Source organism: Thermosipho africanus Ob7 (assembly GCF_003351105.1).
In the GTDB taxonomy this organism is placed as follows: domain Bacteria; phylum Thermotogota; class Thermotogae; order Thermotogales; family Fervidobacteriaceae; genus Thermosipho; species Thermosipho africanus.
The window spans coordinates 1-115,343 of the sequence record NZ_NKRG01000004.1 but is presented as its reverse complement, the minus strand read 5'-3'; the positions used below and the strand labels follow the sequence as shown (position 1 = coordinate 115,343).

The following is a 115,343-nucleotide window of genomic DNA, read 5'->3' as shown; positions in this document are numbered from 1 at the left end:
GAACTTTTCCAGTTCCTCTTGCTTTTTGACCTTTGTGACCCTTACCAGATGTTTTTCCTTTTCCAGAACCAATTCCTCTACCCACTCTAATTCTTTTTCTCATGGAACCAGGAGTAGGTCTTATATCTGATAACCTCATATTATATTACCTCCTTATTCCTCTATTTCCTCTACCTTAACTAAATGCCTTACTTTTCTAATCATACCTCTAATTTGAGGAACATCATCTTTTATTACTGTTGAATTTAACTTTCTTAATCCCAATCTTTTTACTGTATCTTTTTGATCATATTTATAACCTATTGGACTTTTAACAAGTGTAATTTTTAATTTTTTCATTTATTAACCCTCCTTTTTTACACCATAGATAACTTCTTGTGGAGTAATGTCTCTCAACTGTGCAATTTTTTCCAATGATAGGAGGTTTTTCAAACCATTAACTGTTGCTTGTGCTAGCACAACAGGGTTTGTTGAACCGCTTGTTTTTGTAAGAATGTTGTGAATTCCTGCAAGCTCAACAACAGCACGGACGGTTCCATTTGAGATTATACCTGTACCAGGTGCTGCTGGTTTAAGTAAAACTTTTGCTGCATCTTGTCTTCCAACAATTTCGTGAGGAATTGTTCCGTTATAAATTGGTACTTCAAATACATTTCTTCTTGCAGCGGATAAAGCTTTCCTTATTGCATCTGGTACTTCTCTTGCTTTACCTACTCCGACTCCTACTTTTCCATTTCTATTTCCAACAACAGCTAAAACTCTAAATGATAAATTTTTTCCACCCTTAGTAACTTTTGTTGTTCTTCTTATTTCAACTATTCTTTCTTCAAAGTCTTCCCTTGTATTTCTTATCTTCTGTGCAATGTCTGCCATTCAGTGCACCTCCCTTAAAATTCCAAGCCTGCTTCTCTGGCACCTTCTGCAAGTTCTGCAACTCTTCCGTGATATCTGTAGCCACCTCTATCAAATACTACTTTCTTAATGCCTTTTTCAATTGCTCTTTTACCAATTAATTTCCCAACTTCTCTTGCTGCTTCCTTGTTCCAGGTCTTTTTCAAAGTTTCTCTTAATTCCTTATCCAATGTTGATGCTGCAACCAACGTGTGTCCCTTATCATCATCTATTATTTGAGCATAAATATGTTTTTCGCTTTTGTATACACACAATCTTGGTCTATCTGCAGTTCCATGGATTTTTTTTCTGATACTTAGGTGTCTCTTTTTCCTTCTCCAATTCCTGTTCTCTTTTTTTATCATCTCAGTGTACCCCCTTTATGCTTTCTTTCCTTCTTTCAATCTTACTACTTCTCCTACGTATCTAATACCTTTTCCTGAGTAGACATTTGGTTCTCTCCATTTTCTAATATCTGCTGCAACTTGTCCTACTCTTTGTTTATCAATTCCGCTAACAATTATTTTATTTGGACTTGGTACTTCTACTTTTACATCAGAAGGAATTTCCATTTCTACTGGATGGGCATATCCAAGATTCATAACAAGTTTCTTTCCTTGTAACTGTGCCCTGTAACCTATTCCAACAATTTCAAGTTCCTTTTTAAATCCTTTAGTAACTCCAATTACCATATTGTTAAATAATCTCCAATATGTTCCTGTAAACATCTTCATCTTTTTCAAATCTGATCTTCTTTTCATGTAATCAACATTAGGTTTTACATTCATTTCATTGCCATTAATTTCAACTTTAACGTATGGTAAAAAATCTTGTTTTAATTCACCAAGTGGTCCTTTTACTTTTAAGACATTTCCCTCAACTTTTACTTCTACTCCGTTTGGTATAACAATAGGTTTATTTGCTATACGGGACATTGAGTACACCTCCTTACCAAATATAGGCAATAACTTCTCCGCCAACACCGATTTCTCTTGCTTGCTTGTCAGTTAACACACCTTTTGATGTTGTTAAAATAGCTATACCTAATCCATTCTTAACCTTTGGAAGATTATCTTTTCCAACATATATTCTTCTTCCAGGTTTTGAAACTCTTACAATACCATGAATTACCCTTTCTCTATTTCTTCTTGTACCTTTGTATTTCATGTGAATTCTTATTATTCCCTGTTTTCCATCTTCAATATATGTGTAATCTTTTATAAATCCTTCTCTTTTTAATATTTCAGCAATTTCTTTTTTCAAGTTTGATGCTGGTACATCTACTTGTTCTTTTAATGCAACATTTGCATTCCTTATTCGAGTGAGCATGTCAGCTATTGGATCGCTCCACATTGTATTCCCCTCCTTTTACCATGTTGCCTTCCTAACTCCCGGGAGTTTTCCCTCATTGGCCATTTTTCTGAAACAAACTCTACAAATACCAAATTCTCTATACACGGAATGTGCTCTTCCACAAATCTTACATCTTGTATATTCTCTGGTTTTAAATTTCTTTGGCTTTTTCCATCTTTCAACAAGACCTTTTCTTGCCATATTTAAACCTCCTTATTATCTTTTAAACGGGAATCCAAAGAGCTCTAATAATTTTCTTGCTTCATCATCTGTTTTAGCAGTTGTAACAATTACAATATCCATTCCTTGGACTCTTCTAACTTGATCTGGAGATATTTCAGGAAAGACCAACTGTTCCGTCAATCCAAATGAATAATTTCCTCTACCATCAAAACCATTTGGATTCAATCCTCTAAAGTCTCTAACTTTTGGAAGAACCAAATTAATAAGTTTGTACAAGAAGTTGTACATGTTAACTCCTCTTAATGTTACTTTCAAACCTATTGGCATTCCTTTTCTTATTTTAAAGTTAGAGATACTCTTTTTTGCTTTTGTAACAACAGGTTTTTGACCTGCAATAAGTGCTAATTCTTTTGCATGGATATCAATAACATCTTTATTTCTTGAACCTTCACCGATACCCATATTAATAACTATTTTTTCTAGTCTTGGAACTTGATGAATATTTTTATATCCAAATTCTTTCATCATTGCAGGTTTGATTTCATTTTCATACTTTTCTTTCAATGGTATGTACTGCATGCTCTATGCCTCCTTACTTATCTATGACTTCTCCACACTTCTTACAGTACCTTACTTTTGTTCCATCTTCTAAAAATCTAAATCCAACTCTTGTTGCTTTTCCACAGCTTGGGCACACTAATGCAACCTTACAAGCATAAATTGGTGATTCTTTCTCAATAATTCCACCTTGTCTCATTTGTGCATTTGGTCTTTGATGTCTTTTTACAACATTTACTCCTCTTACAACTACTTTATCTTCTTTTGGAATTACTCTTACAACTTCACCTGTTTTTCCTTTATCTTTTCCAGAAAGTACCATTACTGTATCGCCTTTTCTTATTTTCCTTGCCACTTCACATCACCCCTTAAAATACTTCAGGCGCTAAGGAGACAATTTTCATAAATCCTTTTTCTCTTAATTCCTTTGCAACTGGGCCAAAAACACGTGTCCCCTTAGGCTCGTTATATTTATCTAGTACGACAGCGGCATTATCATCAAAACGAATATAAGTACCATCTGGTCTTCTAATTTCTTTTTTCGTTCTAACAATAACAGCCTTTACAACATCACCTTTCTTTAAATCTCCGTTTGGTACTGCATCTCTAACACTACATACAACTACGTCTCCTACTGTTCCCCATTTTCTCCTTGAACCGCCCATTACTCTAATAACTCTTAAAAGTTTTGCTCCCGAGTTGTCTGCAACATTGAGGTAGCTTTCATTAATTATCATCACTACTACCTCCTTCCAATTCTTCGTCTAAAGTCTCATCTGCAAAAACTGATCTTTCCACTATTCTAAGTACTCTCCATCTTTTTAATTTACTTAAAGGTCTTGATTCAATAATTTCAACTATATCTCCGTCTCTACATTCGTTATTTTCATCGTGTGCATAATACTTTTTTGTTCTCTTAATATATTTCCCCACTCTCGGGTGTTTTACTAATGTACTAACTGCAACTACAACTGTTTTATCCATTTTATCGCTTACAACTTCGCCAATCAATTTCTTTTTAGGCATGTCAATTACCTCCTTACACCCAATTCTCTTTCCCTGAGAATTGTTTTGATTCTTGCTATGTCTTTCCTTGTCTTTGAAATTTGACTGTAGTCCGTAAGTTGTCCCAAAACGTTCTGGAATCTCAAGTTCATGAGTGTTCTTTTCTTTTCTTCTAATAAATTCATCAATTCTTCATTTGTTAAATTTCTAAGTTCAGCAGCCTTCATACTGCTTCACCACCTATCTCATGTCTTTTTACTATTTTTGTTCTTATTGGAAGTTTTGTAGCAGCATATTCTAATGCTTCTCTAGCAAGCTTTTCATCTACTCCTCCAATTTCAAATAATATTTTACCTGGTTTTACTACTGCTACCCAACCTTCAACGTTTCCTTTACCTTTACCTAGCTTACTCTCAGCCGGGTGTTTTGTATATGATTTATCAGGAAAAACTCTAATCCAAAGTTTACCTGTTTTCTTTAAAGTTCTTGTAATTGCAATTCTACATGCTTCTATCTGTTGTGCTGTAATCCAATGTGACTCCATAGCTTTAAGCCCATATTCTCCAAAGTTTACTAATGCTCCGCCCTTTGCATTTCCTTTCATTCTACCTCTGTGTTGTTTTCTGTACTTAACTCTTTTTGGCATTAACATGTCGTACTACCTCCTTTAGACGTCAGATATCGGCGTCGCCTTTATAAATCCATACTTTAATACCAATTGTACCATATTTTGTTTCAGCTCTAGCTGTGCCATAATCGATTATTGATTTTATAGTTTGAAGTGGAAGTCTTCCTTTCAAATACCACTCTGTTCTTGCAATTTCTGCACCTGCAAGTCTTCCAGAAACCATTATTTTTATACCCTTTGCACCTTTTTTCATAGCATTAAAGATAGCTTTTTTCATTACTACTTTGTAAGATGCACGTTTTTCAATTCTGCTTGCAATATTTTCTGCTACTAATTGTGCATCAACTTCAGGATTTTTAATTTCCTCAACATTGACTATAAATCTTCTGTTAAATCTCTTCTCAAGTTCTTGTCTTAATTCTGTTATTTCTGCACCTTTTTTACCTATGATTATTCCTGGTCTTGCAGATTTTATAATTGCAATTACTCTTTCTGAGTCTGGCCTTTCAATAACAATCTCACTAATTCCTGCTTGTGCATATTTATTCTTTATAACTTTTCTAATTTCTTCGTCTTCAAGCAAGTATTCCTTGTAATTCTTTTCATTAAACCATGTTGCCTGCCAATCTGCTGTTATCCCGAGCCTGAAGCCGCGTGGATGAACTTTTTGACCCACCTTACCACCTCACCTTTCTATCACTTTTCTTCCTTTGCAGCCTTTTCGGCTTCCTTGTCTCTAACAATTACTGTAATATGGGACATCCTTTTTTGAATTATATCTGCACTTCCTCTACCTCTTGGCCAAATTCTTTTCATTCTTGGACCATCGTTTACATAGCATGTGTAAACATATAAATTTTCCTCGTTAAGCCCATGGTTATTAACAGCATTTGCCACTGCTGATTTTAACACATTTTTTATAAGTCTTGCAGCCTTTTTTGGAGAAAACTCAAGAATTGTAAAAGCTTCTGAAACATTTTTACCTTTAATTGAATTTGCAACACTTCTTGCTTTTCTTGGAGAAATTCTAACAAATTTTGCTACTGCTTTTGCTTCATACACTGGCATTGTTGCTAATTTTTCTTTTCTCTCTCTATGGAATTTGGAACGTTTCATTCCGTTTCTCTTTATGAGAACTTGCATTGTTTCCACCCTCCTCACTTTTTAACCTGACCCTTGCTAGCAGACTTATCAGCGTGTCCTCCAAATCTTCTGGTAAATGAAAATTCACCTAATCTATGACCAACCATATTTTCTGTAATGTATACTGGAATGTGTTTTAAACCATTATATACTGCTATTGTATGCCCAACCATTTCAGGTACTATCATACTTGCTCTGCTCCATGTTTTAATTATTTTCTTCTCGCCTGCTTCGTTAAGTTGTCTTATTTTTTTTAGTAACTTGGGATCTACATAAGGTCCCTTTTTCGTGGACCTGCCCATCGTTGCACCTCCTCATTAACCATTTCTTCTTCTTACAATCAATTTATCTGATGCTTTCTTTCCTCTTCTTGTTTTATAACCTTTAGCAAGTTGACCCCATGGACTTTGTGGATGGTGTCCTTTTCCTCTTCCTTCACCACCACCATGTGGGTGGTCAACTGGATTCATTGCAACACCTCTAACATGTGGTTTTCTACCTTTCCATCTTACTCTTCCTGCTTTTCCATCAACTTCGTTTTTGTGATCTTCATTTCCAACTACTCCGATTGTTGCGTAACATTTTACTGGAACTTTTCTAAGCTCACCTGATGGCATTCTCAATAATGCGTATTTCCCTTCTTTTGCCATCAATTGGCATGATGTTCCAGCGGATCTTGCTATTTGACCACCTTTTCCAGGAATAAACTCAACGTTATGAACAATTGTACCAACTGGAATATTTTCAAGTGGTAATGCATTACCTGGCTTAATCTCTGCATCAGGACCATTCAATACTGTATCACCAACATTTAAACCCTGAGGAGCTAATATATATCTTTTTTCACCATCTGCATAGACAAGCAATGCTATTCTTGCCGTTCTATTTGGATCGTATTCAATAGATACAACTCTAGCTGGTACTCCTACTTTATCTCTTTTAAAATCAATGATTCTGTATCTTCTTTTGTGCCCGCCACCTCTAAATCTTACAGTTACTCTTCCATAGCTATTTCTTCCACCTGTCTTTTTAAGTGGAGCAATTAATGATTTTTCCGGTTCTTTTTTAGTAATTTCGGAAAAATCAGGTATTATCATTTGTCTTCTTGCAGGGCTTGTTGGTTTAAATCTTCTAAGACCCATCATTATTCACCCCTTTTAATGTTCTCCTTCTAATTCCTTAATCGTGTACCCTTCTTTAAGAGTTACTATAGCCTTTTTCCAAGATTTAGTATATCCTTGTCTTGCCATTGCACCGCGTCTTAAATCTCTTTTTGGTTTTGGCTTTACGTTTATCACGTTAACCTTTTCAACTTTTACATTAAACAATTTTTCTACAGCTTCCTTTATAAGTGGTTTATTGGCATCTTTAGAAACTTCAAAAACGTACTTTCTATCTTCTCTGGCATAATATGATTTTTCACTAACAATTGGTCTAATAATAACATCTGCGTAGTTCTTCATTAGCCAAGCACCTCCTCGATCTTCTGGACGGTACCTTGGAGGAGCACAAGTTTGTCATGATTCAAAATATCATATACGTTCAATCCATCAATGTTTGTTCTGTCAACACCAGGATTGTCTGCAATGATAACTTTAACTCCTGGAATATTGCGTCCAGAAATCTTAACATTAACATATTCCTCAACTTTCTTTGGAAGAACAACCAAAACTTTTTGATTTTCAAGTCCCAAGTTCTTTAAAACTTCTCTCAAGTCTTTTGTTTTTGGTCTTTTGAATTTAATCTCATCAACAACGATAAGATTTCCTTCTTTGAGTCTTAAAGATAAAGCTGACTTTAATGCAAGTCTTTTCATTTTTTTGTTCAATCTCTTAAAATAAACTCTTGGTTTTGGACCGTGGGCTACACCACCGTGTCTCCAATGTGGTGCTCTAATTGAACCTTGTCTTGCTCTACCTGTGTGTTTTTGAATCCAAGGTTTTCTTCCGCCGCCGGACACTTCTCCGCGTGTTTTTGTAGAAGCTGTTCCTGCTCTTGCATTTGTAAGTTGCATATCAACATAGCGCCAAATAACATCAAAATTTGGCTCGATAGCAAATACTTCATCTTTTAAATCAATTGGTCCGATGTTTTCACCTTTTGAGTTAAACAAACTAACTTTTGCCATCCCTAATGCCTCCTTTTTTCATTTTCGAGGCTTGCACTTATCCTCTTTTAGCAGTTCTAATAAGGACAAGGCCGCCTCTCGCTCCTGGGACGCCACCTTTTACTGCTATTAAATTATTCTCTACGTCTATTTTAACAATTTCTGAGTTCAATATTGTTACACGTTCGTTACCATATTGTCCCGGCATCTTTTTTCCTTTGAAAATTCTTGCAGGTTCTGAGTGCTGACCAACAGAACCTAGTTCTCTATGGAATTTTGCACCATGAGATTTTGGTCCGCCTCTAAATCCCCATCTTTTCATTGCACCAGCAAAACCTCTTCCTTTGGACCAACCTGTAATATCTATTTTATCACCTTCGGCAAAAATATCAACCTTTATTTCTTGTCCAAGTTCGAATTCTTCTGGATTTTCTACTCTGAATTCTTTTAATATTTTCAATGGTTTGACACCTGCTTTTTTGAAAACACCTTCCATTGGCTTATTAACTTTTTTTGCTTCCTCAAAACCAATCTGTATTGCATTGTATCCATCTGTATCTATTGTTTTCTTCTGAACAACATAACAAGGACCAGCTTTTATAACTGTTACAGGAATGACTTTATCATCCTTAAAGATTCGGGTCATTCCAACTTTTCTTCCAATAATCATTTTCATCTCTAGCACCTCCAAGTTCAAATCACAAGTTGATTTCAACGTCAACTCCAGCTGGAAGATTAATCTTCATCAAAGCATCTATAGTTTTTGGTGATGGTTCCAAAATATCAATTAATCTCTTGTGAATTCTCTTTTCAAATTGTTCCCTTGAATCCTTATGCTTTAATGGTGATCTTAAAACAACATAAAGTGTTCTTTCAGTTGGCAATGGAATTGGACCTGAAACCTTTGCATTTGTTTGCTTTACAATTTCAACAATTTTTTTTGCTGATTCATCTAACAATTTATGATCATATGCCTTCAACCTAATTCTTATCTTCTGTCCTGGCATTTTGTTCCCTCCCTTTTTATTTCAGGAAGAAAGGGGGAAATTCCCCCTTTCTAAAATTTATTTTACTCAACAATTGCTGTTACAACACCTGCTCCGACTGTTCTTCCACCTTCGCGGATAGCAAATCTCATTCCTTCTTCAATAGCTACTGGATAGATAAGTTTAATTGTCATTTCAACATTGTCACCAGGCATTACCATTTCAACACCTGCTGGGAAGTCAATTAATTCTCCAGTAACATCAGCTGTTCTAATGAAGAATTGTGGTTTGTAACCTTTTTGGAATGGAGTGTGTCTTCCTCCTTCTTCTTTCTTCAATACGTAAACTTGTGCTTTGAATGTTGTGTGAGGAGTAATTGATCCTGGTTTTGCAAGAACTTGTCCTCTTTCAACTTCGTCCTTGTCAATACCTCTTAACAAACATCCAACGTTGTCACCAGCAAGACCTTCGTCAAGGATCTTTCTGAACATCTCAACACTTGTAACAACTGTTTTCTTTATATCGTAGCTCATACCAATAATTTCAACTTCGTCACCGGGTCTGATAACACCACGTTCGATTCTTCCTGTAACAACTGTACCCCTACCTGTGATTGAAAATACGTCTTCAACAGGCATTAAGAATGGTTTGTCTGTTTCCCTTTGTGGTTCTGGGAAGTAAGAATCCATTGTATCAAGTAATTCTTTTATAGGTGCGTATACTGGATCGTTTGGATCATCTGGACCTTCAACTGCTTTAAGTGCAGAACCTCTTACTACTGGAAGATCGTCACCTGGGAATTCGTATTTGTTGAGAAGTTCCCTAACTTCCATTTCAACTAAGTCAATTAATTCTTCATCATCAACCATATCTGTTTTGTTAATGAAGACTATCATTGCAGGAACGTTAACTTGTCTTGCAAGAAGAACGTGTTCTCTTGTTTGTGGCATTGGTCCGTCTGTTGCAGCAACAACAAGGATCGCTCCATCCATTTGAGCAGCACCAGTAATCATGTTCTTGATGTAGTCTGCGTGACCTGGACAGTCAATGTGCGCATAGTGTCTTGTTTCTGTTTCATATTCGATGTGTGAAATGTTAATTGTAATTCCTCTTTCTTTTTCTTCTGGTGCCTTATCGATTTGTTCGTATGGAGTATAATCTGCTCTACCAAAGAATGAAAGATACTTTGTTATAGCTGCTGTTAATGTTGTTTTTCCGTGGTCAATGTGTCCGATGGTACCTACGTTAAGGTGAGGTTTGCTTCTCACAAACTTTTCTTTTGCCATAATTCACCCTCCTTTATCCTTTGTGGATAACTATTTTGAAATAATTTTTTCCGCTAATTTATCTGGAACTTTTGCATAACGTTCCAAAACCATTGTGTATGTTGCACGACCTTGAGATAATGATCTCAAATCGGTTGCATACCCAAACATTTCAGACAATGGAACAAGCGCCTTTATTATTCTCAAATGTCCTCTTGACTCAAGTGTTTCAACATGTGCACGTCTTGAGTTTAAATCTGCTATTATGTTACCCATATATTCTTCAGGAGTCGTTACTTCTACTCTCATAATTGGTTCAAGTAAAATTGGTTTAGCCTTTTTAACTGCTTCTTTAAAAGCCATACTTGCTGCAATTTTAAATGCCATTTCAGATGAGTCAACTTCGTGATATGAACCATCCAAGAGTATTGCCTTTATTCCAACCATTGGATATCCTGCAAGCACACCACTTTGTGCAGCTTCCCTTACACCTTCTTCAACAGCTGGAATATATTCCTTAGGAATAACTCCACCAACGATCCTATCTTCAAATTCAAAAGTTTTACTTAAGTCAATTGGCTCAAATCTCATTATAACATGACCGTATTGTCCTCTACCACCGCTCTGTCTGATATACTTTCCTTCTGCTTCTGCCGGTTCTTGAATAGTTTCTCTATATGCAACTTGAGGTTGACCAACTCTTACTTTAGTGTTAAATTCTCTCTTTAATCTATCCACTATTATTTCAAGATGCAATTCACCCATTCCAGAAATAATAGTTTCACCTGTTTCGTGATCAACATAAGCTCTAAAAGATGGATCTTCATCGCTCAATAATGTTAATGCTTTAGAAAGCTTGTCTTGATCATTCTTTGTTTCAGGTTCAATTGCTATTGAAATAACTGGTTCCGGAAATTCCATTTTTTCTAAGATAACTGGTCTTTTTTCATCACAAAGGGTATCTCCAGTTTTTGTATCTTTTAATCCTATTGCCGCTACAATATCACCAGCTCTTACATATTCAACATCTTCTCTTTTATCTGCATGCATGAATATTAACCTTGAAATTCTTTCTTTTTTACCTTTAGTTGAGTTATATACATAACTTCCCTTTTCGAGTCTACCACTGTAAACTCTAAAGAATGTTAATTTTCCTACATATGGATCTGCCTGTATTTTAAAAGCTAAAGCTGTAAATGGTTCATCCTCTGATGGTTTAATTTGTACTTCTTCACCGTTTTGATTCCAACCTCTAACTGGTGGCATATCAAGTGGTGATGGAAGATATTCCAATATTCCATCTAAGAGAGGTTGAACACCTCTATTCATTTTTGCAGAACCACAAAATACTGGTGTTGCTTTATTTTCAATAGTTGCTTTTCTAAGTGCCTTTTTAATAAGATCATTTGATATTTCTTCTCCTTCAAGATAAAGCATCATTATCTCGTCATCTAATTCAGCAACTTTTTCTAACAAATCTTCTCTCATTTCCTCAGCTTTTGCCTTATACTTTTCTGGAATCTCTTCGTAAACCATTTCTGTACCATTTTCATCTAGCCATCTAATTGCTTTCATTTCTATTAAATCTATAACGCCTTCAAAAGAATCTTCAGCACCCATCGGCATTTGGACAGGTATAGGATTTGCTTTTAACCTGTCCACCATTGTTTGAACAGCCATTTCAAAATCTGCTCCAAGTTTATCCATTTTGTTCATGAAGGCAATCCTTGGAACGTTGTATTTATCAGCCTGTCTCCAAACTGTTTCAGATTGTGGTTCAACACCTGCTGCAGCATCAAAAACAGCAACTGCTCCATCTAAAACTCTTAAAGCACGTTCAACTTCTATTGTAAAGTCAACGTGCCCTGGAGTGTCAATAATATTAATACGATGGCCTTTCCACATACATGTGGTTGCAGCAGAAACTATGGTAATACCTCTTTCTTTTTCCTGAACCATCCAGTCCATTGTCGCTGTGCCATCATCAACGCTACCAATATTATGCTTTCTACCTGTGTAAAAAAGTATTCTTTCAGTAGTAGTAGTTTTACCAGCATCAATATGAGCCATTATTCCAATGTTCCTTAATTTTTTCAAGTCAACGTATATAGCCTGTATCTCCTTCATACTCTCCTCCTACTTACCATCTGAAGTGTGCAAATGCTCTGTTTGCTTCGGCCATTCTGTGAACATCTTCTTTCTTCTTAATCGCAGTTCCTGTATTATTAAATGCGTTAACAAGCTCTTCCCCAAGCTTTTCAGCCATTGGTCTACCTTTTTTTGATCTTGCTGCTTCAACAATCCATCTTAAAGCAAGAGAGGTCTTTCTTGGCTCTTCAACTTCAATTGGAACCTGATAAGTTGCACCACCGACTCTTCTTGGCCTTACTTCGACAAGTGGTCTTACATTATCAATTGCCTGATGTAAAGCTTCAAGCGGATCCTTTTTTGTTTTCTCTGACAAATATTCCATTGCTTTATATACAATTTTTTGTGCTATTGATTTTTTTCCATCCCACATTACTCTATTTATAAGTTTTGAAACCAATACATCGTTATATATTGGATCAGGTGGAACTTTTCTAACTTCTGCTCTCCTTCTTCTCATTTGTTATTCCCTCCCGACTTATTTCTTAGGTCTCTTAGCACCGTATTTACTTCTGGATTGTTTTCTATTTTCAACACCTGCTGCATCCAATGCTCCTCTAATAATCTTATACCTAATACCTGGTAAGTCTTTAACCCTTCCACCTCTTACCAAAACAACTGAGTGTTCCTGCAAGTTATGACCTATACCTGGAATATATGCTGTAACTTCTATTCCATTGCTTAATCTAACCCTAGCAATTTTTCTCAAAGCTGAGTTAGGTTTTTTTGGTGTCATCGTAGAAACCCTGACACAAACTCCTCTTTTTTGTGGATGTCCTTGAAGTGCTGGAGATTTTGATTTTTCCTTAATAACCTTTCTACCGTGCCTTACCAACTGATTAATTGTAGGCATCTAAACCCTCCCTTCGAAAACTCTTAAATTGTTCGATTCAGCCACGCCGCAAAACTTTACAAACTAAATTATACATATTTATATATAAAATCTCTTGAAAAATAAGTGAAGATTTTGTTTCATCCACTCTTTCGTGCGTTTTAATAAAGGTTCTTAGAAAAAAAGAGGGCTTATACAAGCCCTCTGGCTGGGGCGGTAGGACTCGAACCTACACTGCTGGAGCCAAAGTCCAGTGTCCTGCCAGTTAGACGACGCCCCAACTAAAAAAGATGGGGACTAACCCCACTGGTGGGTGCGGCAGGGATTGAACCTGCGGCCTCTTCCGCGTCAAGGAAGCGCTCTCCCACTGAGCTACGCACCCAGACCGAATTTTATTTTAACACACAAAAAAATATTGTCAAGAGTTATACAAAAATTTTTTTGAATTTTTCTTCTTTAAAGGTATAATAATAAATGAAAAAAAGCTTTGTGAGGTGAAGTCATGATAGTAACCGAAGAAAATTACTACTCAAGATTAGACAAATTTTTAAGAAAAAAACTTTTAAATTTACCTTTGAGTGCAATCTATAAATTAATCAGAACCGGAAAAATAAAAGTAAACGGAAAAAAAGTAAAAAATCCTTCATACAAGATAGAAATAGGTGATGAAATTACTATTGAAGAGGATATATCAAAATACAATAGGGAAATTAACAACAAAGTGGTTCCAATAAAAATGGACCTTGATATTGTATATGAAGATAATGATATTCTAATAATAAATAAACCAGCAGGTATTCCAATACACCCTGGCAAAGGAACACATATCGCTACATTAATCGAAGGATTAATGTACTATGGTCAAGAAAAAAATTTCACTCCACATCTTGTCCATAGATTAGATAAACATACATCCGGTATATTAATAATTGCAAAAAACACCCAAAGTGCAAGAGAATTAGGAGATATAATCGCCGGCCGTAGCATAAAAAAAGAATATATCGCTCTTTGCAAAGGCAAATTATCCAAAGAAGGAAAAATTGATATACCTCTTGAAAATAAACAAGCATTAACAACATTTATAACACAAAAAGTATATAAAACACATTTGGGAGAGTTTTCTCTTTTAAATGTAAATATTAAAACAGGAAGAAAACACCAAATAAGAAAACATTTAAGCCTAATAAATCATCCAATAATCGGAGATGACGTCTATGGTGATAAAAAGCTCAACCGTGAATTTAAAAGAGAATATGGTCTAAAAAGATATTTTTTACATTGTCACTCCATGGAATTTTACTTTAAAAATAAACATATAACAGCCACTGCTCCACTTTCAAAAGACCTAAAAAATGTATTAAAAAATCTCGAAAAGGGTGAATAATTTGAAAAGAATAGTTTCTCTCATTATTTTCTATTTTTTTAGCACATTATTTTCTATTACTATATATTTTAATACCTTCGATAATTCACTTATTATCAACCAAAAAGTATATAAATTTTCGGGTGAAGCTCTGCCTTTTAAAGGTAAAATTATAACGTACTTTAAATCTCCTTCTATAGAAATTGGAAATGTAGACATTCCGAATGACTTATTAGTTCTTGAAGATGGGCAAACAATCGGACAAAATGGCACTATAGTAGTCTCTAAAGATGTTTTTGACAAAATTGTTGAATTGTATACAAATAACGATATTGAAAAAGTTATAATAGACCGTTTTCCAGTTGAGATATATGATGATAAAATAATTGTAAAAGAATTAATTTCCAGAGATAAATTAATATCATATTTAAAGATTTTTAAAAACAATTTTGAAATCACAAATTTAGATTACTACCTCGGTACATATTATATTACTCCCGATTACCCTAAGATAGAAATAACTACCTTCTCATTTCCAAACATTGGATATTACAATGTCAAAATACATGACAAAAGTGCCGTCTATACTAAAGTGTATGTAAATGGAAAAGATTCAAAAAAAAGTGGTACTCTTACAAGCGGGACATATAAAATATTTGTCAAATGCATGGATGAACTAGGATATGAATCTTCCAAAACAACTTTTTTAGACATTCCAAAATCGAAAATTAACTTTCAAAAAATCGAGGTAGAATTTGGAAAAGAAACTGAATTTGGAAAAATAAACTACATAGGAACCAGAAATTTTTACGAAATTACTCCATTAACATCAACTATTACAACAATAACTTCCAAAGATACAACTTCTCCAACAATTAACGTATCAATCAAAAAACTTTTCAATGATTATTACTCCATAAAAGTTTTATCAAATGACCTTAATAAAACAAAAAATGTAATACTTTTAAACAACAATCCAATTAATAACGGGGTTGTAAAGCTTGAAAAAGGCAAAAATTTACTGATTGTAATGTCAAAAGACACCTTTGACAATTATAAATTAAAACATGTTAGTATTTATAATTATCAAACATTAGACTCGACACTAACCTTTCTTGATGAAAAAAGATGGATTAATATTGGAGGGGTGTTAATAAAATCTCCATATATTATATCTTGGGTTAATCCTAATATCGAAAGGAGGATTTATGAAGATAAAAGATATATTATCAACATCGAAAAGTAAAACTATTTTTCTTTCGATATTTTTAATCATTGGTTTAATCGGAGCATTATTAAGAACTAACAATGATTTAGAAAATATGAAAGTTGATATTGTTTTTGAAAATTCAAGCAAGATTGAATTTTTTGATGGGAAAAATATTAAAAATAAAGATGCAATATATATTATCCCTAAAGATGCTACCAATATTAATTTGGAAGGTATAAATTTAAACGGAAAAAAATTTGGAATCCTAGAATTTAATATTTCTGAAACTATTTCAAAAGAATTTGCCAAAAATCTTTCAAAAGATATGGTAATAACAGTTCATTATATAAAACCAGAAGAACTTTCAAAATACAATGAAAAAACTTTATTTAAAAGACTTTGGAGAGCAGTTGTTGAAAGAAGTATTGACTTAATAGTTCTTCCAAAAACACCTATGACTGAATCCGTAGTAAATGAATTCAAAAACTACTTTAAAATTTCTGACGCTTCACCTTATATACCAAACATTGAATTCAAATACTTTTTTTCAACAGTTTTAATACTATTCGTTTTATATCTTTTTCCTTACGCAATTTTTCTCTTACCAACTTTATATTTTTCTTACGAAATTTTTATTTCATTAGTCAGCATATTAGGAACAGTGGTAATATTTTTTAAAATAAAAGACAATGTTTTAAAATTCTTTTCTTATTTCACCTTAGGTATTTTAACAAATCTATCATTGTATGATTTTGAACATTTAAACAATATTAAAACATACTGGGGAGTAAAACTTTCGCTAGTGTTATTACCATCAATATTGCTAATACAGTTAATAATAAAAGAAAACAAAAAGATAAAATCACATCTTAAGTTTTTAATACCTCTATTTACCATTTTTGGAATATATTATATAATTAGAAGCGGTAATTTTGGATTTGTTACAGACTTTGAAAGAAACATACGTGAGTTTATCGAAGATTTGTTCATCATCAGGCCAAGAACAAAAGAATTGTTATTTTATCCTCTTGCATTTTTAATTCCATATTTAAAGAGTGACTTTTACAAAAAACTTTTTGAAATATTTGCAAGTATTGCATTTTTATCAACCTTTAACACCTTTTGTCATATAAGAGCTCCTCTATTTGTAAACATCTACCGCGAACTGATAACTTTATTCTTAACACTTATTATCTATTCAATTTTCAAAATCTTTTTTGAAAGGGGAGAATATTATGAGGAAAACAAGAATAGTAGCCACTATAGGACCGGCAACAGAATCTGAGGAAATGCTGGAAAAACTTGTAAATTCGGGTGTAAACGTTTTTAGATTGAACTCATCTCATGATACCATTGAAATTCACAGAGAAAGAATTAGAAGACTAAAAAAAATCAGAGAAAAATTAAACACACCATTTTCCATCCTTATTGACCTTTCTGGTCCAAAAATTAGAACAGGAAAGCTCAAAGAAGAATATATAACCCTAAAAGAAGGGTCTATATTAAAAATAACAACAGAAGATTTATTAGGTGACGAGAGTATATTATCTGTAAATTACAAAAGATTTCCACTTGAAGTAAAAAGTGGTGATAGAATTTTATTAAATGACGGCGCAATTGAACTGACTGTTGAAAAAGTTGAAGATAATTTAGTATACACTAAAGTTATAAGAGGCGGAAAAATAACACACCATAGAGGTGTTAACCTTCCAGGCGTTGATCTTTCAATTTCTGCTGTCACAGATAAAGATAAAAAATTTATTGACCTTGCCATCGAAGAAGATCTTGACTACATTGCTTTGTCATTTGTAAGAAAAGCTTCAGACGTAAAATACGCAAAGTCATTAAGCAATGGCATTCCAGTAATTGCAAAAATTGAAACTGCCCAAGCATTGGACAATCTTGAAGAAATAATTTCATTTGCTGATGGTGTTATGGTAGCAAGAGGTGATCTTGGTGTAGAAATTCCACTATCTCAAGTTCCAATCGCCCAAAAAAGAATAATAGAAACAGCTAATAGAATGTCAAAACCTGTTATAACTGCCACTCAAATGCTCGAATCAATGATCAACAATATGACTCCAACAAGGGCTGAAGTATCTGACATAGCAAATGCTATACTAGATGGAACCGATGCTATTATGCTCTCCGCAGAAACTTCGATAGGAAAATATCCACTTAGAGCAGTAGCTGTAATGGATGAGGTAGCAAAAAATACTGAAAAATTTCTTTTAGATTACGACTCAATTGAACTAGAATGGATAAGAAATTACTATATATCAGAAAATATAGAAGATGCTATTTCACATGCGGTATATAACCTCTCAAGAGATATAAATGCAAAATTAATCATCACTGCAACTAGTACAGGAAAAACTGCAATAAATATTGCTCGCTTAAGACCTTCAGTTCCTATAATGGCTGCCACTCCAAACCTTTCGACCTATTATAGATTAAGTCTTGTGTGGGGAGTAATCCCTGTTATGATCAATCAAACACTTTCAACTGATGAAATGATTATAGAAGTAATGAGAAAAGCAAAAGAAACAAATCTTGCTAGCAAAGGCGATAAAGTAATTATAACCGCAGGAATTCCTTGGGGAAGACCTGGAACAACAAATACACTTCAAGTTCATGAAATAATATAAATCAAGACCTTTTTACTAAAAATGTTGACAAATAAAACTTTTATGGTATCATATTAACGGATGTATGGCCCCATAGGATAACGGCTAGTCCATCGGATTCTCAGTCCGAAGGTCGGGGTTCGATTCCCCGTGGGGCTGCCAAAGAAAGCCCCAGTAGTTCAACGGATAGAACGGCGGATTCCTAATCCGCAAATGGAGGTTCGATTCCTCCCTGGGGCACCATGAAATCTGGGCCGTTAGCTCAACAGGTAGAGCACCTGACTCTTAATCAGGGGGCTGTGGGTTCGAGTCCCACACGGCCCACCAGGTTATAGTAAAGTGGAAGCGCCCGCTTCCCACCCCAAGCGAAAGCGAAGGGGTTATAAAGCACTAAATGAGGTTTTAGATTAACGTTAATAGGATGAGTAATGTATCGGCGGGCGTTTTGCGCGCCGATATTTTTATGTTAGGAGGGATGAATTATCGATAAGATAATTAAAAACGAGGAAATTACGGCACCAGAGGTAAGGGTGGTAAATCAAGAGGGAAAACAACTAGGGGTTATGCCAACGCAAAAAGCTTTGGATCTTGCATATTCTCAAAAATTAGATTTGATCTTGGTTGCTCCAAATGCTAAACCACCGGTTGCTAAAATAATGGACTATGGAAAGTACAAATACGAACTAGCAAAAAGGGAGAAAAAGGCAAAGAAAAATCAAAAAATTATTGAAGTAAAACAAATGAAATTCCGTATAAAAATAGACGAACATGATTACCAAACAAAGTTAAAGCATATTAAAAGATTCCTTGAAGCAGGAAATAAAGTAAGAGTTGTAATAATGTTTAGAGGTAGAGAAATGGCTTTTGCTGATAAAGGAAAAGAAATTTTAGATAGAATTATTAAAGATTTGCAAGATGTAGCTAGTGTTGAAAAAGCACCAAAACTTGAAGGAAGAGACATGTGGATGATGTTAAAACCAAAAAGTTGAGGAGGGAAAATATGGCTAAACAAAAGATGAAAACGCATAAGTCAGCCGCAAAGAGATTTAGAGTTACTAAAAATGGAAAAATTATTAGAAGAAAAGCATATGCATGGCACAAGACGGGCAAAAAGAGAAGATCAACACTTAGAAGACTTAAAGTTGAAACAGAAGTAAAAGCTTGCGACAAAGACAGAGTACTTAGAATGCTTGGTAAAAAATAAAATAAAACGACTTGAAGGGAGGATAAATCATGCGTGTAAAAAATGCAGTAAACGCTAAGAAAAAAAGAAGAAAAATACTAAAGGCAGTTAAAGGATACCATGGAGCTTTAAGTAGAAGGTATAGACTTGCAAAACAAGCATATATCAAAGCAAAAAAACATGCATATGTTGGTAGAAAATTAAAGAAAAGAGACTTTAGAAAACTTTGGATTACCAGAATAAATATTGCTGCTAGAAATGAAGGATTAAAATATAATGAATTAATTCACGGATTAAAATTAGCTGGAGTAGCGATTAATAGGAAAATGTTATCTGAACTTGCTGTAAATGACCCCGAGTCATTTAAGGAATACGTAAATATTGCAAAACAAGCAATCGGAAAATAATAACTCACCCTTCTGGATCCCTGCCTCGGTGCCCTTATTAGGGTCGGCAATGGAGTTGAAGGAAGGGGAGGGTTTAACCAAATCAGGAGGTGTATATTGTGGCAGTACTTACAATGAAACAACTTTTGGAAGCGGGTGTTCACTTTGGTCACAGAACTCAAAGATGGAACCCAAAAATGAAAGAGTACATATTTGGTGCTAGAAAAGGTATTTATATAATCGATCTTCAAAAAACTTCCAAACTTCTTGATGAAGCATACAACTTTGTAAGAGATAAAGCAGCTGAAGGAGGAACAATCCTCTTTGTTGGAACAAAGAAACAAGCTCAACAAGTTATTAAACAAGAAGCAGAAAGATGCGGTGCATTCTACGTAAATCACAGATGGCTCGGTGGACTCTTAACAAATTTCGAAACAATCCGCAAAAGAATTGACAAATTAATTGAACTTGAAGAAATGGAAGCAAATGGAGAATTTGATCATTTACCAAAAAAAGAACAGAGCAGATTAAGAAGAATTCTCGAAAAACTCAGAAAAAACCTTGGTGGTTTAAAAAATATGACAAGTCTTCCAGACGTTATTTATATTGTTGACCCAAGAAAAGAAAGAAACGCAGTTTACGAAGCAAATCTTTTAAAAATCCCAACCGTTGCTATCGTAGACACTAACTGTGATCCTGATGAAATTGATTATATAATTCCAGGAAACGATGATGCAATCAGAGCAATCCAACTTATCACTTCAAAAATCGCAGATGCATATCTTGAAGGAAGAGAAGGAGTATCCTTCGGTAGTGAAGAAGCTGTAGAAAATAATCAAAAAGAAGATAATGAAGAAATATTTGAAATTGAAGATGTAGATGAAAGTGAAGAAATGTAACCAAATAGCCCCCGAAAAGGGGGCTTTTTTGACAGGAGGGAAATTAATTGTTTATTGCTTTTGAAGGGATTGATGGTTCTGGAAAAAGCACTCAACTTAATCTTCTTTCACAATATTTAAAATCAAAAGGGAAAAAAGTGCTAAATATTAGAGAACCTGGAGGAACTATCCTAGGCGAAAAAATTAGAGAAATTCTACTTGATAATAATTTAAATATAAACAAAAGAAGTGAGTTATTACTATTCCTCGCATCAAGAGCTCAATTAGTAGAAGAAGTTATAAAACCTCATCTTGAAAGAGGTTTTTTTGTTTTGGCAGATAGATTCTCTGATTCAAGCATTGCATATCAAGGTGGAGCAAGAAACATCGGAGTTGAAACCGTATCTACATTAAATGATTTTGCAACAGACAATATTTATCCAGATATAGTTTTCTATATAGATATTCCAACAAAAATTGCAATGGAAAGACTTAAAGATAAAAATCTAGATAGGCTTGAAAAGGAAGGACAAATATTTCTTGAAAAAGTGAGAAGTACGTATTTAAAGTTATCAGAATTAAGAGATAATTTCTTTATAATAGACGGGACAAAAAGCATAGACAGTGTTTTTGCTGAAATAAAATCAATTGTAGAGAAATATTTACAATCCTAAATCATCGAAAAATATTTTGTTATAATTTCCCTTGCAAGATCAATTACCTGCTGAATCATCCATCCTCCTAAAAAAAGTAACGTTAAAAATAAAACAATAATCCTTGGAGCAAACGTAAGAGTTTGCTCATTTATTTGTGTAGCTGCTTGAAATATACTAATTAAAAGTCCAACAATCAAACTTATTAATAGAGGTGGTAAAATTACCGTTAATAAGGTTTTAATTCCAAGTCCAAATACATCTAAAAATACTTCTATAGTCATTTTTAACCGCCTCCAAAGCTTTTAATCAAACTACCAATCAACATATCCCATCCGTTAACAAGAACAAACAAGAGAATTTTAAATGGCAATGAAACCAATACTGGAGGGATCATAATCATACCAAGAGAAAGCAAAATACTAGCAACAACCATATCCATTACAATAAAGGGTATATATAATAAAATCCCCATCTTAAAACCTATTTCAAGCTCGCCAATAACAAAGGCCGGAATCAGAACAGAATTAGGTGCCTCCTCTACAGAATCTATTTCCTTGCCAACATTATCAGCTAACATAAAAACATTATCTTCGTTATGATGAATTTTCAATTCAGTTATCATAAATGTTCTCAGTCTATCCATACTTCTAGAAAATAGCTCTTGGTAACCAATTTCTGAATTTAAATAAGGAGTAATTGCATTGTTATAAATATCGTTCCAAACAGGTTGCATTATAAAAAATGTTAAAAATAACGCAAGACCTATTAAAATCTGATTCGGAGGCGTTTGTCTGGTTCCTAAAGCATTTCTCAAAAAGGAAAATACTATTATAATCCTTGTAAACGATGTAAATAATATTAGAATACTAGGCGCAAGAGATAATACGGTTAAAAGTAAAAGAATTTCTAATGTATTAACCAAATCCCTCGGTTGCTGAGGTGGACTCAGTTGTATACTAATATTTGGAAGTGGAACTTCATCTTGCGCAAATGAAACAAAAACAATTACAAGAAATACTAAAACAAACAGCCGCTTCACTTTTTGTCACCTTTTTTTACTATGTTTTTGAAAAATTCAAGTTTGAAATTTGAATTTTCAAACTCCCCGCTTTCAATTGAATCAAGCTTTTTTAATACAGTTCCACCATTTTCAGTCACCAAAATTACATAATATTCTTCAACTATTCTTACTACAACTATATAGCTATTTCTAGTAAGAAATTTTCTTTCAATAACAGAGATAAAATGTCCCCCTACATTTCGGGGGACCCTGTTCTTTATAACCAAATAAGTACCTAACATTACAGCTACGAAAATGAGCATTGATATTGCAAAACCAACTAAAGAAGAAATAACGTTCGCCCCCTAACCAGAAACCTTTTGAATTGCTTCAATAACTCTTGCAGGCTGGAATGGCTTTACTATAAAATCCTTAGCCCCTGCTTGAATTGCTTCAATAACCATTGCTTGTTGGCCCATAGCGCTACAAACAATAATAGTAGCGTTTGGATCTATCTTTTTTATCTCTTTAATAGCATCGATACCATTCATTTCAGGCATTGTAATATCCATTGTAACAATGTCAGGTTTTAATTCTTTGTATTTTTCAACAGCTTCTTTTCCGTTTGCAGCTTCTCCAACTACTTCATGACCAGCTTTTGTTACAATATCCTTTAACATCATTCTCATGAAAGCTGCGTCGTCAACAATCAAAATTCTTTTTCCCATTTTTCTATACCTCCTCTACACCAATTATTTCATTTAATATCTCTTCAATATCTAAGTATACTACAAGTCTTTCACCTTTTTTTATTAATCCTTTTGCTTTCTTTCCATAAGTATCAACATCTCTAAAGGCTCTATCAATTTCTGAATTTGATGTTCTAAGTACTCCTTTTACATTTTCTACTAGAAACCCCATTTCAATATCTCTTATCTTTGTGATTATGATCTTTTTAAAGTTATTTTCGTCCATATTTGAACAAATTCCACCAAGTATCTTTCTTAAATTGACAACAGGAATAATTCTTCCCCTTAAATTTATAACTCCCTCAATAACTTCTTTTGATTTTGGAACGGGTGTAATTTCATCCTTATCTATAACAATTTCTACGTAATCAACATCAAAACTCATTTCTTGACTACAAATATTAAAACTTAAAACTTCAAATTCGGTTTCAACATTCATGTTTTTCACCTCACTCCACTAAATTTAGCGTATCAATAATCAAGGCAATACTGCCATCACCCAAAGTAGCACCACCACTAAATTCCTTAACATCAGCAAATAATTTTCCAAGGGATTTAATCACAATATCTTCCTGCCCTATTAATGTATCAACAGCAATTCCATATTTTCTATTTGCAACTTTAACTACAACTACATTTAATTCATCAAGTTCTTCGTTGTGTTTCATTCCCAAAACATCCCAAAGTTTAATAATTGGAATTACTTCTCCTCTTTTAACTATTACTTCCTTATTTTGAACCATTTGGATTTCCTCAGGTAAAACAATTAATGTGCTGTCTATAACTGAAATTGGTATAGCATAAATATATTTATCAACTTTCACAAGCAATGCCTGAATTATAGCAAGCGTCAACGGCAATTTTATTATTACCTTCGTTCCTAAACCTTTTTTAGACTCTATGTGAACCGTTCCATTTAATGACTCTACCGTATTCTTAACAACATCCATTCCAACTCCTCTACCCGAAAGCTCACTTACTTGCTCTTTGGTAGAAAAACCAGGCATGAATAAAAATTCGTAAACTTTTTCGTCAGGTAAACCTGAAGCCTTTACTTCATCAACTAGCCCTCTTTCAATCGCTTTCTTCAATATTTTTTCCCTATCAAGCCCTCTACCATCATCTTCAACTTCTATTACCACATTATTACCTTCATGGCGTGCAGAAAGAATCAATGTACCAACAGGAGGCTTACCTTTTGCAATTCTTTCTTCTTTTGTTTCAATTCCATGATCTAGAGCATTCCTAATCAAATGAACGAGAGGATCTCCTATTTCTTCAACAAAAGTTCTATCAAGTTCTGTATCTTCACCTTTCATAACAAAGTTTATTTCCTTACCTAAATTCTTTGAAATATCGCGAACCATTCTAGGAAATCTATTAAATACGTAAGAAATTGGAACCATCCTAACCTTCATAACAATATTTTGCAAGTCAAGAGTTATTCTACTAAGCTGTGCCAAAGATTCATCAACTTCTTTTATATTATATTTCTTCAAAATATCTATTATTCTACTTCTTGCGATAACAAGCTCGCCCATTAAATTCATCAGTGTATCTAATTTTTCAATATCAACTCTGACCGTTTGTGTTATTTTAACGTTTTTCTTCTTCTCTTCATGCTTTTCTTCTTTCTTTTCTTCTTTTTCCTTCTCTTTAACTTCACTTTTATGCTTTATTTCTACTTTCTTTACTATAACTTTCTCAACTTCTGAAATTGCAGAAAGTTTTTCTTGCAATTTTAAGGGTTCTACCTTTGCAATAACATAAAGTTCTACTTCTCTATCAAATTTTTCGTTTTCAATATCTTCAACACTTGGGACACTCTTTATTATTTCTCCACCTAATTCTTCAATCCCATGAAACACCATATACATTCTTGCAGATTTTAATTGCACATTTTCAGCTAAAATAACCTTTGTATAAATAACGTCATACCCTTTTTTCTTTGCTTCATTTACAACATGTAAAAGAGCTTCATCTTCTTCATACATGTAGTCTGCTTCATTTTCCGGTTTTTCCTTAGATTCACTTTTTTCAGAATCATTATTAGTCTGAGAGGTTTCAACAGTACCTGCAGGTTTGGATTCTTTCTTTCCAACATTTTCACCTTGTGCAAGCTTTTCAAAAATCTCAACTAGTCCAGAAACGTCTTCTTCTATCTCTTCACTTCCTTCAGAAGCTATTTTTTCAAGCATTTTCTCAATTAAGTCCAACCCGTTAAACAGGTAGTCCAACTTGTCTGAATCAATAGATACCTTTCCAGATCTAACGGCATCCAGGTAATTTTCCATTCTATGGCACAATTTTGCCATATTTTCAAATCCCATTGTTCCTGCCATTCCTTTTAAGGTATGTAAAGCTCTAAATGCTACGTTTATATATTCCATATCTTCTGGATTTTTTTCTAAATCTAATAGAGCGTCGTTCAGTTGTTGAACGTACTCACGACCTTCATCAATAAAAACACTTAAGTATTCTTCATACGACATATATGTCACCTCCTACATTATATCCAAATAATAATTAACAAAAAATCCATCTTTTTCCTGCCAAAAAATCACTTTCGAATCAATATCCATACCCAAAAACTTATATATTAAATCTCCTACATCTAGAAATATTTTAACATCATAATTCTTTTTTCTATCAAGGAAATTATAAGCTGGTATATCCATTAACCTCTTAACCCTAGCTTTTCTTTCATAAATGCTCTTATCTAAATTACTTATAACAAAAAATCCACCATACTCAAAGAAGTAAATATCTACATCATCAGCAATATTCATTAACCACTCATCTTTTATTTTATCATATTTTGCACTATATTTTTCCAATATTTTTTTTATACCAGTTCTTCCATCCGACAATTTAAAAAGAAACGCTAGAGAAACATTTGTAGCATCATCAACATCTCCTACTACATAAAATGTAGACGTTGAATTATTCAATATTGTATTTGTAATTTCATATATTTTTGTGACACTAGTGCTTTCAAAGGTAAATATCCATGGTTTAATAAAGTCAATAGCTTCTTTAGAGTCATCCACACTAATTCCACCAAAATAATTTCCCAAGACTGGAATATTCTCCATTAAATCGTCTATCACATAACTTTTTTCAAAAAACTTATTAGATTTTTGATTTACAGTGATCTTTAAGACACTTTCATCAATTCTACCATAAAACAACAAATATTCGGTTTTTATATCAGTTTTAATTGTCTCAACCGGAAATGTAATTTTTATTGCATTAGATTTTGAATAACCTAAAAACCAATAGTCTGAAGGTACTTTTTCCAAAATATCAGGATATTTTTTTGTAAATTTTAATTCATCTGTCATATATGTAGATACTAGATAATCTAAAATGCTTTTACTTCCAGTAACAATTAAATAATTTTTAAATTTAGAAACAAATAAAGAGTCACCTATATTGAATATATTACCATTTAAAGTTATTTTTTCGTCTAATAATGCTCCAAGATAATATGCCAAACTTGTTGCATTTTCCGTTTCAAAAATCAAAGCAGAATCTTTTGAAAGGTTGCGTATGATGTCAATGTAATAGTTCAAATCAAAAGATACATTTTCATCTATTCTTATTTCCCCACCTTTTGATAAAAACAAAATATTCGATGAAAGTGCATCTAAAAAGATTTCTTTCTTTAGGCCACTTTCATAATCTACGTTTTCTAAATAGCTTAAGAGATAATTTTCAAAAGCTAGTCCATTATCAGAAACAATAAAATTTAAAAATGGAACATTTTTTATCTTTTCTATACTTACTATTTCATTATTAAAATGTATAAAAATATCAAAATCGTATGGGACAAAATTTAAGATGTTTGAAAATGAAAATATTGATAAATATATTAGAAGAAAAATTCCTATCTTTCTCATTTCAACTCCTCCCATGCTCTATCAATTACTTCATCTATTTTCAGAGTCACTTCTTTCTTTATATTTAACAAATGCAAAAAATACTCTATATTACCATCGGTACCTGTTATTTTTGAAAAATCAATATTTATTGGTGATAAACCAACTTCTTTTGCACTATCAATAATATCATATAAAACCTCTTTGTGTACACTTTTGTCCCTAACAATTCCACCTTTTCCAACTTTTTCTTTACCCGCTTCAAATTGAGGCTTTACAAGAACTACTGCTTCACCATCCTCTTTTAATATTTCCTTTATCGTTGGAAAAATTTTTTTCAAAGAAATAAATGAAACATCACAAACCGCCAAATCTACCTTTTCAGGTAGTTTTAAATTTCTTGCATTAGTCTTTTCCATAACGACAACTCTATCATCACTTCTTAATTTCCAATGAAGTTGATTATATCCAACATCAACGCAATACACCTTTTTAGCTCCATGTTGTAATAAAAAATCTGTAAACCCTCCCGTGGATGCACCTATGTCACAAGCTACTCTTTCTTCAATTTTAAATTTAAACGATTCCCATGCCCCTTCTATTTTATAGCCACCCCTACTAACGTACTTTTCAGTTTCTTTTATCCTTATTTTTGACTCAACATCAACAAGCTTTCCCGGTTTATCTACCAATTGTTCATTAACAAAAACATTACCACTCATTATAATTCTCTTGGCTTTTTCTCTTGATTCTATCAATCCTCTTTCAACGAGTAAAACGTCCAAACGTTCTTTCTTCATTTTTTTATCCTCCATGTCCCGTTTTCTAATATTATATAGTAATAGTTATTCCCAGCGATTACCTCTTTAAATCCATTAATTTTTAAATCTTCAAAATAATAATCTATTCCATCAAACCAAACATTTTTATACCGTGGCCTTAGAACTATTCCATCTACAAACTTTATACTGTCATTTATCAGAATAAAGTCCCTATTTTCATTATAACTTTCAAGTATGCGTCCAGTTCTTGTATCAAGTTTCACAATTTTATCCATTGTTCTTATGTACAAAGCATCTTTCAAAAATCCTACTCCAAGAACCTTTTTATATTTCCCTTCAAATAACTTTCTCCTTTTTGTTAGATCAAACAGTACAACATTTCCATTTAAAAAAGCAAAAGAAACAATCCCGTCTTTATAATACCAATCAAAAGGTACACTATCAAATTCATATCGCCAAAGCTTATGTATATCACTTATGCTTCCATCAGAATACAAAACAAAACCATTAAAAACATCTAATACTGGAATCTTATTTTGTTGTAAAATACCATTTTCGTACCAAAAGTTTCTCGAAATAACTATACCTTTATCAACATACAAGGGAATCTCTGGAAAATCTATATTAAACGATTTACCGATAACTTGTTTTCCATCATAATAATAATCTCCAAATACTCCAAAAACTCCTACAAGTAAATTATCTTTCTTTTCAATTTTTAGATCCTTTCCAACGTAAAGCTCTTGTCCTTCAACTGTATGGAACCCTTCTGAAAAAGTATAAACTTTCCCTTCAATCTCTACTTTATAACTTCCTTTTTTATGCTTTATAATAAACGGATATATTTGATTTTCAACTATATAACTCTGATTTGTAATTGGATCAAAAGCAATAGATTTATCTGGTAAAGTTTTGTCTTCAAATAAATTTTCCAAAGTTTGATACAGTAAAGTCAAATCTAAAGAAGGACTTTTAAAATTATCAATATCCACATCCTTGTAAATTACTCTCCAAGCAATTTTTTCACCCTTTGATATTAAAATATAAACTTTTTCACCATCTCCTAAAAGATATCCTTTTCTATGAAAATACTCTTCTAATTCAAGCTTGTATTCTTTTGGACCTTCATATAATAATGTTAAAACAGGTTGTTTCATCCATGATGAAATAATTTCGCTTGCCTCTTTTGTAACTTTATCTCCCATGAAAAAGATAACACCACTTGCCTCAATAGTTAACCCCATTAAAATAAGACTTTGTATAAGTACAATCCATGTGGTGGCGCGGTACCAGCCGCTTCTTGCCTTGAGCGTTTCTCTAAGACTTCCAAAATTTTTTCTGGTTTCCATTGACCTAATCCCACCCTAACAAGACTTCCGACTATATTTCTTACCATACTTCTTAAAAAAGATCTACCTTCTACTCTAATTAGTATTAAACCTTTTTTCAAAGTCAAAATCCTTATTCTGTAAATTGTTCTAACCGGATTTTTTTCATCTTTGCCTTTTTTAAATGAAGAAAAATCATGCTCGCCTTCTAAAAAACTTGCAGCCTTTCTCATTGCTTCAATATCTAAATCATATCTAAAATTCCAAACATAATTTCTCATGAAAACATCCTTTTCATTAGTGCTAATGAAATAATGATAAATTCTCTTAGTCGCCGCAAATCTTGGATTAAAACTCTTGTCTACTACCCAAGCCTTTTTTACATAAATATCATCAGGCAAATTCGCATTCAAGGCATTTTTTATATCTGTTTCGGTTAATCTTTCAATTGGACAATTAAAAGCTGCAACCTGACCATTTGCATGAACACCCGCATCTGTTCTTCCAGCAGCTTGAGTATATATTCTCTCTTTAAAAATTCTTTCCAAAGCATCTTCCAAATCGCCCTGAACTGTCCTTACATTAGGTTGCCCTTGATACCCAAAAAACTTTGTGCCATCGTATGCAAATTCAATAGCAAATCGTTTCATTTAATCATAGTCCTCCCACCACCAGATTTTTTTGCAACCAATAAAGCTTCTTTTGCTTCTCTGAGAAGTTCAAAAAAAGATTTATTTTGCCCTGGGTCTTTATACGCTACTCCTATACTGGTTGAAACATCCTCAAACTTATCCTTTAATGATTCTCCAAATTTTCCAAAGACTGTTAATGCTCTTAGTTTATTCGTACTAGGCATGAAAAACACAAAATTTTCACCATTCAATTTGTAGAAATAAACATTTTTAATATCTTTAAAATACTCAGTTATAAAATTTGATACATGTTCTGCAAATTCTGGACCTTTTTTAATATTAATCTTATCAAAATCATCGATATCTAAAAATGCAACTGATGCCTCATCATTTTCGCTTATTATACTATCACAAAGCCTTACAAATTCAGGATATGTAGTCATATTTACTTCACTTTTTGAAATTAGATATTTTGCATATGGAGTTTTTCTTAAAAATTGAACTACAAACCATGACAAAAACTTTAATAATTTTAATTCGTTAGAAACAGGCCTTCTACCAGATATTGGTTTATCAAAACTAATGTATCCAACTATCCTTGAATTTTCATCAATTAGAGGAACAAGTAATAAATCTTTTGGATTCCAAGAAATTTCATAATTAAAATCTGTGTAATAATCGTCAAAAACATATACACCTTCTTCATCTAAAGAAATTGAACCCTCCGGAATAAAATAAACCCCTTCAACTTCAAATCTTTTAGAAAACAAAGGAAGAACATTTTCAATACTTACCTGCTGATTTTTAAGATTGTTAAATACCTCTTCCTCAAGCCCATAGCCAGCTACTCTTATTACTCTATTCTTTTCATAATCCATAATACTAAGCAAAGCTGTCTCAAAACCCGATATCTCACAAATAACTTCCAAAATTTTATTTAACTGCCCATCAAAATTCAAAGATTTTTCTTTAAAAGCAAGATCTAGCAACAACAAAAAATTATCATTTTCTTTTTTTAATTTTTCCCTTTCAATCTTTTCAAGAATACTCATATTAAAACTATCTGCATACAGTATAACAAAAATTAGATATAAAGAATATGCCAAAAAAAACAATATTAAGTTAGACATTTTTATTTCAGAATATAAATAAACATTAGCTACTAATAATGCTCCAAGAGATATCATAACATAACTATTAAATATTGCAGTTAAGTATAATTTAATATCTTTGAAAAAGTAAAAAAACAAGTACATAAAATTAGTTATTATTACTCCCAAGGCAAAAAAAGGAATTCTTAAATAATCGTGCGGTACACTGTAAAATAAATAGGTCCCGAAAGAATACATTAACAATCGCATTGATAACCTTGTTAAACGATGCTCTTTTTGAAAAATCAAGTAAAAAATAGGAGTTAATAATGCAATTGTTTCTGGAGAAATAAAAAGTAGAGAAGGAATTATAACCAGCATCTCAAACATGAAACTTGCCCTATTAAGTTTCAAATCAATCAAACTAGTAAAATAAAGCAGCAGTAAAAAAGTTATATCGTAAAACCAGATTGTAGTAAAGACAAATCGCTTAGACAAAATTAAAAACACTACTGCAGCTATAATTGAGACAATTGATAAAATCTTCTTGTTCTTAATAGCAATCCCCCCCACAACCATTTACTATAATATTTTAACATTTTTTATTGAAAATTTGACGATTTTTTTTGAAACATGTTAGAATAAAAGTAACAAGATTATCTACAAAGGAGGAATTTAACATGAAGTGGGATTTAACAGTTTTTTACGAAACACCAGATATTGAAAAAATAAAAAAAGATCTAGAAGATATTTTTAAAAGAGCAACAAACTTCGTTGAAAAATATGAAAAATTAATCAATGAAAATATTTCAGCTGAACAGGTAAGAAATTATTTCAAAGAATTTGAACAATTAATGGAAGATGGTTTAAAACCTATACAATATTCAAGTCTTCTATTTTCTGAAAATACAACAGATAAAGTTGCACAACAACTATATGGAATTTCCGAACAATATGGCTCAAAAATTTCTGAAATACTTTCTCCACTACAATCTGCTTTTGCACAACTTTCGGAAGAAAAGCTAGATGCACTCTCAAAAGAAATTCCTGAGTACTCATACGCTATAGAAAAAATTAAACTTGAGAAAAAACATATTTTGTCTAAAGATGCAGAAAGAATTCTCGCTGCCACAAGCATTTCAAGAAGAGATGCCCTTTCAAATTTATATGAAAAATTGACTTCATCTTATAGATTCAAAATTGAAATTGATGGTGAAGAAAAAGAGTTATCTGGAAGTCAAGTAAGAGCTTTAAGAAGATCCCCAGATGGAAATTTAAGAAAAAAAGCTATGAAACTCTTCTTTGAAAGGTACAAAGCCGATGAAATCACCATAGGTGAAACTTACAACATAGTAGTAAAAGACTATGACACAGAAGCAAGATTAAGAAATTATCCAAAACCAATTTCTATGAGAAACTTAGAAAATGCTGTATCAGACGAAAGTGTTGAAAAACTAATTGAGATAACCACAGAAAACACAAACATAGTCCACAAATACTACAAATGGAAAGCTCAAGAAATGAATGAAGAACTAACACTTGCTGACATTTATGCACCATTCAGCAGCTCAGAAAAAAAGTATACATTCGATGAAGCAAAAGAAATTGTTTTAGACGCATATTATAGTTTTGATGAAAAGGCAGGAAAAATAGTTGAAAGTTTCTTTAAAGAAAATAGAATCCACTCTGAAATTGTTCCTGGAAAAGTTGGTGGAGCATTTTGTTCATATTATACGACTCAAATCAAACCTTTTGTTCTTTTAAACTTCAATGGTAATATTAACGATGTTATGACATTGGCTCACGAGTTAGGACATGGACTCCATGGGACTTTATCCCAAAAACAAAGTTTCATAAATTACCATACACCTCTTACTATGGCAGAACTTGCATCCGTTTTTGGTGAATTTCTAGTTTTTGATAAGATAAAAAATGAACTTGAGGGAAAAGAAAAGAAATACTTTATTGCTTCCACACTTGAAGATACATTTGCTACAATGTTCAGACAAAACATGTTTGCAAGATTTGAAATACAAGCTCATGAACTTATAGAAAAAAATGGAATGGCAAGTTTTGAGGAACTCTCAAAACTATATGAAAATGAATTAAAAATAATGTTTGCAGATAGTGTAAAAATACCCGAAGAATATACATATGAATGGTCTTCTATTCCACACATTTTCCACACGCCATTTTATGTATACGCATACAACTATGCCAATTGCCTTGTAATAGGACTTTATCAGAAATACCTTGAAATGGGTAAAAAATTTGTTCCAAAGTATATTGAACTACTTGAATCAGGTGGAAAAGACAGCCCAGAAAGGCTACTTAACAAGATTGGAATTGACATAACAAAAGAAGAATTCTGGCAAGGTGCATTTGAATTTCTAAATAACATGCTCAATGAAATAATATAATAACACACAGCCCCCTCTAAACTTGAGAGGGGGGTGTGTATTTTTCAATTAATTCCTTAAGTTTCTGCTTTGCAACTTCTAAATTAAAAGTTACATCTTCAAGTTTATATTGGCTTTTTACAAAAATTTCCGTAAAATATTCCAAATTTTTGTCATTTATGACATTCATTAATTCATATGGAGTCAAATAGAAAAATTCTTTAAAGATTTTTGCTCTTAAGTACAAATAAGCTCGCCTTATAAAGTCTCTACCATCCTCTATATCTATTAAATCCTCAAAAGTATCTTCTGACTTCCAAATATTTTCTTTCCCCTTTATGACTTCTACTTGTTTTTTGGGAGCAGTTAAAAACATAAAGAGAATGTACAGTGAAATTGCAAATACAATTACCGATATTATGTTAATAAATCTTAAAATATAAATTGGTTTAATCAACGGCTTTTCTTCAATAGTAATTTCAGTCTTAGTTGCTTGCATGTTTTTTTCAAACTCGCCAGTCTTAAGCTCTTCTACCGCAACATTTGAAGTACCAAAAGATAATAAATTACTATTGTTAGCTTTTGCTATGTACGGAACTAAAACAAAGTATATTAAAAAGGCGTATAAAAATGTTAAAAATCCAATAGCTAAAATTTTAAAAGAAAAATCCTTTTTCAACCTCAAAAATATATACAAAATTATTAGACCAGCCAAGGAAACAAAAAACAAACCAAAAATTTTGCTCTTTTCAAGGTTAGAATCCTCAGAAACTGTCACATCAGTAATAACCTGTTTTTTAACTTCCTCTTTTTTGACTGGCTCAGTTGAATTTTCCTGGACTTTAGACGATTGCGTCATATCTACTTGCAAATTTTGGGTAACCTCATATTCTACTGTTCCAACACTTTTTATAGGTGAAAAAATGCTTGGTATAAAAATGAGCGGAATTAAAAAAAGTAAAATATATGATCTTTTTCTAAAAATATAAAGAAAGACAATTAACGAAGAAATTAATGCAACTTTTATACTATAAAAAAAAGCTGCAACTGATAAAAACGCAATCAAAAAATATTCTTTTGCTTTCACTTTTTCATATAAATAAATCAAAAAGGCAGGGAAAGGATTTTTAAACCAAATAATACTCAAAATAATCACTAAAAAATACAACCATTTAAATCTATAAAAAGATAAAAAAAGTAGCGTAAATAGTATTACAAAAAGTATGTTAATCTTCCAAAATGAAAAAGAAACTAAAAAAACTGTCAATGTATCAATTAACAAGTTCTATTCCCTCCTGAAGTAACATATTTTCCAAATATACGATCACATGAATATCATTTTCCCTCAAAATCGCACAGTTTTTCTTTATTGCCTCGATATCTTGCGGAATGTCTAAATAACTCTTAAATTTTTTGGTATTATACCTTCTAAAACCATAAGGCATAACAAGTATTATTATTCTAGAAACCCTTTCTCTAATACGCATAATTTTCTCCAGATCTTTCTCACTAAGAAACATTGTAATAATAAGAAGAGTGTCATTAAAAATTATTTCCCTCTCTATTTCGTTATAAACTTCAAAACTAAAGCCTTCTAAAGAACCATATGAAGTGGATAAAACTTCATAATAGTCTATCCAATCGCTTGAAAATTCCTTTTTTATTCCTTCAGACGTATCAGCTATCAACTTAACAGGAATATTTCTAGCGGAAACTTCTTTTACAATGCTATTTGCTGCAAGTATTGCATCTTCTACATATTTGTTTAATATCGGTCTCCATGCAGTCTTAGAAAAGATCTGCGAGTGTAGGTTTAAAAATAACCCCAGAAATAATCTACCCTGAGAAGTATATTCTGTTTGTTTTACATAAATATCTCCAAGTTTTGCAGAAATCTTCCAATTTATCATCTTTATAGGATCTTTTTCATACTTTCTTACTCCTATAATACTTGTTGGATCTTCTAAAAGTCTTATTTTCGAAACAACATTTGGAACTAAATCAAGTAATTTTTCTTTTCTAAAATAAACTTCCTCATAATTAGGAAAAACCTTTACCTGTATATCTTTCTTCTCAACTTTCTTTATTATATTAAAAAAGGCAGCATCATACTTTAGGAAAAATTTCTCAATATTAAATTTTCCTCTCTTTGCAAAACTATGTTTTAAGACAACAACATCTTTTAAATACACTTTCCCCTCTCCAAGCTCTGGAACAGACAAATACAGTAGTATTTTCCCTCCACAAAGAGATATAATTAAATTAAAATCTTCGTCTATAAAAACTCTATCTTTATCCAATTTCACATCAATATCAACATCCTTAAATATATTTACAATCCTTGAATAATTAATCCATTGAATGATAACAAAAGCATCTAGGAAAATTGTAAAACCATTTATTCTAAAAAAATTTAAAAATAAAACTAAAACAGTTAAAAATACTAGCCTGACATTTTCAATCTGCATTTACTTCACCACTTTTACTTCTTCCAAAATTTCTTCAATCACCTTGTATTTATCAACTTTCTTTATTCTAGCTTCAACGCTTAAAATGATCCTGTGATTCAATACATAAGGTGCAAGGTATTTAACATCATCAGGTAAAACAAAATCTCTTCCATGTAAATATGCATATGCTCTTGAAATATTCAATAAAAATATAGAACCCCTTGGACTTGAACCTACCATAATATCCTTATGCTTTCTTGTAGCACTAACTATATCAACTATATATCTCATTATATCATCAGAAACCTTAACATTTTTTACATTAGAAAGATGATTTAAAAACTCCTCTTTTGAAACTACGGAGCCAAGTTCAACAATAGGATGTTCATAGAGCTGAGAATAAAGCATCTCTTTTTCAGCCGCCTCGTCTGGATATCCCAATGATAATTTCACCATGAATCTATCAAGTTGTGCTTCAGGAAGCGGAAAAGTCCCTTCTGATTCAATAGGGTTTTGAGTAGCTATCGTAAAAAAAACATCATAAAGCTTGTGAGTTATGCCATCCACAGTTACTTGACTTTCTGCCATTGCCTCAAGTAATGCCGATTGAGTTCTAGGAGTTGCCCTATTAATTTCATCTGCCAGCAAAACATTCGTAAATATAGGTCCTTTATTAAAAACAAACTCCCCACTTTCTTTATCAAAAATATACAAACCCGTCACATCTGATGGTAAAAGATCAGGTGTAAATTGAACCCTTTTAAAATCCAAAGAAAACGTTTTTGATAGGGCTCTTGCAAGCATTGTTTTTCCAACACCGGGAACATCCTCAAGTAATACATGTCCACCTGAAAAAAGCGCCGCAACAATAATTTTTATCTTCTCTTCTTTTCCTTTAATAACAACTGAGACATTTTTGACAATTTTTTCTAGTATATCCAAGTGTATCCCCCTCTTTGTTAATATATTCTTAAAAAAAAGCTAGTGGCTTTAAGCCACTAGCTTTCATGCTAATTGATCAATACTTTTTCCTGTGTACAATTGTGATGCGATCCTTACTAATTTTAAATTCATTTTGTTTTGTTGATAAGTCATAAAGCTTAAAAGTTGAGCCATCTGATCCTTTGTCATTACAGGTGCTTTTACATTAGCTGCTGCATTTTTGCCTGAGCTAATTTGCAAAGTATTGACTGAACTGTAAACATTGTTTATACCATTTACTCTCAAATTATCACCTCCCAAAATAATTATCGACCACGTTCAATAAAAATTTCACTAAAAATTATACCAAATCCTATCGAAAAAGATAAAATAGAACTGCCACCATAGCTTACAAAAGGAAGAGGAATCCCCGTAATTGGAAACAATCCACTAACAACACCAGTATTTACTACAACGTGAAGCATCATAAGTGTTGAAAATCCCCAAATAAAGTATCTAATAAACTCATTATCGATCTCATCTGAAATTTTTATTAAAGAAGTAACTATCGCAAGATAAGATAAAATTACAATTATTATTCCCAAATATCCGAAGCTTTCTCCAATTGTTGCAAGAATGAAATCAGACTCTGCCTGTGGAACATGTATATAATATTTACCTAACGCCGGTCCAGAGCCAATGATTCCACCATTTCCTATTGCCTCATAAGCTTTCTCAAGCTGCCAGGGAATTTCATTTGAAACATAATTTTTTATCCTTCCTATCTGATAGCTGCGTATTAGGCCTAATTGAATCCCAAATATAAACAGCAATCCAATCAATACAAATAAAAATAATACATGAGAAAAACGTGTACCTCCAAAATAAAGCATTACAACCGCTGTCAAAAATATTATAAAAGTAGTGCTTAAATCAGGTTCAACAAATATTAATAACAAAATTGGAGAAATCAAAAGTAGTGGCTTTATCAAACCATCCCAAAAAGAAGATAGTTTTTCTTTATTATCTTTTATATAATGAGCTATAAAGTAAATAACAAATATTTTAGCTAACTCTGAAGGCTGAAATGTATTACCAGAAACTTCTATCCAGCGTCTTGCACCATTCTTATAACTTGAAAATGGACCATACAAAGGCAAAACAAGCATTGCCAAAACAATTATGTAAAAAAACCAGACATATTTTTTATCTTCTATAAACCTCTCAGGTAAAAAGAAAATAATTAATAACGCCAAAATCATACTTAAACTTATGTAAACTATATATTTAAAGAAAAAATTTGAATTACTACCAGTAGAATAATATTCTCTTGCAAAATCTATACTATACAAAGCAACTGATGCAATTATAAATAACACAAATATTGCAGTAACTAAAAGCATAATACTATATCTCATAAAAGTCCTCCCAGATTTCAAGTAGATTTGTAAAGAAAATTGAGGAAAAATCCATACCCATTTCGTTTAACTTTTGACCATCAAAAAAATCATACTTTTTCTTTAATAGTTCAATTACTTTTTCAAATCCTGGGAGTATAGGTAACAGTTTTCTATCTATTCCCCATTTTGTTCTAAGCATCATAAAAATACTTTCTAATACTTCACGTTCCAAAGTGTTCTCATTTTCATAACTTCTGGGAAATTTGTCATGTTTTAACATAGAATAATAAGTTTCAAAATCCGAAACGTTATTATATCTAAGATTTCCTATATGTCCTCCGGATGATAATCCTAGTCCTATATAATCTAGATTTGCCCAGTAAACCAAATTATGTTTACTATAATTTTTATCTAAAGCAAAATTCGAAATTTCATATCTTTCATACCCTTCAGATTTCAAAAAATCAAGTAACACCTCATATCTGTTATAAGATTCTTCTGGAATTTTCTTGTAAAAATTTGAAAGAATTGTACCCTCATGAATTTCTAGTAAGTATACAGAAATATGTGGTGGATGATTTTCTCGAATAAACTTTACAATTTCTTCTATACTACTCCAGCTTTCTCCAGGAAGACCTATTATAAAATCTACATTAACATTTTCAAAATATTCCCTTGCAACATTATAAGCTTTCAACGCTTGGGCTGAATCATGGCTTCGCCCAGCTTTTTTTAAAACTTCATTATCAAATGACTGAATCCCTATACTTAATCTACTAACACCTATTTCTTTGTAAAACTGTGCTTTTTGCCTGTCAAAAGAGTCAGGATTTACCTCTATAGTAAATTCTTCAAGAATCAAATACTTTTCTAGCTTTTTTACTAACTGTTCTATATAATGTTCATTAATATAACTTGGTGTTCCACCACCTATATAAAGTGTTCTAATACCCCTTTTTAAATAATCACCATAGAGCTCAATTTCTTTTGAAAGAGCATTAATATAATTTTCTACACTTCCTTCTTCATAACTTACAAAATCACAGTAGTAACACTTTTTTTTTACAAAATGGTATGTGTATATACACTGAAAGAGTGTTGACATTACCAATTAAATCTGAAAGCAATTTTTCCATCCCAGACTAAAAATTCCCCTTTCAAAGGAACTATAAACTTTACTCCGAACAAATAATTTATATTAAATATATCATTAGTTGATGAGTAAATATATCCGTATCCAAACCCCCTAAACTCACCCGCTGAAAAATATTTCCTTGCTCCAATATTCAAATAAAAACCGCCAAAATCCGTTCCCAACCCCGCTAATATTCCTTGCTGTAGAGAATTATCTAAAGAATACAAATATCCTAAAAAGTTCTTTCCATTTAGCAAAAGAATATATCCAGAAAAATCTTTGTACTTAACAAAATATCTATCAAGCGAATATCCAAAATCTTTTCCTTTTCTTAAAAATAACTTTTCAGCACTTAAAGATATCGGACCAACAGCAACAAAGGAATTAGAATTCGATGTAAAGAAACTGTATTGATCAGAAACAAAAAACTCCAAGCCTTGGCTTGATGTTGGAAAATTCAGATTTTCATAACCTATAGATAAATAGATACCAAAACTTGTACCGGCAAAAAGGGAAAAATTCATATTCTCTACTTTGGCCGGCTTTTTTATTTTCAAAAAACCTAGTTTTTGTTCTGTGTAATATGTAGTATTTGTAGCATACGAATATCCAACACCAAAGCCATCACCCAAGACTAAAAATATTGGCGAATGATTAATAATTATAGTATTATCAAAAACCAAAAAATTCCCAGAAAAAGCAAAAATACCAAACAATATTAATAATATTACATTTAGTTTTTTCATAAATATCAGTCCCCTAGAAGTTTTTTTGCTATTTCGTTTACAACTTTTGGATCAGCTTTTCCCTTAGTTTGTTTCATCACACCACCAACAAAAAATCCAAGTAAGCCTTTTTTACCATTTCTATAAGCTTCAACTTTATCAGGATTTTCTTCTAACATTTTCTTGAGAATTTCTTCTATTAACGATGCATCGCCAACAACTTCAATATTTTTTTCTTTTACAACTTCCTTAGGAGATTTCCCCGTTTTGTATACTTCTTCAAATACCTCTTTTGCAATATTTCTTGTAATTTTCCCCGAAGAAATTAAATCAAACAATTCTTTAAAGTGTATAGGCTTTATTTTTAATTCTTCAAAATTACTTTCTGCACTTTCATACTTTAAAAGCTCTGTTAAGAACCAATTTGAAGTTTCTTTTGGATCATTTGTAACTTCAACACATTCTTCATAAAAATCTGCAAGGCCCTTAGATGAAGTTAAAATATTTGCTTCATATTCTGACAAGTTATAATCTTTCATAAAACGTTCTTTCTTTTGATCTGGAAGTTCAGGCATTTTTTCTACAATTTTCTTTATTTCATCGGATGATAACACAACAGGAGGAATATCCGGCTCAGGGAAATATCTATAATCATTTGCTTCTTCCTTGCTCCTCATTGAAATTGTCGTTTTTGTAGATAAATCCCAACCTCTTGTCTCCTTTTCTACATCCTTTCCTTCAAGCATTGCATTTTTTATTCTTTCAAATTCAAATTCAAGTGCTTTCTCAACAAATTTAAAAGAATTCATATTTTTAACTTCCACTTTGTTACTTTGCCTATTAGTTTCAGTATCTATAACAGAAATATTTGCATCACATCTTAAAGCACCTTTTTCCATATCACCGGTACTTACACCCAAATATCTCAATATTTGTCTCAACTTCTCTAAAAATTTTCTTGCCTGCTCTGGAGACTTAATATCTGGTTCTGTTACAATTTCAGCCAAAGGAACACCACATCTGTTCATATCTACAAGTGAACTTTCAGCTTCTGTAATCATTTCAGAAGAATGAACAAGCTTTCCAGCATCCTCTTCAAGATGAATTCTATTAATCCTTATCTTTTCGCCATCAAGTTCTAAATAGCCATCATTTGCAAGAGGATAAAAATATTGAGTTATCTGATACCCCTTAGGAAGATCTGGATAAAAGTAATTCTTCCTATCAAATCTTGTATATTCATTTATTCTACAATTCAATGCACTTGCAAGTAATATTCCATACTCATACATTTCCTTTGAAGGAACTGGAAGGGCCCCTGGTTGTCCTGTACATACAGGGCAAATAGCGCTGTTTGGCTCAAGTTCAAACACATCAGCTGGACAAGAACAAAAAGCCTTTGTCTTAGTATTAAGTTGAACATGTATTTCTAGCCCAATTACAGGTTTAAATCTCATATTTTCTCCTCCCCTGGTAAAACAACTGGAATATCTTTTTCTATATAATTTGCAAATCCGAGAACCTTTGCATCATCAAATCGTTTCCCCATTATCTGCATTCCTACTGGTAGTCCATTAGAAAATCCAAAAGGAATGCTAATTGCAGGAATACCTGCTAAATTTGCAGGAATTGTAAAAATATCCATCATATAGTAAACAAGTGGATCTTTCACTTCACCTATTTTGAATGCAGTAATTGGAGAAGTAGGAGTTATTATAAAATCATATTCCTTCAATAAGTCATTCAATTTATTTGAAATGATCCTTCTTACCTTTTGTGCTTTTTCAAAATATGCATCATAATATGCTGCACTCAATGTAAATGTTCCAATCATTATCCTTCTGATTACCTCTTTTCCAAGATTTTTTCTACTATTCAAATATGTTTGCAATAAGCCCTCTTGTTCATCTCTTTTACCATACCTTATTCCATCAAACCTTGAAAGGTTAGAACTTACTTCTGATGGAGCAATTATATAGTAAGTTGCAACTGAATATGAAAGTTCTTTAAAAGATACCTTATCTACTTTAATTCCTTTTTTTTGCAAAAACTTTACAAATTCTTCGAATCTTTCTTTTACCCCTTCTTCAACTCCTTCTGCAAAAACCTCTTCTGGATAAGCTACTTTAACGTTTGAAAAATCACTTTCAAGATATTCCTCAAAATTTATCTTTCTATCAACAGTTGTTGCATCTTTTTCATCTTTTCCATATATTACATTCATTAGGTATGCTGCATCTTTTGTTGTTTTTGTAATAGGTCCTATTTGATCAAGAGATGATGCAAATGCAACAAGGCCATATCTTGAGACTAGTCCATAGGTTGGTTTAAATCCAACAACTCCACAAAATGCGGCAGGCTGTCGTATAGATCCTCCTGTGTCACTTCCGAGCGCAGCAACAACCTGTCCACTGGCGACAGCTGCCGCAGATCCCCCACTGCTCCCCCCGGCCACTCTTTCATGATCCCAAGGATTTTTTGTTACAAAAAATGCAGAATATTCTGTTCCAGTCCCCATTGCAAATTCATCTAAGTTTGTTTTTCCGACTATTGCAAAGTCATTTGCAATTAATTTTTCAACCACTGTTGCATTATATGGAGGCACAAAATTCTCTAAAATTTTTGAGGCACAAGTAGTTCTAATTCCCTTTGTTACAATATTATCCTTTATCGCTATTGGTATTTTGCCATTTGCATTTTCAACTACCGTTATAAAAGCATTTATCTTTTCATCGATCTTCTTTATTCTTGAAATAGACTCTCCAACAAAAGACCTGTTTTCTTTTAAAACATCAGATATAGTCATATCTTTGAAATTTTTCAACTAAATCACCTCGTCCGTTAATTTTTTATAAGTTTCAATTATATATTATAACACAAGCCCCCTCTTTTTCTCTACGAGGGGGCTTGTTCTAAATTAATTATTTTTCACTTTAGTACAGCTTTTTCTATGAGTTTTCCATCTTTAAAATAGCCATAAAATTTTAAATAAGACTCACTATCAATTCCTATAAAATTAAATATCATAGGTCTTAAATTCACAAATAACCCCACCACATAATCAGAACTGTAATTTTCTTTTATGAAATCCTTATCACCAGCCACATATTCATCAGGTGATACTCCATAGAATGTTATCTTTTCATTTGAAAGATTAATGTATAAAATAGGTGTTCCTTCATCTGTTTCGACAATTCCATATTTCTTACCACCAATATTTTCAAATCTCTTTTCCCCTTCAATCATATCCCACGATGGATTATTGTAATAAACCACACCGTAGAATGGAACATTAGAAACTTGCATTCCAGATAAAGCATTTGTTAAAACACTTGATATATCACCGCATATATAAGCTGTTCCACTAAAACCTTCCAAAACCTCAGGTAAATCAACTGGTAGACTCTTCAAAAATGAATCAGGTAATTTTCTATTAATAAAGCCAAATAAATCTCCACCAATATTTTCATCCTTTAAAATGTCAATCCCATCTTTTGATGCAATATCATTAAAAAGTTGCTTAGTTTTATCATCTTGCGGAACAATCTCTTGATGGAATTCTACCTCGTTACCTTTTAAAGTGGCATATCCAAAGCCCTTTACTTTAAAATCTTCCTCATTCGTATTAATATATGAAACAGCAAGATAACCTTTATTCAAGAAATCTTCCAATTCCTCAGGAAGAGTTCCTCCTCCATAATTTTCGCCAACGACAAAATATCCATCAATAATCTTTACCTCTTCTGGAAGGCTTTGTCCTGAAAAGTTCTCAAAAAGCTCCTTAATTTTATTTGTATTCTTTGATGGACCTAAAACTAAAAGTGTACTCTCTTTTCCAGCTACAATAAGTAGTTCTTTAAAAATATCCAAATCATCTAAAGTATATCCTTGCATCATTAATTGTTGCTCAATTACTCCAGTAAACATTTGCTCAAGTCCTATTTGATTTGCCAAAATATCTCCTGCATTAGTTTGCTTTACTGCATCATACAATTTTGAAATATCTGGTATATACATTACAACATCATATTCTTTAGGCATAAAATCTAATGCATTGGAAAAAAGAAGTATGCCAAATAAAAACACACCAAACACAACAGTCAACTTTTTCATTTTAACACCTCCAAGATCATATTTATATTTACACCATCACTAGGTAAATAATTTCCCTTTTCTTTTCCTCCTCCACCTTTTCCACCAAATCTTTCCCTAAGATCAGATATTATATTCCTTACTATATACTTTGAAGAATTTGATGTAAAACTGTAACTTTTACCATCATATAGCACAAGAAGTCCTTCTTTATCAAAATACTTTGGAATATATCTCAAAATTTCTGGGTCTTCCTGCAGAAAATAAACATCTTCTTTTAATTTTTTTAGATCATCTTTTTTGTAACATGCTAGCTTTTCCGCCAAATTTTCAAGCCTTGAAGATTTTTCTTTCACTTCACTCAAAAGGGATCTAACTTTGTCCTCAACTTCGAAGATTGAACTTGTAAGGCTTACCGAAATATTTTTAAGTATTTTAGAATACTTTCTAAAATATTCCATCGCCTTAAATCCTGCAACAAAATAAACCCTAGTTAATTCTCCTTTTACTTTTTCTGTTTTTAAAATTTTTAAAAGTCCTATTTGACCAGTATTTTTAACATGGTATCCTCCACAAGGGGAATAATCATACTCACCAATTTTTATTATCCTTACCATTCCTTCAACTTTATCACTTAATTTCTTCCTTAAAGGGAATCTATCAACCTCTTCCTTTTCAACCAATATTTCTTGAACATCAACACATTCGGTAATTATACTATTTACTCTTTCTTCAACTTCATCCAACAATTCTTCCACAATGTAAGGAACATTTAAATCAATAGTAGTATATTCAAATCCCATTCTAAATCCAACAGTACTTATATCTGCAAGCTCTTCAAATACAGCCGACAGAATGTGCTGTCCTGTATGATGTTGCCTTACAAACAACTGATGATTTAAATCTATCTCAACATCATTTTCTCCGAGATCTACCTCCCTATCAATTTCATGATAGATTTTACCATTCTTTGACATTACTGATAAAACGCTAGCATTACCTATTTTTCCTCTATCTCCTAATTGTCCACCTTTATAGTCAACATAAAATGGACTTTCAGAGGAAATTGCAAAAATTTTTCCTTTTTCTTTCAAAACTTCTTCAATCCTTATTTTCAACAGCTAGACCTCCCTTAAAATGTTTTCCCCATTAGGAAGAAAAAGTTCCAATTATCATTGTAATATGCTTCTCCAAATCTCAAAAGGCCAAACATTGGGACATTAATTCCAAGCTCAACCCCAAATGAATAATTCAACTTATCAAAGATATAATCTTCTCCTGCATATGCAAAATCTGAAAATAGAGCAACATAGAACGGCATATTAGTATTTTCTTTTAAAACATACCTTAAATCATTATTTAATAACAATGTTTTGTTTCCTTCTAAAGTTGCACCTCTAAGACCATTTAAACCGTTTAAATAATTGTAAATTGTACTTCCTTCTTCTTGGAAAAGTTGGGAAGCATATAACCTTGAAGCAACTACTATGTTGCTAAATGGAATATGTAAAGAAAATTCTTCTTGAAGTTTTAAAGCAACTGGTGCATCACCTGTTAATTTAAAATATTTTTGTCCCACAAAATTTAAATTAATTCCTTTTGTAGGAATAATCAAATCATCAAGATTCTCATAATTGTACCCAACAAGTACATTTGCACCAAAATACTCTGTCGGAGTTGCAGAAATAGTTTTCTTGTAATTTACGCCCCCTCCAAAACTAAAACTGTTGTTGTTTATCTTTAAAGTGCTAAGAGAAACATTAAAACCAAAATTATTACTCGTTGCATCTTCCAATGAATCACTCTTATAACTATAATTTAAAGTACTGCCAAAAATTACAGGTTTTCCAAAAGGCTTCCTTATTGAATATTCTAAACCAACAACCTTATTAGTCAATCCAAGTGAAACATTTAAGCCTATTGTTTGCCCAAGGCCAAAAGGATTAGTCGTCTTTAGTTGTATTTGGGCTGCAAAACCTTCATACCAAGGTCTATCATCTCCAGGAGGTCCCCAAGCACCTCCTCCAACAAAATTAAACCTTTTTTCTTTTTCTTTGACAATCAATGTTACATCTAAAGTATCGGTCGAAGAAGGAGTTATGTCAAAATCTATGTTTTCAAAAAATTGAGCCTTATAGATCTCAACATATGTATCTCTAAGACTATTTCTATTTGCATAATCACCCGGTTTAACTTTTATTAAATCATCAAATGTATATTCCTTTGTCCTTGTTAAACCATCAATATTTAATTTTCCAAATTTATACTCCAAAACTTCCACTTTGAAAATTCCATTTTCAAGTTTTGGATTAATCTCAATAAAATATTCTTCCGAATCGTACCAACTTTTTACTTTTTGAACAATATTTAAAAGCTCGATATTTGTAAATGTTCCTGATAATGTTTCTAAATCACTAAAGTCATTTAATGTATTACCTTCAATATCAACCTTTTGTATATAAACTGGCTCCCTTGTAATGGTATTTTGAACAATTACGAAATTCAACTTTTTAGAAGGTTTCTCCGTATCCACCTCTAAAAATTGTAAATTCGTATATGGTGAAAAATATACATATTTACTTAATTGCTGGTAAACTTTTTGTATGTCTGAGAGTTTTGGATAGTAATCTTTTTCACTGTCAAACAATCTCAAAAACCAATTTTTTTCAAGATAATCTTTATATTCTTTTATTTTAGTTTCTTTCTTAATATCATACAAAACTTCTTCTATACCTTTTGTGTTTCCAGAAAATTCTATATCGTATAATGCATATTCTGTTACTTTAAAAGTTACTTCTGTTGACCCAACAGTACCGCTAACGTATACAAATGCTTGATCCTTATTTTTAGAAAATACATTAGCAACAAGATATCCATTGTCTTTATACAGCTTTGTTATATTTTCAATACTCTCTTTAAACTTTACAAAACTAAAAGGCTTACCTTCTTTCAATGTAACTGATGATTCAAGAGTCTCTTTTTCAATTAACCCAACTCCATTAATTTCTAGACTAACATTTTCTATTTTTCTATTTTCAACCACATTTATGACTAATTCCACAACATTATCTTTTTCAACTTTTTCCCATTCAACACTTGAAAAATAACCTGTTGATTTTAAATTCCTTACAATGTTATTTATAGCATAATCATTTACATCCATCCCTAAATACTCTTCATATGCAAATTTTAAATCCTCCTCGTTGAGAGAATTCAATCCGTTAAAAGATACTTTCTCAAGCACAAATGAAAATGATAAAACAAAAAAAAGGCTCAAAACAACGACCAACACTTTTTTCATAACCTAACCTCCTTGTTTTTCTAATTCTTCGATCATTTCCTTTAAAATGTTAATTTTTTCTGCACTATCTAGACTTCCTAAGTACTTTTTAACAACTTCGCTGCTAATTTCATAGCAGTCATTATACCTACATCTTTTGATTGTCAAATTAACATCTTGGTTCATTAAAAGACTTAAAAATACCATTGTTAAGTCTCCCACAGGTTGACAATCAATGTGCGATTTTTTAAAATTTGCATAGACTTTTGTCCCTATTCCAAGCTTTGTTTCAATTTTTACCTCTCCGCCTGTCATTTCTGCCGCTTGCTTTAAAAATGGCAATCCCAAACCAAACCTTCGAATCTCTTTAGATCTTGTTGTATAGAAAGGATCAAACACCTTATCAACATCCTTTATACCCGGTCCATCATCAGCGACAATAAATGTGAACTCATCATCTGTTTCATTTATCTCCAAAGTTACATTTTTTGCCCCCGCTTTAATTGAATTTTCAGTAATATCTTGAACATGGTCAGCAAGAGTTACAAGTCCCATATAGTTTTCACCTTGCCTTCAATAATACTATCTAAAATATTTTTCACGCTTTTTTCACCTTCAATTATACTATACCTTTCACCAATTTGATTTATAAAATGTGCATCAGAAGAACTTAGAGCAACAAAGCCATGTTTTCTCGCCAAAAACAAATCATCTTTACTGTTAACTTCCACAACTTTCACATCTTCATTTGGAAAAATTCCCAGTTGATATAAAACGCCAAATTTTCTTGAAATATGAGCATATACGGGAATACCATTATACTTATTTATTAAATTAACGGCTTGACTTAAGGATAAATCGGTAGGAAAAGAAAGGGGGATAAATTCCATACCAACAAACTCGTCTTTTTCATTTATATAAAGTTGATAACCAAATTTTTCAGGATCGTATTTAATCTTTGGAAGGTGAGTATAAACAATATCGGTTAAATTTTCTAGCGAATCTATATCATAGAAATATCCTAAAATATGGACATCTTCAATTGTTTGTATCTCGATGCCTGGAATTACTACCTTTCCAAATTCTTTTAACACATTTGAAAATATTCTTACATTTTTTCCACTGTTATGATCACAAAGGGCAATTACATCAAGAAATGAATTTTTAAAAACACCAGGTACCATTGAAATATCGGCACATGGTGAAAGGCAAGAATGAACATGTAAGTCACATTTCATATTATTCCAAGTGAATAGATTTTACCTGAAACAACAAAAGAACTTTCATTTGATTTTAAGAGACTAATTCCTTCTTCCTTTGCTTTTTCAATTGTATCAGGCGAATACTCTAGTCCTTCACACAAAACAATAGCCTTTATTCCAACCATTGACGCGACTGCAATAATATTTACATGATTTTGCACTGTGATCCAGATAGAATCACTTTTGGCATTTTTCATTACCATACTTAACAAATCACCGGTACAACCATGGAGAATATCGCAATCCTCTTTTAAATAAACAACTTCTGCATTTATCTTTTCTATAATTTCGGATAATTTCATTTTTACACCTCTCATATTTCATCTATGCGGTTTGATCAAACAATATTCCAAGTAAATATTTTGGAAAACTCATACCAAACTGCAACGCATTTTTTGCTATTTCAAGCATTAAAATCTGCCTCTCCAATTCTTCTCTTTTTACTGGGTCCTCTTCAATTTGTAATTTTAACTGCAGCTGCCTAATTTTTTCAGAAACATGCCTTGTATCAACCTTTAAACCTTCATTTTCAGAATTTTCCCTGTCTTGATCATTTTTTCCTGGAATATACATCCAAACTCTTGTCTTGCCTGCAACAGCAGCAAGAAAAGAGCCTCTTTTTCTAAGATCAAGATATATTCCACCATATATAATATATCCGCCTTCTTTTTGGGCTTTTCTTTCAAAGGCATAATAATTGCTCAATTCTTGAGATAAAACTCTTAAAACACTCCTACTTGCCGGCGCACCATGAGAAAGGCCCGGCTCTCCAGGATCAAGCTTATAACCAAGCATTGGATTTGAAATAGCAGATACTTTCATAGTATCACCTGCTTAAAAATCTCAACGCCTTTTTAATAATATCATCTAACTTATCGTCCTTTGCGGCAACTTTATTAACAGCCTTTTTAGCCTGATTCCTATTAAAGCCCAAAGTAACTAAAGCTTCTATAGCTTCTAGGACTTTCCTATCTTTTTCATTAATACTTACATCTAACTCTTTAATTGTATCTTTTAGTTCTAAAACTATTCTCTCTGCAGTTTTTGGCCCTATTCCAGGTAGGCTCGAGAGTGCCTTTACATCTTCATTGATTATAGCACTTACGACTGACTCAACACTGTTTGATGAAATAATCTTCAAAGCGCTTTTTGGCCCAAGCTTGTTCACACCAATTAACTTTTCAAAAAGTTTTAGTTTAATAACCTCTAAAAAGCCATACAAACTTATTCCATCATCATTTACAACCATTTTTGTATATATTTTTACATTCCTATTTATATATTCCTCAAAATCTCCCGTATCTCCTACAATTATTTCATATATTAAATCATTTACATTTACATATACCTTACCATTTTCTATACTTTCAACTTTTCCATTCAAAGCATGAATCATATATTCACCCCAAATAATTCCTTAGCATTATTTATTAACTTTTCAGAAACATCTTCACCGATCAATTTATTTATTTCTTCTACTACATATTTTACATATGAGGGCTCATTTCTCTTTCCTCTATAAGGTTGTGGAGGAAGATATGGACAATCAGTTTCAGTAACTATATTTTCCTCTCCAATTAATCTTACAATATCTCTTAATTGCTGATTTTTCTTGTATGTTAATGGCCCACCAATTCCTAGATAAAAACCCAATTTAACAAATTTTAAAGCATACTCTCTATCACCACTAAAGGAATGAATTACACCATTAAACGGACCGATCATTTCAAGTATACTGTATGCATCTTCATATGCATCTCTAACATGAACAACAACTGGTAATTTCAAATCCTTTGCAAGCATTAACTGCTCTGCAAATACCTTCTGTTGTACTTCTTTTGGGGAAAAGTTTCTATAATAATCCAATCCTATCTCCCCAATTGCCACAACTTTTTCATTCTTTGCTAGCTTTTCCAATATTCCAAGATAATCATCTGGTACATTACTGCTATCATGTGGGTGAACACCTACTGTTGTAAATATCCTTTCATACTTTTTTGAAAGATCAATACATAGATAACTATCTTCTATATTTGTAGCTACATTAACTATAAATTCAATACCATCATTTTCAAAATTTTTTATAATTTTCTCTCTATCTTCATTAAAATGCTTCATGTGCAAATGCGCGTGTGTATCTACTATTTTCACAAAAACCCTCCCTTCAATTTTTATTATACCACTAAAAAACCAAGTAATTGCAAATCATAATCATACTCAAAAAATTCTGTGTTTCATCTTTATTATTTTTTCAAAAAATTAAAAGCGGCCCATAAAAGGCCGCTTTTAAACTATTAATTTTACTACTTATTTATTTTCCATCTCTTTTAATTTTTTTACCAAGAATGATGCAACATGTACTCCTTTTGTTCCTCTTCCAAAACCTGCATCCATTCCATTTTCTTTTGCAAGATCATCTGTTATTTGAGTTCCACCTGCAACTATAATAATCTTATCTCTAATTCCTTTTTCTATAGCAAGCTCATGGAGCTTTCTCATGTTTTGAACGTGAACATCGTTGTGTGTAATAATCATAGATGCTAAAATAGCTTTTGCACCTGTTTCTATTGCTGCATCAATGAGTTTTTCAGGCGGAACACTTGTTCCAAGATAAGTATACTTAATTCCATATTTTTCAATTCCACCATGCTTTATATCCAAAACTTCTCTTAATCCAACTGAATGTTCGTCGTTACCAACAGTACCTGCTACAACATGAAATGGATTGTTTTTGACATATTCAAAAATTTCCTCTTCTGGTAATGTTTCAGGTTTCTTTGGAATCTCCAATTTATCAACTTCAATTTCAAATGGAACCTTTGCTTTTACCTCAATATATGTTCCTTCTGCAGGATGAAGAACTCCCTTGTGTATTACTGTAATTTCCTCTAACCCAAGTTTCTTACACAAAGAAATTGCAGCAGCTTCTGCTAATTCTTCAGGTAATGCAAATGTCATATCAAGTTGAATCCAACCATCTGCAAACCACTCAACTTCAGGTTTTATTACATTTCTTTTTTTCATATCTCTGATTCTTTCAAGTCTTACATTTACATTATCTGTTTCATCTAATTCGTCAATAAACTGAATTTTATCAGGGTTATGAAGCGTACAACCGCCTATAAGATCACAAGGTTTTTCAATATCTTCAGGAAGATTGTTGTATCCAAAATGCTCACAAACAGGAGCCATATAGTCCTCATCCCTTGGTACAACTGTTCCAGCGGCAATTTCTCCATCCTTTTTCCTTGCTATTCCATCACCAATTCTTTCTGGGTAGTATCCATTATCTACAAACATTCCAGCCTCTAATGCTTCAAAGTACCCACCCATATCCAAAATTTCTTCCAGCATGAGAATAGCTCTCATTTTCAATTCTCTTACTTTTTCCCTTATTTTTTTCTCATCAATTTTTACATATTTTTTCATTCCATCTAATGCAACCAATGTATGTTTTGCCGTTTCAACGCCACGAATTGAATTTACGTGCCATGGAACATTCCTTCCTTCATCTGGAGTAATAGTTGATTGTAAATCTGCTGATGTAAGTCTTGAAATTAATGTATTTAAAACGTGTATTCTTGTAGCATCGAAAAGGTCAGATTCTATGTATCTTGTATTCATTTGGGCTCTAAATCTAAATCCATCAAACAATTCTCTTAATGCTACAGCATATGGTAGGTTATATCTAAACTCAGGCATTGGAGCAACAACTGGTGGAACTGTGGATAGTGCTATATATTCTTTTTTCATTCCTGCTTTTAAAGAATACATACAGTTTATTCCATGTTGGACAAGAAGTTCAGGCATTACCGTCCACGCAAGTTTTGCTGATGCATTTGCATTATGTGCACCGTCAATTTGGAGCATATTAACAGACGCCATTATCTTTTTTGCAACAGCTGCATCAACAAAAGATCTAATAGGATTTATACCTCTATACAAAACATTGTATTGTGGATCCTGGTGTGCTCCATTAACTCCTTCTTCAGCAAATAAAACAGCTATCTCCGGCCCTGCAACGCCTGAAACGTAACTGTGAAAATTAATTGGGCGGCCTACTTCTTCTTCAATAAGATCAAGAGCTTTTCTTGTTGCACGAAGTTGCTTTCTTGTTATAGGAATTCCACCAACACCTTCTGGTGTACCTTCTATAAGTCCATCGTAGTGTGATTGACCAAGAGTTCGTATAACCATAATATGATCTGCACCATGCCAAGCTGCCATCCTCATCCTTCTTATATCATCTTCGAACCTTCCCGAAGCTATTTCTGAGGTAATTACTACTTCCGGTTGAGGATCAATATTTCCAAAGTAATGTGCAGCTGGAAGTGGAATAGAATTTTTTAAATTTTCGCTGACTTGGTAATATTCATAATCCCCAATTTTTGAACCTTCTGGGAGTCTTTTTCTCCAAGTCCATCCTTTTCTCTTTGGGCGATATTTGTCCAAATCTTTCAATATTTCATCTATATCTATTGGCTTTTTTGGATCAAGCATTATTATTCACCCCTTTGAAGATCCTATCAACATCTTCCCAATATTTTCCTTCAATCAAGGCCCTACCTGCTTCTATAATATCCAAATTTTTCTCTTTTGCAATTTTCCAAACAATATGACCAGCGCCTTTGCCAAGGAGTCCTCTCTGGAATATCATGTCAACAAGTTTTGATGCCTCAATACTATTAAAACCCATCCTCAAAAGAACTGATCTTTCAACAGATGGAGATGTATGGGTCTTTGCAAGTTCTATCAGAGGATCTACAACCTTTTCAACAAGATGCCAAAAATATTGATTTAATTCATCATCGGTCATTTTTTGTAGATGCTTGCTTCTTTCCAAAAAATCATCTTTTCTAGGCTTCAATTACTTCACCTCCAAGTTCTTTAACAAATTTAACTATCTTCTCTATGCTTGTATTTGTATCTTGAGCCATAAATTCTATCTCTTGCTTGTTAAACTCCTTCTTGTTATACCTCTTTATTACCTCTTTTACATAACTCTTTCTTACTTCATCCATATCAAATTCAATGTATCCAATCTGTGAAGGATGTTCTGGTATAACTATTCTTTTTCCTGGAAGATCTTCTTTTATTGGATCTCCTCTTTTTATTTCCATACCCATTTTTCTAGCAAAAGTTAATTGTGCAGATGGCAATTTTCCTGCCCCAGTATATTCAGTTTCGTTCACAACTATTACTTTATCATCATCCATTTCCAGTGCAAGCGCAAATGCAGCTGCAAGAGAAGTATTTCCTGCAGGCCCCCTCTGCATTCCTTCAAGTTGTGCAAGCATTTCAGTTATATAGAACACTTCGCCTTGAGTCACAAGAAGATATCTATCCATATATCTCAATGCACGTGCCGCATTCTTAGGAACATCTGATCTATCAGGGAATGTCGCAAATGGAATACCAAATCCAGTATGACCAGTTGTAAAGTATTTTTTGTTAAAATCATTATCGCTTGCCATATGTAATCCTCTAAGATTTACACTTGCTGCAATTATTTCAGTTTCATTTGCTCCTGCCTTTTTTAATCCTCTGGCTGTTCCAGTTAAAATTCCTCCACCTGCATGTGTTATAACAACTGCATCAGGATATTTACCAACCATTTGCATAGTTTGCTCTGCTATTTCATATCCAAGTGTTTCAACACCTGCTATCGCATACGGTGTATAAAGAGATGCATTAAAAAATCCCGTTTCTTCAAGTAAAACAAGGGTATAATAAAATAGTTCTGGCCCGACCGTTAATTGAACTACTTCCGCACCGTATGCTTCGCAAGACCTTGCTTTTTCAAGTATTTCTGGCTGTCCAATCCACCTACTATCGTAGCATTCTTGCGTAATAATACACTTTAATCCTCTTTTTGCTGCTTGAGATGCAACTGCAGCACCATAGTTTCCACTTGTTGCAGCAATAACTCCTTTATATCCATGCTTTTGTGCATGATATACACTCACAGATGCTCTTCTATCTTTATAACTCCCAGAAGGGTTTGTAGCTTCATCTTTAATAAAAATTTTTGCGCCTTTCCCCTTTGGGGCGATCTTTTTTATGAGTCTGTTTATCTGTTTTAACTCTACAAGAGGAGTATTACCGACTCCCGTCTCACTTTGAATTTCTCTTACTTTATCAAGTGAATAGCCTACTTCTTGCATCATTCTTTCATAGTCAAAAACTATCTCTGAAGATATGAATTTTTCATAATCTATTCCAACTGCTTTTTTCATTATTTCGTTTTTTCTAGACATTACTGCATCATATGATAAGTCACGCATCACTATCACCTTCTAAAATCTTTCTAAGTTCAATACCTATAGTTAAAAGTTCGGGAACTGGCTCACCAAAATCATGTTCGTATTTCGGATTAATTGCAACAAGAGTCCCTGTCACTCTCCTCCCAATAAGAGTTAATATTTCTACTTCATCTCCTATATTTGCTTCTTCATTCTGCAAAAACCCTTTAACTCTCATTTTTAAAGGTACCTTTTTTGTATCATCTGGAAGAGGTGCCGTTCTTTCTTCCGGTTTTAAAAGAAGTTTTTCTATTTGAACCCAATCTCCCTTTTTTGCCTTCATACTTTCCACCTTCTCATCATTTTATAGACAAAACTGAACGTGGCACTGGAAGATCTGCCATTGTTTTTAATCCTGGTTCTGCACCAATTACAATTGGAATCATATTTGTTGCAATAGCTATTGTTGCTTTTCCACCTGGGATTTCAGGCTTTATTGCAAGTTTTATATCTGGATCACCGTAAATTTCTATATAATCTCCAGTTTCAACTCCTTCAAGATGTGGATGAATTTGTTGAGGGTGTTGCATTTCAATTACTACTTCATCTCCAATATATGCTTTTGCGGAGTGATTACAACCTGCAACCATACCTGGTTCTACTTTAACTACAGGCGTTTCTCTGTGAACATTTGAAATAATTGGTTTTCTTTCTTCTTCAATTTTAGTAATATTCCAACCAAGTGCTCTTGCAATCATCATAATACTTTGTGGGAAACCTATATGTCCAACTATCTTTCCAGTCTTTAAACCTTCCTCAAATTGTTCTGGAGTTGTTCCAACTCCTTGAGTTTCCATAACAGTCTTTCCAAATGGTGAAAGGTCGTTAATTCTTCTTGCCACTATCTTATCTACTCTATTGCATACTCCTGTTAATGAAAGAATTAATGTATCAAGAACAAATCCAGGATTTACCCCCGTTCCAAGTATTGTAACTCCATACCTTCTTGCTAGACTGTCCATATATAAAGATTCTTCTGGGTGTGAGTCAAAAGGAAATGCCATCTCTTCTGCAATAGTTACTACATTACAATGATTTTTTACTGCATATTCTATTTGTGGAAGTACTTCTTTAACAAAAGAAGATGTAGCTATAACTACAAGATCTGGATTAGTCTTTTCTATTATTTCCTTGTCCTTACTTACAACAATCCCTAATTTGTCCATTCCAAGTACTTCACCAACATCTTTGCCGGCATGATTTAAATCAATAGCTCCTACCAATTTCATATAACCACTTTGTATAATGTTTTTTGCAATACCACTTCCCATTGCACCTAAACCCCAAGAAACTATTCTCATTCTAACTCCTCCTTTTTTGTATAGTTATCCATTTTTATGTTATCATGTTATTTAAAACTTTTCCAATGTGTGTAAAATGAATTAATTTTAAGTAAAAAAGATAAAGTGTGAAAAATATCATTAAACACCTTTATGCTAAAGTATGCTTTTTTATAGCCTTTTTTCGTAAAGATATATAAAGCAGAATAAAAAAACAACTCACATAAGATTTTTTAATGTTTTTAAGTTTTTAAGATGAAAACTTCAATAAAATTGTTACACAAAAGCACTATTTTTTTACTTTAGTACAGTATAAAATTTTATTGAAAAAATAAAAAACTTTGGAGGTGGAAAACTTGAAAAACCTATCACTAGCTATAAAAATATTTATTATAAGCTCCATTCTGGGAATTTTTATGATACTTCTTGGAATTTACTCCATTAATTCCATGAAATCAAATCTTGTAGAAAATCAAAAAGTAGTATTAAAATCAGACACAAACCATTTTGCAGAAAAGTTATGGGATCAAATTAACTTTTATTCGCAAATATTAAATAATTTAGAACTAAATATAAAAAATGAAAACATAGATAATATCATAAATTTGTTTAAAAACACAAAAAATGGCTACAAAAACATAGAATTTGTCTATGTTACTGATGGAGAAAAAATCTATATATATCCAAATATAGAAATTCCAGAAGATTTTGTTCCAACTACTCAACCTTGGTATCAGGATGCTATAAAGAATAGGAACAGAATAGCAATTTCAGAACCATACGAAGACAGTATCGCAAAAAAAATTCTTATGACATTGTCTAAAAAAACTTCATTTAACGACAAAACTGCAGTATTAGCAATAGATATTGATATTACAAAACTTTCAGAAGCGATAACTTCATCAGACTCAAACGTAACTCATATTTTATTGAGCAACCAAGGAAATGTTATCTTACACTCAAACTCTGAATTTATAGGAGCAAGTGCAAGTAGTACAACTTTATTCCAAAAATTGAGCAGCAGTCCAAATCAAGGTATATTTGAACTAAAATCAGAAGATAATCAAAATCTATTAGTAAGCTTTAGCAAACTTCCAAATGGGTGGATATTTACAAGCATAGTTGATGAAGATTCACTACTAAGCTCAATTAATAAAGAAACAATAAATCTTTTAATAATCTTTATTGTAGGTTTTGGCTTAAGTATAGCTTTAGGTCAAATAATCTCAAACATTTATATCTCAAAACCTCTTAAAAATATAACAAAAGTTGCAAAAAATGTTTCAGAAGGTAATTTAACTGTAAAAGTAGACTATTCATCAAAAGATGAAATAGGAAACCTCTCAAACTCACTTATTCAAATGATTGAATCTTTAAATCAAATAGTTAAAAATATTGAAATGAATGCTAAAGAAGTCGAAGGTGAAGCTAAAAAAGTTTCTAACTTTTCAGAAATCTCTAAAGAACAGATAGAAAATCTTGTACAAAAATTTAGTGAAATAGCTTCAGAAGCTACAAATGCTTCAGCAGCTGTACAACAAGTAACAGCTGCGGTCCAAGAAGTAGCAAGTACTGCTCAAACTGTTTCAAGTGCCGCACAAAATCTTAGTGAAAATGCTCAAAATGTCACTAAACTCTCAAAGAAAGGTCAAAATGAAATAATAAATATTTCTCAAATAATAGAACAAACAAAAGAAAAAGCAGAATTTACCCAAAATGTAGTTGAAAACCTATCAAAAAGAGCAAAAAATATAAATGAAATAGTTGAAACAATCAATTCAATTGCAGAACAAACAAACTTGCTTGCATTAAACGCAGCAATAGAAGCGGCAAGGGCTGGTGAAGCAGGAAAAGGATTTGCAGTTGTTGCTGATGAAATAAGAAAACTTGCTGAAGAAAGTAAGGTTGCAACAGAAAATATCTCAAAAATATTGAACGAAATTCTCAAAGAAAGTATTAATGCAAGTCAAGCTACTAAAGAAACAAACGAAATTGTTTTAACTGCAACAAAACAAGCTATATCGGTCAAAGAAAGCTTTGAAAACATTCTAAATAATATTATGGAAATGACAAATATGGTAGAAAATCTTGCCGCAAGTGCACAAGAGCAAAGCGCAAGTACCGAAGAAATGAGTTCAGCTATGGATACTATTAACTCTTCTATACTTTCAATCTCATCAAATCTCGAAGAAGCATCAAACAAACTAGCCAAACAAGAAGATTTAATAAAAGAAACATTCGAAACTTCTAAAAAACTTTTCAAGCTTTCTGAAAAGCTGTTAAATTCAATAAACAGATTTAAAGTAAAAGATTAAAATAAACACCATCAAAACTCTCCGCAAAAGGCGGAGAGTTTTTTATAACACTTTACACTCATTCTTTTACAAATTAAATTTTTATATAAACGAAACAAAATTTTTATAGTTAAATTCAGTCGATGTGTGGTAGTGTAAAAAGTCCTGGAGATCGACTGAAAAAAATAAGAAAATTATGTAAATTCAAAGTATTTTACGTTAATATTGTTTAATATTTATTATGATTTTTTCGAAAAGGTTGCAAAAAGTAATGATATGTAATATAATTATAATGTAATCTATGGTTTGTACCTTACCTTGTAGGAATTGAAACACGTTTATAAATGTAATATAATCTTCTTTTGTAGTGGGTTTGTACCTTACCTTGTAGGAATTGAAACAAATCTACAAAATTGAAATTGTATTTGCTATGTAATGTTTGTACCTTACCTTGTAGGAATTGAAACGATTTTTAATGTTATTACAACAAATTTACAAAAACATAGTTTGTACCTTACCTTGTAGGAATTGAAACAACATGTGTATGATAAACTCTTCTATTTCTCTTCCAAGTTTGTACCTTACCTTGTAGGAATTGAAACACTTCTTGTGGAATTGCTGCGAGATCTAAATTGGATGTTTGTACCTTACCTTGTAGGAATTGAAACTATTCTACCCAGGACAACCCTGGGTAGAGATAGAAGTGTTTGTACCTTACCTTGTAGGAATTGAAACTAGCAATAGATAAGAGACTTAACAGCCAAGACGCAGGTTTGTACCTTACCTTGTAGGAATTGAAACATTTATGTGTTGATAAAATTATCCCGGCGCAGGTTAGGGTTTGTACCTTACCTTGTAGGAATTGAAACTGTATATTATCACCTCCCCCTGCGGTTCTTTTTTATTGTTTGTACCTTACCTTGTAGGAATTGAAACTTTTAACATGTTATCCCACCTTCCTTTTTGTTTTTTTTAGTTTGTACCTTACCTTGTAGGAATTGAAACAATGTTTATTCATGGGCATTCGTAATAGCTCCGCCTAGTTTGTACCTTACCTTGTAGGAATTGAAACATTTCTTTAACGGCACCCAGGCCTTTAGCTGCCTCTGTGTTTGTACCTTACCTTGTAGGAATTGAAACTTAAACAAAATTTTGAAAACATAGAGACTTCTTACAAGTTTGTACCTTACCTTGTAGGAATTGAAACAGGTTATTAAAAAGAGTTTTATTGCTGACTATTGGTTGTTTGTACCTTACCTTGTAGGAATTGAAACAAGGAAGATAACAGCGTTTACTACATGGGAGTTGAGTTTGTACCTTACCTTGTAGGAATTGAAACTCTGATTTAACAAACTTTGTTATACGCTCTATAAGGTTTGTACCTTACCTTGTAGGAATTGAAACAGATTAACTAATCCAGCTTTTGGTGGTCGGTTAATTGTTTGTACCTTACCTTGTAGGAATTGAAACGCTACCATTTTTACAATTTCTCTATATGGTATCTGCGCTGCGTTTGTACCTTACCTTGTAGGAATTGAAACCTCTCGTCTCCATACCCAACACGCAACACGTAACGGTTTGTACCTTACCTTGTAGGAATTTAATACCAATAGATACAGGTATACATTTTGCCTTGTAGCAATCTACAATGATTATCATAAAAAATCTCCACACTTAATGTTTGTGGAGATTTTTTTGTAAAATATTGTCTAAATTAATCTTCCATATTATAATGTTATAAAGCTAATGTGAATTAAAAAGGAAGAATCGAGGAGGTTTAAAAATGATTAACAACATAATTTTTGATCTTGGAAGGGTTCTTATTAACTGGGAACCTGAAAAATACATGAAAAAAGTTTTTGACGAAAAGACAATTTCTTTTCTACTGGAAAAAATATTTAACACTAATGATTGGAACCTTATGGATAAAGGAGTTATTGATGAAAAAACACTCTGGGAAAATAAATTAAATCAATATCCAGAATATAAAAAAGAAATTGAGCACATGAAAAATAAAGTTTTAGATCTACTCACCCCAATTGAAGAAAATACAAAGCTTCTTTATACGCTAAAAGAAAAAGGTTATAATCTATACATTTTATCAAATTTTAGCAAAATTGCTTTTCAAAGAGTGTATGAAAAATACGACTTTTTCAAATTATTCGATGGAATGATAATATCAAGCCATGTAAAATCAATCAAACCTGAAGATCAAATATACAAGATCCTTATAGAAAAATACAAAATAAACCCTGCAGAAAGTTTGTACATAGATGACAAAATAGAAAATATAAAGGCAGGAGAAAAATTTGGATTTAAAACAATTCATTTAGAAAAGCCTGAAGATTTAAAAGACAAACTTTCAAAAATACTAAAAATAGATATTTAAAAATGGGGAAGCTTCCCATTTTTAATTAGATTCCCGGCCATCCAAAGTCAAAAGATACTCCTTTTGATACGTGAATACCATTTTTTAAAATTTCAAAAATAACATTAATATATTTTTCTTCAAAAATATAAGTAGTTGTGGTTGAAACTAAAGTATAATCATATTTTTTTTTGGAGCCTAAATTATACTCTAAATACGTATTTAGAACCAGCTGTGTTCTTGTAGAATTGCCTGAAATACTTGCATCTTCAAATTCTGCTTGTATATCATCCCAATATGCTGCGTTTTCAGTTAAAAACTTTCTCCAAATATTTGCTCCAGAAATATAAAGTATTTTTGAATATGTATTATCTACTGTCTCAATTACCTTCTTTTCAACATTTATTGCATCCTTAAAAAGATATGAAAGCAAAAGGGCTGACAAGGCTGAAAAAAATATCAAAATTATTCCCAAAGAAATATTAATAATTCCTTTTTTCATATACTTTTCCCCCTATAAGTTTGGAATCAAAACAATGACTCTTTCTTTAATAATTTTAAATTCCTTACTTTTATACTTCCAAGGAGCATTCCATGTCAAAACAAACTTTAAAGCGAATATTGAAGATAAATCAAAGCTTGAGTCTACTTCAGATAGCGGTTTTTCTTTTATACCATTGCTATAATACATTGCATTTATATCAAAATCTTCAACATTTTCGAGTATATTTGAAATATAAATATTTGAAGTTGAATCGGAAGTTGGAAAATATCTTTCCATATAAATCTTCCCACTTTCCTTTTCAAAAACTATCTTTGTTTGCTTTATCATTACACTAGGATAGCCTGTAAACGCTACAGATTTTTCATATAAAGGATAAACATACTTGTCTTCATCTCTCAAACTAAGAGTTTTATTAGTTTTTGCAAGGTTTATCTCTTTAAACTCAAATATATCTGATGTCGTAACTTCACCAGGATAATTTCCAGGTCCTGAAATTTTATTTGCATCTAACTTTGCAATTCTTGTATAATAGCCATCTGCTGAAGAAGAAAGCTTGTTTTTAATTATTACCCAATTTATTTTCCCAAGATCTCCACCATACAAGGGTGAGTAAGTTCCATCACCATTTCTAACAAAAAAATTCTTGTACGTTACAACATATGTAATATAAAATTCTTTTTTTTGAGAATCTTCATAGTAATCTATTGAATTTGCAATCTTACAATGATCTGTAACTTGAGAATAAACCTCTCCTTTTTGCTCATAACTTCCTTGATCTCCAGGAACAAAAACAGGCTTATACAATTCTTTCAAAAGTTCTCCTCCACTTCCAGCATATTTAAGTTCATTTTCAAGGATATCGAAAAGAAGTGAAATAGAACTTTCAGCATATAAATTTTGAAGATTTATTCTTGAGTTTTTATATGATTCAACAGAATTATCAACAATATAATAAACTATTTGAAAAGTTATTGCTATTATCAACATAGAAACTAAAAGTTCTGAAAAAGTAAATCCTTTTTTCATCTTATCACTCCAAAACCTTTGGTAATGAATTTTCAATCTTTAAAATCTTTTCTCTTGAATCTAGTAATATTTTTATCTCAGTGTTTGAATATGAGCTTTCAAACACGCCAGCATTGTTTTTAAAAAACAAACTATCGTAAGTATAAATTAAAAAAGAAGATTTTTCCTCATCATTTAAATATACCTTAATATTTTCATCAGTTTTAAATGATGAAATAACATTTGAATCGGGTGTCCCATCCAAGTTATTATCTATATAATAACTAAACTCTCCATTAGCATATCTTATACATACAACATCATCTTCAATAATTGCCGTTCTTCTTGCATCAATGAACAAAAAAAGCAGATTTTGTAAAATTCCACTCAATTTTGATTCTGTGGAATAATTTTTATACATCGTTTGAAATCCAACAAAAGAAACAGACATTACAATCGAAATTATTACAATAACAATTAACAATTCTATTAACGTAAATCCTTTATGTGTTTTTACCATTGCTGAGGCACCACCTGAGTTTCAATGTACTTTCCATCTTCAGTCTCAATCCTTACAGTAACTATTGTTATTTCAGGAAAAGTAATAAAAGTTGAATCTGAAGTTAGAGTAAATATGTCACTGCTTTCAATATTCTTTTTAGAAATACTAACTTTATACTTTACACCATTATATTCTTCATAACTATCTTGTGGAACTATACTTGATACATTCAAATAAGTAAGTTCTTCACATTTGTTTAAAAGTAACTCTTCAAGAGATATTAATTCTGAATTCTCCTTTGTTTTTCTCAAAAGACTCCATGATGGCACAAAAGCAACACCAAATGCAAAAACTATTATAATCAAAGTAACTAAAGCTTCGACAAGCAGTGAGCCTCTTTTCATATTAATTATCCCCTCTATTCCAATTAAATCCTTTAATAATAACCTGCGATGGAGCCGTTTCAATTTCATATTTTAAATATTTTAAATGTGGTGCAGAAAACTCACTTTCAGGTTTTAAATCTGCGGATCCGGAACAGGTTTATCAAATTCTATCTCTGTAGTAAAATTTTCTACTATTGTTCCACTAGCATCTGGCATCAAAGGGTAACCGAATGGATCTATAAGGCTTGGATCTTTTATCCCGTTCTTTATATACCTAATTTCAAACGAACCGTTTCCCAACGATAAGTCAAAGCCAATATTTACCTTTATTCTCTTGACAAAATTATTTGGAAGATCCTTTGGTAAAATTCCAACAAGATTTGTAAGATAATCACTTATTAGATAACCCGGAGAAGTTTCATATTCCTTTTGAGTCTGGGTTATTATTTTATAGTAATTACCAGAGTGATTACCATCAGCTGCAACAAAGTCAGGTATTCCATCATTATCCAAATCTGCAATTGTTCCAGCATCAAAATCGTAAGGTGGATTGTTATCTTTTGAATAACTACCGTGTACCAGTTCTAAGCTTAAAAATTTAGGTTTATTGTCCGGTGTTATACCAACTCCCTTAAAAAGGTACACACTTCCCCCAAAATTTTTTCCTTGCCTCCAAGCATCTGTTCCAATAAAAATGTCTTTGTAGCCATCTCTATCTACATCAGTTATCTTTATAATGGTCGGTCCAAAACTTGGAAGAATCTCTGGAGACTTTGAATTTTTTATAGATGGATCGGTTATAACATAATCACTTAGTTTTCCACTTGATGTAGTTAAAACAAGTTTATTATCTGTATCAAATGTCAACTGATTATTAACTATTTTTCCGAAATATACAAAAACACTTTTTTTATCAGTATGACCAACTATAATATCTATTGTTCCATCGTTGTTTAAATCACCTATATCTAAAACTCCTCCTCCTCCATTTGATTCCAAATCTTTATCCTCAAATAATTTAATTATATTAGATTCATCAAAAAAACGTTCACTACCTTGTCCAGGATCATTTAACCAAACCCAGACTCTTCCTTTATAGTCAATATAAAAAACATCTTTGTAACCATCACCATTGTAGTCATAACTTGCCATAGCAGAAACCGTCCATTTTGTAACAAAGTTTTTATCTTTACTGATTCTTTTATACACAGCATCTTCGCCATTGCTGTTTAAAACATCACTAACAAATTGCGCATATTGCCAAGAATTATATGCAAACAAATCTAACTTCCCATCATTATCAAAATCATCAACAATTAAAGTCCCATCGCCATTTTCAACTGGTAATTGATAATATGATGTATTTTCCAAAACTAGTTCATCATCTTTTTTCCCTTTATTTTCTTTTATTACTACATAACCATCATAAGTTAACGATATAATATCTGCATATCCATCTTTGTTGTAATCCACAGAAAAAGTTTGAGAAACCTGCCCAAAAGGTCCATAACCTGGATCTGCTGTAATATCTATAATTTTATAAACATTCACCGCTACAATTTTTTTATCAACAACACGTGTTGAAACATTTTTTACAAAAATAGCCCCCCATGCTTTTTCAGGATATTGCTGACTCCAATTTGAAATAGGAAATTCTGCAGTATAAACATCTGCAAATAAATAATTTAAAACGAAAAAAATCAAAGATAATAATATAAATCTTTTCATATAAATCACCTCTCGTATAAAACTAATAAACTTCATTGATAAAATAAAAAGAATGTGGCTTAGCTCCAATTCCAAAAAACAGAGTTAACTTACCACTCATGTCCATCTCAAATCCACTTTGTAGATACAACTGGTTGTTATTTGGAAAACCAACAAATACATAAAATAGACCATTTAAATCATTTTCCCCATTAACACCTACACCTATTCCAGATTGCTTGTAAAATGGGAAAATGTTTGAAATAAAAATTCCAGAATAAGAGTATGTAGAACTTTCAAAATTGTACATTAAATTACCATATACATATGAATTTTCATTAAGAATATTCAACATACTAACACCAGAAGATAATGAAAAAACTTCATTATTTCCAAGTTGTGAATAAGCAGTTAAATATAAACTAGATGAAAAAGTGTTATTAGAATATACAATACCTGGACTAAAGTTAAAGTTATAGTCAAGGGATGTTCCAGTTGCAAAATAAAAACCTGAAATATCCATATTTAACGATAAATTAGAGTTATAACCAACTCTAAAGACAAAAGGTATAAATGAAACTTCTGTAACCCCATAAAAATAATCTTCTGTATTTCTAAAAAGTCCAGCATTTAAAATGCTAAATCTATCCTTATATAACAAATAAGCATATCCAAGGCCATATTCATTGTAAAAATTCGTATAATCTTTAAAGTATCTTAAGTAATAAGGTGCCAGAACAAGGTCAGAATCTATTGAAGTTTTAAAATCAAATATGCTACCAACACTCCAACCTCCATATCCTCCAAAATCACCCAAAGCAGAACTTGTTAAGAAAAATGGTGCAAATAAAGATGGTAAAAAATTATACTTTTTTTCTTCCAAAAAACTTGCTTTTCTAAATGTATAATCATCCAATTTTGAATTCTCTGCTATTACACTTTCTATAGTACTTGTTTCAAACTTTGTCTTATATACAGCCATTCCATTCTGACTATAACTTACGTAGTAAATTTCATCTTTACTAACTTCTCCATCAAATGCATATAGACCTTTGCTTATTAATCTAAAATTTTTTACATCTAACAATTCCATGTAATTATCAAATTTCATAGTTACATATATTCCATCGTTTTTCTTTTTTAAAAAGGCACCTTTAAGATAATAATTGTCTATTAAATTATTATCCTTGTAGAGAGAATTCCCCACTAAGTAATACAAATTTTCTCCATCAAATGCAATGCTTCTTACAAATCCATTTACAACTATTTCCTCGCTCAATCCATATATTATTGATTCATCAGACTTATCATCATAAATTGAATAAATGACTTTGCCATCATACACATCAAATGCACTAATAAATCCATCAACAATCTTTTCATTCTTGCCTATGTTCCATATTTCTGTCTTATTGTTTGATGATACAAGTGCGTAAATTTCTCCAGAATCAACTTTAAAGTCCAATGCAGAAAGATTATATTTTGTCAGTATATCCCCTTTTTCTAATACAATTAACTCATTTATTGGATTGTCCAAATATCCTGTTGCAGCACCAAACTTACTCTTTAAAATATACAGTTTATTATCAACCTTCTCTATTTTGTAAATTCTTTCATTTTTACCTTCGTATATTTTTTCTCCATCAAACTTTACATTTAAGCTATTAAGCCACTCTGAAACCTCATCTTCAAAATTATTACCAAAATGTGCTCTAAAATCATCAGTAAAAATTTCAGGAAGTCTTATAAGTGAAACATAAGGGATTGAAAAATTCAGCATAATTTCCAACCAACTATACGATTTATTTATAGAATCTTTTAAATATTTATTTACCTTTTCCATTCCATACTTTTTTACAAGATACTCAAGAAAGCCTCCGTTTCCATTGTAAAAAACTTGTCCTACTCTAAAATCATTTGCAATTTTGTCCTGAGGAAAAGTTCCACCAAATGTCGAAAAAAGGGCATCTGAAATTACCGGATTTCTTAATCTCCCGGAATTTTCTGAAAAACTTGACTCAGCAAATACCGTTGGGGCCTCAACCGAAAATTTTCCTAAGCTTGGAGTATACGGCATTTTTAAATCCGAAAGTGTTTTTAAAATACCGTCACTTGGTTTAAGAGTTACAATGTGAGTAAATTCATGTATTAAAAGATATCTGTACCAATCATCAAGAGGAAGATAATTATACATCACTCCAGTAGGATGCCAAGTATAAATTACAATTGTATTATTTTGAAGCGGGTTTGCATAGCCGTTAGTTATAGTAGTCTTTGTTTTTATAAATATATTAATTCTTCCAGGATCATTTTTAAACATATTAACCACATCGTCCCTAATATCTTCAAAGATATTTCCTACCTTAATTGCAAGGTTTTCATAACCTTCTGGATAATAAACTGTAGCATGCTCAAAAATTAATGCTTTTGAGAACAATACAACCGAAAATAATAGAAAAATAAATAACAAAAATTTTTTCACGCTTTTCCTCCCCTTCTTAATATTATTTTGTTAAAATAATTATATCACACAATTTTACCAACAGGTGCAAGGTAAATTACCATCTCGTTATCACCATCAACACCAATTAAGTTATCCATCTTTTCCTGATCATAAGCAGCAACCGCACATGTTCCACAATCTATACTTGTTGCTGCAAGATAAAGGTTTTGACAAACATGTCCTACGTCAATTGCAATTGCCTTGTAAGATTCTGCTGTATATTTCCACTCCGTTCTATATGGAACGGCAACCCAAACAAAAACTACAGCACTATTTCCAACAAACTGCTGCCCTAATGTTGCATCTATAATTTTGTCCTTAAAATCTCCAGGTTTGACTTTGCAAAGTCCATGTTTTAATGATACATATCTATATATGCCTTTTTCCAACCCATCCACATTAAATACAACCAAATAAGTATCAAATGGATGAGTCGCACCTGCTGAAGGAACCGTTCTAAAAACTACTTTTTTGTCTTGAATATACTTTCTAACACCTTGCGTTGCCCAAAGTAAAAACGACAATTCCTGTAGTGACATAGGTGTATCAGTATATTTTCTTATACTCTTTCTCTCTTCTATAACCTCTCTGAGAGGTTTATTTCCTAAATTAAACTCTGGAAGTTTAATTACTTTTTCACAATCTTTTTCAATTTCCGGTTTTTCAATACCTTTTTCTCTATCCGTATTTTTTATTTGCCTCCAGTTAGATTTTAAAAATTCTCTACTTTTCATACTTTCACCTCCACTAAGAGTATATCAAATTTTACAAACAAAAGTTTTAAAATTTTTACTCAAAATTTGTGAATTAATGATATAATCTATTGGGAGGTGTCGTTAGATGAAAGTTTTTATAACTTACAAAATACCTGAATCTGGAATAAACCTATTAAAAGAAAAATTCGATGTTGATGTATACGAAGGTGAAAAATTTTTGACAAAGCAGGAAATGATGGAACGTTTAAAAGACGCGGATGCAGTTGTAACACAACTTAGGGATCCTGTGGATAAAGAATTTATAGACGCAGGAAAAAAATTAAAAATAATAGCAAATTATGCTGTTGGATTTAATAACATAGATGTGGAATATGCAAAGCAAAAAGGAATATATGTCACAAACACTCCTGATGTTTTGACCGAAGCAACTGCAGATATTGCTTGGGCTTTAATTCTTGCTGTAGCAAGAAAAATTATTCCAGCCGATAAATTCACAAGGGAAGGAAAATTTGAAGGTTGGAAACCCAATCTGTTTCTTGGATATGAAATATATGGAAAAACACTCGGAATTATTGGAATGGGAAGGATCGGAAAAGCAGTTGCAAGAAGGGCAATGGGATTTGGCATGAAAATCATATATCATAATAGAAAAAGGGTAGAAGATGATTATAAATACAACGCAAAATATGTAGATCTAGAAACCTTATTAAAAGAAAGTGATTATATCTCCATAAATGCCCCACTTACCAATGAAACATATCATCTTCTAAATAAAGAAAGGCTAAGTCTTTTAAAGAAAAACGCCATCCTTGTAAATACTGCAAGAGGTCCAATTATTGATGAAAAAGCACTGTACGAACTTTTAAAAGATGGAAAAATAGCAGGAGCAGGGTTTGATGTATATGAAAATGAGCCTGAAATTACAAAGGGATTGGAAAAATTAGATAATGTAGTACTACTACCACACATTGGCTCTGCAACATATGAAACAAGAGAAAAGATGTCTATAATGGTTGCAGAAAATATAATAGATGCATTAGAGGGAAAAATTCCAAGAAATTTGGTGTGGAAAGAATGATTAAAATAGCGGTTGCAGGCGGGGTAACAGGGGGCCATTTATATCCTGCACTTGCCGTTCTAAAAGAACTTGAAAAGCTCACTCCAATTGATGTTCTATACTTCACAGTTTCAGGAAAACTCGAAGAAAGAGTTTTAAAAGATTACAATTACAAAAAAGTTTCTCTAAAAATCCAAGGTCTTAAAAGACCTGTTTATTCTATTGAAAATATAAAAAGGTTATTTAAAATCTTTAATGCTAACAATATTGTTCTAAAAGAACTCAAAAAATTTAAGCCGGACATTGTATTTGTAACAGGAGGATACGTAAGCTATCCTGTTGGAACAGCTGCAAAAAAACTAAAAATACCACTTTATATACAAGAACAAAATGTGATTCCTGGACTTGCAAATATTAAATTATCTTCCTTTGCAAAGAAGGTTTTTGTGTCTTTTAAAGAATCTAAGAAATACTTTCAAAGAGATGTCGTTGTAGCCGGAAACCCAATTTTAATACGTCATAAAGAAAATTTGAATTTTGAAAAAAAGACCATTCTAATTGTTGGAGGAAGCGGTGGCAGTGAATTTTTAAATTCACTTGCATGCAAGCTTTCAAATAAACTAAAGGATTATCATTTTATATTATCAAGCGGAAGAAAAGAAGTACCTTGCAAAAGTGAAAATTTAACAATTTTGGATTACATTGAAAACATGTCAGATTATTATAGTGCAGTTTCATGTGCTATCACAAGAGGCGGTGCTACAACAGTAAGTGAATTAATTTTCTTTGATACACCTTCGATAATAATTCCATGGGAAGGCTCCACCGAAGCACATCAAATAGAAAACGCAAAGCAAATTGAAAAACTCGGATTAGGATATGTAATAAGAGAAAAAGAGGTAAATATTGATGAAATAGCTAACAAGATTATCGAGCTTTCAAACCGTGAAAGAAAAGGTTCACCAAAGACAAATCCAGCAATTTTAATAGCAAAAGAAATTAAAAACGAGGTGTTAAAATGAAGATTCACTTCCTTGGAATCGGCGGAATCGGAATGAGTGCACAAGCGATACACGAACACTTCTCAGGAAATGTAGTTTCAGGAACCGACCCATATTCATCGGAACGTGTGAATTATCTAAAAAGCCTTGGAATTCAAGTTTTTAAATCACATCTTCCAGAAAATATCGATAACGCAGATCTAATAGTTAGAACTCCAGCAGTTTCTGAAGATAATGTGGAAGTAAAAAAAGCAAAAGAAAATGGTATACCAGTTATTTCAAGGCTAGAACACCATATATCTATTTTAAGACCATACACTAAAATTGGTGTCACAGGAACGGATGGGAAAACTACCACAACTGCTATGCTTGCTCATGTTTTGTTAAAACTTGGAAAGGATCCCACAGTATTTTTGGGCTCAACGCACCCAATGTTGGAACACGGAAACTACAGAAAAGGAAGTAATATAGCAGTTTTTGAAATGGATGAAAGCCAGCCAGGTTTTGAAAACTATAATCCTGATTATCTCATTATAACCAACATTCGGGGAGATCACATAGAAAATTTCAAAAATTTACAACATTATAACAGTTGTTTTGAAAATTCGTGCAAAAATGTTAAAATATGTGTGTCAAATGTTGAAAATAATATAATAAATAATTCAATAAAGTTTGGACTAAATGATGGGGACTATAAAATAAATAAAATAGAAAATAACAAATTTTCTCAAAAAATTACAATAAATACACCATATGGAAAGAAAAAATTCATTTTAAACGTTCCAGGAGTTCACAACGCACTCAACGCACTTTCAATAATTTCATTGCTCTTTGAAATGGGATATGAAAAAGATTTGGTACTAGAAGCATTTTCTGATTTTTCGCTTCCAAAAAGAAGGTTCGATATATCATATAATGAAAATGATATCGTAATAATAGATGATTATTCTCACACTCCAGTAGAAATTAAAAGTTTACTTTCAACTGCAAAAAGCGTTTTTAAAGACAAAAAAATTACAATAATTTTTCAACCTCACAGATATTCAAGGCTAAAAAGAGAATGGAAGAATTTTTCAGAAGCTTTATCATTAGCAGATAAGATATATATTACTGAAGTTTATGGCGCATTCGAATCAAAAAATGGTATTAGCGCTCGATTAATTGTAGAAAAGATAAATAATGCTATCTTTGTTCAAGAAAAAGAAGAATTACTACAAATTCTACCCTCAGAACCTGGAGTATATATTTTTGCAGGTGCAGGAGATATTATTGAAATTTCAAAGAAATTTAAAGAAAAAGTAGGAGGGCTAAAAGTTTGAGTATAAAGCTGAAGGAAATTTATATAAATGGATTTAAATCCTTTGGCAGACCCGTAAAGATTCCAATATCTCCTAGGATAACAGCAATCGTTGGACCTAACGGTTCAGGAAAATCAAACATTGTTGAAGCTATACAATGGGTCTTTGGAGAGCATTCACTTAAGCAATTAAGAGCTTCAGAAAAATTTGACATGATATTTAAAGGAAACGGAAAAACACCTTCAGCTAGAAGCGCTTTTGTGGAACTTACATTCGATTTTAATGGTCGAGAGTATAAAATAGCAAGAAAATTGGATGCAAGTGGAGAAAACACTTACTATTTAAATGGAGAAAGTGCGCGTCTTAAAGATATAACGGCCTTGCTGGGCTCTAACGCTCTTGTCTCAATAATTGGTCAAGGAAAAATAGATAAAATCGCAATGGCAACTCCACAAGAACTAAAAAAAATATTTGAAGATGCTGCAGGGACATCAGTATATATTGAAAGAAAAAAAGAAGCTCTTTCAAAGCTTGCAGGTACAGAAGCAAACATAGAAAGGCTAAAAGATATAATTTATGAAATTGAGCGAAATAAAAAAAGCCTATATATAAAGGTTAAAAAGGCTGAAAAATACCGCGAATATTCTGAAAAGTTAGAAGCCTTAAGAGAAAAATACTTTGGAGCTATTTACACCTTCGAATCTGAGAAGCTAAAAGAATTGGAAGAAGAATATTTAAAAAATAAAAAACTATATAAAGAAAAGATAAATGAACTTGCAGAAACAGAAAGCCGATGGTCGATCCTAAGAGAAGAATTTAACAAATTAAATAAAAAAATGGAAGACTTCACCAGTCTTCTTGAAACTCAAAAGCAAAGACAAAATCAACTGCTTGAACTCAAAAATTCATATACAAACAGACTTAACGATCTTAAAAGTATCTATGTTGAAAAAATGGCAAAAATTGATTCACTAAAAGAAGAAGCCCAAAGAATCACAGAAAGAGAAAAAGAAATACAGCTAATTCTTGAAAGTTTAAAAAAAGAACTCCTTGAAAAAGAAGAAATTTTATCTAAAGTAGAAGAAGAAAGAAATTTATTAACTTCAAAATATTCCGAAAAAGAAATGAATCTTTTAAAAAAGAAAAATGAATACGATGAAATAGAAAAAAATCTAAACAAACTTGAAAACGAGAAAAAGTCTCTAACAGAGTCGATAATTGATTTGACAGAAAGATTAAAAATGGTTGAAGAACAGCTTGAAACAAAGCTAGAAAGATCAAAAGAACTTAACGAAGAAATAAGTGAACTTTCGCAAAACTCAGAAAAATATGATAAAAAGACAAAGGAATTGCTTGAAGAAATAGAACAATTAAAGCAAGAAATGCAATCCATAGCAGGTCAAAGAGAGTTTTTAAAAGAAAACCTTGAAAAAATTGTTCATAGAAAAAAGGAAATACAATCTGAGATTTTTGTCATTCAAAAACAACTAAATGAATATCAAGGATTTTCAAACGCTATTAAAAGGATTTTTGAACAAAAAGATCAATTCCCCGGTATTATTGACGTTATTGCAAACATCATAGAAACAGATGAAAAATATGTAGAAGCTATTGAAGCTTTACTAGGAGGAAGGTTGCAGCATATAGTAGTTGAAAGTGCCGAGGTTGCAAAAAAAATATTAAATTTTGCAAAAAACAATAAAATCGGTAGGGTAACTATTATTCCTTTGGATTTAATATCTGCAAAGTCATCTAATATCAACCTTCCAAAAAACGCAATTGACTTTGCCAAAAATCTTGTCAAAGTAAAAATAGACGAAAAAGAAAAATTATTAAATTATCTATTTGGAAATGACATTGTAGTAGAAAATATAGATATTGCTGTAGATATAAAAAGAAAATACAATCTAAGAATAGCAACTTTAGACGGTGAAATAATAAGTTCAAGTGGTGCAATGACAGGAGGAAAATATGAAAATTCTACGTCATTTCTTGCCAGAAAAAACTTACTAGAAAATTTAAAAAACGAGCTTGTTGAAAAAGAAAGGATAGAAGCAGAAATAACAAAAAAACTAGAGAATCTTAAGATAAAACTAGATGAACTTAGAAATTACAGTGAAGTAGTAAATAGCGAACTTTTAGAATATTCAAGTAAAAGCTCATCTTCAAAAAGGCTATTACAAGAACTAGTAAGATCTGAAAGTGAACTTAGTAAAGAAATTAAAAATCTTGAAAAGTTAAAAAATGATTATTCATTAAAAGTCCAGGGAATGAATGAAAGGATAAAAGTTATAGAGTCAGAAATAGAAAATTCTAACAATACATTAAAACTTTTAAAGAAAGAGTTGGAAGATTCAAACAAAGAAATGTTTGAAGATAAAGAGAAATTGGAAGAGATTAATGAAAAATACATGGAACTTCAAAGCGAAATTCGAACATTGCACGAAAGAAAATTACAATACGAAGGTGAAATTACAAGAGCTTTGAAAAGAAAAGATGAAATTGAAGTAGAAATATCCACTTTTTCTAAAGAAGCAAAAAGTTTGAGAGACGAAATTGACTCAATTGAAGAAAACATAAAAGAATTAGAACAAGAATTGAATACATTAAAATCAGAAACTGAAGCTTTATTCAAAAGCATGAATGAAGATAAGAGTGGAAAAAATGATAAAGTTAAAGAACTAAAAGAAATAGAAGAAAAAATGGAAAAACTACGCGAAGAAACTGAAAAGATAAGGGAAAAAATGCATTCTCTTGAGCTTGAAATACAGGCCAAGAAGATGAAAATAGAAAACATAGATGAAAAATACAGAAAGCTCATAAGGATTTCAGAAGATGAGGTAAATACCATAAAAAAAGAAATGGATGATCTTGAAAATAAAATAAAATACATCGGACCCGTTGATTTTGAAGCCGAAGAAGAATACAAAGAAGTTGTAAAAAAATACGAAGAGCTTGAGCTTCAAAAAAAGGACCTTGAAAATGCAAAACAAAAATTAATTGAATTAATAGAAAAAACAGATGAAGAAGCAACGCAGGTATTTATGAATACCTTTAATACTGTAAGAAAGACATTTAAAAAATACATAGAAGAGCTGTTTTTTGGCGGAAAAGGCGATATAAAACTTCTTGATAAAGAAAACGTTTTAGAAAGTGGTATAGAAATAGTTATTTCAAAAGCTAATAGCAGAGCACAAAAGTTGCAGCTTTTATCGGGTGGCGAAAAAGCATTGGTCGGCCTAGCGCTTTTAATGTCACTTCTTGAAGCTCAACCAAGTGCATTTTACGTTCTAGACGAACCAGATGCTCCATTAGATGAATTTAACGCCGAAAGATTCAAAACGCTATTGCAAAACTCAAACGCACAGATTTTACTAATAACGCACAAGAAGAATGTAATGGAAGCGGCAGAAATAATGGTTGGAATTACAAAAGTTGATGACATTTCAACTATTGTTCCAGTAAGATTGGAGGAGGTAGTATGAGGCACTTATTCTATTTACAACAATTTTTTGAAAGACTTCCATCACCAGCATTTATAAAAGACAACAAATTTAGATATGTCTGGATTAACAAGGAATGGAAAAAAACTTATGAACTTGATGATAGAAAAGCCATAGGAAAAACCGATCAAAAAATTTTCGGAAATACAATTTCCGAAAAAATCGAAGCAAAAGTTATTAAATCGAAAAAAAATCAAGAGTATGAAAAAGAATATAAAGACAAATTCTTCAGAGTCGTGGTTATTCCTATTAGGCTTGGCGATGGAACATACGGCGTTGCAGGAATTGAATTTGACGAAACAAAGAGATATTTTAACGATTTAGTACTTCAAGCCAACCTAAAAGTGTCGGAAATAATTAGAGAACTTTTAGTATCACCACTTGAGAGTAAAGACTTTTTTGTTGAAAGACTCCTTGATAAAGTTCAGGAAAAAATGCACTTGGAAAAGTATGCATTAATAAAAAATAATGAAATTATAAAAAGTTTCTTTCCAGAAAATGTATGTTTAAAAGCAATGACTAAGGAAGGAATAAAAGAGTTTAGCGTAAATACTGTAAAATACATTGTCATACAATTTGACGAGTACAAAGTTGTTATCAATAGCTCTCCAATTACAGCTAAACTTACTAATTACATCGTTCCTTTAATTTTACCAAAAGTTGAAAATGTTTTGTCAAAGATAGAAAACGAAGCAAGAAAAAAACAATATTATACAACCATGGAAAAAATGGTTGAAGCTGTTATTTCATGGAAAAAAGAAAAGCTTGAAGATTTTCTCCAAAAAGTGCTTGAAGATATTGTTCAAATTATACCTGAAGCAGAAAAAGGAACCGTGTGGTTAATAAAAGATGGAAAGTACAAATGTGTTGCCGAAGTAGGATACAAAGATGCTACAAAACTTGAATTTCCACCAGAAAAATCCTCATATGGTCAAAAAATTGAGGAAATGATAAAAGAAGGATACACAGTATTCGAAATTGAAGGGGCAAAAGATCTAGTTTCAACAAGCCCGCTTGCAGAAACATTTAAAAAATACGGTATGTTCGATCCAAATTTTAGACCACTTTTGGGAGTATTCAAGGTTGGAAATAACGTTATTGGAAATATTTCAATAGATAATTTTTCAGGGATTTCCTTTTCAAGTGAAAGTAAAAAAATTCTAGAACAATATGTAAAAATACTCTCGAATTTTTTAGAAGAATATGAAATTTAGACTACAAAAATTGCTTGACTTTGCATCTAAACAGGAAGAATTAATAAAGCAAGAGCTTTTTAAAGTAAGGATGGAAAAAAAGAAAATTGAAGAGGAAATTCAAAAAACCGTAGATTACTTAAAATCTCTGGAAAATGAAATTTTCGGAAAACAAATAAACGGTTTATATTTGAATATGCTCCTTGAAATTAAAAACTCTGGAGAAAAATACATAGAAAGCTTAAAAGATAAGCTTTACGAAATATCATTAATGGAAGAAAAAGTTTTAAAAGACTATCTTGAAAAGAGAAAAGAAAGAAAATCTTTGGAAAAGCTTAAGGAAAGGTTTAAAAATAAAGAATATATAGAACTTCAAAGAAAGGATATTAAAAATATAGACGAGATAGCCGAAAGAAAGCACTTTTTTGGAGGGGAAAAATGATATACCTGTACAAGTTTATCGGCAGTTTTGTTCAATTTCCTGGAATTTTAATAGCATTTTTTTCTCTTTTAACTTTATATTATTTTTTAAAAAAACGCCAAATTTGGCGATTTTTTCTTATTTTATCAATAGTTTTTTATCTAATTTCTTCTCCATTTTTTGTATATTTTCTATCAAAAAGTTTCTATATAAAAGAAAAAAATATTCCCGACTCACAGAATTCGGTAATTGTGATACTGGGAGGCGGTATCACTTTTTTTGATGGAAAATATGAAGTAGGAAATCATACGCTTAAAAGACTTTTAAAAGGATTTGAAATTTATAGAAAAACCAATGCCCCAATAATAATTAGTGGTGGTGTAATTGGAAAAGGAATTAGCGAAAGTGCAATAATGAAAGATATCTTAGTAACTTTCGGTGTAAATATTAATGATATAATTGTTGAGGATAAGGCAAGGACAACAAAAGAAAACGCAATTTTTGTATCAAAACTATTAAAAGGAAAAAATTTTGAAAATATTATACTTGTAACTTCATTTCTTCACATGAAAAGAAGTATAATGCTCTTTGAAAAATACTCAAAAAAAAATATAATTCCTATTGTATGTGATTATCCAATAGATTATAGAAACAGTTTCTTAGATTACCTCCCCTCTGCAGAAGCACTTTATACATTTTCCCAAATTACTCATGAATTTTTTGGGATCCTAAAAGGTGGTTAAATGAGAAAAGGAAATTTAATATCTATAGTGTTAATTGTATTTTTGATCTGCAGCTTTATACTATTAAAGATCTGGCAAGTACTATATATAAGGCTTAATGGTATGCCATAATGAAAGGATGGTGAACCTATGTTTCCATTGTATGATACTATACCTAGCAGAAAAAAGCCGTACATTACATATACGATTATATTTATAAATGTTGTCATATTTTTATACGAACTAATACTTAATAACGCTGAACTTCAACAATTTTTCTTTAACTATGGTGTAGTTCCACTAAGATATACTCACGTATTAACAAATAAAATAAAATATGTTTATCAATGGAATCTAATAGAAAACATAATTTATTCAAATCCTATTTTTCCGTTTATCTCACACATGTTCGTACACGGTGGTTGGTCACATATACTTGGAAATATGTGGTTTTTGTGGATTTTTGGTGATAACGTTGAAGATAGGATGGGACATTTTAACTATCTTCTTTTTTATTTAACAGGCGGATTATTTGCATTATTTTTCCATATGGCCTTTAATCTTTTCTCTCCTTACCCTCTTGTAGGCGCATCGGGTGCTATTTCCGCAGTTATGGGAGCATACTTTGTTAACTTTTGGTATTCAAAAATTGTTTCCTTGGTAATATGGTTTGTCCCATTTTTAATTGAAATTCCCGCATTTATTTATCTTTTTATATGGTTTACTATACAAATTCTAAACGGAACATTATCTAACATAACAGGTTCAGGTGTTGCATATTGGGCTCACGCAGGTGGTTTCATATATGGAATGATTATTGGCAGCAGGGTAAGGAGGAGGTATTATATATGAAAAAGGTGGTAATATTAACAACCGGCGGAACAATTGCAATGGTTAAAAATGAACAAGGTGTAGTACCATACGATAAGGGTAGTGCTTTGATAAGTGAAATACCATCGCTTAAAAACCTTGGTGTTAAAATTGAAGTCAGAGAATTTTCAAATATACCAAGTCCTCATATGACTCCACAGAAAATGTGGGAACTTTCAAGAACTATAGATGAAATTCAAAAAGATGATGATGTTATAGGTGTTGTAGTAACCCATGGTACGGACACACTTGAGGAAACTTCTTATCTTTTAGATTTGACTTTAAAGTCTGAAAAACCTGTTGTTTGTACTGCAGCTATGAGAAATATTGGTGAACTTGGAACAGATGGTCCAAGAAATGTTTATTCCTCTGTATTAACAGTTTTATCTCCGCAAGCAAATCAAATGGGTGTAATGGTCTGTTTAAACGATGAAATCCACGCTGCAAGAGAAGTAACAAAAACTTATACAAGCAACGTAGCAACTTTTGATTCTCCCGGATATGGTCCTTTAGGAATTGTTGATGAAGATAATGTCATATTCTTTAGAAAATCTCTTACAAGGGAAAAAATTTTAGTCGATAAAATAGAAGAGAGAGTGGCACTAATAAAGACTTTTACTGGAGATGATGGAAAGCTATTAAAATATGCAGCAGAAATAGGCTATAAAGGAATAATACTTGAAGGATTTGGAAGAGGAAATGTTCCACCATTAGTTGCAGAAGCAGTTGAGGAAGTTATAAAGGAAAAGCAAATACCTGTAATAATTACCTCAAGATGTTTTAAAGGTAGAGTATACCCTGTGTATGGATATGCTGGTGGAGGAGCTGATTTAAGAAAAAAAGGTGCTATTATGAGTGAACATCCAATAGGGCAAAAAGCAAAGATAAAATTAATGGTTGTTCTTGGAAAAACAAGTAACCTGGAGGAAATAAGACAATATTTTGAACCTAACATTTCAAGGAGGATTATACTGCATGAAGGATAAAGATTTAAAGGCTGCTTTTTTTGTTGGAATATACGCTTTAATTTTTCTGATTTTCTGTATTATTTTTGATACAATTCTTAATATCTTTGTTTTTACATTAATGTCTGTTTTGATTGTGAATCTAATTGCCAAATTTTTCAAACTTATTAAAATTTCTACAAAAAGTTCCATAATCTTGGGACTAATAATTTACTTCTTCATAATTATTTATGGTATAATATTAATAATCCCATCTGTAGCTCAACAATTTGGAGAATTTATTGCTACAATAAATTCGGTCTTTGAGAATAAAGCATGGGAAAGTTATCTAGAAAATAATCCAGACCTTCTCAGCGGAGTAAATGACGTTATGAATTGGATAAGGCCAAAATTGAATGATCTGACAACTTCTTTGCTAAATAACATAGCAAAAGGAACACCTACATTTTTTATAACAATATTCTACTCAATCTTACTTACAATATACATCCTCCTGTACTCCTCATGGTTGAAAAACACATTTCCTAATTTATTTCCGAAAGATATTAGAAATGATGTAGCAACTTTCTTTGACAAAGTATATTCTACTCTTTCTAATTTTGTAAATGTTGTAGTAATTAATGCAGTAATAACAGCCATAGCTTTTTATATCGTGTCATCGTTTTACTTTAAGGAACTTGCAGCCATATTATCATTTTGGGCAGGTATAACAAACTTAATACCAATTGTTGGAGTCTTTTTTGAATATGTACCGGTGTTTTTATTCTCGCTAACACTCGGCCTAAAAGGATTTATCATTGTTAATATTTTCGTTATAGCTATTCATCTTGCTCTTTTCATAATTTTTGTAAATGTTATGAAGATGAATCTTAATTTGAATCCTGTTTTAATGATAATTGCCATAATTATTGTTAACCAGATATTTGGTCTTGTTGGTACATTTTTTGCTGTCCCACTCTTAATATTTATTGTTGCCTACTGGGAGAAATTTGTAAAACCAAAGTTTGAAACTTAATTTTTTGGAGGTGGTTTATATGAAAAGAATTAAATTTGTTTTTTTAGTCTTTTTAGTAATTTTTATACTCTTTTCATGTGGAATAAACGTTCCAAAAAAGTTACCGGAAACAATCAAAGTTAAATACAAAAATCACGTTGAAATTCCTCTTACAACATTACACTACGAATTAAACAATTTTACTACATCAATGGTCGAATCTCTTGAAAATAGTGGTTTCAAAATTACATCAGAGACTCCTATTACGGTTTCTACTGAAAATACTTTCGAGATATCTCCAAAAATTGAAACTCCTATTGAAGGTATTTCAGGTGATGCTACATTTAATGTATTTGACAAAACAACTATATTGAATTTCTCTATAATTTCTGATTCATCACCCCTTGAAATGCTCAGTTTTGACAATGTAGAATTCAAAATTTACTTTGAATCAACTACCACAAATTTAGACTCCACATTAACATTTTATCTAAATGACTCAAAAATAATTCTTACAAAAAATTCATCAGAAGCTAATTTAAGTGCAACATTAAAAAATGCACTTGAAAACAAGAAAAATCTTGAAGCGTCTGCAACAATATATGTCAAAGGTACACCGGGAGATAATGATGAATTTGGTATCAAATACTTTGTTAAAATACCTTTATCGGGAACTGTTAAGACCGACTACCGTATCATAAGTCAGGAAGTTGATCTAACATCTGTTGCAACAATTCTTGAAAATATTGAATCTGCTTATATTGTTTTCAAAGAATGGAAAAATCAAACAGGATTAAGTAAAATAGGTTTTAAATTGGGTAATCTTTCTAGTTTTATTGATGACTCAAATACTAAAATTTCTATCACCAAACAAGATTTTGCCGATATAACAAAGCAAAAAACACTTCTTGAAATATTTATTCCAAAAGATTCTTCAATTCAAATCAATTCAAGTTCATACATTGATGCTTCTTCATACCTTTCTCTAGATTTAAATCTTGAAAATGTTGAATTCACATTAGGAGGTGAATAATTTATGAAAAAATTATTTTTCTTTCTAATCATTTTTTTATTTGCAATAACTTCGCTTTCATTTGTAAATTACGATAACAATTTTAAACTTTTCAAATTAAACTTCTCATTTAACCCTTACCTTTACCAATTCATATACAATGTAGATAATTTAAATAATTTACTAAATGATGGTATTCTTGATATAAACAAAATAAATTCATTCAGAGTAGGGATTTTTGGTAATACTCATGCAAGTGCTTCTATAAAAATTGGAAAATTTTCATTAACGCCATTTGCTGAGCTGGATATGAATCTATTACTTTCAATTCCAGACGATTTGTTTAAATTTTTAACAAATGATATCGAAATAGATAAAACATATGAATACGACGAGATTAAAATTCCTTCTTACTCAAACACATTTTTAAATATAGGCGTTGCATTAAAATTTAATAATCTTTCAATATCTCCCTATGTATACACTCCTGTTATATATATTTCGGAAAAAGATCAAAAATTTTATTTTAAATATACTTCTAGCTCATCTCCATCAAAGATCAATTTAGAATTAAATTATGACCTGATTGGATACATTCCTATAAATACAGAATCAGAAAACGAAGCAAAAAAATCACCAACGGGTATAGCAGCTTCGTTAGGATATTCAAACAGTAGACTTGGAATATTTGTAAATAATATAACAATCAAACCTATAACTTTACCTAGCGCAAAATTATTAAGAATAACTACTGATGCAACTTATGAAAATCTCTCATTTGAAATTGTAGATACCAATTTGGAAGTTAAATCAATAGACAAAGAAATTAAAATTTCTCCAAAGCTCAACCTAAGTGGCTATTACAACTTTAAATTTTTAGCAGATTTTCACTTGGAAGGTATGTACTATTTCGATAGAAGTTACACACTTTCAGCAGAAATTTATAAAAAAATATTCTTTTTAATACCATTTTATAAATTCGGATACTATTCAAAAAATTCTGTATTCTCAAATACATTAGGCCTTGGAATAGATCTTATATTGTTAAAATCAAATTTTGGAATAACTATTACTTCAGACAAAATAATACCATCTAAAGACTCATATCAAGGATTTGGAGTTGCGTTTAATTTTGAATTTGGAATATAGTACTATACAAAGGATAATATTCATGTTATAATTGATAAGCAAATTTTTTAAAAGGAGAGTTGAGTAATATGCATGATCACCATCATGAACATGAACACGAACATGAACATTTAGAGGCTTTTACACTTTATGATGAAGAAGGAAATGAACACAACTTTATACTACTAGCCGAAATCGAAAATGAAGGTTCCGATTATTGGGCTTGTGAAGAGATATTTGTGGAAAACGAAGAAATCACAGATTTTGGAGAACTCTACATATTCAAGAAAACAGTTGATGAAGAAGGAAATGTATTCCTTGATACTATCGAAGACGAAGACGAATTTAACAGAGTTGCAAAAATGTTTGAAGAAATGTCCGACTTTGAAATAGTTGATGACGAAAACGAAGATATTGACAATTAAAAGTTAATTTGTTAAAATATTTTCAGGTTGCAGGCGTAGCTTCAAGAGGTGGAGCGCCTCCTTGGTAAGGAGGAGGGTGTGGGTTCGAGTCCCACCGCCTGCTCCAAAAGGCCTCTTTTAAGAGGCCTTTTTGTGTTATAATATATAAGGAGGCTTTTTTTTGAAAAAACTCTTTTTCATATTTTTGACTTTATCTATTACAATTTCTATATTTTCATACACTGTATATTTTGAAATAAAAAACTTAGAAAAACTTGAAGATGACATATTTTTAGCAGGTTCTTTTAATAGTTGGAAATATGGTGACCCCAATTTTAAGTTCGAGTTTAAAAATGGAAAATATATCCTAAAGACTGACCTTTCTGGGGTTATAAAATTTACAGTAAATAGAGGCAGCAAAGAAAAATCTGAAACTAAAAGTGTCAGAATTGCACGTATATTTAAGGATAATATTAAAATAAAGTTATTTGTAAAAGGATTTAGTGATATGAAAGGGAAGCTAATAAAATATGAAAATTTTTATTCCCCACAACTAAAAAATTTTAGAGATATTATTGTATATATCCCACCAAAATATAAAGAAAACCTTCCAGTAATTTATATGCACGATGGACAAAATCTATTTGATAAAAAAACATCATTTATAGGAATAGAATGGAAGATAGATGAAACATTAGATGAGTTAATAAATAACGGAGAAATTGAACCAATCATTGTTGTTGGAATATACAACACAAAAGATAGACTCTCCGAGTATAGCCCGTGGTATGATGAGAAATTTAAAGCTGGCGGTAAAGGCGATTCCTACATAAAATTTATCGTTGAAACGCTCAAACCTTTTATTGACAATAATTTTAAAGCAAATAAAGAGAAAACTTTCATTGGTGGCTCATCTATGGGAGGTTTAATATCTTTATATGCATTGGCAAAATATCCAGAAATATTTTCAGGAGCAATTGCAATGAGTCCTTCTTTGTTTTTTGCAAACGAGAAAATTTTTGAATATATAAAAGATAATCCTCCAAAAGGAAAAATCTATATGGATGTAGGAAAACTTGAAGATAAAGAAATGGTAATACTTGCAAACAAAATGAAAGAAATTTTAAACGATTTTTCTGTTAAAATTTATTTTAGAATAGACGAAAATGGAAAACACAATGAATATTTTTGGGGAAAAAGATTTAAAGATGCTATAAAAAAGATTTTAAATGATTAATCGGGAGGGATGTATATGAAAAAATTAGTTATTAGTATTATACTATTATTTAGCATCTTACAATTTGGAATCAGTTTATTAAATCCTTTTGGCCCAACTATTTTCCCTGTAGCACCTATACTTGGCGAAAAAGTAAAAGGAGAAGTTGGAATTTCAATTGAGCTTTGGAAAAACCTCGATGAAGTAGTCTCAAAGGTTTCATCAAATTATTCAAAGTTCGTAGTACTTCCAATTACAACGGCAGCGAATATATATTCAAGTGGAGTAGATATAAAATTAGTTGGTGTACATGAATGGAAAGTTTTTTATTTAATTGCAAACGAAGACTTTAAAGATTTAAGTTCACTTAAAGGAAAAACTGTATACTCTGCTCACGGTCGTGGACAGACAGTTGATGTTTTGCTTAGATATCTTTTGGTACAAAACGGCCTCAAGCCAGATGTTGACGTAAAATTTGCATATGCAGCTCCTCAAGAAATTGTAGCACTTTTTAAGTCTAAGAAAATTAATTTTGCAGCTCTTCCAGAACCTTTTGTATCAATGTGCCTTGATAGTGGAAAAATAGTTCTTGACTTCCAACAAGAATGGAATAAAATATCAAATTCATCATTAGGTATTCCTATTGCAGGACTATTTGTGGTAGGTAAAATTACTGAATTTGAAAATGTAATAAACGATGTTGAAAAAACATTCAAAAAAAGCGTTGAATATGCAAACAGTCATATAGATGAAGCACTTGAAATTACAAGTAAATATCTTCCTATACCATCTGCTATTCTAAAAAAATCACTTGAAAGAACAACATTTAAGTATATACCAATTAATGAATGTAAAAATGAAGTTCACAACTTTTTAAAAACGATGCATGAACTTTATCCAGAAGGCATTCCACAAGTTCCTGACGAGGGTTTCTATCTAAAATGAAATTTTTATACGGATTAATTTTATTCATCCTTATTTGGTGGATTTTTTCGATAATAATAGATTCTCAACTCATCCTCCCTACACCAATCTCTGTAGGGAGGGTCTTTATTGATCTTGTCCAAACCAAAACCTTATGGTCATCTCTGCTTTCAACAGTACTTAAAGGTATTATTGCACTGGCTTTTACAATCATTCTTGGTTTTTTCTTTGGCTTTTTAATGGGAATTTTTGATGTACTATACGAACTTTTTAGACCTGCATTTACTATTTTTCAGTCAGTGCCTGTTATATCCTGGCTTGTCTTAGTAATATTTGTTTGGGGGATTGGTTTTAAAGGACCGATTGTAATAACTGTTCTATCTCTTCTACCAAATACAACATTTGCAATAGCTCAAGGAGTCAAAAATACTGACAAGAAATTAATTGAAATGGCATATGTTTATAAAGTTCCAAAAAAGAGAATAGTAAAAGATATCTATATAGGCTCGGTAATCCCCTTTCTATTTACCGCATTAGAGGTTATCTCTGGAAACATATGGAAAGTTATAATAGTCTCTGAGTATCTAGCAGGAAACGAAGGTATTGGTGTACAAATTGCTTGGGCAAGACAATATGTAAACGTTCCAAAAGTATATGCTTTAACTATATTTGCTATACTATTGGGTATATCTTCTGAAAGGCTAATAAAATTCATTATAAAAAGGAAGGAATTTTATTATGCTTCTTAAATTAGAAAATGTCTCCAAAAACTTTGGAAAATTATGCATTTTTAAAAACATAAACCTTTCAATATCTAAAGGTGAAAAAGTCGCACTTCTTGGCCCCTCCGGATGTGGTAAAACTACACTTTTGAGGATAATAGCAGGTCTAGAGGATGCCGAAGGAAAAATTGAGAAAAAATTTGATAAAATAGGTTATATCTTTCAAGAACCAAGACTTATTCCCTGGAAAACAATATATGAAAATCTTAAATTTGTATCTGAAGATAGTAAAAAAATTGATAATATTCTTAAATCCCTAAAACTATACGAATTTAAAGACTATTATCCTATTAAACTTAGCGGAGGCATGAAGCAAAGGGTAAATCTTGCAAGGGCGCTACTTGTCGAACCAGATTTATTATTACTTGATGAACCATTTTCATCTCTTGATATCCACATAAAATGGAATTTAATAAAGGATCTAAACACTCAAATAGATAAAAATCATATAACTACTATTCTTGTAACCCATGATTTAAAAGAAGCATTAATGTTATCGGATAAAATATACGTTCTTTCAAATAGACCTGCAAAAATCATAGGAGAGTTTTTAACCAGTCAAATCAATGAATCTGACCTGTCAAATGAAATTATTAAGTTATGGGGTGGATAAGAATGTATATTCATAAAATAAAAAAGACCGGGAATATGAAAGTTGATGCTTTTGTTTTAACCGACAACTTATCAGAAATATCCGAAGCAATTGAACAACTTAAAAACGTGGCTTCTCTTCCAACTATAGTGAAAGCCGCTTATGCGATGCCCGATATTCATTGGGGATATGGATTTCCAATTGGAGGTGTTGCTGCCTTTTCTAACATTATAAGCCCTGGCGGCGTAGGATTTGACATTAACTGTGGAGTTAGATTGCTTAAAACGCAAATAGACTATAATGACTTTAAAAAATATATAGAGAGCACTATTAAAGAGCTCTACGATGTAATACCCGTTGGAGTTGGAGCAACATCAAAAAAATTTGATAAAAAATCCTTTAAAAAAATAATAGAAGAAGGCGCCAAAAGAGCAATTGAAATGGGATGTGGACTTTCTGAAGATTTAGAATACATTGAAGATTTTGGAAGTATTTCTCCTGCAAGTATGGAAGATATCTCTAAAACAGCATATGAAAGAGGCAGGGAAGAACTAGGTACACTTGGTGCAGGAAATCACTTTATTGAAATTCAAAAAGTTGAAGAAATATATGATGAGAAAAAAGCAAATATTTTGGGGCTTTATAAAAATCATATAGTAATAATGATTCACACAGGTAGCAGAGGCTTCGGACACCAAATTGCAACTGATTATATAAAGCTTATGAGAAATTTACATAACGACCTTCCAGACAAACAACTTGCATACGCTTATTTTGATAGTGATCTAGGTCAAAAATATTATTCTGCAATGAATTGTGCCGCAAATTATGCATTTTCTAATAGACAAATTATTACCCACTACATAAGAAAAGTTTTCTCCAAATTTTCAAAAGTTGAAATCGTGTACGATGTTGCACACAATATTGCAAAGGTTGAAAAACACGACAATCAAAAGTTAATAGTCCATAGAAAAGGTGCCACAAGAGCTTTTGGACCATATCATCCAGATATTCCTGAAAAATATAAATCTATTGGGCAACCTGTTTTAATTCCTGGCAATATGGGAACTGCTTCGTATGTAATGGTAGGAACAAACGAAAATTTTGCATTCTCATCCACAGCCCACGGAGCAGGGAGAGTTTTAGGCAGAAGACAAGCTTTAAAAAAACTTAATTTAAATCAAGTACTTTCAAACCTTCAAAAAAGAGGTATAATAGTTAAAAGTAAATCTAAAAAAACAATATTAGAAGAGGCTCCAGATGCGTATAAGGAAATAGACAGAGTGATTGAAATTGTAGACAAATTAAATCTTTCTAAAAAAGTTGCCAAATTAATTCCTCTGGGGGTTATTAAAGGATGACCAAAAATGATTCTTTATTAATAGTAGAAGGAATATTTTCAAATTTTTATTTTATTTTAACTCAAGGAGTTGTTTTTACCTCTATTGCACTTTTCTTTAATTTTAATGAAGTGCTTTTGGGGATAACAGCTGCCTTTCCTATGGTATTCCAACTACTTCAAATAGTCACTCCTTCTATTATTGAAAAATTCAAACGCAGAAAAAGACTTTTAATGTTATTTAATTCATTCAAACTACTTTGGTTTGTTGTTGTCATATCAATAATGCTTGGTAAAAAATCCCCTATGATTTTAATAATTACATTTGCCGTTTCACAAGCTTTTACTTCATTGGCAGGTAACACTTGGTCTTCGCTTGTTTCAGATATAATTCCATCTGAAAAAAGGGGAAGATATTTTGGCATTAGAAGTGTTTTAATTTCTTTTTCAACGTTGCTAATTTTCTATCTATTTTCATATATTATAGACAATGTTCCTGAACCATATAATTATATATATGTAATCTCAATAACGTTAATAGGAACAATTTTGGGACTTATATCACTAATTCCTGTAGATGATCCACCTTTAAAGACTTTAGGAACTATTAGTGAATTAAAAGAAGTTTTTAGCGAAAAAAACTTCTTGAAACTAGCATTTGCAAACATGTATTGGAATTTTATTTTATTATTAACCGCACCATTTTTCTCATACCACCAGCTTAAAAACCTTCATATTCCCATGACATATATAAGTTATGCAACCATAGTAATGACACTCATATCCATGCTTTTCTATTTTATATGGGGTAAAATGAGTGATAAATTAGGAAATAAAACTGTTATGATCTCTGGCATACTGATTGTATCTTTTACACCATTTATCTGGATACTAATGAATGAAAAATATTGGCCATTTGCAATGGGGCTTGATGCCGTAATATCTGGAATAGGCTGGGCTGCAATAAACCTTTCACTATTAATACTTCCAATGGAAGCAGCAAAGAGAATATCTCCCATGTATTTTGCAGTATTCGGTTTTTTTGGAGGACTAGGTGGACTTATAGGGTCAATATCTGGAGGATACTTTGCTGCAATATTTAACAAATACAATTTCTACATTAATAACTACCATATTTTTGGTATACAAATATATTTTGTAATTGAAGGTATACTTAGATTACTTGCAATTCCTATATTTGCATCTGTTAAAACACAAAAGTATGTTTCTCCAACTATCTTTGTGTTTAACGTACTAAATGTTATTTCAAGACGTCCAACGCAAAAAATATATGAAAATGCCAAAATTGAAAGTGCTTATATATTAAAAAAGGTTCCTCTAAAAAAGGAAAGAGTAAAAAGATGGTGGTAGTATTTTTTTAGCGTAATTTGAATATAAAATTTGCTAAAAAATTGTTTTTTATAAAAAGATCATATATTTTATCTTTGCGTCCAATCCTTAATACGCCATATGAATACAAGTCCTAAAAATATTGGAATGTAATAGCTAAAAAGCCTCCACAAAAGTATAGCACGAGAAATTATAGACGAAGAAATTATTCCTCTTAAAGATAGTTGATACATACCTTCAATTCCTCCTGCTGCACCAGGAGTAGGGGCAAAATATGCGACTGTGTTTATTAGTGACAAAATTCCCACCAGTCTTAAAAAAGAAATATCTATATGTGCAAAATGCTTGAACATGAGGTAAAATGGCACGGCATGTAAACAAACTATCACAAACCAAAAAGCCGTATCAATCAAAACTATGTACGCATTTTTATTCCACATATTAAAGACACTTTCTTTTAGATTTGAAAGCCAATTTTCCAACTTTGTCAAATCCAGTTTAAATAATTTTGATATCGGTTTTATTAAAAAACGAAAGATTTGCGGAAAAAACATGAAAATTAAAATTGCTATAGTCAATACAACTTGAACTATAAAACCAATTAAAATTATAAATTTACTAACATTTCCAAAATTTAAATTTTTAAATGCGTATTTAAAAATCCAAACATCCAAAATTATATTTACAACAAAAGTTTCAAATAACCTTGTTGAAATAAAATTCGTACCATCTTCGCTCTTTACACCTAATTTTGAAAGATGATAAATCTGAAAAGGCTGTCCTCCAACGTAGAGAGGTGTAATGTAGGAAAAAAAGTTACCAAAAAAATAATTTTCAAAACAGTCTATATACCTTACTTTGTACCCAAGAACCTTTAAAAATATTTTCGTACTAAGTCCTCCAATTAGGTACATTAAAATATAGCCTAGTAGTGTATAAATAACTATATATGCTGGTATATTTTTTAATCCAGATATATCGCCTTGAAAAAACTGTATGGCAATTATTATTCCCAAACTAAGTACAACTGCAATTATTGCGTTTAATATTAATTTTTTCTTCATTCTTTCTTTTTGCCTCCTAAAAAGAGCAAGTAGCCTGACATACCAAGTGAAGAAATAAAATAACCAATTGCAAGTATGTACACACCTAACTTAACTTGACCAAACAACGGTAAAAAGAAAAAGGCCTTCATTTCATAATCCATCCAGGTGGGGACAGGTGAAATGTAGTATCCTTCAACTTTCTTTTCTTTCTTAAAATCTTTAAAGCTTTCTTTTGCTTTAGGGTAAAGCCAAAGCCCTGCTGAAAATGAAACAAGCCATATAAATAATATCAACAACCATCTCTCATCCAAAGTACTTTTATACAAGTACCACGAAATCCCAGCAGTACTACCAACAAGTCTTAAAGAATCTGTCCAAACTTCAAGTATTACTCCAAGCATAGACGTTTTATTTAATGCCCTTGCCGAAGGTCCATCAATAGCATCAAATAAAAATGCAAAAAAATAAAAAAGAGCACCTTTAATAAATAAGCCTTTTGTAAAATTAACAACAGAAAACACTGTAAAAATTCCAGATAAAATACTGATATAATTGGGATGTATCTTCAAAAAGTTAACATTAAGCCAAACAAAAATTGAAGCCACCCTATCAACAAAAACGTAACAAATTGGTGCGGCTGGAGTATCAAAATACTTCATAATCTCTCTATATCTCATCTTTCCACCTCAAGTCCATTAAGATGATCTACAATCCTATAGTAATCTTCTATATAATCTACTTCTCCCCAGAATAACCCCTTAATATCTTTAACATAAACATTTCTTTCTTCAATGAAAGAATACAAAACATTTTCCCACCAAAGATCGTACTTTTCTTGAGAAACCAAAAGCTCTAATCTTTCTCTAAACTTTGCTTGAAATTCCTTTCTTATTATAGACACACCTACATATTCCCCTGAAATTTTTTCAGGCAAGAGCTCTTTTCCGTGATCTTTTAGTATATTATCCTCTACATAAAATAAATAATCACCTTCTTCTTTCCTAGAAGAATCGTATAACATTAAAATGTCTTCTTTTGAATTACACAACGTTTTCAAAATTTGTTCATCCCAGTAAACATCAGCATTTGCAACTATTATATCTTCTTTCTCAGAAAATTCATCCTTTGCAAACCAAAGTGAAGCTATACTATTGGTGACAGAATAAAAAGGGTTATAATAAATTTTAACTTCATCAAGAATTTCTAAAAATAACTCCCTTCTATATCCTAAAATCACAGAAACATCTATTTTATTCTGCTTCAACATCTCAATTGTTCTTAATATAAGTGGCTTGCCTTTTATATCAACAAGAGATTTTGGAATATTAGATATCTTTCTAGAAATTCTTGTCCCTTTTCCTGCAGCGAGAAGTATAGCTTTCATTTTACCATCCTTTCTAGATATGATATCAAAACTTCATTATCCTTTTTTGTAAGATTACCTATATGTCCGATTCTAAGAAGCTTGTCTTTTAACTTTCCTCCGCTTGGTGTCACGTATATTCCTTCCTCTTTTAGCCTTAAAAATATATCAAATGCATTGTCAACTAAAATTGGCGTTAGAGCATTTGAAAGTGGATAATCTGGTATTTTAACAAGTGATTTAACACTTTCTCTAAAATGCTGTGCAAGATTTTTTGATTTTAAAATATAACTTTCTACTCCATTTTCTTTTATACTCTTTAATTTTGCATATAATTGATAAACAATTGAAACGGCTGGAGTAAACGGCGTTTGGCCTCTCTCCATGTTTTGAAAATAATCTTTTAGGTCGAAATACATACTTTTAACTTCGTTTTCTAAAACTTTTGTATAGGCTCTATTACTTAAAAACAAAAATGATAATCCAGGAGCAAGAGCTAAAGCTTTTTGAGAACTTAAAATCACACAATCAACATTATGCTTTTTCATACTAAATTCATCGGCTAAAAAAGAACTTATTGCATCAACAACAAACATCATATTATTCTGACGGCAAAATTCTGATAAAAGTTCTATATCATACAATTGCCCCGTTGATGTTTCATGAATATTTACTAAAAGCCCTGTATAATCTCTTCCATTAAATTTTTTTAAATGATCTTTTGTGAGTTTTTCACCAAAGGATAATTTAATTTCATCATAATTAATTTGGTGAATTTCACAAAGCTTAGCAAATCTATCACCGAAAGTTCCTCCGTTAACCACAAGTACTTTATCTTTTTCCGAAAAAATATTCATTACAGCCGCTTCCATTGCACCCGTACCCGAAGCAGTCAAAAGTGCAAATTTTGAATCTTTAGGCGCATCTATTACCTCTTTAAAAATCTCTTCTATCTCAAACATCATTTTAGAAAATTCAGATGTCCTAAAATATGGTATAGGCTTTCCACCTATATCTAAAATTTCTTCTTCCATTTCAACTGGCCCAACGGTAAAGAGCTTTATAATCCCACCTCCTATTTTTTAAACCATTCAATAATTGTTTCTGCAACCTCTTCTTTTTCTATATCATTTGTCATTACATGCCCCGTTTTTTTAAAGATTTTCAACTCTTTGTTCTTTGAAGAAACGTTGTTATAAATATAATGCGCAGCTTCTAGCGGGACCGTCAAATCCTTTTCTGATGCAAGAATTAAAATATCAGAATTTATATATTTTAATCTTTTTCTAGCAATTTTCATTAATTTATACAAATACTTTGCCTGAAGTGGCCAATTGTATGACCAATATTCTTTTGAAAGATACTGCAAATCTTTATCTTCATAAGTTTCATTGTAGTCTTCTCTTTTCATTTTTTTCAAAAAAAGAGAGATGTAAGGAGTTAAAGCTATCTTTTTTTCAGTAGTAAAAATAGCACCTGCAATGCTAACAATCTTCTTCGGATTAAAAATACTTGCAAGTATTAATGTTAATACACCACCCATGGAAAGACCAGCTACATAAACCTCTTTACACTTTCCAGATAAATCAAAATAACTATCTATAACTCTTCTAAGCCAATCTCTGTGATTGCTTTTTAAAAAATCTTCGCTTGATGTACCATGACCAGGCAGTCTTGGAACATAAACAGTAAAGCCCTCCTTATTTAATTTTTCAGCCAAAAATTTCATATCATGAGGACTTCCAGTATAACCATGAATAAGTAAAACACCTATGCCGTTACTTCCTTCAAGAAAAATTGGTTGTGATGCTTCAACCGTTTTTATCTTAGTACTAAATTTTAATAAATTCATATAATCCCCCCTTAAAAATTTTATACACTCTATTATTATACCTCAATATTAAAAAAGACACTAACTTTTTATTAATTTGTACAAATTCAATATAAAAGGTAAAATATAATTAGAGAGGAGGGAGAGTATGAAATACTCACTAAAAAATGGAAAAGAAATTAATTTTGATCACACTTATATAATGGGAATAATTAATGTAACCCCAGATTCTTTTTACCCAGGAAGTAGAATTGACCGTGATAGGCTAATTGATACAGTCTCTCAAATGATTAAGGATGGAGCAGAAATAATAGATGTTGGTGGTGAAAGTACAAGGCCTGGCGCACAAGAAGTATCTTTAGAAGAAGAATTAAACAGGGTTGTTCCTGCAATAGAGATCATTAAAAATAACTTTGATATAATTGTGTCAGTTGATACCTACAAATCAAAGGTTGCAGAGGAAAGTCTTAAATTAGGTGCTGATATAATAAATGATATAAGCGCGTTTAGGTTCGATGAAAACATGGTAAATATAGCAAAAAAGTATGATTGTCCAGTAATACTAATGCACATGAAAGGAACACCAAGGAATATGCAACAAAATCCTTTCTACGAAGACACAATAGGTGAAATAATTAAATTCTTAAAAGAAAGAATTGAATTTTCAAAAAAACACGGAGTAGAAAAAATAATAATCGATCCAGGAATTGGTTTTGGAAAAAGATTAATAGATAACCTTTTAATCCTCAAACATATCGATGAATTCAAAAAACTTGGATATCCTGTTCTAGTTGGTGCAAGTAGAAAATCTATGATAGGAATGATCTTGGACCTTCCAGTTGAAGAAAGACTCGAAGGAACTTTAGCCATAACAGCATATTCAGTTATGAAAGATGTAGATATAATAAGAGTTCATGACGTAAAAGAAAATTATAGAGTGGTAAAAGTAATTGAGGCGATTAAAAATGCGGTTGGATAAATTTTTGTCTAATGCAAAAGTTGGTTCAAGAAAACAAGTAAAAAAACTAATAAAGGAAAAAAGAGTAAAAGTAAATGGAAGCATTGTAACAAAACCTGAGTTTAATGTAGATGAAAATGATGAGGTATTTGTGGATGACATTGAGATAATACCTCATCATAATGTTTATATTGTCTTTAACAAACCTTCAGGATTTACATCGAGCAAATCTGAATATGAAAGAAACATTTTTGAATTTATAGATCATCCTTACCTTGACGAATTACATATAGTCGGTAGACTTGACAAAGACGTAGAAGGGCTGATTTTAATAACTAACGATGGGAACTTTACCCACAAAGTAATATCACCAAAATCAAATATAGAAAAAGAATATATTGTAAAAATAGAAGGAATACTAACCAAAGAAATGATTGAAATTGCAAGTAATGGTATAACACTCAATAATGGCATCAAATTTAAACCGGCAAAGATTACAAAAATTGACGATGAAACCATTTCACTAGTTATTACAGAAGGAAAATTTCATGAAGTAAAGTTAATTGTTGGTTTCTTAGGTCTTAAATATAAAAAGATTAAAAGAGTTAGGATAGGAAAACTCAATTTAAATGACTTTAACCTAAATTTGGGGGAATGGAAAGAAATAGATTATAATACAGCGAAAAAGGCTCTTGAATCATAATTATCTTTGATAAAATGTAAATTTTTTCAAAAAACACACATCAAAAAAGTTTTACTTTTTAGTTACATAATGTTATAATTTCTCCGTAAATTGTGGGGAGGTGTAACAATGAGTCAACTATCTAAAGAAATTACGTTAGAACTTGTAAGAGTAACTGAAGCAGCCGCGCTTATGGCTAGTAAATATTTAGGTAGAGGCGACAAAGAAATGGTTGATAAATTGGCAAGTGATGCAATGCGTGGAATGCTGGACTATATAGATATGCAGGGTGTTGTTATAATCGGTGAAGGCGAAAAAGACAAAGCGCCAATGCTATATATCGGAGAACAAGTTGGAAACTGGGAACCAAACACTCCTGAATTAGATATCGCAGTAGATCCAATAGACGGTACAAGACTTGTCGCATACGGTCTTCCAAATGCTATCAGTGTCATTGCTGCTACAGATAGGGGGGCCATAGAATATTTACCAACCTTTTATTCTTACAAACTTGCAGTAGGACCAGAACTTGCAGGAAAATTGGATATCAATGCATCGATAAGAGAAAACTTGAGAGTTGCTGCTGCAATATTAAATATAGATATTTCAGAGCTTACAGTTGTTATATTGAATCGTGACAGGCACAGAGAAATAATTGAAGAAGTTAGAAAAGTTGGTGCTAGAATAAAACTAATTAGCGATGGCGATATAGCTGCTGCAATAGCAACTGCTCTACCTGAAAGCTACGTTGATATTTACATAGGAATCGGTGGATCTCCAGAAGCCACCTTAGCTGCTGCTGCATTAAAATCCTTGGGTGGGGAAATACAAATTAAACTCTGGCCAATAGATGAAAAAGAACGAAATGATTTAATCGAAAAAGGTTATGATCTTGAAAAAGTATACAAAACAGATGATTTAATAAAAAGTGACAACGTAATATTTGCAGCTACCGGTGTTACAGATGGGGATCTATTAAGAGGAGTAAAGTATTCAAAAAACATTGCTATAACTGAATCTCTTGTCATGAGGTCAAAAACAAAAACCTTAAGAAAGATAATATCACATCATAATCTAAAATATAAAACCATACCACTAAAGAGTGAAGGTGAAGTAAGATTTATTAATGGAAAAAAAGGCAATGATTAATATACTTTAAAGAACTCCCCTTTTTTAAGGGGAGTTCTTATTTATGATAATCTAATTTCCATTTTCTTTTTTAATTTTCCAAAAAACAAGATAGAAATCAAAACTATTGTTGCTAGTGAAGAAATCATTATTAACCAACCCCACCATTTTAAGCTTTGCTGTTGAATTAAAATACCAAGCGGAATTATTGAACCAAATGCAAGTCCCATGGTAACTGCTTCAAGTATAAGAGTTTGGGAGATAGAAAAAATCCTATTCATATTAACAATTTTCAAATTAGAAGATGAAATTGCAAAATATGCCCCTAATATAGAACTCATTGTAAATAGCAAAAGTGCAAAAAGCAAACCTAACAGAACTAACAAATTTAATGAGTAGAAAATGCTTGATACAATAAAAATAATTAGGAGCAGTATAATATTAATCAAAACCGGTATAGCTATTTTTGAAAATACAAGAGTTGAAAACTTAACTGGGAATACCGATACATACTCTATTTTTGAAATCTCAGATATCATTAATATTCCTGTTTCAAGTGCTATATAAAAGGTGAAAATAGGGATTGTAAACATCAGTGGGCTTAAAATATCTTTATTAAGAAACATCATGAAAATGCCAAAACCTATTGGATACAAGACAAAGTATAAAAATTGCTCATACCTTATTGTGGCTTTTAAATCTTTTTTTATTATGGCATTCAAAACTGAACCCGAGCCTTTTATATCATATCTTTTTTTAGAATTTCTTTGAATAGGTTCAAAACCAATTTTGCTGGATATTATTCTAAATAATATAAATAATATTGCAGCAGATATAATTGAAAAAATCAACGTTTTTGTTGAAATAAAACTCCATGCCAAAATATTATATTCTTTTGTAGAAAATAAAAACATTTTCACCAAATTCTGTAATTCTGCAACATCAACATCGACTAGTGCAATTATAAAGAAATAAAAGAATATTGATAAAAGAACAATTATCATATAAAACCTTCTTGTAAATGATTTAGAAGTTTTTCCCCCAATCAATATTGCTATTGTAGATGATAATAAAAGTAAAAATGCTAGGTGAACAATTAATTGTACAATACCTATAAGAATATTTCCTTTTGCTGCAATTAAATAAGCTAATGTCACAAATACAAAAAAGACAAGAACATAAATTTGAGATATTGTAGCTGTAAATATCTGAAATACCGTTAAGGTAGTTCTTGAAATCGGCATTGTCAACAAAATCTCTAACTCATCGTTTCGAGAAAGAGAATACATCGCAAGGCCTATAAATCCTACAATGAAAAATAGCGACAAAATCGAAACCCAAAAAAGAAACATAAGCCTTGAAGCCGCAGGATCTACCATATAAAGTTTTTCAAAGATCTGTTTTGAGAAAACAAACACAAATATTCCAAGTGGGATAGAGCCAATTGCATAACCTAGAAGTTGCTTTGAAAAATTTTTACTAACAGAAGACTTTTTACTCTTTGAAGTATTCATATAAGGATTGGAAAGATACTTTAATAAAATTATAAAATCTCTCATTATTTCACCCCTTATAGCATTTCAACAATATTTTTTATATCTTCTTCTTGGGCTGTGAGTTCTAAGAATAGATCTTCTAAAGACTTATTCTCACCATTTCTCAAAGTTTCCATGGTTCCCTGAGCGATTATCTTTCCTTTATCAATTATTGCTATTTCATCACACATTTTTTCGGCAATCTCTAAAATGTGTGTGGTCAAAAATATCGTAGTACCTTGAGAAGCATATTTTTTCAAAAGCTCTTTTAAAATCTTTGCGCTTTTTGCATCAAGACCTACCGTAGGTTCATCTAAAAATATTACTTCCGGTTTTCTCATCAAAACACTAATGAGCATTAACTTTTGCTTCATGCCATGCGACATATCAGAGACTTGTTTAAACAGATAATCAACTCCAAATGCTTCGGATAATTCTTGTATCCTATCTTTTACCTCTTTTCCATTGACTCTATAAATATCCATCACAAATTCTAAATATTCATATCCTTTTAAATGATCATAAATTCTAGGCTCATCAGGAACTACACCTATTCTTCTCTTTATTTCTAGCTCATGTGTTTTCATATTAAGTCCAAGAATTTCTATCTCTCCACTTGTTGGTCTTAAAGAACCAGTTAACATCCTAATAGTTGTTGTTTTACCCGCACCGTTTGGTCCGAGAAATCCAAAAATTTTTCCCTTTTCAACTGTTAAATTAATATTATCCACTGCTACAAAATTTCCAAATTTCTTAGTTAAATTCCTTGCCTTTATCATTTAACCACCCCCTGATGTATTCAGAAAATTTTTCACAAAACTCACTCAATTTTGGAAAACCCAATAATCTATGTGTTTTACGTGAAATTCTAAAAATAGCCTTATCTTCCTTTACATTTACTGTAAATCCTTTTCCATAGAAAATAGCAGATCTATTAAAAGGGGCAAATACAATAATTGGCTTTCTTGTATATTCTCCTTTTTCACAAGTTTTTGCAATTTGCTCTGCTACTTTAGAATTATAAATCCAATTATATATAGGTGTCCTCTTCATTCTGTAAATACTAAATATTGCAAAAATTGATACTATCCAAATATATTTAGGAAACAACAAAATTAGAAATATAAATATTCTAGAAAGCATCGAAGCAAATGTTAATCTATGACTAATATAATTAAAAACATTCATCAAAATACCTAATAAAACAAGAATATACAACAAATAATTACTTTTGTCGAAAAATATGGAAAGTGCAATGCCAACAAATATCAAGAGTGACCAAAACTCGCTATCTCTTAACAAGATACTTTTTCTATCGTATCCTAGAAATTTTAAAATAATAAACCTAAAAAGTACTATAAAAATAAGTGTAAATATTACTTCAAGCATTATTCAACCACCTCAATCAAATCCAAGGAAAGAAATTTTTTAATTGCAAATAAAATATCAAATTCATTTATGCTTATTTTGTTTGATATTTCACAAACTGTTATCCCATTTGAATTTACTGGTGGAATTAAAAATAGTATTTTCCCCTCTACTTCATTAAATTTAATCTTCTTATTATTCAAAATTACACCTTTTATTGTCTCTTTATTTAAATCATAGCTATATTTAAAATCTCCGGCCTTTTCCCTTACTCTTTTTCCTTTGAGATTAAAAATGTTCAAAATTTCATCTATATCAATGGTGATTTTTCCACCAATGTATCTATACTTTTTTGAAGGTCTTCCCACTTTTCTTTCCTCTTTAAATGAGACTATATTAAACTTTTCCATTATTTCAAGGTACCTCTGAACTGTAAAAGTATGATAGCCCAGTTTTTTTGCAATTGTACTTGGGTTCATATTTGGATTATTTTTCAAAAAATTAAGCACTTCAAAAAGCTGTGGTGATGAAATTACCTTTAAAAGTTCATTCATACTATCACCTTATTACCATTTATTTCAATTCCATTGAAATTATATCCTATATGAAATTATATGTCAAATTTTTACAAAATAATATTAGATTTACTCTCTGATATGAAAAAATAATTCTCTATCAGCAATTATTCATTACAGAATTTATATATTGTTCTTTTTAAGACTATTTAAATACTTTTTCTCTAAGATATATTTATGCTAAAATTTATTAAAAATAAGCATCTTTTTTTACAAAAAAGTTTCAAAACAATCAACTTACATAAATTGAATTTCCTATTACTCTCTAAAGGAGGGATTTCATGAAAAAAAACACTTTTGTAATTTTCATCTTAATAGTACTCTTATTAACAGCTTCATTAACATTTGCAAATAGTGAAAATACAGAGTCAGTGAAATATGGCTTCTGGTCAGTTATTCCACCTTTATTAGCTATCGTTTTAGCCTTTATCACAAAAGAAGTTATACTTTCACTATTAATAGGTGTTTTTTCAGGAGCAGTAATTAATGTCTTTGCAACATCTAATTCTAACTTTTTTATGAAAATAATAGAAAGTTATACGAAAACTTTTGAATATCCTGTAAACGCTTTAGCAGACAGTTGGCATGCAGGTATAATTATATTTACACTAACCATTGGAGGATTAGTCGGAGTTATTGCAAAAATGGGTGGAACTAGAGCAATTGCTAATGCTCTTGCAAAAAAAGCTAAAACTCCAAGAAGCGCTCAATTAGTAACTACATTAATGGGTGTTGTTGTGTTTTTTGATGATTATGCTAACACCCTTATTGTTGGTCCCACGATGAGGCCTTTAACTGATAAATTAAAAATTTCGAGGGAAAAATTATCTTACATTGTTGATTCAACAGCCGCACCTGTAGCAACTATGGCTGCTATATCCACATGGATTGGTTATGAATTAGGACTAATATCAGATGCATTCAATTCTCTAGGAACAAGTGTAAATCCATATAATGTATTTTTCAAATCAATTCCATATAGAATGTACGGCCTGTTTGCATTATTTATGGTATTTATGGTCGGCCTTTTGCTAAGAGATTTTGGTCCAATGTACGATGCTGAAAAAAGGGCGAGGTTAACTGGAAAAGTATTAGCGGACAATGCCGAACCAATGCTATCAACTGACTTTGAAAAAGAACTAGATAACTCAAATGTTCCTCTGAAAATTTCAAATGCTTTAATACCAATCCTTACACTAATCATCTTTGCATTTATAGGTTTATGGTATTCGGGTGGAGGAATAGAAAAACCTTTCAACTTAGAAGGAATTAGAAATGCTTTTGGTGATGCAGATGCTTCTGCAGCACTAATTTGGGCATCAGCTCTGGCAAGTATTATTGCAATCATCATGGCTGTTTCTCAAGGTATTATGACTCTAAGAAAAGCGCTAGAAGCATGGGTTGAAGGCGCAAAATCGTTGGTTATAACTACAATAATCTTAATTTTGGCATGGTCTATAGGTTCTATTGCAACTGATCTTGGTACAGCAGATTATTTAGTAAAAATAGTCTCTTCATCATTTCCAGGTTGGTTAATTCCTGCCTTAGTATTTATTCTTTCGTCAATTGTTGCATTTGCAACAGGAACTTCTTGGGGGACAATGGCTATAATGCTTCCTCTGGCTATTCCTTTAGCAGCTGCATATACAGGAAATGAACCTTCAACATTAGTATTTGCTACTTTGGGAGCTGTTTTAACAGGTTCAACATTTGGAGATCATTGTTCGCCTATTTCAGACACCACAATTATGTCTTCAATGGCTTCATCCGCTGATCACATTGATCACGTTAAGACACAACTACCATATGCAATTACAGCTGCAAGTATTGCCATTATCGGCTACCTGTTGGTAGGAATTGGTGTACCAATTTGGATTTCTTTAATAATTGGATTTTCTTCTATATTAGCAATATTAAGATTTTTTGGAAAATCAACCAATCCAAAAGATTTAAAAGAAGAAATGCAATAAAAGAGAGAGGGAACCCCCTCTCTCTTTTAGTCTAAAACTATCACTTTTGAAAATAGTATATATTTACCTTCTTATTACTAGGAAAAGTAAAGGTTATACAATTAATCTCTTTTTCTATTTTTTCATAATCTTTAACTACATATGCATTTTTTGTTGAATAGGAGGTTTCAAAAGAATCAAAAGGGGTGGTGTTTGGAAGGTTATAAAATGTTATCCAGAAAAGATCTTCTGAATACAATTGGAGTAATTCACGCTCAAGTATTTCAGAATACATTTTTTGTTGATACTCAATTGACGTGAAAACGGCAGTTACAGCTACAAAAACAAGGACTATAGCTATAACTGCCTCTATATAACTCATACTTTCACTCTTCAATCCATTCTTTAGCTGTTCCTACAACATAATCTCTTTCTATTTCTATCTGCTCTCCTGTTTCCATGTTTCTAAGTATCACAATATTTCTTTCAAGCTCATTTTCACCTACAATTACACAGAGTTTACATTTCAACCTTGCTGCATGTTTTAATTGAGCACTTAAACCTCTTTCCATTGTACTAAATACCACAGATATGCCATTGTCCCTTAAATCTTCAGCTATTTTTAATGCCTCAATTCTTGCTTGCTCTCCAAGGTGAGCAACAAATATCTCGTTATTCTTTATATCTTCAACTGGAATTTTTTCATTTTTTAACGCTATAATAAGCCTTTCTATTCCCATTGCAAAACCCAACGATGGTGTTTGACTTCCTCCAAGTTCCTTTATTAATTTATCATATCTTCCCCCACCACCAACTGCACTTTGTGCTCCAAGGTCTCCATGATGAATTTCAAAAACCACACCATTGTAATAGTCAAGGCCTCTTACAAGAAGCGGATCTTCTACATATTTAATTTTTAAATTATCCAGTAATCTTTTTGTCTCTTCATAGTGGTGTTTGCAATCATCACATAAATAATCTGTAATCTTTGGAGCATCTTTTACATATTCAACGTCAACTTTACAATCGAGCAATCTTAAAACATTAGTATTATATCTTCTTTTGCAATCATCACATACGTAATCTAATTTATCTGAATAGTACTCTTTTAACGCATTTTTATAATTTGCTCTACATTTATCACAACCAATAGAATTGATCTTTATAGTATAGTTCAAAAGTCCAAGGTTCTTTAAAACTCTATCAGCAACAATTATTCCTTCTGCATCTGCAAGTGGTGAAGGAGAACCAATTAACTCTACTCCAAATTGATGAAATTGTCTTTGTCTTCCCTTTTGAGGCCTTTCGTACCTAAACATAGGACCGATATAAAATAACCTTTTGGGTAAGCCTGTTGCCATCATCGAATTTTCAATAAATGCACGAATGGTTGGAGCAGTTCCTTCAGGTCTTAACGTAATACTTCTTTGCCCCTTATCCTCAAAAGTATACATTTCTTTCTGGACAATATCCGTTTCCTCTCCAACACTTCTTATAAATAACTCTGTGGCCTCAAAAATGGGAGTTCTTATTTCTGAATAACCATATAGCCTTACAGTTTCTTTAACAACATTTTCAATATAATACCAGTACTTAATATCATCTCCAAAAATATCCTCTGTACCTTTTATTCGCTTGTACACCGTTTTTCCACCTCCGAAAGTCTCTGCCTTGCTTCTATTTTACCCTCTTTGTTTACATAACTCCAAATTTTCATTCCAGGTATTTTAAGTGCCTTCTCATACATCTCTTTTGCTTTTTTACATTCTTTTTTCTTTTCATACAACTTTCCAAGTTCTACATAGGTATAAACATGGTTAGGATTAAGCTCAAGTGCTTTTAAAAGATGGGTTTCAGCAAGTTCTAATTTCCCAAATGGTGTTTCAAGGTTTAATATGCCATATAAAAGATGGGCAAGGTATTGATCTTGCCCAAGCTCAACCGATTTTTTTGCATAATTAAAAACTTTTGACGAATAAAAAAGTGCTAAAAGATAGTTTTTTTGAACATAATGCCCGTATACAAGAGCTGCTGCATAATAAACTTTCCAGTAGGTTTGTTCCTTTTCTAAAAGCTCATCTACGTACTTTTTGGCTAATTCTTGATAATCATTTTTTGGTATATTTTCACCCCAAAAATATAAATCTGTATATGCAAGAATTACTTCACATTTAAATTCAAGAGGTAATTTTTCATATTCCAATGAACTAAGTATACTTAATACTTTTTCTTGATTTCTCTCGCCAACAGCCACCTGAAGATCTACCATATCGTATGAAAAAGAAAAAACAGAAATTAAAATCAAGCTAAAGAACAAACTTTTCAATTGCAAAAGCTACTCCCCCTTCGTTATTTGAAAGGGTGACAAACCGTGATGTTTCTTTTGCTTCGTCACATGCATTACCTACTGCAACCGGAAAACCAACCAATTTCATAGCTCCTAGGTCGTTATATCCATCCCCCAAAAACATAGTTTCTTCACTTTTTACATTAAAATAATTCATTAAAAAGGCTACAGCTTCCTCCTTTGAGGATCCTGGACCAAAAAATTCTATAAAGCTCCAGCCATCAACAACTGTACTTTTTACAACGCTATATTTTCCAGGATACTTTTGCTTTATTATATCATTTATATACCAAATTTTTGATTCATCTCCTATTAAAACTACTTGCGCTACCTTTTCTCTCGATATATATCTTAAAACATCATCCACATACCTTATTCTCCAACTATTTTGCTTAATATAGGTTACAAATCCTCCGTTATGTTCCTTGTCCATATACATATCAATTTCATCTAAAAAATATGAATACAAAATGTAATCGAGTTCAAATTTTCTTGCGTAATTTATAAGGTCCTTTGCAATGGCTGACTCTAATAACGACTCGTACAAAACTTTATTCTCCAAAGGCATGTAGATAAAAGCACCATTTTGCAGTATAACAGGGACATCCAAACCTAATTCATCAATATACCTTTTAGCCGAATAATAATTTCTACCCGTTGCAATACTTACATGAATCCCTTTTTCCATAGCTTTCCTTAAAGCAAAAACATTTTGGGGTGGTATGTTTTTTTGATCATCTAATAATGTACCATCTAAATCAGTAACTATTAACTTTATCAATACAGACTTCACCTCACTATTTCGACTTTGCCCATATCACCAATAACAAACTTCATAGCTTTTGGCTTTTTTTCATTATTTACAATCTGCACATTCTTGCCTATAAGAGATGAATCAATAGGGTATGGAAGATTCATTAGCTTAACATGACTCATCAATATGCTGTTTTCTATCTCACAATCTTCAATCACTGCATTATTTCCTATTGACGTGTATGGTCCAATGTAAGAATCTTTAATTATACAATTCTTACCAATTACAACAGGTCCTCTAATAGTACTATTTATAATCTCACTATTTTCTCCGATTGATACCCTCCCTTGTATTACACTTGAAGTATCAACTATACCATCAATTTGCACTTTAAAATGATTATCATCCAAAATTTTTCTGTTGGCCTCTATTAAATCTTCAGGTTTTCCTGTATCTTTCCACCAACCGTAAACAACATGCCCTTTTACTTTATAATTATTCTTTATCAAATATCCAATTGCATCTGTTATTTCAAGTTCCCCACGCCACGAAGGTTTTATGTTTGCGATTCCTTCAAAAATAGTATTTCTAAATAAATAAAGTCCGATTATAGCAAGGTTAGATATTGGCTCTTTTGGCTTTTCTACAACTTCTATTATTTTTCCTCCTTTTACAACAGCCACACCAAACCTTGAGGGGTCCTTAACTGGTGAAAGTAATATAGAAGCTTTCATGTCCTCATCATTTTTAAATTCTTCAACAAATGATGTTATATCATCCAATATCAAGTTATCTCCAAGGTACATCAAAAAATCATCATCTTTAAGAAAATCTTTTGAAACCATTACAGCATGAGCAAGCCCTTTAGGCTCCTGCTGAAGAATATATTCAATCTTCAAGCCAAATTTTTCACCATTTCCAAAAAAATTCTTAAAGTCTTTTATATTTTCCGGATTTACTACAATACCAACTTCTTCAATTCCAACACTTTTTATTTTTTCAAGACTGTATGATATTACAGGTTTATTTGCTATTGGAATTAAATGTTTAGCTATAGTGAATGTAAGTGGCCTAAGCCTTGTCCCTTTTCCAGCACACAAAATCAAAGCCTTCATATTCACCCTCCTCTTTTTTATGTCTAATTGATTATAGCATGGTCTGTACTTTTCTAATAATCTCTTCAGGAGAAAATTTACTAACTCTTGCAAGATTTTTGTTAGTATATTCTTCAAAATCTTTAACTGCCTTAGACAAAGAAAACATCTCTTCAAATTTTTTAAACTCTTCATCTGTTTCTATTTCCGCTAAATATTTAACTTTTAATGGATAATCAAGCTCTATAAATTCATCAACAATTACCTCGGCTTTCTCCATTAAAAGAAAATATCTTATCTTAGCAATCACTGGTTTTTCTCTTAAGATAGATAAATCTTCCAATTTTACTTCATGTTCTTCTTCAAGTCTTTTATAATCCCCAAAAAGATGTGATTTAAAAGCAACAACCCAATTTTCACGCCCCTGTGAATCTATAGTATACCTTATTCTACATTTTTCACCTTTAATAAATACACATTTCTCCAGATACCACTGGATAACTCCCAACTTATATATTGCTTTTTTTCTAAGATTCTGAAAAAGCTTTTCATCTACAAGATATTTTTTTTCTCTTTCTACCTTCATATTTTTAATTATAACATCTTTCTTATATATTTTCATAAATTTAAATGACACAGATATCTTAAATTTTTTAATAAAACATTTTATTAAATAGAAATTTCATATCTTTCAATATTTTTATTTAAATTTTTATTATTGCTAAAAAAAACAAATCAATAAAATATTATTATTGAAAAGATCCTGCTTATAAATCAATTATTCACAATCATACAAAAGATTATTTTTTATTTTTCTACGCAATTAACAGAAAAGAAACATATAAGAAACCTTAAAATTACTTTACTCGTGATAAAATTACAATGAGTTTAAAGGTAATTTAAAATGGGTATATCATTCCATAATAAAATAGGAGGTGATGTTTTTATGAAATCAATTAAGGGAAAATTATTAATCTTTGTATTAATGCCAGTAATTGCCCTACTTATAATAAGCACTTTTTTAATATCATTTCAAACAAGAAAATCTGTAGAAGATTTATCTGTTGAAACTGCTCTTGAAATTTCTCAAAAAGCTTCACAAATAATTGAGGAATGGTTAAATGGTATTTTAAGAGACGTTCAAAATTTTGCCGATAACAGTTCAGTAATAGAGGCATTAAAAACTAGAAACTGGAAAGATCTAATGAGCAATGAATTAAATCATAAACTTTCATCAAGGACAGATTATGAAATGTTTTTTATAGCATATCCAGATGGAACAGCTCCTACAACTTCAGGTGTAACTGCAAATATAAGTGACAGAGAATATTTCCAAAAAATAATAAAACAAGGATATAAATACTATATTAGCGATGCACTAATTTCGAAAGCAACAGGAAACGATATCTTTGTAGTTACATCCGCAGTAAAAGATCAAAATGGAAAAACAATTGGTTTGTTTGGAGCTGCAGTAAAATTAGATGATCTAAATAAAATTGCTGTTGAAACAAAAGTTGGAGATAAAGGATTTGGATGGATAATTGATTCAACAGGTCTTACGATTGCACATCCAGATGAAAAAATTAGAATGAAAGTAAATATACTTGAAGCATCAAAGCAAGGTTTTAAAGGCTTAGATACTATAGCTCAAAAGATGCTGGAAGGAAAATCTGGCTATGGAAGTTATACAAGATCAGACGGTAGTGAAGTTTATGTATTTTACTCTCCAATAAAGGTTGGAAAAGGTTGGTCCTTTGGATTAACTTTGTATAAGTCTGAACTATTTTCATCAGTAAACAAAATTACCAACACTACTATAATGATTTTCTTGTCCGTTATTATTTTAATAAGTATCTTTATTTATATTTCATCATCTTACTTTATATCAAAACCACTTACAGCGATGGTTAAAAATATACTAGAATTTGGAAAAGGAAACTTAACGGTAAAGTTTATTGCAAAAGGAAAAGATGAAATAGCCCAAATATCAAATTCTCTTCAAAAAATGGCTGATATGTTAAGAGAAAGTTTTTCTCAAATAAACGAAACTTCTTTAAATCTGAACTCATCTTCAGAAGAACTTGCAAATATTGCTGATAACTTAAGTGCTAGTGCTCAGGAGCTATCAGCACAAATAACAGAAATAGATAATTCAATTCAAAATGCATCTGCATCTGTTGAAGAAGTAACAAGTGGAGTGGAAGAAGTTGCAGCAAGCGCTCAAAATGTTTCAAATGCCGCTCAAAATATTTCAGATAATGCAAATAAGATGGCTGAAAACGCAAAGGAAGGCGAAAAAGAAGTTGTTGCAATTAGCGAGATTGTGGAAAAAGCAAAGGAAATAAGCTATTCAACTGAAAAAATTGTAAAAACTTTAAACGAAAACACAAAAAATATCGACGAAATTGTTCAAACAATTAATTCAATAGCAGAACAAACAAACTTGCTAGCACTGAATGCAGCAATAGAAGCAGCAAGAGCTGGAGAAGCTGGGAAAGGATTTGCAGTTGTTGCTGATGAAATTAGAAAGCTTGCTGAAGAAAGCAAAAATGCAACAACTCAGATCTCAGAAATTTTAAAAGACATTCAAGAAAAAATTGAAAATACTGCAAAGGCAAGCAATCAAACAGTTGAAATAATAGAAGAAGCATCAAATCAATCAAAAATTGCAAAAGAAAAATTTGAAAATATATTAAGACAGATAGAAAGTATTACAGATGAAATAGATAATTTAGCAGCAAGTTCTCAACAGCAAAGCGCATCGGCACAAGAAATGAGTAGCGCAATGGATGTAGTTTCAAAAGCAATTGTAACAATATCACAACAAGTTGACGATATAGCAAAATCAGCCCAAAGCCAAGCAAAAACAAGTGAAAAACTAGATATTTCTTCCGAAAATCTAAACAAAATAGCAAAAGATCTTGTAGAAGAAGTCAGAAAATTTAAAATTTAAAAAAGCTATTATACTGAAAAGTCCCTCTTCTATTTTAAAAGAATAGAAGAGGGACTTCTTTTATTTTACAATAACAATTTTATATTAAACTAATTATTAAAAAATGGTAATTTTTATATATCTTTTATTGCATATTTTCAAATAAAATGGTATCATATTTTGTGAAAAGAACAATTGGAGGAAAATAATGGAAGATTTTTTAATTATCTTATCCCTAGTTTCATTAATTTATCTTTTTGAAAGAAAGCTATACAAGATTTCTTCAGCGCTAATACACATATTTTTTTCATTACTTTTTCTATCAATTTTTGAATTTTTTAAAATTAAATACTCATTAAGTGAATTTTTTTGTATAATGCAGGATTTGATTGGTGTTTCTCTTATTCCTGCAATTTTTTCTTTTTCAGAGGATTTTTATGGAAAAAAGAAAAATTATAAAAAAAGGTTTTTAATATCAATCCCGCTATTTTTCTTAATAGTAATTAACAACATTATTTTCCACAAACAGTTAGCTAATTCAAAACTTTCAAACTTCTTCCTTATATTTTATGCATTAATTATTATCATACTATCATTTAAAAACATCTTTAAAGCAAACGTTGAAAAGAAAGTAAAAATAAATATTTTAATAATATTCCTCTCTCTTTTTGGATATTACGCTTATTCAACAATAACTAATAATTTCAACATACCAATCATCTTACTCTTAACTCTAATTTCATTTATTATAATCGAATTTATTCTTTTAAGAAAGAGTTGGATTAAAGTACTTGAAGATGCAAAAGAAAACCTTATTTTAAATATTAGCGATGGAATAATACTTGTAGATAAGAATAATTATGTTCTTGACCTTAATAAACCTGCCCAGAAAATTATAGGTAAAGAATTTAACCAAATAATTAACAGAAAACTTGAAGATAATTTTAAAAACGGACAAATAATTGAAAAAAATGGCAAATATTACTCTATAGAAGTCATTGATTTTGAAAAGGGATCCATATACTACTTTAGAGATGTAACCAAAGAAATGAAATATTCAAAAAGGCAAGAAATCGCAAATATATTATTCCATAACCTTTTTAATAACATACCTGATCCACTTGCCTTAGTAACTCCTTCCGGAAAGATTGTAGACTGCAACAGTGCATTTACAAAAACTTTTGGTTATAAAAAATTAGAAAACATTGAAAATATCGTGCCAGATTATTTAAAAGAAGAATCAAAAATCTTGATTCTTCAAATACTAAAAAAAGGACATGTAAGTTACGAAACCGTCAGAAAGAGTAAAAGTGGTAAAAATATATTTGTCAGAATTTATGCGTCAAAATTTGAAATTGAAAATCAAACATTTATCTATATAATCTATTCTGATATTTCAAAAGAAAAGAAACTATCACAACAAATCTCTAATCTTATAGAAAAAGATCCTTTAACTAAAACATTTAACAAAGTATACATTATTAAAAGGCTTAAAAACCTCAAACCACTCCTTTATCATTCATTAATATTTATTGACATAAAGGATTTTCAAAGAATCAACTCCTTAAAGGGAAATGTTTTTGGAGATAAAGTTCTCAAAATTGTTGCAAATAAACTAAAGGAATGTACAAATTATATAATTTCAAGGGCTCACGCAGATGAATTTTGGATATTAGCAGAAGAATTGGACATAGATGTAAAAAAAGCTTACAGTAAAAATAAAGAACTTATTTTGCATATAGATAATTGTTTGAAAAACATCAAAGTTGACGATACTTCACTGAAATTTCACATAGGAACATATATTTTCAAAAATGATGAAAATATTGATGAAGTTATAAGAAAAACAAGCCTTTCCCTTTCAAGATCAAAAGACGAAGACAAAATAATAACTTATTCAAAAGAAATAGAAGATGAAATAAGAAAAGAATTAGAGAAAGAAATTCAAATAAAGAAGGCAATTGAAAAAGGCGAATTTATACCATTCTTCCAGCCAATAGCAACACACAATATGGAAATTGTGGGGGCCGAAGCATTAATAAGATGGGTTAAAGATGGAAAAGTAATACCACCGTTTGAATTCCTTGATTTTCTAGAAAAAACTGGTCTTATAGAACAAGCATCAAAACAAATATTTGAAAATGTATGTAAATTACTTTCTAAAACAAAAAAACTGAAATTTGTTGATGTTAATATCAGCCCTATCCAACTAAAAAATACCAACTTTTCAAAAGATTATCTAAAAATACTTGAAAAATACAATATACAAAGCAGTCAAATTACAATAGAAATTACAGAAAACCTCTTCATTGATTACAACGATATTGTTCGTGAAAATCTTAATCTACTAAAAAGCGAAGGATTTAAATTATGCCTTGATGACTTTGGAACTGGTTACTCTTCATTAAATTATTTAAGAAATATTCCATTTGATATAATTAAAATAGACAGAGAATTCATAAGTAATATAGACGATGAAAAAAATCTAAATCTCTTAAAAGCAATATATAGTATAGCAGAGTCTTTTAAAATGGGGGCAATACCTGAAGGTGTCGAAAATGAAAAACAACTTGAAATTTTGACTATGATAGGTTTTAGGTTATTCCAAGGGTATTATTTTGGAAAGCCAATGCCTGAATCAGAGTTTTTAAGTATTTTAAGTTAGTATGATTAATTTTGGAGGGAACATTTTGAAACAATACATAGAATCAATCAAGAATTGTAGCCTTTTTAAAGATTTAAATGAAAATGAAATTTTAGAAATTACAAAAAAATCCAAAATTTTAACATTTGAAAAAGATGAAATAATAAAACAAAGGAATGATCCAATAGATGAAATACTAATTCTAATAGAAGGAGAAGCTTTGGGTTTGTTTGTAAACGAAGAGGGACGAGTTATACAAATAGATCATATGATAGCTCCAAAAACGCTTGCAATCGCAACTATATTTTCATCAAATCCAAAATATCCAGTTGATGTAGTAGCAATCAAAAAATGTAAAATTTTAACACTCTCCAAAGATATTCTCATTCATGAAATGATGAAAAACGAAAAAATATTAAAAAATTATCTACAAAATGTCTCTGACACATTTATATTTATCACCGATAGATTTTATGAGATAACACTCAAAAATCTTATTCAAAAGGTATGTTCATATCTTTATGACTCCTTTAAAAAACAAAATTCTAAAACTATAAAACTTGAAATGTCTAAAACCGAACTTGCAAGAGAATTTGGAGTAACTCGCCCTGCACTATCAAGAGTCTTTATTGAACTTGAAAAGAAAGGAATTATAGAAATGGAAGGAAAAAATGTAAAAATTAAAGATTTAAGATATATAGAAGACTATGCAACCTATTTTTAAAAAATTCCCCATCCAAGCTAGGATGGGGAATTTTCTATTCTCTACAGATTGGCATCGACATACATCTAGGCCCTCCACGACCTCTTGATAGCTCACTTGAAGGAATTTCTATAACATTAACTCCTCTTTCTCTTAACAACTGATTTGTCACATAATTTCTTTCATATGCTATAACCGTTCCAGGACTTATTGCTAAAACATTTGAACCATCATTCCATTGTTCTCTTTTTGCAGCTATTTCATCATCTCCTCCACATTTAATAAGCTCAATATCATTTCTTTCAAGATATTTTTTTAGTACATCTTCTAACTGTAAATCTTCTTCTGTTACCTCAAATTCGTGTTTATTTTTCTTTAAGACATATACATGCAAGCTGGTTTCAAGTTTTGAATGAACTAAAAATTTATTTTCACTAACCATTGTAAAGATTGTGTCAAGATGCATATACGCGCGCTTTTTTGGCATATTTATTGCAAGTATAGTATCAAAGCTTTCGTCTGATTCATAAAATATTTTATTTGCAACTTTTTCTATAGCCTCTGGATCCGTTCTTTGTGAAATTCCAATAGCAAGGACTTTATCAGATAATACTAAAACATCCCCACCTTCTATAGAAAATGGTTCATTCATATCATAATAAATAGGAATATCACTAAATTCATCACTATATTTTAATACATACTTCATAAACAATGATTCCCTTCTTCTTGCCTTTGTTTTCATTCTATTAATTAGCGCTCCTCTTCCTACAAAAGCAACAGGATCTCTTTGAAAATAAAGATTTGGAAGTGGAAGAAGATAAAATTGTTTATTTAAATGAACAACTGTTGAAAAACTTTTTTTGTTTAACTTAAATTCATCAATCCTTACCCCGCCTATGATTTTTCTTACCATTTCTTTTGTTTCAAAAGATAATAAATATTCCTTTAAAGCTTCCAATATATATTCATTTTTTACCTCGCTTAGATTTAAATATTCATCCACAAACTGTTCTTTTAACCCTTTTTTTTCTAAAGTATTTGTAAGTAGATCCGTAACATATTTAACCTCAACACCATTATCTTTCAAAGCCTTGGCAAAATAATCATGCTCTTGTTGTGCCTTTTTTAAATATGGGATGTCTTCAAACAATAGTTCTTCTAATAAATCAGGTTCAATATTTTCTAACTCCAATCCAGGTCTATGAAGCAACACAATTTTTAATTTCTTTACTTCAGAGTAGACATTAACCTTCATTCTTTCATCCTCCTTTTCGATATCAATTATATTAGATTTTAAATAAAAAGTAAAACTTTAAATATTACAATTAACTTTAAGAATGATATATTTTTCACAGTTAATTTTTCATTTTAAAGATATGCATCAGTATGCGATGTATTCTTATGCATACTCGTGCATACTCAATCTTAAACAAATATAACTTTAAAACAAATAAATATTCTCGAAAAACTGTTGTTTTTCAAGATTTGTTTGTTTTGATAAATAAAAAAAACAAGTGTATAATTAAAATACCTAATTGTGTTTTAAATATAAAAAAGTGGGAGGAGATAACATGCCAGTTAATCTTAAAGGAAGAAGTCTTTTAACATTAAAAGATTTCACAGCTGAAGAAATTAAATACCTTCTTAACCTTGCATTTGATTTAAAAGCTAAAAAAAGAGCAGGTATAAGACAGGAACTACTTAAAGGAAAAAACATTGTTTTAATTTTTGATAAAACATCAACAAGAACTAGAACTGCTTTTGAAGTTGCTGCATACGATGAAGGTGCACATGTAACATTCCTTACCAATAGTCAAATGGGTAAAAAAGAATCAATAGAAGATACCGCAAAAGTCTTAGGAAGAATGTACGATGGTATTGAATACAGAGGCTATAAGCAAGAAGTTGTTGAAGCACTTGCAAAATATTCAGGAGTTCCAGTATGGAATGGTTTGACTGATGAAGCACATCCAACCCAAGGTCTTGCAGACGTTATGACAATGATGGAGTTTATACACAAACCACTTAACCAAATGAAACTTGTTTTTGTAGGTGATACAAGAAACAACGTAGCAAATACTTTAATGAGAATTTCTTCAAAACTTGGTATTCACTATGTTGCAGTTGGTCCTGAACAATTAAAACCATCAGATGAAATCATGAATGAAGCACTTGAAAACGCCAAAGAATCCGGAGCAATTATTGAATATACGCCTGATCTTGATGGAGTAAAAGGAGCAGACGCTATCTACACGGATGTTTGGGTATCAATGGGCGAAGAAGACAAAATGCCAGAAAGAGTTGAACTATTAACACCATATAGAGTTGACATGGATTTAATTAAAAGAACGGAAAATCCGAACGTTATTTTCTTACATTGTTTACCATCATTCCACGACTTTGAAACAACAGTTGCAAAAGAAGCAAAAGAAAGAGGATTAGATATTCGTGAAGTAACCGATGAAGTATTTAGAAGCAAACATTCTAAAGTCTTTGATCAAGCTGAAAATAGAATGCATACCATAAAAGCTGTTATGGTAGCAACCCTATAATCAGGTAGGAGGCAAAAATATGAAAAAATTGGCAGTTGTTGCTATTGGTGGTAATGCAATTAATAGACCAGGAGAAAAACCAACAGCAGAAAATATGTTCAAAAATATAAAAGTTACAGCATCATATCTTGCAGATATGATTGAATTAGGTTACAGAATAATAATAACTCACGGAAATGGACCACAAGTTGGGAATCTACTAGTTCAACAGGATATTGCAAAGGATACTATTCCACCATTTCCAATGGATGTATTAGGTGCAATGACCCAAGGATATCTTGGATATATGATTTCTCAAGAGTTGAAAAATGTATTAAATGAAAGAAAAATAGATAAGGAAATTGCTACAGTAGTAACTCAAATTGTAGTAAATAAAGATGATCCAGGATTTAAAAATCCAACAAAACCAGTAGGTCCATTTTATAGCGAAGAAGAAGCAAAAAAGATTATGGAAGAAAAAGGTTGGATATTCAAAGAAGATGCTGGTAGAGGATGGAGAAGAGTAGTTCCATCACCAATACCACTTGATGTTATTGAAAAAAGAACAATAAAAGACTTGGTAGAAAATGACGTTATAGTAGTAGCAGGTGGTGGTGGTGGGATTCCAGTAATAATCGATGAAAAAGGAGAAATAAAAGGAGTAGAAGCAGTAATAGATAAAGATAGAGCATCAGCATTAATAGCAAAAGAACTTGATGCAGATGAATTCATAATCCTTACAGCTGTAGAAAAAGTATATCTCAACTTTAACAAACCTGATCAAAAGCCACTTGATACAATCACAGTAAAGGAAGCTGAAAAATATATGAATGAAGGTCATTTTGCAAAAGGAAGTATGCTACCAAAAATAGAAGCCTGTATCTCCTTTGTAACATCAACAAATAGACCAGCACTCATCACCGATATGGAAAAACTAAAAGATGCACTAGAAGGAAAAACTGGAACAAGGATTATTCCATAAAACTTTAAAATTTATGGCTCCCAAAATGGGAGCCATTTTTAATAGTAAAC

Annotated in this window: 122 protein-coding genes, 6 tRNA genes and 1 CRISPR repeat array (1 of these 129 running past the window's edge); of the genes, 44 read left to right on the top strand and 84 right to left on the bottom strand. The window is 31.4% G+C overall.

Features of this window, described 5'->3' with window-relative positions:
* The 27 genes from rplO to OB7_RS05380 form a co-directional block, all read right to left on the bottom strand.
* Positions 1-139, bottom strand: the start of a protein-coding gene (gene rplO, locus OB7_RS05510) for a 50S ribosomal protein L15 (protein WP_004101471.1). It extends 305 nt beyond the left edge of the window; only the first 139 of its 444 coding nucleotides appear in the window; it begins with the start codon at positions 137-139; its stop codon lies off the left edge, out of view.
* Positions 140-153: 14 nt separating this feature from the next.
* Positions 154-339, bottom strand: a complete 186-nt coding sequence (rpmD, locus tag OB7_RS05505; RefSeq protein ID WP_004101469.1) for a 50S ribosomal protein L30 — start codon at positions 337-339, stop codon at positions 154-156.
* Positions 340-342: 3 nt separating this feature from the next.
* On the bottom strand, positions 343-873 hold the full coding sequence (gene rpsE, locus OB7_RS05500; protein WP_004101468.1) for a 30S ribosomal protein S5: 531 nt from the start codon (positions 871-873) through the stop codon (positions 343-345).
* A 14-nt stretch (positions 874-887) separates the two neighbouring features.
* Complete coding sequence (rplR, locus tag OB7_RS05495; RefSeq protein ID WP_004101467.1) at positions 888-1,256, bottom strand: 50S ribosomal protein L18; 369 nt, start codon at positions 1,254-1,256, stop codon at positions 888-890.
* Positions 1,257-1,271: 15 nt separating this feature from the next.
* Positions 1,272-1,826, bottom strand: a complete 555-nt coding sequence (rplF, locus tag OB7_RS05490; RefSeq protein ID WP_004101466.1) for a 50S ribosomal protein L6 — start codon at positions 1,824-1,826, stop codon at positions 1,272-1,274.
* Positions 1,827-1,839: 13 nt separating this feature from the next.
* Positions 1,840-2,244 carry a 30S ribosomal protein S8 gene (gene rpsH / locus OB7_RS05485; RefSeq protein WP_004101465.1) on the bottom strand — a complete coding sequence of 135 codons (405 nt, stop codon included), beginning with the start codon at positions 2,242-2,244 and terminating at the stop codon, positions 1,840-1,842.
* A 15-nt stretch (positions 2,245-2,259) separates the two neighbouring features.
* Positions 2,260-2,445, bottom strand: coding sequence for a type Z 30S ribosomal protein S14 (locus OB7_RS05480; RefSeq protein ID WP_004101463.1), 186 nt, complete (start codon positions 2,443-2,445; stop codon positions 2,260-2,262).
* 15 nt (positions 2,446-2,460) lie between these two features.
* Entirely contained in the window at positions 2,461-3,006 is a 546-nt protein-coding gene (rplE, locus tag OB7_RS05475) for a 50S ribosomal protein L5 (RefSeq protein WP_004101462.1), read from the bottom strand.
* A 13-nt stretch (positions 3,007-3,019) separates the two neighbouring features.
* Positions 3,020-3,340, bottom strand: a complete 321-nt coding sequence (gene rplX, locus OB7_RS05470; protein ID WP_004101460.1) for a 50S ribosomal protein L24 — start codon at positions 3,338-3,340, stop codon at positions 3,020-3,022.
* Between the two features lie 13 nt (positions 3,341-3,353).
* A complete protein-coding gene (gene rplN, locus OB7_RS05465; protein WP_004101458.1) occupies positions 3,354-3,722 on the bottom strand; it encodes a 50S ribosomal protein L14 in 369 nt (122 codons plus the stop codon).
* Complete coding sequence (gene rpsQ, locus OB7_RS05460) at positions 3,712-4,011, bottom strand: 30S ribosomal protein S17 (RefSeq protein ID WP_004101457.1); 300 nt, start codon at positions 4,009-4,011, stop codon at positions 3,712-3,714. Before rpsQ ends, rplN begins: the two co-directional genes overlap by 11 nt.
* A 5-nt stretch (positions 4,012-4,016) precedes the next feature.
* Positions 4,017-4,217, bottom strand: coding sequence for a 50S ribosomal protein L29 (gene rpmC / locus OB7_RS05455; RefSeq protein ID WP_004101450.1), 201 nt, complete (start codon positions 4,215-4,217; stop codon positions 4,017-4,019).
* Positions 4,214-4,642 carry a 50S ribosomal protein L16 gene (gene rplP, locus OB7_RS05450; RefSeq protein ID WP_004101449.1) on the bottom strand — a complete coding sequence of 143 codons (429 nt, stop codon included), beginning with the start codon at positions 4,640-4,642 and terminating at the stop codon, positions 4,214-4,216. Before rplP ends, rpmC begins: the two co-directional genes overlap by 4 nt.
* Positions 4,643-4,664: 22 nt before the next feature.
* Positions 4,665-5,294 carry a 30S ribosomal protein S3 gene (gene rpsC, locus OB7_RS05445; protein ID WP_004101447.1) on the bottom strand — a complete coding sequence of 210 codons (630 nt, stop codon included), beginning with the start codon at positions 5,292-5,294 and terminating at the stop codon, positions 4,665-4,667.
* Between the two features lie 20 nt (positions 5,295-5,314).
* Complete coding sequence (rplV, locus tag OB7_RS05440; protein WP_114702720.1) at positions 5,315-5,761, bottom strand: 50S ribosomal protein L22; 447 nt, start codon at positions 5,759-5,761, stop codon at positions 5,315-5,317.
* 14 nt (positions 5,762-5,775) lie between these two features.
* Positions 5,776-6,063 carry a 30S ribosomal protein S19 gene (gene rpsS, locus OB7_RS05435; protein WP_004101445.1) on the bottom strand — a complete coding sequence of 96 codons (288 nt, stop codon included), beginning with the start codon at positions 6,061-6,063 and terminating at the stop codon, positions 5,776-5,778.
* Between the two features lie 15 nt (positions 6,064-6,078).
* On the bottom strand, positions 6,079-6,903 hold the full coding sequence (rplB, locus tag OB7_RS05430; protein ID WP_114702719.1) for a 50S ribosomal protein L2: 825 nt from the start codon (positions 6,901-6,903) through the stop codon (positions 6,079-6,081).
* Between the two features lie 15 nt (positions 6,904-6,918).
* Entirely contained in the window at positions 6,919-7,224 is a 306-nt protein-coding gene (gene rplW, locus OB7_RS05425) for a 50S ribosomal protein L23 (RefSeq protein ID WP_004101443.1), read from the bottom strand.
* Positions 7,224-7,889 (bottom strand): 50S ribosomal protein L4, encoded by a 666-nt coding sequence (gene rplD / locus OB7_RS05420; RefSeq protein WP_004101441.1) that lies wholly within the window; start codon positions 7,887-7,889, stop codon positions 7,224-7,226. The genes rplW and rplD overlap by 1 nt, the downstream gene beginning before the upstream one ends.
* A 37-nt stretch (positions 7,890-7,926) precedes the next feature.
* The gene (rplC, locus tag OB7_RS05415; RefSeq protein ID WP_004101438.1) at positions 7,927-8,544 is read right to left on the bottom strand and encodes a 50S ribosomal protein L3; all 618 of its coding nucleotides are present in this window, start codon (positions 8,542-8,544) and stop codon (positions 7,927-7,929) included.
* Positions 8,545-8,566: 22 nt separating this feature from the next.
* A complete protein-coding gene (rpsJ, locus tag OB7_RS05410) occupies positions 8,567-8,875 on the bottom strand; it encodes a 30S ribosomal protein S10 (protein ID WP_004101436.1) in 309 nt (102 codons plus the stop codon).
* Between the two features lie 62 nt (positions 8,876-8,937).
* Positions 8,938-10,140 carry an elongation factor Tu gene (tuf, locus tag OB7_RS05405; protein ID WP_004101434.1) on the bottom strand — a complete coding sequence of 401 codons (1,203 nt, stop codon included), beginning with the start codon at positions 10,138-10,140 and terminating at the stop codon, positions 8,938-8,940.
* A 30-nt stretch (positions 10,141-10,170) separates the two neighbouring features.
* Positions 10,171-12,246, bottom strand: a complete 2,076-nt coding sequence (fusA, locus tag OB7_RS05400) for an elongation factor G (RefSeq protein WP_114702718.1) — start codon at positions 12,244-12,246, stop codon at positions 10,171-10,173.
* A 13-nt stretch (positions 12,247-12,259) separates the two neighbouring features.
* On the bottom strand, positions 12,260-12,727 hold the full coding sequence (rpsG, locus tag OB7_RS05395; protein ID WP_004101430.1) for a 30S ribosomal protein S7: 468 nt from the start codon (positions 12,725-12,727) through the stop codon (positions 12,260-12,262).
* A gap of 18 nt (positions 12,728-12,745) precedes the next feature.
* Positions 12,746-13,120: a 30S ribosomal protein S12 gene (gene rpsL, locus OB7_RS05390; protein WP_004101428.1), complete on the bottom strand. Its 375-nt coding sequence runs from the start codon at positions 13,118-13,120 to the stop codon at positions 12,746-12,748.
* 184 nt (positions 13,121-13,304) lie between these two features.
* A tRNA-Gln gene (locus OB7_RS05385) sits at positions 13,305-13,379 on the bottom strand.
* A 27-nt stretch (positions 13,380-13,406) separates the two neighbouring features.
* A tRNA-Val gene (locus OB7_RS05380) sits at positions 13,407-13,481 on the bottom strand.
* Between the two features lie 120 nt (positions 13,482-13,601).
* On the opposite strand from OB7_RS05380, the gene OB7_RS05375 reads away from it, so the two are divergent.
* From OB7_RS05375 to tmk, 12 genes are all read left to right on the top strand, one after another.
* Positions 13,602-14,483, top strand: coding sequence for an RluA family pseudouridine synthase (locus tag OB7_RS05375; RefSeq protein WP_114702717.1), 882 nt, complete (start codon positions 13,602-13,604; stop codon positions 14,481-14,483).
* Between the two features lies 1 nt (position 14,484).
* Entirely contained in the window at positions 14,485-15,708 is a 1,224-nt protein-coding gene (locus OB7_RS05370) for a hypothetical protein (protein ID WP_114702716.1), read from the top strand.
* Positions 15,671-16,957, top strand: coding sequence for a DUF5693 family protein (locus OB7_RS05365; protein WP_004101424.1), 1,287 nt, complete (start codon positions 15,671-15,673; stop codon positions 16,955-16,957). The genes OB7_RS05370 and OB7_RS05365 overlap by 38 nt, the downstream gene beginning before the upstream one ends.
* On the top strand, positions 16,908-18,320 hold the full coding sequence (pyk, locus tag OB7_RS05360; RefSeq protein WP_114702715.1) for a pyruvate kinase: 1,413 nt from the start codon (positions 16,908-16,910) through the stop codon (positions 18,318-18,320). The genes OB7_RS05365 and pyk overlap by 50 nt, the downstream gene beginning before the upstream one ends.
* A 66-nt stretch (positions 18,321-18,386) precedes the next feature.
* Positions 18,387-18,461 (top strand) — tRNA-Glu (locus OB7_RS05355).
* A gap of 6 nt (positions 18,462-18,467) precedes the next feature.
* Positions 18,468-18,542, top strand: a tRNA-Arg gene (locus OB7_RS05350).
* 8 nt (positions 18,543-18,550) lie between these two features.
* A tRNA-Lys gene (locus OB7_RS05345) sits at positions 18,551-18,626 on the top strand.
* A 152-nt stretch (positions 18,627-18,778) separates the two neighbouring features.
* Positions 18,779-19,288 (top strand): translation initiation factor IF-3, encoded by a 510-nt coding sequence (gene infC, locus OB7_RS05340; protein ID WP_100217314.1) that lies wholly within the window; start codon positions 18,779-18,781, stop codon positions 19,286-19,288.
* An 11-nt stretch (positions 19,289-19,299) separates the two neighbouring features.
* Complete coding sequence (gene rpmI, locus OB7_RS05335; protein ID WP_004101418.1) at positions 19,300-19,503, top strand: 50S ribosomal protein L35; 204 nt, start codon at positions 19,300-19,302, stop codon at positions 19,501-19,503.
* 29 nt (positions 19,504-19,532) lie between these two features.
* Positions 19,533-19,889 (top strand): 50S ribosomal protein L20, encoded by a 357-nt coding sequence (gene rplT, locus OB7_RS05330; protein ID WP_004101417.1) that lies wholly within the window; start codon positions 19,533-19,535, stop codon positions 19,887-19,889.
* A gap of 98 nt (positions 19,890-19,987) precedes the next feature.
* Positions 19,988-20,767 (top strand): 30S ribosomal protein S2, encoded by a 780-nt coding sequence (gene rpsB / locus OB7_RS05325; RefSeq protein ID WP_114702714.1) that lies wholly within the window; start codon positions 19,988-19,990, stop codon positions 20,765-20,767.
* Positions 20,768-20,814: 47 nt separating this feature from the next.
* Positions 20,815-21,420: a dTMP kinase gene (gene tmk, locus OB7_RS05320; protein ID WP_114702713.1), complete on the top strand. Its 606-nt coding sequence runs from the start codon at positions 20,815-20,817 to the stop codon at positions 21,418-21,420.
* Here tmk and fliQ read toward each other — a convergent pair.
* From fliQ to OB7_RS05265, 11 genes are all read right to left on the bottom strand, one after another.
* The gene (gene fliQ, locus OB7_RS05315; RefSeq protein WP_004101414.1) at positions 21,417-21,683 is read right to left on the bottom strand and encodes a flagellar biosynthesis protein FliQ; all 267 of its coding nucleotides are present in this window, start codon (positions 21,681-21,683) and stop codon (positions 21,417-21,419) included. The two genes, tmk and fliQ, sit on opposite strands and share 4 nt — an antisense overlap.
* A 2-nt stretch (positions 21,684-21,685) precedes the next feature.
* Positions 21,686-22,441, bottom strand: a complete 756-nt coding sequence (gene fliP, locus OB7_RS05310) for a flagellar type III secretion system pore protein FliP (protein WP_114702712.1) — start codon at positions 22,439-22,441, stop codon at positions 21,686-21,688.
* On the bottom strand, positions 22,438-22,689 hold the full coding sequence (locus OB7_RS05305; protein ID WP_249031024.1) for a flagellar biosynthetic protein FliO: 252 nt from the start codon (positions 22,687-22,689) through the stop codon (positions 22,438-22,440). The genes fliP and OB7_RS05305 overlap by 4 nt, the downstream gene beginning before the upstream one ends.
* Before the next feature lie 78 nt (positions 22,690-22,767).
* Complete coding sequence (cheY, locus tag OB7_RS05300) at positions 22,768-23,130, bottom strand: chemotaxis protein CheY (protein WP_004101411.1); 363 nt, start codon at positions 23,128-23,130, stop codon at positions 22,768-22,770.
* Between the two features lie 4 nt (positions 23,131-23,134).
* Positions 23,135-23,590, bottom strand: a complete 456-nt coding sequence (locus OB7_RS05295) for a chemotaxis protein CheW (RefSeq protein ID WP_004101410.1) — start codon at positions 23,588-23,590, stop codon at positions 23,135-23,137.
* A 10-nt stretch (positions 23,591-23,600) separates the two neighbouring features.
* Complete coding sequence (locus tag OB7_RS05290; protein ID WP_004101408.1) at positions 23,601-25,643, bottom strand: chemotaxis protein CheA; 2,043 nt, start codon at positions 25,641-25,643, stop codon at positions 23,601-23,603.
* A gap of 12 nt (positions 25,644-25,655) precedes the next feature.
* On the bottom strand, positions 25,656-27,053 hold the full coding sequence (locus tag OB7_RS05285) for a hypothetical protein (RefSeq protein WP_114702711.1): 1,398 nt from the start codon (positions 27,051-27,053) through the stop codon (positions 25,656-25,658).
* Positions 27,050-27,832 carry a TlyA family RNA methyltransferase gene (locus OB7_RS05280; RefSeq protein ID WP_114702710.1) on the bottom strand — a complete coding sequence of 261 codons (783 nt, stop codon included), beginning with the start codon at positions 27,830-27,832 and terminating at the stop codon, positions 27,050-27,052. The genes OB7_RS05285 and OB7_RS05280 overlap by 4 nt, the downstream gene beginning before the upstream one ends.
* Entirely contained in the window at positions 27,829-29,163 is a 1,335-nt protein-coding gene (locus OB7_RS05275; RefSeq protein WP_249031023.1) for a hypothetical protein, read from the bottom strand. The genes OB7_RS05280 and OB7_RS05275 overlap by 4 nt, the downstream gene beginning before the upstream one ends.
* The gene (gene truA, locus OB7_RS05270; protein WP_012580066.1) at positions 29,058-29,792 is read right to left on the bottom strand and encodes a tRNA pseudouridine(38-40) synthase TruA; all 735 of its coding nucleotides are present in this window, start codon (positions 29,790-29,792) and stop codon (positions 29,058-29,060) included. The genes OB7_RS05275 and truA overlap by 106 nt, the downstream gene beginning before the upstream one ends.
* A complete protein-coding gene (locus tag OB7_RS05265) occupies positions 29,789-31,255 on the bottom strand; it encodes a sensor domain-containing diguanylate cyclase (RefSeq protein WP_249031022.1) in 1,467 nt (488 codons plus the stop codon). Before OB7_RS05265 ends, truA begins: the two co-directional genes overlap by 4 nt.
* A gap of 290 nt (positions 31,256-31,545) precedes the next feature.
* Between OB7_RS05265 and OB7_RS05260 the strand changes: the two genes are divergently transcribed.
* Positions 31,546-33,285 (top strand): M3 family oligoendopeptidase, encoded by a 1,740-nt coding sequence (locus tag OB7_RS05260; protein ID WP_114702707.1) that lies wholly within the window; start codon positions 31,546-31,548, stop codon positions 33,283-33,285.
* Between the two features lie 16 nt (positions 33,286-33,301).
* On the opposite strand, the gene OB7_RS05255 is transcribed toward OB7_RS05260, so the two are convergent.
* The 23 genes from OB7_RS05255 to ord all read right to left on the bottom strand — a co-directional run bounded on the left by OB7_RS05255 (position 33,302) and on the right by ord (position 56,132).
* A complete protein-coding gene (locus tag OB7_RS05255) occupies positions 33,302-34,546 on the bottom strand; it encodes a hypothetical protein (RefSeq protein ID WP_114702706.1) in 1,245 nt (414 codons plus the stop codon).
* Complete coding sequence (locus OB7_RS05250) at positions 34,536-35,732, bottom strand: DUF58 domain-containing protein (protein ID WP_114702705.1); 1,197 nt, start codon at positions 35,730-35,732, stop codon at positions 34,536-34,538. The genes OB7_RS05255 and OB7_RS05250 overlap by 11 nt, the downstream gene beginning before the upstream one ends.
* Positions 35,733-36,650: an AAA family ATPase gene (locus OB7_RS05245; RefSeq protein WP_170128445.1), complete on the bottom strand. Its 918-nt coding sequence runs from the start codon at positions 36,648-36,650 to the stop codon at positions 35,733-35,735. It lies immediately after the preceding gene.
* Positions 36,651-36,719: 69 nt separating this feature from the next.
* Positions 36,720-36,941 carry a hypothetical protein gene (locus OB7_RS05240; RefSeq protein ID WP_004101386.1) on the bottom strand — a complete coding sequence of 74 codons (222 nt, stop codon included), beginning with the start codon at positions 36,939-36,941 and terminating at the stop codon, positions 36,720-36,722.
* A 20-nt stretch (positions 36,942-36,961) separates the two neighbouring features.
* A complete protein-coding gene (locus OB7_RS05235; protein ID WP_114702703.1) occupies positions 36,962-38,053 on the bottom strand; it encodes an FtsW/RodA/SpoVE family cell cycle protein in 1,092 nt (363 codons plus the stop codon).
* The gene (gene hemW, locus OB7_RS05230) at positions 38,043-39,140 is read right to left on the bottom strand and encodes a radical SAM family heme chaperone HemW (protein WP_249031021.1); all 1,098 of its coding nucleotides are present in this window, start codon (positions 39,138-39,140) and stop codon (positions 38,043-38,045) included. The genes OB7_RS05235 and hemW overlap by 11 nt, the downstream gene beginning before the upstream one ends.
* On the bottom strand, positions 39,140-39,916 hold the full coding sequence (locus OB7_RS05225; RefSeq protein ID WP_004101375.1) for a hypothetical protein: 777 nt from the start codon (positions 39,914-39,916) through the stop codon (positions 39,140-39,142). Before OB7_RS05225 ends, hemW begins: the two co-directional genes overlap by 1 nt.
* A gap of 5 nt (positions 39,917-39,921) precedes the next feature.
* On the bottom strand, positions 39,922-41,352 hold the full coding sequence (gene gatB, locus OB7_RS05220; RefSeq protein WP_004101374.1) for an Asp-tRNA(Asn)/Glu-tRNA(Gln) amidotransferase subunit GatB: 1,431 nt from the start codon (positions 41,350-41,352) through the stop codon (positions 39,922-39,924).
* On the bottom strand, positions 41,349-42,701 hold the full coding sequence (gatA, locus tag OB7_RS05215) for an Asp-tRNA(Asn)/Glu-tRNA(Gln) amidotransferase subunit GatA (RefSeq protein WP_249031031.1): 1,353 nt from the start codon (positions 42,699-42,701) through the stop codon (positions 41,349-41,351). The genes gatB and gatA overlap by 4 nt, the downstream gene beginning before the upstream one ends.
* A 122-nt stretch (positions 42,702-42,823) precedes the next feature.
* Positions 42,824-44,008 carry a hypothetical protein gene (locus OB7_RS05210; RefSeq protein WP_114702701.1) on the bottom strand — a complete coding sequence of 395 codons (1,185 nt, stop codon included), beginning with the start codon at positions 44,006-44,008 and terminating at the stop codon, positions 42,824-42,826.
* Entirely contained in the window at positions 44,005-45,105 is a 1,101-nt protein-coding gene (locus OB7_RS05205) for an alanyl-tRNA editing protein (RefSeq protein ID WP_012580057.1), read from the bottom strand. The genes OB7_RS05210 and OB7_RS05205 overlap by 4 nt, the downstream gene beginning before the upstream one ends.
* A gap of 14 nt (positions 45,106-45,119) precedes the next feature.
* Complete coding sequence (locus tag OB7_RS05200; RefSeq protein WP_114702700.1) at positions 45,120-47,288, bottom strand: BamA/OMP85 family outer membrane protein; 2,169 nt, start codon at positions 47,286-47,288, stop codon at positions 45,120-45,122.
* 3 nt (positions 47,289-47,291) lie between these two features.
* Entirely contained in the window at positions 47,292-47,822 is a 531-nt protein-coding gene (locus OB7_RS05195) for an ATP-binding protein (RefSeq protein WP_114702699.1), read from the bottom strand.
* Entirely contained in the window at positions 47,810-48,505 is a 696-nt protein-coding gene (locus tag OB7_RS05190; protein WP_249031020.1) for a PHP-associated domain-containing protein, read from the bottom strand. Before OB7_RS05190 ends, OB7_RS05195 begins: the two co-directional genes overlap by 13 nt.
* The gene (locus OB7_RS05185) at positions 48,502-48,831 is read right to left on the bottom strand and encodes a DRTGG domain-containing protein (protein WP_004101328.1); all 330 of its coding nucleotides are present in this window, start codon (positions 48,829-48,831) and stop codon (positions 48,502-48,504) included. The genes OB7_RS05190 and OB7_RS05185 overlap by 4 nt, the downstream gene beginning before the upstream one ends.
* Positions 48,832-48,853: 22 nt before the next feature.
* Positions 48,854-49,351, bottom strand: a complete 498-nt coding sequence (locus OB7_RS05180; protein WP_170128443.1) for a hypothetical protein — start codon at positions 49,349-49,351, stop codon at positions 48,854-48,856.
* Positions 49,352-49,355: 4 nt separating this feature from the next.
* Entirely contained in the window at positions 49,356-49,925 is a 570-nt protein-coding gene (gene ruvA, locus OB7_RS05175) for a Holliday junction branch migration protein RuvA (RefSeq protein ID WP_004101324.1), read from the bottom strand.
* Positions 49,922-50,680 carry a TatD family hydrolase gene (locus OB7_RS05170; protein ID WP_114702698.1) on the bottom strand — a complete coding sequence of 253 codons (759 nt, stop codon included), beginning with the start codon at positions 50,678-50,680 and terminating at the stop codon, positions 49,922-49,924. Before OB7_RS05170 ends, ruvA begins: the two co-directional genes overlap by 4 nt.
* Positions 50,681-50,836: 156 nt before the next feature.
* Positions 50,837-53,029 carry a D-ornithine 4,5-aminomutase subunit OraE gene (gene oraE, locus OB7_RS05165; RefSeq protein WP_114702697.1) on the bottom strand — a complete coding sequence of 731 codons (2,193 nt, stop codon included), beginning with the start codon at positions 53,027-53,029 and terminating at the stop codon, positions 50,837-50,839.
* A complete protein-coding gene (locus OB7_RS05160) occupies positions 53,022-53,396 on the bottom strand; it encodes an ornithine aminomutase subunit alpha (protein ID WP_012580051.1) in 375 nt (124 codons plus the stop codon). The genes oraE and OB7_RS05160 overlap by 8 nt, the downstream gene beginning before the upstream one ends.
* The gene (gene ortB / locus OB7_RS05155; RefSeq protein WP_114702696.1) at positions 53,386-54,813 is read right to left on the bottom strand and encodes a 2-amino-4-oxopentanoate thiolase subunit OrtB; all 1,428 of its coding nucleotides are present in this window, start codon (positions 54,811-54,813) and stop codon (positions 53,386-53,388) included. The genes OB7_RS05160 and ortB overlap by 11 nt, the downstream gene beginning before the upstream one ends.
* On the bottom strand, positions 54,806-55,114 hold the full coding sequence (ortA, locus tag OB7_RS05150) for a 2-amino-4-oxopentanoate thiolase subunit OrtA (protein WP_012580049.1): 309 nt from the start codon (positions 55,112-55,114) through the stop codon (positions 54,806-54,808). Before ortA ends, ortB begins: the two co-directional genes overlap by 8 nt.
* Positions 55,115-55,130: 16 nt before the next feature.
* Positions 55,131-56,132: a 2,4-diaminopentanoate dehydrogenase gene (gene ord / locus OB7_RS05145; protein WP_114702695.1), complete on the bottom strand. Its 1,002-nt coding sequence runs from the start codon at positions 56,130-56,132 to the stop codon at positions 55,131-55,133.
* 335 nt (positions 56,133-56,467) lie between these two features.
* Here ord and OB7_RS05140 point away from each other — a divergent pair, with 335 nt between their 5' ends.
* Positions 56,468-58,426: a methyl-accepting chemotaxis protein gene (locus OB7_RS05140; RefSeq protein WP_114702694.1), complete on the top strand. Its 1,959-nt coding sequence runs from the start codon at positions 56,468-56,470 to the stop codon at positions 58,424-58,426.
* A gap of 283 nt (positions 58,427-58,709) precedes the next feature.
* Positions 58,710-60,011: a CRISPR direct-repeat array (repeat unit 30 nt; unit sequence GTTTGTACCTTACCTTGTAGGAATTGAAAC).
* Positions 60,012-60,188: 177 nt separating this feature from the next.
* Positions 60,189-60,794, top strand: coding sequence for an HAD family hydrolase (locus tag OB7_RS05135; protein WP_114702693.1), 606 nt, complete (start codon positions 60,189-60,191; stop codon positions 60,792-60,794).
* Positions 60,795-60,819: 25 nt separating this feature from the next.
* On the opposite strand, the gene OB7_RS05130 is transcribed toward OB7_RS05135, so the two are convergent.
* From OB7_RS05130 to OB7_RS05100, 7 genes are all read right to left on the bottom strand, one after another.
* Positions 60,820-61,275 (bottom strand): hypothetical protein, encoded by a 456-nt coding sequence (locus tag OB7_RS05130; protein WP_114702692.1) that lies wholly within the window; start codon positions 61,273-61,275, stop codon positions 60,820-60,822.
* 12 nt (positions 61,276-61,287) lie between these two features.
* Complete coding sequence (locus tag OB7_RS05125) at positions 61,288-62,304, bottom strand: PilW family protein (RefSeq protein ID WP_114702691.1); 1,017 nt, start codon at positions 62,302-62,304, stop codon at positions 61,288-61,290.
* A gap of 4 nt (positions 62,305-62,308) precedes the next feature.
* Positions 62,309-62,803, bottom strand: coding sequence for a prepilin-type N-terminal cleavage/methylation domain-containing protein (locus OB7_RS05120; protein ID WP_114702690.1), 495 nt, complete (start codon positions 62,801-62,803; stop codon positions 62,309-62,311).
* Positions 62,797-63,189, bottom strand: a complete 393-nt coding sequence (locus OB7_RS05115) for a hypothetical protein (protein ID WP_004101283.1) — start codon at positions 63,187-63,189, stop codon at positions 62,797-62,799. The genes OB7_RS05120 and OB7_RS05115 overlap by 7 nt, the downstream gene beginning before the upstream one ends.
* Positions 63,190-63,303: 114 nt before the next feature.
* Positions 63,304-64,899, bottom strand: coding sequence for an FG-GAP repeat domain-containing protein (locus OB7_RS05110; protein WP_249031019.1), 1,596 nt, complete (start codon positions 64,897-64,899; stop codon positions 63,304-63,306).
* Between the two features lie 22 nt (positions 64,900-64,921).
* The gene (locus OB7_RS05105) at positions 64,922-67,360 is read right to left on the bottom strand and encodes a hypothetical protein (RefSeq protein WP_114702689.1); all 2,439 of its coding nucleotides are present in this window, start codon (positions 67,358-67,360) and stop codon (positions 64,922-64,924) included.
* Positions 67,361-67,404: 44 nt separating this feature from the next.
* The gene (locus OB7_RS05100; RefSeq protein ID WP_012580039.1) at positions 67,405-68,115 is read right to left on the bottom strand and encodes a SagB/ThcOx family dehydrogenase; all 711 of its coding nucleotides are present in this window, start codon (positions 68,113-68,115) and stop codon (positions 67,405-67,407) included.
* 106 nt (positions 68,116-68,221) lie between these two features.
* On the opposite strand from OB7_RS05100, the gene OB7_RS05095 reads away from it, so the two are divergent.
* The 20 genes from OB7_RS05095 (at position 68,222) to OB7_RS05000 (ending at position 88,889) form a co-directional block, all read left to right on the top strand.
* On the top strand, positions 68,222-69,175 hold the full coding sequence (locus OB7_RS05095) for a 2-hydroxyacid dehydrogenase (protein ID WP_012580038.1): 954 nt from the start codon (positions 68,222-68,224) through the stop codon (positions 69,173-69,175).
* Positions 69,172-70,176 (top strand): UDP-N-acetylglucosamine--N-acetylmuramyl-(pentapeptide) pyrophosphoryl-undecaprenol N-acetylglucosamine transferase, encoded by a 1,005-nt coding sequence (locus OB7_RS05090; RefSeq protein ID WP_114702688.1) that lies wholly within the window; start codon positions 69,172-69,174, stop codon positions 70,174-70,176. Before OB7_RS05095 ends, OB7_RS05090 begins: the two co-directional genes overlap by 4 nt.
* Complete coding sequence (murC, locus tag OB7_RS05085; protein WP_012580036.1) at positions 70,173-71,474, top strand: UDP-N-acetylmuramate--L-alanine ligase; 1,302 nt, start codon at positions 70,173-70,175, stop codon at positions 71,472-71,474. The genes OB7_RS05090 and murC overlap by 4 nt, the downstream gene beginning before the upstream one ends.
* Complete coding sequence (gene smc / locus OB7_RS05080) at positions 71,471-74,938, top strand: chromosome segregation protein SMC (RefSeq protein WP_114702687.1); 3,468 nt, start codon at positions 71,471-71,473, stop codon at positions 74,936-74,938. The genes murC and smc overlap by 4 nt, the downstream gene beginning before the upstream one ends.
* Positions 74,935-76,170 carry a PAS domain-containing protein gene (locus OB7_RS05075; RefSeq protein ID WP_114702686.1) on the top strand — a complete coding sequence of 412 codons (1,236 nt, stop codon included), beginning with the start codon at positions 74,935-74,937 and terminating at the stop codon, positions 76,168-76,170. The genes smc and OB7_RS05075 overlap by 4 nt, the downstream gene beginning before the upstream one ends.
* Entirely contained in the window at positions 76,160-76,591 is a 432-nt protein-coding gene (gene fliJ, locus OB7_RS05070; RefSeq protein WP_041427206.1) for a flagellar export protein FliJ, read from the top strand. The genes OB7_RS05075 and fliJ overlap by 11 nt, the downstream gene beginning before the upstream one ends.
* On the top strand, positions 76,588-77,313 hold the full coding sequence (locus OB7_RS05065; RefSeq protein ID WP_114702685.1) for a YdcF family protein: 726 nt from the start codon (positions 76,588-76,590) through the stop codon (positions 77,311-77,313). Before fliJ ends, OB7_RS05065 begins: the two co-directional genes overlap by 4 nt.
* Before the next feature lie 129 nt (positions 77,314-77,442).
* On the top strand, positions 77,443-78,144 hold the full coding sequence (locus tag OB7_RS05060; RefSeq protein ID WP_012580031.1) for a rhomboid family intramembrane serine protease: 702 nt from the start codon (positions 77,443-77,445) through the stop codon (positions 78,142-78,144).
* Positions 78,141-79,148 (top strand): asparaginase, encoded by a 1,008-nt coding sequence (locus OB7_RS05055; protein WP_012580030.1) that lies wholly within the window; start codon positions 78,141-78,143, stop codon positions 79,146-79,148. Before OB7_RS05060 ends, OB7_RS05055 begins: the two co-directional genes overlap by 4 nt.
* A complete protein-coding gene (locus OB7_RS05050; RefSeq protein ID WP_012580029.1) occupies positions 79,138-80,142 on the top strand; it encodes an AI-2E family transporter in 1,005 nt (334 codons plus the stop codon). Before OB7_RS05055 ends, OB7_RS05050 begins: the two co-directional genes overlap by 11 nt.
* A 19-nt stretch (positions 80,143-80,161) precedes the next feature.
* A complete protein-coding gene (locus OB7_RS05045; protein ID WP_012580028.1) occupies positions 80,162-81,154 on the top strand; it encodes a hypothetical protein in 993 nt (330 codons plus the stop codon).
* A gap of 3 nt (positions 81,155-81,157) precedes the next feature.
* Positions 81,158-82,282, top strand: coding sequence for a hypothetical protein (locus tag OB7_RS05040; RefSeq protein ID WP_012580027.1), 1,125 nt, complete (start codon positions 81,158-81,160; stop codon positions 82,280-82,282).
* A gap of 68 nt (positions 82,283-82,350) precedes the next feature.
* The gene (locus OB7_RS05035) at positions 82,351-82,686 is read left to right on the top strand and encodes a DUF1292 domain-containing protein (protein WP_114702684.1); all 336 of its coding nucleotides are present in this window, start codon (positions 82,351-82,353) and stop codon (positions 82,684-82,686) included.
* Between the two features lie 29 nt (positions 82,687-82,715).
* Positions 82,716-82,792: transfer RNA gene (locus OB7_RS05030), tRNA-Thr, on the top strand.
* Between the two features lie 54 nt (positions 82,793-82,846).
* Positions 82,847-83,902 carry an alpha/beta hydrolase gene (locus tag OB7_RS05025; protein ID WP_114702683.1) on the top strand — a complete coding sequence of 352 codons (1,056 nt, stop codon included), beginning with the start codon at positions 82,847-82,849 and terminating at the stop codon, positions 83,900-83,902.
* 15 nt (positions 83,903-83,917) lie between these two features.
* Positions 83,918-84,826, top strand: a complete 909-nt coding sequence (locus OB7_RS05020) for an ABC transporter substrate-binding protein (RefSeq protein ID WP_012580024.1) — start codon at positions 83,918-83,920, stop codon at positions 84,824-84,826.
* A complete protein-coding gene (locus OB7_RS05015) occupies positions 84,823-85,554 on the top strand; it encodes an ABC transporter permease (protein ID WP_004101245.1) in 732 nt (243 codons plus the stop codon). Before OB7_RS05020 ends, OB7_RS05015 begins: the two co-directional genes overlap by 4 nt.
* Positions 85,544-86,200, top strand: a complete 657-nt coding sequence (locus OB7_RS05010) for an ATP-binding cassette domain-containing protein (RefSeq protein WP_114702682.1) — start codon at positions 85,544-85,546, stop codon at positions 86,198-86,200. Before OB7_RS05015 ends, OB7_RS05010 begins: the two co-directional genes overlap by 11 nt.
* 2 nt (positions 86,201-86,202) lie before the next feature.
* A complete protein-coding gene (locus OB7_RS05005; RefSeq protein WP_114702681.1) occupies positions 86,203-87,540 on the top strand; it encodes an RtcB family protein in 1,338 nt (445 codons plus the stop codon).
* Positions 87,537-88,889 (top strand): MFS transporter, encoded by a 1,353-nt coding sequence (locus tag OB7_RS05000; protein WP_004101239.1) that lies wholly within the window; start codon positions 87,537-87,539, stop codon positions 88,887-88,889. Before OB7_RS05005 ends, OB7_RS05000 begins: the two co-directional genes overlap by 4 nt.
* Before the next feature lie 68 nt (positions 88,890-88,957).
* Here the strand turns inward: OB7_RS05000 and OB7_RS04995 are convergent, their stop codons facing one another.
* Genes OB7_RS04995 through OB7_RS04975 form a run of 5 tightly spaced genes read right to left on the bottom strand, consistent with a single transcriptional unit; the run spans position 88,958 to position 93,129 of the window.
* Positions 88,958-89,932, bottom strand: a complete 975-nt coding sequence (locus OB7_RS04995; RefSeq protein ID WP_114702680.1) for a lysylphosphatidylglycerol synthase transmembrane domain-containing protein — start codon at positions 89,930-89,932, stop codon at positions 88,958-88,960.
* Positions 89,929-90,591 (bottom strand): CDP-alcohol phosphatidyltransferase family protein, encoded by a 663-nt coding sequence (locus OB7_RS04990; RefSeq protein WP_114702679.1) that lies wholly within the window; start codon positions 90,589-90,591, stop codon positions 89,929-89,931. The genes OB7_RS04995 and OB7_RS04990 overlap by 4 nt, the downstream gene beginning before the upstream one ends.
* Entirely contained in the window at positions 90,588-91,298 is a 711-nt protein-coding gene (locus OB7_RS04985) for a phosphocholine cytidylyltransferase family protein (RefSeq protein WP_114702678.1), read from the bottom strand. The genes OB7_RS04990 and OB7_RS04985 overlap by 4 nt, the downstream gene beginning before the upstream one ends.
* Positions 91,295-92,311 (bottom strand): pyridoxal-phosphate-dependent aminotransferase family protein, encoded by a 1,017-nt coding sequence (locus tag OB7_RS04980; protein WP_114702677.1) that lies wholly within the window; start codon positions 92,309-92,311, stop codon positions 91,295-91,297. The genes OB7_RS04985 and OB7_RS04980 overlap by 4 nt, the downstream gene beginning before the upstream one ends.
* Before the next feature lie 41 nt (positions 92,312-92,352).
* Positions 92,353-93,129 (bottom strand): alpha/beta hydrolase, encoded by a 777-nt coding sequence (locus tag OB7_RS04975; RefSeq protein WP_012580016.1) that lies wholly within the window; start codon positions 93,127-93,129, stop codon positions 92,353-92,355.
* Positions 93,130-93,256: 127 nt separating this feature from the next.
* Here OB7_RS04975 and folP point away from each other — a divergent pair, with 127 nt between their 5' ends.
* From folP to glpX, 3 genes are all read left to right on the top strand, one after another.
* Positions 93,257-94,087: a dihydropteroate synthase gene (folP, locus tag OB7_RS04970; RefSeq protein WP_004101228.1), complete on the top strand. Its 831-nt coding sequence runs from the start codon at positions 93,257-93,259 to the stop codon at positions 94,085-94,087.
* The gene (locus OB7_RS04965; protein ID WP_041427204.1) at positions 94,074-94,769 is read left to right on the top strand and encodes a pseudouridine synthase; all 696 of its coding nucleotides are present in this window, start codon (positions 94,074-94,076) and stop codon (positions 94,767-94,769) included. Before folP ends, OB7_RS04965 begins: the two co-directional genes overlap by 14 nt.
* Positions 94,770-94,877: 108 nt before the next feature.
* Complete coding sequence (gene glpX / locus OB7_RS04960; protein ID WP_004101226.1) at positions 94,878-95,897, top strand: class II fructose-bisphosphatase; 1,020 nt, start codon at positions 94,878-94,880, stop codon at positions 95,895-95,897.
* Between the two features lie 41 nt (positions 95,898-95,938).
* Here the strand turns inward: glpX and OB7_RS04955 are convergent, their stop codons facing one another.
* Genes OB7_RS04955 through OB7_RS04940 form a run of 4 tightly spaced genes read right to left on the bottom strand, consistent with a single transcriptional unit; the run spans position 95,939 to position 99,333 of the window.
* Positions 95,939-97,435 carry a hypothetical protein gene (locus tag OB7_RS04955; RefSeq protein WP_004101225.1) on the bottom strand — a complete coding sequence of 499 codons (1,497 nt, stop codon included), beginning with the start codon at positions 97,433-97,435 and terminating at the stop codon, positions 95,939-95,941.
* Positions 97,436-97,446: 11 nt separating this feature from the next.
* A complete protein-coding gene (locus tag OB7_RS04950; RefSeq protein WP_004101224.1) occupies positions 97,447-98,190 on the bottom strand; it encodes an ABC transporter ATP-binding protein in 744 nt (247 codons plus the stop codon).
* Positions 98,165-98,800 carry a hypothetical protein gene (locus tag OB7_RS04945; protein ID WP_114702675.1) on the bottom strand — a complete coding sequence of 212 codons (636 nt, stop codon included), beginning with the start codon at positions 98,798-98,800 and terminating at the stop codon, positions 98,165-98,167. The genes OB7_RS04950 and OB7_RS04945 overlap by 26 nt, the downstream gene beginning before the upstream one ends.
* A complete protein-coding gene (locus tag OB7_RS04940) occupies positions 98,800-99,333 on the bottom strand; it encodes a hypothetical protein (protein ID WP_004101223.1) in 534 nt (177 codons plus the stop codon). The genes OB7_RS04945 and OB7_RS04940 overlap by 1 nt, the downstream gene beginning before the upstream one ends.
* Before the next feature lie 302 nt (positions 99,334-99,635).
* Here OB7_RS04940 and OB7_RS04935 point away from each other — a divergent pair, with 302 nt between their 5' ends.
* Positions 99,636-101,324: a Na+/H+ antiporter NhaC family protein gene (locus OB7_RS04935; protein WP_012580011.1), complete on the top strand. Its 1,689-nt coding sequence runs from the start codon at positions 99,636-99,638 to the stop codon at positions 101,322-101,324.
* Between the two features lie 40 nt (positions 101,325-101,364).
* On the opposite strand, the gene OB7_RS04930 is transcribed toward OB7_RS04935, so the two are convergent.
* From OB7_RS04930 to OB7_RS04905, 6 genes are read right to left on the bottom strand one after another with little or no spacing between them, the layout of a single operon-like run.
* Positions 101,365-101,685: a hypothetical protein gene (locus tag OB7_RS04930; RefSeq protein WP_114702674.1), complete on the bottom strand. Its 321-nt coding sequence runs from the start codon at positions 101,683-101,685 to the stop codon at positions 101,365-101,367.
* 4 nt (positions 101,686-101,689) lie between these two features.
* Positions 101,690-102,946, bottom strand: coding sequence for a histidine--tRNA ligase (gene hisS, locus OB7_RS04925; RefSeq protein WP_114702673.1), 1,257 nt, complete (start codon positions 102,944-102,946; stop codon positions 101,690-101,692).
* The gene (locus tag OB7_RS04920) at positions 102,931-103,635 is read right to left on the bottom strand and encodes a tetratricopeptide repeat protein (protein ID WP_249031018.1); all 705 of its coding nucleotides are present in this window, start codon (positions 103,633-103,635) and stop codon (positions 102,931-102,933) included. Before OB7_RS04920 ends, hisS begins: the two co-directional genes overlap by 16 nt.
* Complete coding sequence (locus OB7_RS04915) at positions 103,610-104,431, bottom strand: HAD family hydrolase (protein ID WP_114702672.1); 822 nt, start codon at positions 104,429-104,431, stop codon at positions 103,610-103,612. Before OB7_RS04915 ends, OB7_RS04920 begins: the two co-directional genes overlap by 26 nt.
* An 8-nt stretch (positions 104,432-104,439) precedes the next feature.
* On the bottom strand, positions 104,440-105,519 hold the full coding sequence (locus OB7_RS04910; RefSeq protein ID WP_004101209.1) for a glucose-1-phosphate thymidylyltransferase: 1,080 nt from the start codon (positions 105,517-105,519) through the stop codon (positions 104,440-104,442).
* Positions 105,520-105,550: 31 nt separating this feature from the next.
* Complete coding sequence (locus tag OB7_RS04905) at positions 105,551-106,120, bottom strand: CYTH domain-containing protein (RefSeq protein WP_114702671.1); 570 nt, start codon at positions 106,118-106,120, stop codon at positions 105,551-105,553.
* A gap of 324 nt (positions 106,121-106,444) precedes the next feature.
* Between OB7_RS04905 and OB7_RS04900 the strand changes: the two genes are divergently transcribed.
* From OB7_RS04900 to OB7_RS04890, 3 genes are all read left to right on the top strand, one after another.
* Positions 106,445-108,451, top strand: coding sequence for a methyl-accepting chemotaxis protein (locus tag OB7_RS04900; protein WP_114702670.1), 2,007 nt, complete (start codon positions 106,445-106,447; stop codon positions 108,449-108,451).
* 187 nt (positions 108,452-108,638) lie between these two features.
* On the top strand, positions 108,639-111,095 hold the full coding sequence (locus OB7_RS04895; RefSeq protein ID WP_114702669.1) for an EAL domain-containing protein: 2,457 nt from the start codon (positions 108,639-108,641) through the stop codon (positions 111,093-111,095).
* Positions 111,096-111,120: 25 nt separating this feature from the next.
* Entirely contained in the window at positions 111,121-111,798 is a 678-nt protein-coding gene (locus tag OB7_RS04890; protein WP_004101205.1) for a Crp/Fnr family transcriptional regulator, read from the top strand.
* Positions 111,799-111,832: 34 nt separating this feature from the next.
* Here the strand turns inward: OB7_RS04890 and arcA are convergent, their stop codons facing one another.
* Positions 111,833-113,035 (bottom strand): arginine deiminase, encoded by a 1,203-nt coding sequence (gene arcA / locus OB7_RS04885; protein ID WP_114702668.1) that lies wholly within the window; start codon positions 113,033-113,035, stop codon positions 111,833-111,835.
* 316 nt (positions 113,036-113,351) lie between these two features.
* Here arcA and argF point away from each other — a divergent pair, with 316 nt between their 5' ends.
* Together argF and arcC are read left to right on the top strand one after the other, a co-directional pair.
* Positions 113,352-114,332 carry an ornithine carbamoyltransferase gene (gene argF, locus OB7_RS04880; RefSeq protein WP_004101204.1) on the top strand — a complete coding sequence of 327 codons (981 nt, stop codon included), beginning with the start codon at positions 113,352-113,354 and terminating at the stop codon, positions 114,330-114,332.
* A gap of 19 nt (positions 114,333-114,351) precedes the next feature.
* Positions 114,352-115,293 (top strand): carbamate kinase, encoded by a 942-nt coding sequence (arcC, locus tag OB7_RS04875; RefSeq protein ID WP_004101201.1) that lies wholly within the window; start codon positions 114,352-114,354, stop codon positions 115,291-115,293.
* Positions 115,294-115,343: the final 50 nt, after the last annotated feature.

Coding starts and splice junctions, on each gene's coding strand:
- rpmD (WP_004101469.1), bottom strand. CDS start 339: ATGAAAAAATTAAAAATTACACTTGTTAAAAGTCCAATAGGTTATAAA.
- rpsE (WP_004101468.1), bottom strand. CDS start 873: ATGGCAGACATTGCACAGAAGATAAGAAATACAAGGGAAGACTTTGAA.
- rplR (WP_004101467.1), bottom strand. CDS start 1,256: ATGATAAAAAAAGAGAACAGGAATTGGAGAAGGAAAAAGAGACACCTA.
- rplF (WP_004101466.1), bottom strand. CDS start 1,826: ATGTCCCGTATAGCAAATAAACCTATTGTTATACCAAACGGAGTAGAA.
- rpsH (WP_004101465.1), bottom strand. CDS start 2,244: ATGTGGAGCGATCCAATAGCTGACATGCTCACTCGAATAAGGAATGCA.
- OB7_RS05480 (WP_004101463.1), bottom strand. CDS start 2,445: ATGGCAAGAAAAGGTCTTGTTGAAAGATGGAAAAAGCCAAAGAAATTT.
- rplE (WP_004101462.1), bottom strand. CDS start 3,006: ATGCAGTACATACCATTGAAAGAAAAGTATGAAAATGAAATCAAACCT.
- rplN (WP_004101458.1), bottom strand. CDS start 3,722: ATGATAATTAATGAAAGCTACCTCAATGTTGCAGACAACTCGGGAGCA.
- rpsQ (WP_004101457.1), bottom strand. CDS start 4,011: ATGCCTAAAAAGAAATTGATTGGCGAAGTTGTAAGCGATAAAATGGAT.
- rpmC (WP_004101450.1), bottom strand. CDS start 4,217: ATGAAGGCTGCTGAACTTAGAAATTTAACAAATGAAGAATTGATGAAT.
- rplP (WP_004101449.1), bottom strand. CDS start 4,642: ATGTTAATGCCAAAAAGAGTTAAGTACAGAAAACAACACAGAGGTAGA.
- rplV (WP_114702720.1), bottom strand. CDS start 5,761: ATGCAAGTTCTCATAAAGAGAAACGGAATGAAACGTTCCAAATTCCAT.
- rpsS (WP_004101445.1), bottom strand. CDS start 6,063: ATGGGCAGGTCCACGAAAAAGGGACCTTATGTAGATCCCAAGTTACTA.
- rplB (WP_114702719.1), bottom strand. CDS start 6,903: ATGGGTCTTAGAAGATTTAAACCAACAAGCCCTGCAAGAAGACAAATG.
- rplW (WP_004101443.1), bottom strand. CDS start 7,224: ATGAAGAACTACGCAGATGTTATTATTAGACCAATTGTTAGTGAAAAA.
- rplD (WP_004101441.1), bottom strand. CDS start 7,889: ATGGCAAAAGTTAGTTTGTTTAACTCAAAAGGTGAAAACATCGGACCA.
- rplC (WP_004101438.1), bottom strand. CDS start 8,544: ATGAAAATGATTATTGGAAGAAAAGTTGGAATGACCCGAATCTTTAAG.
- rpsJ (WP_004101436.1), bottom strand. CDS start 8,875: ATGCCAGGACAGAAGATAAGAATTAGGTTGAAGGCATATGATCATAAA.
- tuf (WP_004101434.1), bottom strand. CDS start 10,140: ATGGCAAAAGAAAAGTTTGTGAGAAGCAAACCTCACCTTAACGTAGGT.
- fusA (WP_114702718.1), bottom strand. CDS start 12,246: ATGAAGGAGATACAGGCTATATACGTTGACTTGAAAAAATTAAGGAAC.
- rpsG (WP_004101430.1), bottom strand. CDS start 12,727: ATGAGAAGAAGGAGAGCAGAAGTTAGAAAAGTTCCACCTGATCCAATA.
- rpsL (WP_004101428.1), bottom strand. CDS start 13,120: ATGCCTACAATTAATCAGTTGGTAAGGCACGGTAGAAAGGTTATTAAG.
- OB7_RS05375 (WP_114702717.1), top strand. CDS start 13,602: ATGATAGTAACCGAAGAAAATTACTACTCAAGATTAGACAAATTTTTA.
- OB7_RS05365 (WP_004101424.1), top strand. CDS start 15,671: ATGAAGATAAAAGATATATTATCAACATCGAAAAGTAAAACTATTTTT.
- pyk (WP_114702715.1), top strand. CDS start 16,908: ATGAGGAAAACAAGAATAGTAGCCACTATAGGACCGGCAACAGAATCT.
- rpmI (WP_004101418.1), top strand. CDS start 19,300: ATGGCTAAACAAAAGATGAAAACGCATAAGTCAGCCGCAAAGAGATTT.
- rplT (WP_004101417.1), top strand. CDS start 19,533: ATGCGTGTAAAAAATGCAGTAAACGCTAAGAAAAAAAGAAGAAAAATA.
- fliQ (WP_004101414.1), bottom strand. CDS start 21,683: ATGACTATAGAAGTATTTTTAGATGTATTTGGACTTGGAATTAAAACC.
- cheY (WP_004101411.1), bottom strand. CDS start 23,130: ATGGGAAAAAGAATTTTGATTGTTGACGACGCAGCTTTCATGAGAATG.
- OB7_RS05295 (WP_004101410.1), bottom strand. CDS start 23,590: ATGAATGTTGAAACCGAATTTGAAGTTTTAAGTTTTAATATTTGTAGT.
- OB7_RS05290 (WP_004101408.1), bottom strand. CDS start 25,643: ATGTCGTATGAAGAATACTTAAGTGTTTTTATTGATGAAGGTCGTGAG.
- OB7_RS05285 (WP_114702711.1), bottom strand. CDS start 27,053: ATGAGAAAGATAGGAATTTTTCTTCTAATATATTTATCAATATTTTCA.
- OB7_RS05280 (WP_114702710.1), bottom strand. CDS start 27,832: ATGAAGAAAGAACGTTTGGACGTTTTACTCGTTGAAAGAGGATTGATA.
- OB7_RS05275 (WP_249031023.1), bottom strand. CDS start 29,163: ATGGAAACCAGAAAAAATTTTGGAAGTCTTAGAGAAACGCTCAAGGCA.
- truA (WP_012580066.1), bottom strand. CDS start 29,792: ATGAAACGATTTGCTATTGAATTTGCATACGATGGCACAAAGTTTTTT.
- OB7_RS05265 (WP_249031022.1), bottom strand. CDS start 31,255: ATGTTTGAGATGCTGGTTATAATTCCTTCTCTACTTTTTATTTCTCCA.
- OB7_RS05260 (WP_114702707.1), top strand. CDS start 31,546: ATGAAGTGGGATTTAACAGTTTTTTACGAAACACCAGATATTGAAAAA.
- OB7_RS05250 (WP_114702705.1), bottom strand. CDS start 35,732: ATGCAGATTGAAAATGTCAGGCTAGTATTTTTAACTGTTTTAGTTTTA.
- OB7_RS05235 (WP_114702703.1), bottom strand. CDS start 38,053: ATGAGATATAGTATTATGCTTTTAGTTACTGCAATATTTGTGTTATTT.
- hemW (WP_249031021.1), bottom strand. CDS start 39,140: ATGTCAACACTCTTTCAGTGTATATACACATACCATTTTGTAAAAAAA.
- OB7_RS05225 (WP_004101375.1), bottom strand. CDS start 39,916: ATGAAAAAACTAAATGTAATATTATTAATATTGTTTGGTATTTTTGCT.
- gatB (WP_004101374.1), bottom strand. CDS start 41,352: ATGAGATTTAAACCTGTAATTGGGCTAGAAATACATGTTCAACTTAAT.
- gatA (WP_249031031.1), bottom strand. CDS start 42,701: ATGACTATATCTGATGTTTTAAAAGAAAACAGGTCTTTTGTTGGAGAG.
- OB7_RS05210 (WP_114702701.1), bottom strand. CDS start 44,008: ATGAAAAAGTTGACTGTTGTGTTTGGTGTGTTTTTATTTGGCATACTT.
- OB7_RS05200 (WP_114702700.1), bottom strand. CDS start 47,288: ATGAAAAAAGTGTTGGTCGTTGTTTTGAGCCTTTTTTTTGTTTTATCA.
- OB7_RS05195 (WP_114702699.1), bottom strand. CDS start 47,822: ATGGGACTTGTAACTCTTGCTGACCATGTTCAAGATATTACTGAAAAT.
- OB7_RS05190 (WP_249031020.1), bottom strand. CDS start 48,505: ATGAAATGTGACTTACATGTTCATTCTTGCCTTTCACCATGTGCCGAT.
- OB7_RS05185 (WP_004101328.1), bottom strand. CDS start 48,831: ATGAAATTATCCGAAATTATAGAAAAGATAAATGCAGAAGTTGTTTAT.
- OB7_RS05180 (WP_170128443.1), bottom strand. CDS start 49,351: ATGAAAGTATCTGCTATTTCAAATCCAATGCTTGGTTATAAGCTTGAT.
- ruvA (WP_004101324.1), bottom strand. CDS start 49,925: ATGATTCATGCTTTGAATGGAAAAGTTGAAAGTATAGAAAATGGTAAG.
- oraE (WP_114702697.1), bottom strand. CDS start 53,029: ATGCTTGATCCAAAAAAGCCAATAGATATAGATGAAATATTGAAAGAT.
- ortB (WP_114702696.1), bottom strand. CDS start 54,813: ATGCGTGACTTATCATATGATGCAGTAATGTCTAGAAAAAACGAAATA.
- ortA (WP_012580049.1), bottom strand. CDS start 55,114: ATGAAGGCAAAAAAGGGAGATTGGGTTCAAATAGAAAAACTTCTTTTA.
- ord (WP_114702695.1), bottom strand. CDS start 56,132: ATGAGAATAGTTTCTTGGGGTTTAGGTGCAATGGGAAGTGGTATTGCA.
- OB7_RS05135 (WP_114702693.1), top strand. CDS start 60,189: ATGATTAACAACATAATTTTTGATCTTGGAAGGGTTCTTATTAACTGG.
- OB7_RS05130 (WP_114702692.1), bottom strand. CDS start 61,275: ATGAAAAAAGGAATTATTAATATTTCTTTGGGAATAATTTTGATATTT.
- OB7_RS05125 (WP_114702691.1), bottom strand. CDS start 62,304: ATGAAAAAAGGATTTACTTTTTCAGAACTTTTAGTTTCTATGTTGATA.
- OB7_RS05120 (WP_114702690.1), bottom strand. CDS start 62,803: ATGGTAAAAACACATAAAGGATTTACGTTAATAGAATTGTTAATTGTT.
- OB7_RS05115 (WP_004101283.1), bottom strand. CDS start 63,189: ATGAAAAGAGGCTCACTGCTTGTCGAAGCTTTAGTTACTTTGATTATA.
- OB7_RS05110 (WP_249031019.1), bottom strand. CDS start 64,899: ATGAAAAGATTTATATTATTATCTTTGATTTTTTTCGTTTTAAATTAT.
- OB7_RS05100 (WP_012580039.1), bottom strand. CDS start 68,115: ATGAAAAGTAGAGAATTTTTAAAATCTAACTGGAGGCAAATAAAAAAT.
- OB7_RS05095 (WP_012580038.1), top strand. CDS start 68,222: ATGAAAGTTTTTATAACTTACAAAATACCTGAATCTGGAATAAACCTA.
- OB7_RS05090 (WP_114702688.1), top strand. CDS start 69,172: ATGATTAAAATAGCGGTTGCAGGCGGGGTAACAGGGGGCCATTTATAT.
- murC (WP_012580036.1), top strand. CDS start 70,173: ATGAAGATTCACTTCCTTGGAATCGGCGGAATCGGAATGAGTGCACAA.
- OB7_RS05075 (WP_114702686.1), top strand. CDS start 74,935: ATGAGGCACTTATTCTATTTACAACAATTTTTTGAAAGACTTCCATCA.
- fliJ (WP_041427206.1), top strand. CDS start 76,160: ATGAAATTTAGACTACAAAAATTGCTTGACTTTGCATCTAAACAGGAA.
- OB7_RS05065 (WP_114702685.1), top strand. CDS start 76,588: ATGATATACCTGTACAAGTTTATCGGCAGTTTTGTTCAATTTCCTGGA.
- OB7_RS05060 (WP_012580031.1), top strand. CDS start 77,443: ATGTTTCCATTGTATGATACTATACCTAGCAGAAAAAAGCCGTACATT.
- OB7_RS05055 (WP_012580030.1), top strand. CDS start 78,141: ATGAAAAAGGTGGTAATATTAACAACCGGCGGAACAATTGCAATGGTT.
- OB7_RS05050 (WP_012580029.1), top strand. CDS start 79,138: ATGAAGGATAAAGATTTAAAGGCTGCTTTTTTTGTTGGAATATACGCT.
- OB7_RS05045 (WP_012580028.1), top strand. CDS start 80,162: ATGAAAAGAATTAAATTTGTTTTTTTAGTCTTTTTAGTAATTTTTATA.
- OB7_RS05040 (WP_012580027.1), top strand. CDS start 81,158: ATGAAAAAATTATTTTTCTTTCTAATCATTTTTTTATTTGCAATAACT.
- OB7_RS05035 (WP_114702684.1), top strand. CDS start 82,351: ATGCATGATCACCATCATGAACATGAACACGAACATGAACATTTAGAG.
- OB7_RS05020 (WP_012580024.1), top strand. CDS start 83,918: ATGAAAAAATTAGTTATTAGTATTATACTATTATTTAGCATCTTACAA.
- OB7_RS05015 (WP_004101245.1), top strand. CDS start 84,823: ATGAAATTTTTATACGGATTAATTTTATTCATCCTTATTTGGTGGATT.
- OB7_RS05010 (WP_114702682.1), top strand. CDS start 85,544: ATGCTTCTTAAATTAGAAAATGTCTCCAAAAACTTTGGAAAATTATGC.
- OB7_RS05005 (WP_114702681.1), top strand. CDS start 86,203: ATGTATATTCATAAAATAAAAAAGACCGGGAATATGAAAGTTGATGCT.
- OB7_RS05000 (WP_004101239.1), top strand. CDS start 87,537: ATGACCAAAAATGATTCTTTATTAATAGTAGAAGGAATATTTTCAAAT.
- OB7_RS04995 (WP_114702680.1), bottom strand. CDS start 89,932: ATGAAGAAAAAATTAATATTAAACGCAATAATTGCAGTTGTACTTAGT.
- OB7_RS04990 (WP_114702679.1), bottom strand. CDS start 90,591: ATGAGATATAGAGAGATTATGAAGTATTTTGATACTCCAGCCGCACCA.
- OB7_RS04985 (WP_114702678.1), bottom strand. CDS start 91,298: ATGAAAGCTATACTTCTCGCTGCAGGAAAAGGGACAAGAATTTCTAGA.
- OB7_RS04980 (WP_114702677.1), bottom strand. CDS start 92,311: ATGGAAGAAGAAATTTTAGATATAGGTGGAAAGCCTATACCATATTTT.
- OB7_RS04975 (WP_012580016.1), bottom strand. CDS start 93,129: ATGAATTTATTAAAATTTAGTACTAAGATAAAAACGGTTGAAGCATCA.
- folP (WP_004101228.1), top strand. CDS start 93,257: ATGAAATACTCACTAAAAAATGGAAAAGAAATTAATTTTGATCACACT.
- OB7_RS04965 (WP_041427204.1), top strand. CDS start 94,074: ATGCGGTTGGATAAATTTTTGTCTAATGCAAAAGTTGGTTCAAGAAAA.
- glpX (WP_004101226.1), top strand. CDS start 94,878: ATGAGTCAACTATCTAAAGAAATTACGTTAGAACTTGTAAGAGTAACT.
- OB7_RS04955 (WP_004101225.1), bottom strand. CDS start 97,435: ATGAGAGATTTTATAATTTTATTAAAGTATCTTTCCAATCCTTATATG.
- OB7_RS04950 (WP_004101224.1), bottom strand. CDS start 98,190: ATGATAAAGGCAAGGAATTTAACTAAGAAATTTGGAAATTTTGTAGCA.
- OB7_RS04945 (WP_114702675.1), bottom strand. CDS start 98,800: ATGCTTGAAGTAATATTTACACTTATTTTTATAGTACTTTTTAGGTTT.
- OB7_RS04940 (WP_004101223.1), bottom strand. CDS start 99,333: ATGAATGAACTTTTAAAGGTAATTTCATCACCACAGCTTTTTGAAGTG.
- OB7_RS04935 (WP_012580011.1), top strand. CDS start 99,636: ATGAAAAAAAACACTTTTGTAATTTTCATCTTAATAGTACTCTTATTA.
- OB7_RS04930 (WP_114702674.1), bottom strand. CDS start 101,685: ATGAGTTATATAGAGGCAGTTATAGCTATAGTCCTTGTTTTTGTAGCT.
- OB7_RS04910 (WP_004101209.1), bottom strand. CDS start 105,519: ATGAAGGCTTTGATTTTGTGTGCTGGAAAAGGGACAAGGCTTAGGCCA.
- OB7_RS04905 (WP_114702671.1), bottom strand. CDS start 106,120: ATGAAAATATATAAGAAAGATGTTATAATTAAAAATATGAAGGTAGAA.
- OB7_RS04900 (WP_114702670.1), top strand. CDS start 106,445: ATGAAATCAATTAAGGGAAAATTATTAATCTTTGTATTAATGCCAGTA.
- OB7_RS04895 (WP_114702669.1), top strand. CDS start 108,639: ATGGAAGATTTTTTAATTATCTTATCCCTAGTTTCATTAATTTATCTT.
- arcA (WP_114702668.1), bottom strand. CDS start 113,035: ATGAAGGTTAATGTCTACTCTGAAGTAAAGAAATTAAAAATTGTGTTG.
- argF (WP_004101204.1), top strand. CDS start 113,352: ATGCCAGTTAATCTTAAAGGAAGAAGTCTTTTAACATTAAAAGATTTC.
- arcC (WP_004101201.1), top strand. CDS start 114,352: ATGAAAAAATTGGCAGTTGTTGCTATTGGTGGTAATGCAATTAATAGA.